Source organism: Sorangium sp. So ce385 (assembly GCF_051474135.1).
Classification (GTDB): domain Bacteria; phylum Myxococcota_A; class Polyangia; order Polyangiales; family Polyangiaceae; genus Sorangium; species Sorangium cellulosum_D.
In genome coordinates, this window is the sequence record NZ_CP150337.1 from 1,669,670 (window position 1) to 1,785,012 (window position 115,343).

Genomic DNA, 115,343 nt, shown 5'->3' on the forward strand with positions numbered 1-115,343 from the left:
ACGTCATCCGCGCCCCCACGTAAGACAGAGGCATGTCCAGGCGCCGTCGGAAGCCCCCCGGAGGAGCGCGGACAGGCGCACGGAGATTTGCCCTACGCCCCCGACGGTACGTAGCTTATTTCATATTTGCAACAGGAATTTCCTTACCCACACTGGACGCCAGTGTGGGCGCGTGAGCTCATGGGCGAGCTCGGACGCCGTGCGCTCGGGCCGCGGCGCCGCTACTGGTTCGCGTCGATCGAGCTGAGGAAGTCGTTGTAGGCGTCGACCTTGTCCCCGCGGACCACGTCGAGGCCCGTGTTGACCCGGGTGTCGTCGACCATCTGCGGGGCGAGGATCTTCTTGGTCGCCTCGAGGCCGAGGTTCCTGATGCCGTAGAGGATGTAGGGCACGAGATAACCCTGGTAGTACTGCCGCTGGATGTGCGTGGCCTGGATGCGCCCTTGGCGCATGTACTCGACGGTCATCGGATCGAAGTCGAAGGCGACGATGGGGACATCCGTCTTGCCCGCGGCCTCCGCGGCCATCGCGCACCGGTACGAGACGTTGAACAGGCCGAGGAGTCCCACGACGGGCGGGTCCGCCGCCTCGATCTCGGCCGTCATCCACTCGACGTCCTCGGTCTCGCCCGAGAGGTCCCAGTGGGCCTGGCCCACGATGACCGTGTAGCCGGCTGCCTCGAGCTTGTTGTGGGCGCCCTGCGTTCGCTCCAGGCCGGCGCTCCCGGCCTCGTTGGTGCTGCCGTGGAGGATCACCGTCCCCGGGCCCTCGGGCAGCATCGCGAGCAGGGTATCCGCCGCCGTGGCGCCGGCAGACTCGTTGAGCGTCCCGACGTAGATCGAGCGCTTCGAGGCCGCCACGTCGTTGTCGAGCGTCACGACGTGGACCCGGTTCGCCACGGCCTCGTCGACGGCGGTGGTCTGGAGGTCGCCGAAGGGCGCGAGGCCGATCCCTTCCGCTCCGTCCTCCACCGCCTGCGCGATTTGCTCGTTCTGGACCTCGTCCGGCTCGGGGCCGTCCTCCGACAGCGCGATCGGCCCGATCACGCTCCCCACGACCCCGAGCTCCGCCATGGCCCGGGTCGCGGCCGTCACGACCGGCGCCCAGAAGCCGGCGGCGTTCTTCAGCACGACCGCCATCCGCATCGGCCGTAGAGAGCCCGCGTTGATCTCGGCGACGAGGCGGTCGACCGTGTCCTCGAGCTCCACGGGCGTGAACTCGTTGTCTTGAATCGGAGCTCGCTGGATGGGCGTGAGCTGCTCGTCCGCGCCGGAGGGCTGGTCGGACCCGCACGCCGCCGTCGCCAGCGCGAGACCGAGGACCGTCGTACTCCATCGTCCAATCCGCCCCATGAGCTGCTCCTCCTCGTCCGTGGCTCGTCGATCGTGCGCACTCCTGCGTGAACGTCACGCTCGCCGCGAGATCATTTCCTGACGCTGCAGGTGACGGGGACGGGGTCGAGATCGACGAAGGTCTCGTCGCGGATGGTCCACTTCTGCATGAAGTGGTGCTTGTTCGCCCCGTAGATGTCGAATTCGTACTCCGCGGCCGCCCCCACGTACCGGACAGGGACCCCCTCGCGAAGCCTGGTCATCGCCGTCTTCAGATCCCGCCATGAGGCCGGCTCGTTGTCGGGGCTGTTGAGCTCGCGGATGATCTTCTGCAGCGCGTTTCCGGAGTCGGGGATCACCCCGGTCGTCGCTTGGGCGTACACGAGGCCCATCGCGATGAGGACGACGCCGTCGTAATAGAAGTGCGCCGCGGGGAACGGGACCTCCCCGCCCCACCGGCGGGAGAAGCGCTCGATGAAGGCGGCGGCGTTCCCGGTCGCGCACTCGACCTTCTCCTCCGCTTCGTCCACGATCTGGCACTCGCTCCGCAGGCTCAGCGAGGGCGAGACCCCGGAGTATCCATCGAGGACGCCCGCAGGAATGTTGGCGAGGAGCGCGTCGGCGCGCAGCGCGGGGCCGAGGAGCCAGGCGCCCGGGCGCCCGGCGACGGTCCATTCGGTCACGACGGTCGAGGCGGTGGCAGGAAAGGCGGCCAGGAGCGTGCGGTCGGGGTGCATATCGAAGGCGGCTGCGATCTTGTCCGTGTAGGTATGCTCGCCCGCGGTGAGCGGCACCGACGGGAGCGGCCTGCCCCTGAGCCCCGCGAAGTTGGTCGTGAACTCGCTGTTGACCTTGGCGTTGTAGTCGTCCCACGCGGCGAGGCTGTTCACGGTGTGGATGCCGTCGCGAATGGCGTCCTTCGCCAGCGCGCAGCCGATGTCGAACGGGGTCGGGGCGAGCCGCATCCAGCCCCCCTTCCTCTCGCTGCGCGCAATGGGGGGGGCGGCATACCCCGGCAGCATGTGAAACCGGTCGAGCTCCTTCACGTCCCGCGAGATCTCGTTGGCGAGGTCGTTCTCTTCGGGCCCCACCAGGTAGTCGACCTGATCCTTGTAGAGCAGCGCGGCCAGCTGGTGGATCCCGCGCTCCGCGCTCGAGTGGCTGTCCCGGCTCCGGAGGTCGAACGGCCGCCCGTCGAGCCCGCCCGCAGCGTTCAGGTGCTCGATCGCGAGCAGCATCGCTTGCTCGAGGTTGCGGCCGATGGCCGACTCGCTGCCGGTGAAGGGCAGGAGGGCGCCGATGACGACCGCGTTCTCGGGGCGCTCGGGCTCGCCCGGCGCGCAGGACGCCGAGAGGAGGGACGCGAGCCCCACGAGCAGCCCGGCCTCCAGGCAGCGCAGGCGTCGCCCGCGATGCGTGGATCCCATGCCGGCTCGATGGACGCACCGCGAAGAGGCATGGCTCCCAAGGTACATGCAGGCCTTTCGATGACATCCCAAAGGGGGTGTGTCTGTCAAGGACGTGGAAGAGTCGACGATGAGGGCTGAAGTAGGAGATGATGCGCTGTGGCCCGAATCACTCGCTGTCGCTCGTGCTTCAGGCCGGCCGCTCTCTTACGCGCCCTTGTGAGGCGCCTCTCACGCGCTCACTCCGCCCCGTCCGTTTGAAGGGCGGGCAGCCACATGCGGACCGTCGTGCCCTCGCCGAGCGCGCTCTCGATACGGATGCTCCCCTGGTGCTCCTGGATGAACCGGTGCGTCAGCGACAGGCCGAGCCCGGTGCCTTGCCCGGGCGGCTTCGTCGTGAAGAACGGCTCGAAGATGCGGCTCAGGTCCTCGGCGCGGATGCCGCAGCCGGTGTCCCGCACGTCGATCTCCACGCCGTGGACGTCCCCGCGCGGGAGCGCGCGCGCCCCGATGACGACGGCGCCGCCCTGGGGGCTGGCGTCGAGGGCGTTGCCGATCACGTTGAGCAGGGCCGACTCGAGCTGCGATGTGTTGACGAGCACCCGGGGCAGCGCCGACGCGGAGCTGTTCGCCTGGAGGTGGACCCGTCGCTCGCGCGCCCGCGGCGCGGAGAGGTCGACCGCGCGGCGGAGCGCCTCGCGCACGTCGCACGCCTGCCGGCCGACCGGCTTGCCGCGCGCGTACTCGAGCAGCGCGGTCACGAGGTCCGAGCAGCGGTTCGCCTGCCGCTCGATGGTGCCGAGCGCCTTCACGATCGCGGCCTCGTCGGGCAGGCCGTGCCCCTTGCGGTGCCGCCGGAGCAGGAGCTGCGCGGTCATCACGATGACCGAGACCGGGTTGTTCATCTCGTGCGACAGCCCCGCGACCAGCGTGCCTATCGCCGCCATCTTGCCCGCCTGGAGCAGCTCCTCCTGCGTCTCCGAGAGCCGCTTGAGCGCGGCCGCGAGCTCGCGGTTCTTCGCGGCGAGCTCCAGGTAGGCGCGGTGCAGCCGCTCGGCCGCGCGGACGCGCGCCTTGAGCTCCAGCGGGTCGAACGGCTTGCTCAGGTACTCGTCGGCGCCGACCTCGAGCCCGCCCACGGCCTCGGCGCGGCTCGCCCTGGCCGTGAGCAGGAGGATCGGGATGTCCCGGAGCTCGGGATCCCCCTTGAGCCGCCGGACCAGCTCGAAGCCGTCCATCTCGGGCATCATCACGTCCGACACGATGACGTCGGGCCTCGTCGCCCTGACCACCTCGAGCGCCTCCCGGCCGTTCGTCGCGCGCAGGACCTGGTGCTCGGCGGACAGGATGCCCTCGAGGTAAGACGCCATGTCCGGGTTGTCCTCCACGACGAGCACGCGCGACGCAGGCGCCGCCGCGAGGCCGTCTCCGCGGACCGCCGGCGCGGGCCGAGGCGCGGGCGCCGCGAGGTGGTCCGCGACGCGCGGCCTGGACGCCGCGGGGTCGTCCGCGCCGCCGGTCGGCCGCGACGACCTCGGCGGCTCCGGCGCGCGAGGCGCCCGCGACGCCATCACGCGGTCCGCCGCCCGCGGGAGCCGCACGAAGAAGCGGGAGCCGACCCCGGGCTCGCTCTCCACGCCGACCGCGCCTCCCATGAGCTCCGCGAGCTCCTTGGCCAGCGACAGCCCGATCCCGGTCCCCTCGTGCTTGCGCGTGGCCGACGCGTCGATCTGCTGGAACCGCTGAAAGAGCAGGTGTCTCTGGTCCGGCGGGATGCCAGGACCGGTGTCCTCGATCGAGAGCTCGAAGAGCCCGTCCGCCGCCCGGAGCCCGACGTCGACCCGGCCGCCCGCCGGGGTGAACTTCAGCGCGTTGCCCAGGAGGTTGAGCGCGATCTTCTCGAATTTGCGCCGATCGAGGGGGACCGTCCCGAGCGCCGGATCCGCCTGGAGCGACAGCTGCACGCCGCCGCGCTCGGCCGCGGGGCGGGCCTCTTCCACCATGTCCGCGACGAGCTCTGTCACGTCGACCGCCTCCCAGTCGACGTGCATCTTGCCGGCCTCGATCTTCTGATAATCGAGGACGTCGTCGACGAGCCGGCGGAGGCGCCGCCCGCTGCGCTGGATGCGCTCGAGATCGGCCTGCACCCGCGCCGAGAGCGGCTCGTCCTGGCCCGACAGCAGCGACTGGAGCGGACCGAGGATGAGCGAGAGCGGCGTCCGGAGCTCGTGGCTCATCACCGTGAGGAACTCCCCCTTCGCGCGGGCTGCGGCGTCGGCGGCCTCCTTGGCCTTCTGGAGCTCGACCTCCATCCGCTTGCGCTCGGTGATGTCGGCGTAGATCCCGAGGAGCCCGATGATGCCGCCGCGCTCGTCGCGGATGGGCACCTTGCTGGTGAGCAGGACCCGCCGCTCGCCGTCCGGGCGGAGCAGCGGCTCCTCGATGTCGAGCATCGGCGTGCCGCGCTCCATGACCTCCCGGTCGACGCGCACGAACGACTCCGCGTCTTGCTTCCCCCAGACATCGAAGTCGGTCTTGCCGACGAGGTTCTCCAGGACCCTCGTGTTCGTGTCGTTGAGGAAGTTCTGATTTCCTCCGAGAAACCGGCCCTGGCGATCTTTCCAGAAGATGGCGTGGGGGACGTTGGCGATGACGTACTTGAGCACCGCCTGCTGCTGCTCGAGGCTCGCCTGAGCCTGCTGCTGCGCGGCGATGTCGGCGGCGCGCACCCGCGCTTCGGCGGGTGGCGCCGCCCTGGACGCCCGTGACTTTTCGGCGCGCGCTCGACGGGCCTGGAGGAGCTTGCTGACCCTGGCAGAGAGCCGGTAGAGGCGTCGCATCGTTGGCTCGTCACGAGAGCATAAAACGAGCGCGAGCGCCCTCAAAGCATCACCGCACCGGAACGCAGCCGCCGAGCACGGGCGGCCGGCGGGGACGTCCGGCGAACGAGCGAGGCGGTCGTTGTGCTGCGCCGGGCGGTGTGCCCTCCGTGGAACCGTTCCGTCGCGGTTGGCGAGCCCCGGTCTGCGACGCGCCCGGCTGCGTCCGCGTGCGTCCGCGTGGAAAGACACCCGGTTCATGGCTGGCGTGCCGGCGAGAGCGTGTCTCTCCCACCCGCCTTGGACGGCGCGGGTGCACAGGGCGGCTTCGATGTGGTAGAGGGGTTGAGCATATGTCAGGTCGAGTCGCGCTCGTCACCGGGGCGGCGTCGGGGATCGGCGCGGCCACCGCACGCAAGATTTCGCAAACCGTGGGCGGCCTGGTCCTCATCGATCGGAACCGCGAGGCGCTCGACGCGCTCGCGGCGGAGCTCCGTGGGCCGGAGCTCTTGGTGCGCGACGGCGACGTGGGGACCGAGGCCCCGTGGGCCGAGATCGAGGAGGCCGTCGAGCGTCGGTTCGGGAGGCTCGACCATGTCGTGGCGAACGCCGGTATCGCCCACGGGGCGCCGCTCGCGGAGACCTCGTTCGAGGACTGGCGGCGCGTGCTCTCGGTGAACCTCGACGGCGCCTTTCTGACCTTGCGGACGGGCCTTCGCCTCCTCAGGAGGTCGGGCGAGGGCGGGACGGCCGTCGTCGTCTCCTCGGTCGCGGCCATGAAGGCCGAGCCGGGCATCGCCGCTTACGCGGCCTCGAAGGCGGGCGCGGCGCAGCTGGTCCGCGTGGCGGCGAAGGAGGGCGCGCGCGACAAGATCCGCGTGAACGGCGTCCTGCCCGGGGGCGTCGAGACGCCGATCTGGACGCAGACGCCGTTCTTCCAGCAGCTCGTCGCGACCGCCGGGAGCGAGCGCGCCGCGTTCGATCAGATGGCGGCGATGTCCACGCCCCTCGGCCGGTATGCGAGCGCCGACGAGATCGCGGGGCTCATCGCGTTCCTGCTCTCGGACGCCTCGGGCACCATGACGGGGGCGCTCCTCGTCAGCGACGGCGGGTACTCGCTCTAGGACACCGAACGGGCTGCAGCCCCGAGAAAATGAACCACAGAGGGCACAGAGGGCACAGAGGGGAGAGAAATAAAAGGGGAGAGAAATAAGAATCCTATTTCTTCTCTCCCCTCTGTGCCCTCTGTGCCTCTGTGGTTCGAATTCTTTTACGGGGACGTAGTTGGGCGAGAGCAAACCGCCTTCCAGAGGGAGAGGGGTTGAACCGCCTGGACGTGAAGAGCCTGGGGATAACCAGGGAGCAGGCCTGTTGGGTTCTCCTCGCGTTCTTGGCTTCTTGGCGGTTCAGCCTCTCTCTCTGAGGGCGCGCCGCGCTGGCCGGTAAGGGGTTCATGACGAGACGCTGACAATGCGCGCCGGCCCGCGCCCGGGATGCCGCGCAGCGCTCGACCCAGAGACGCGAGGCGCTGAAAAAAGCAAGCGATTTCGATGCCTTCGGCTCAGGGATCGCCAGGGAAACGGAGGCGCGACGCGTCATGAGGCGCGGGCGCGAACGCGCCGAGGGAAAGCGCTTTCACGGCCCGAACCCGGGGAACGTCACGATCCGGTCGTGCCGTCGTTCCGTGACCGAACCATTACCGCGGGCCGGAGACCACGGATGTTATAGAGCGCGAGCTTGTCATTGGGAGGCATCTCAGCATGATAAAGGAACCGCAGGCCCTCCGCAGCGCCGGCCTACAGCCGATCGGGATCTGGCGCAGCGGACCGTGGCTCCCCGCGTTCACGTCGACCGATCTGCGGGAGGCCGTCTCCTGCGTGCGCGAGCCGGTGCACGTGGTGCGCGAGACGCCGGAGGGGCGCGTCGGCGTGTCGCGCGGCGGCGCGGTCATCCGCGAAGATCAGGTCAACGGGGTCCCCACGTTCCCGCTCCTCGGCACGCTGCCGGCGCTGTATCCGGAGTGGCTCGGGGACCGCTCCTTCCTCGAGGTCCACCGCCTGCGCTTCCCCTACGTGGCCGGCGCGATGGCCAACGGTATCCACACCACGCGGATCACCATCGAGATGGCCAGGGCGGGGATGATGGGGTTCTTCGGCGCCGCCGGCCTCGGGCTCCACCGGATCGAGCAGGCGGTCGACGAGATCGTCGCCGCGCTCGGCACGGAAGGCCCCACCTGGGGCTGCAACCTCATCCACGCTCCGAACCAGCCGCGGCTGGAGAGCGACACGGTGGAGCTCTACCTGAGGAAGGGAGTGAGGCGGGCCGAGGCCGCGGCCTACATGGGCCTGAACCCGATGGTCGTGCGGTTCGCCTACAGCGGCATCCGGCGCCTGCCCGACGGCCGCATCGATCGGCAGAACCACCTGTTCGCGAAGATCTCGCGCCCGGAGGTCGCCGCGCGCTTCCTGTCGCCCGCGCCGGCCGAGATCCTCGACACCTGCGTTCGCAACGGGTGGCTCACCCGGGAAGAGGCGGAGCTCGCGCGGTCCCTGCCGGTGGCCGAGGACATCACGGTGGAGGCCGACTCCGGGGGGCACACCGACAACCAGCCGCTGGTCGCGCTGTTCCCGGTCATCCTCGGCGTCCGCGACGAGCTCGCGGCCAAGCACGGGTATCAGCGCCCGATCCGCGTCGGCGCCGCCGGCGGCCTCTCCACGCCGTCCACGGTCGCCGCGGCGTTCGCGCTCGGGGCCGCGTACGTGCTCACGGGCTCGGTCAACCAGGCATGCGTCGAGTCGGGCCTGTCCGACGAGGGCAAGAAGATGCTGGCCCAGGCCGACCTGCCGGACGTGACCATGACGCCGGCCGCCGACATGTTCGAGCTCGGCGTGCAGGTCCAGGTGCTCAAGCGCGGCACGATGTTCGGCGTCCGCGCGCAGCGGCTCTACGACCTGTACGTCGCCCACGACTCCATCGAGTCGCTGCCCGCCGACGTGCGCGCGCGCGTCGAGCGGGAGCAGTTCCAGATGTCGTGCGACGAGGTGTGGGCCGGCTGCGAGCGGTTCTTCGCCGAGCGCGACCCGGCCGAGCTCGAGCGCGCCGCCCGCGATCCGAAGCACAAGATGGCGCTGATCTTCCGCTGGTATCTCGGCATGTCCAGCAAGTGGGCGATCGCCGGGGACCCGAAGCGCCGCGCCGATTACCAGATCTGGTGTGGCCCGGCCATGGGCGCCTTCAACCGCTGGGTCAAGGGGTCGTTCCTCGAGGACCCCGCGAACCGCACCGTGGTCCAGGTCGCGCGCAACCTGCTCGAGGGCGCGGCCGTCGTCACGCGCGCGCAGCAGCTGCGGACCTACGGCGTCCCCGTGCCGAGCGCCGCCTTCCACTTCACCCCTCGCCCGCTCGTCTGAGCGCCCGAACCCCTGCTGAGGTCCGTCATGCACCCTTCGTCCCCGCGTACTCCGGCCATCGCCGTCGTCGGCGTGAGCGCCATCTTCCCCGGCTCGCTCGACGCTCACGGCTTCTGGCGCGACATCCTCGCTGGAACCGACCTCATCACCGACGTTCCGAGCACCCACTGGCTCGTCGAGGACTACTATGATCCGGATCCGTCCGCTCCGGACAAGACGTACGCGAAGCGCGGCGCCTTCCTGAAGGACGTGCCGTTCGATCCGCTGGAGTGGGGCGTCCCGCCGTCGATCGTGCCGGCCACGGACACGACGCAGCTGCTCGCGCTCATCGTGGCGAAGCGCGTGCTGGAGGACGCGGCGCAGGGGCAGTTCGAGTCGATGAACCGCGAGCGGATCAGCGTGATCCTCGGCGTCACCTCGGCGCAGGAGCTCCTCGCCTCGATGGTGAGCCGGATCCAGCGGCCGGTGTGGGCCAAGGCGCTCCGGGACCTCGGGTATCCCGAGGACGAGGTGAAGCGCGCCTGCGACCGGATCGCGGGCAGCTACGTGCCCTGGCAGGAGTCGAGCTTCCCGGGCCTGCTCGGCAACGTGGTGGCCGGGCGCATCGCGAACCGGCTCGACCTCGGCGGGACCAACTGCGTGACCGACGCGGCGTGCGCGTCGTCGCTGTCGGCGATGTCGATGGCGATCAACGAGCTCGCGCTCGGCCAGTCCGACCTCGTGATCGCCGGCGGCTGCGACACGATGAACGACGCGTTCATGTACATGTGCTTCAGCAAGACGCCGGCGCTGTCGCGGTCGGGCGACTGCCGTCCGTTCTCGGACAAGGCCGACGGCACGCTGCTCGGCGAGGGCATCGCGATGGTGGCGCTCAAGCGGCTCGAGGACGCCGAGCGCGACGGGGACCGGGTGTACGCGGTGATCCGCGGGATCGGGTCGTCGTCGGACGGGCGGAGCAAGAGCGTGTATGCGCCGGTGCCGGAAGGGCAGGCCAAGGCGCTGCGCCGGACCTACGCCGCCGCCGGGTACGGCGCCGAGACCGTGGAGCTGATGGAGGCCCACGGCACCGGGACGAAGGCCGGGGACGCGGCCGAGTTCGAGGGCCTGCGGGCGATGTTCGACGAGTCGGGGCGACAGGACCGGCAGTGGTGCGCGCTCGGCAGCGTGAAGTCGCAGATCGGCCACACCAAGGCGGCGGCGGGCGCGGCGGGCCTGTTCAAGGCGATCATGGCGCTGCACCACAAGGTGCTGCCGCCGACCATCAAGGTCGACAAGCCGAACCCCAAGCTCGAGATCGAGAAGACCGCGTTCTACCTCAACACCGAGGCGCGGCCGTGGATCCGGCCGGCGGGCCACCCGCGGCGCGCGTCGGTGAGCTCGTTCGGCTTCGGCGGCTCGAACTTCCACGTGGCGCTGGAGGAGTACACGGGCCCGGCGCCGCGGGCGCACCGGGTGCGGTCGGTCCCGGCGGAGCTCGTCCTCCTGTCGGCGGACACCCCGGCGGCGCTGGCGGACCGCGCCCGGGCGATGGCGAAGGCGGCGGAGACCCCGGAGATCCTGCGCTTCCTCGCGCGGGAGTCGGTGCTGTCGTTCGACGGGTCGCGGCCCGCGCGGCTCGGGCTGTGCGCCACGGACGAGGCGGATCTCCGGAAGAAGCTCGAGCAGGTCGCGGCGCACCTCGGGTCGAAGCCCGAGCAGGCGCTCGCCGCGCCGCTCGTGCACTACGCGACCGGGGAGGCGCCGGGGCAGGTGGCGTTCCTGTTCCCGGGGCAGGGGAGCCAGTACCTCGCGATGGGCGCCGACGTGCTGATGACGTTCGACGCGGCCCGCGAGGCGTGGGACGCGGCGGCGAGCGTCCCGATCGCGGACGCGGCGCTGCACGAGGTGGTGTTCCCGCGGCCGGTGTTCTCGGACGAGGACCGCGCGGCGCAGGACGCGCGGCTCCGCGAGACGCGGTGGGCGCAGCCGGCGATCGGCGCGACGAGCCTCGCGCACCTCGCGCTGCTCGGGGCGCTCGGGGTGCGGGCCGACGCGTTCGCGGGCCACAGCTTCGGCGAGATCGCGGCGCTGCACGCGGCGGGCGCGCTGTCCGCGGCGGACCTCCTGCGGGTGGCCCGGCGGCGCGGCGAGCTGATGGGCGCGGCGTCGTCCGAGCGGGGCGCGATGATCGCGGTCCCGCGGGCGATCGAGGAGGTGCGGGCGCTCGGGCTCGCCGACGTGGTGGTCGCGAACCACAACGGCCCGAAGCAGGTGGTCCTGTCCGGGTCGGTCGCGGCGATCGAGGCGGCGGAGAAGCGGCTCGCGGGCATGGGGATCCAGGCGCGGCGGCTCGACGTGGCGGCGGCGTTCCACTCGCCGCTCGTGGCGGAGGCGAGCGCGCCGTTCCGCGAGTTCCTGGGGGGCATCGCGGTGCAGGCGCCGGGGGCGCCGGTGTACAGCAACGCGGAGGTCGAGCCGTACCCGGGCGGCGGCGACGCGGTGCGCGACCGGCTGGCGCGCCAGCTGGCCGAGCCGGTGCGGTTCGTGGAGGAGATCGAGCGGATGTACGCGGCCGGGGTGCGCACGTTCGTGGAGGTCGGGCCGGGCTCGGTGCTGACGAACCTGGTCGGCGACATCCTGAGCGGCCGGCCGCACCGCGCCGTGGCGCTCGACCGCAAGGGCAAGCACGGGGTGACGAGCCTGTTCGAGGCGGTGGCGCGGCTCGCCGTGGCGGGGGTCCCGCTCGACGCGCGGGTGCTCTGGGACGGGGTCGCGGCGCCGGTCGATCCGCGGGCGCTGCCGAAGCCGAAGCTGTCGCTGGGGATCAACGGGAGCAATTACGGCAAGCCGTACCCGCCGCAGGGCGGGGCGAAGGAGCTGCCGAAGGCGAGCGCGGCGAGGCCGGCGCCCGAGGCGGCGCGGGCGCCGGTGGCGGTGAGGCCGGCGGCGCCGGTTGCGAGCGCGCCGGCGCCGGTTGCGAGCGCGCCGGCGCCGGTGGTGCGTGCGTCTGCGCCGGTTGCGAGCGCGCCGGCGCCGGTTGCGAGCGCGTCTGCGCCGGTTGCGAGCGCGCCGGCGCCGGTTGCGAGCGCGTCTGCGCCAGTGGTGCGTGCGTCTGCGCCGGTTGCGAGCGCGTCTGCGCCGGTTGCGAGCGCGTCGACGCCGGTTGCGAGCGCATCGTCGCCGGCCGTGAGCGCGTCGTCGGCGGCCGTGGTGCGCGCGTCTGCGCCCGTGGTGAGCGCGTCTGCGCCCGTGGTGCGTCCGCCGGCGCCGGCAGCGAGCGCATCGTGGCTCGCTGCCTACCAGGAGGCGCAGCGCGCCACCGCGGAAGCCCACAGCGTGTACCAGCGCGCCATGGCCGAGACCCACATCGCCTTCCTGCAGGCGGCCGAGGCCTCCTTCGCAGGGCTCGCCGCGCTCGCGACCGGCGCTCCGTACCCGGTCACGGCGGCGCCCGAGGCGCGGCCCGCGCCCACGATCCTCGCGCCGGTCCATCGTGGGCCGGTCTCGGAGGCGTCGCTGGGGCCCGCAGGGGCGCCGGCGCTGCTCATCGGCGGGGGCAGGAGCCACGTGGTCCAGGACGGCCTGAACGGCGCGGGCGGGGAGCATCACGCGGCGCTCGCAGCGCCGGCGGCTGCGGCGCCCGTCACGGCAGCGAAGCCGGCGGTCGCACCGCCCGTGCAGGCGGCGCCCGCTGCGGCAGCGAAGGCCGCGGCGCCGGCGGCCGCGGCGCCCGTCCCGGCCGCGAAGGCGGCCGTCGCGCCGCCGCCCACCGCCCCCACCGCGGCAGCGAAGGCGGCGGTCGCGCCGCCTTCGCCCACGGCAACGCAGGCGGCGGGCGCCGCCGCGCCGGGGGTCGATCTCGAGCGGATGGTCCTCGAGGTGGTCGCGGACAAGACCGGATACCCCGTCTCCATGCTCGGCCTTCAGATGGAGCTGGAGAGCGATCTCGGGATCGACAGCATCAAGCGGGTGGAGATCCTGTCCTCGGTCCGGGATCGGACGCCCGGGCTGTCGGAGGTGGACGCCTCGGCGCTGGCGCAGCTGCGCACGCTCGGGCAGGTGGTCGACCACCTCCGCGCCTCGATGCCCGCCGCCGCGCCGGCGGCCGGCGCAAGGCCGGCCATCGCCGCCCCCGCCGCCGCAGCGGCGCCCGCAGCAGCCGCGCCGACGGGCGCAGCCGCGGCGGCGCCCGCCGCATCCGCGGAGGTCGAGCGGATCGTGATGGCGGTGGTGGCGGAGACGACGGGCTACCCGGCCGAGATGCTCGGGCTGCAGATGGAGCTGGAGAGCGATCTCGGGATCGACAGCATCAAGCGGGTGGAGATCCTGTCGGCGGTGCGGGATCGGACGCCCGGGCTGTCGGAGGTGGACGCCTCGGCGCTGGCGCAGCTGCGCACGCTCGGGCAGGTGGTCGACCACCTCCGCGCCTCGCTGCCCGCGGCCGCGCCCGCGGCCGCCGTCAGGCCGACTGCCACGGCGACGGCGCCCGTCGCTCCTGCTGCGGCCGCGCCGGCCGCCGCGGCGGCATCGCCCGCGGCAGCCGACGTCGAGCGGGTCGTGATGGCGGTGGTGGCCGAGACGACGGGCTACCCGGCGGAGATGCTCGGATTGCAGATGGAGCTGGAGAGCGACCTCGGGATCGACAGCATCAAGCGGGTGGAGATCCTGTCGGCGGTGCGGGACCGGACGCCCGGGCTGTCGGAGGTGGACGCCTCGGCGCTGGCGCAGCTGCGCACGCTCGGGCAGGTGGTCGACCACCTCCGCGCCTCGCTGCCCGCCGCCGCGCCCGCGGCCGCCGTCAGGCCGGCTGCCGCTCCCTCCGCCGCGACGGCACCCGCCGCGGCCGCGCCGGCCGCAGCTCCCGCGGCGACGGCGCCCGCGGCGTCCGACGTCGAGCGGGTGGTGATGGCGGTGGTGGCCGAGACGACGGGCTACCCGGCCGAGATGCTCGGGCTTCAGATGGAGCTGGAGAGCGACCTCGGGATCGACAGCATCAAGCGGGTGGAGATCCTGTCGGCGGTGCGGGACCGGACGCCCGGGCTGTCGGAGGTGGACGCCTCGGCGCTGGCGCAGCTGCGCACGCTCGGCCAGGTGGTCGACCACCTCCGCGCCTCGCTGCCCGCCCCCGCGCCGGCCAGCGCTTCCGCGGCGACGCCCGGCGCGGCCGAGGTCGAGCGGGTGGTGATGGCGGTGGTGGCCGAGACGACGGGCTACCCGGCCGAGATGCTCGGGCTGCAGATGGAGCTGGAGAGCGACCTCGGGATCGACAGCATCAAGCGGGTGGAGATCCTGTCGGCGGTGCGGGACCGGACGCCCGGGCTGTCGGAGGTGGACGCCTCGGCGCTGGCGCAGCTGCGCACGCTCGGCCAGGTGGTCGACCACCTCCGCGCGCGCCTCGGCTCCGCCGCAGCCGACGACGCCCCGGCGAAGCCCGCCGAGGACCCCGCCGCCGCGCACCTCGGCCGGTGGACGCTCGTCGAGGTGCCGGCGCCCGCCGCCGGCATGGCGATGCCCGGCCTCTTCGACGCCGGCACCGTGGTGGTCACCGGCGACGACGCGGTCGGCCCCGCGCTCGCCGCCGCCCTCGCGGCGCGCGGGATCGCCGCCGAGTACGCCGCCGCCGTGCCCCGCGGCGCCCGCGGCGCCGTGTTCCTCGGCGGCCTGCGCGACGCGGCCACGGCCGACGAGGCGCTCGCCGTCCACCGCGAGGCGTTCCTCGCGGCCCAGGCGATCGCGGCGCAGCCGGCCCTGTTCGTCACGGTCCAGGACACGGGCGGCGACTTCGGCCTCGCGGGCTCGGACCGCGCCTGGGTGGGCGGGCTGCCGGGCCTCGTGAAGACCGCGGCCCTGGAGTGGACCGAGGCGTCGTGCCGCGCGATCGACCTCGAGCGGAGCGGCCGGCCGGCCGCCGAGCTCGCCGAGGCGATCGCCGCGGAGCTCCTGTCCGGCGGCGTCGAGCTCGAGATCGGCCTGCGCGCGGACGGCCGGCGCACCACGCTGCGCAGCGTCCGGCAGGACGCGCAGCCCGGGCCGCTTCCCCTCGGGCCGTCCGACGTGGTCGTGGCGAGCGGCGGCGCCCGCGGCGTGACCGCGGCGACGCTGATCGCGCTCGCGAAGGCCAGCCGCGCGAGGTTTGCGCTGCTCGGCCGCTCCGCGCTCGAGGAGGATCCGGCCGTGTGCCGCGGCGTCGGCGGCGAGGCCGCGCTCAAGGCGGCGCTCGTCAAGGCCGCGGCCTCCGCGGGCCACAAGGCGACGCCGGCGGAGATCGGCCGCCAGGTCGCGAAGATCCTCGCGAGCCGCGAGGTCCGCGCGACGCTCGACGCGATCCGCGCGGCCGGCGGCGAGGCCCTCTACGTGCCGGTCGACGTGAACGATCCGCGCGCCGTGGCCGCGGCGCTCGACCAGGTGCGCGGCGCCTTCGGCCCCGTCACCGCGATCGTCCACGGCGCGGGCGTGCTCGCCGACAAGCTGATCGCGGAGAAGACGGTCGAGCAGCTCGAGCGCGTGTTCCGCACGAAGGTCGACGGCCTCCGGGCCCTGCTCGGCGCGACCGAGGGCGACCCGCTCAAGGCGATCGTGCTCTTCAGCTCGATCGCGGCGCGCAGCGGCAACAAGGGGCAGTGCGACTACGCGATGGCGAACGAGGTCCTGAACAAGGTCGCCGCCGCCGAGGCCGCCCGGCGCCCGGGCTGCCGCGTGAGGTCGCTCGGCTGGGGGCCCTGGCAGGGCGGCATGGTGAACGCGGCGCTCGAGGCGCACTTCGCGCAGCTCGGCGTGCCGCTCATCCCGCTCGACGTGGGCGCGAGGATGCTGCTCGACGAGCTCTGCGACGGCTCGAGCGACCGAGGCGCGGTCGAGCTCGTGCTCGGCGCCGAGCCGACGACGCTCGCGGCCCAGGGCCACGGCCGGCGGGTCGCGCTGGCCGTCCGCGCGGACCGCGCGACGCACCCCTACCTCGGCGATCACGCCATCAACGGCGTGCCCGTGGTGCCGGTGGTGATCGCCCTCGAGTGGTTCGCCCGCGCCGCGCGCGCCTGCCGGCCGGATCTCGTCGTGACCGAGCTCCGCGACGTGCGGGTGCTGCGCGGGATCAAGCTCGCGGCGTACGAGTCGGGCGGCGAGGTGTTCCGCGTGGACTGCCGCGAGGTGAGCAACGGCCACGGCGCGGTGCTCGCGGCCGAGCTGCGCGGGCCCCAGGGGGCGCTGCACTACGCGGCGACCATCGAGATGGCGCAGCCCGAGGGGCGCGCGGCCCCGAAGGGCCCGGCCCTGCCGTCGCTCGGCCCGTGGCCCTCCGGCGGCGACCTGTACGACGGCCGCACGCTGTTCCACGGCCGCGACTTCCAGGTGATCCGGCAGCTCGACGGCGTGAGCCGCGACGGGATCGCGGGGACGGTCGTGGGCCTGCGCGAGGCCGGCTGGGTGGCGCAGCCGTGGAAGACCGACCCGGCGGCGCTCGACGGCGGGCTGCAGCTGGCGACGCTGTGGACGCAGCACGTGCTCGGCGGCGCGGCGCTCCCGATGTCCGTGGGCGCGCTGCACACCTTCGCCGAGGGGCCGTCCGACGGCCCGCTGCGCGCGGTGGTGCGCGGGCAGATCGTGGCCCGCGACCGCACGAAGGCGGACATCGCGTTCGTCGACCAGACGGGCGCGATGGTCGCCGAGCTGCGCGACGTGCAGTACGTCCTCCGCCCCGACACGGCGCGCGGCCAGGCGTGATCGAGGCCAGCGTGTTCGAGCCCATCGCCATCGTCGGCCGCGGGTGCGTCCTGCCGGGCGCGCTCCACCCCGCGGCCCTCTGGGACAACGTGCTCGCGGGCAGGGACCTCCTGTCGGCCGCCCCCGACGGCCGCTGGCGCCTGTCGCGCGAGCGCGCGCTCGCCTCCGGCCCGGGCGACGGGCGCGGCGCGCGCGACGTGCGCGACGCGAAGGACCGCGCGTGGAGCGACCGCGGCGGCTACGTCGCCGGGTTCGACGAGCACTTCCGCGGCGTGCTCGCCCGGGACCCGTTCCCCAGGAGGAGCGGCCCGCCCGAGTCGCTGCTCGCGCTCGACCCGCTCTTCCAGTGGGTGCTCTACGCGGGCCGCGAGGCGCTGCGCGAGGCCGGCCACGAGGGCCGGTCCGACCGCGCGGGCGCGGTGCTCGGGAACCTCTCGTTCCCCTCGTCGGCGATGTCGGCGTGGGCCGAGGCGACGTGGCTCGGCGAGCTCGCCGGCGTCGCGCGGCCCGATCCGCGCAACCGGTTCATGTCGGGCCTGCCCGCGCACCTGCTCGCCGACGCGCTCGGCCTCGGGGCCGGGGCGTTCGCGCTCGACGCCGCGTGCGCGTCGTCGCTCTACGCGATCGCGCTCGCCTGCGAGCGCCTGCAGGACCGCGAGGTCGACCGGATGCTCGCCGGCGCGGTGTGCCGGTCGGACGACCTCTTCATGCACATCGGGTTCTGCGCGCTGTCGGCCCTGAGCCGCACCGGGCGCAGCCGCCCGTTCTCGTCGGCGGCCGACGGCCTGGTCCCGGCCGAGGGCGCGGCGTTCGTGGTCCTCGAGCGCCTGGCCGACGCGGAGGCCGCGCGCAGGCCCATCCTGGGCGTGATCCGCGGGATCGGCCTGTCGAACGACGGCCGCGGCCGCGGCCTGCTCGCGCCGGCGGTCGAGGGCCAGCTGCGCGCGATGCGGGCCGCGTACGCGATGGCCGGCCTCGATCCCGGCGAGGTCTCGCTCCTCGAGTGCCACGCGACGGGCACGCCCCTCGGCGACGCGACCGAGATCGCGACCCTCACCGAGGTGTTCGGCCGCCGCGAGGTCCCGCTCGGCTCGCTCAAGTCGAACCTCGGCCACCTCGTCACGACGGCCGGCGCGGCCGGGCTCCTCAAGCTGCTCGGCGCCATGGCGGCGGGGATCCGCCCGCCCACGCTGCACGCCGATCCGCTGAGCGACGCGGTGGCCGCGAGCCCGTTCCGGGTGCTCCAGCGGGCCGAGCCCTGGGAGGGCCGGCGGCTCGCGGGCCTGTCGGCGTTCGGGTTCGGCGGGAACAACGCCCACCTCCTCGTGGAGGCGTACGAGCCCGCCGCGCCGAGGGGCCGCGCCGCGGCCGCCGCGCCGCCCGCCGCGGCGGCGCGCCCCGCCCCGGCGGGTCACCTGGCCGTGGTGGCGATGGGCGTGTGCGTCGGTGAGCTCAGCGGCGTCCGGGCGTTCGCCGAGCCGCTCCTCGCGGGCGGCGGCGCGGATCCCCGCCGCGCGACCGTGGCGCTGCCCGCGGACCGCCTCCGGTTCCCGCCGCGCGATCTGGAGCAGGCGCTCGCCCAGCAGACGCTGCTGCTCGAGGCGGCGATCGAGGCCACCGACGGGCTCGCGCTGCCGCGGGATCGCACCGCCGTGCTCATCGGCATGGGCGCCGACACCGAGGTGTGCCGGTACATGGCGCGCTGGCGGCTCGCCGAGGCGGCGCCGGCGCGGCTCGGCCCGTCGGTCGACGTCGACACGCTCCGGGACGCGATCATCGCGCCCCTCCGGGCGGCGGGCGTCGTCGGGAACATGCCCAACATCCCGGCGAACCGGCTGAACAGCCACCTCGACGTCGGCGGGCCGTCGTTCACGATCGCGGCCGAGGAGCTCTCCGGGCCCTGGGCGCTGCGGGTCGCGTCCCGCGCCCTGCGCGCCGGCGCCGTCGACGCGGCGATCGTCGGCGCCGTGGACCTCTCGTGCGAGCCCGCCCACGCGGCCGCGCTCGAGGCGCTCGGCGTCCACCTGCCCCCCGGCGACGCCGCGGTCGTGCTCGTGCTCGAGCGGCTCGACGACGCCGTCCGGGAGCGGCACCCGGTCCTGGCCGTGGTCGTGGACGAGCCGGCCGAGCCGGGCCTCGTGCTGTCGGCCACGGATCTCGCGCCGCGGTTCGGCCATGCGCACGCCGCCTCCGGCCTGCTGCACGTCGCCGCCGCGGTGCTCGCCTGCCGTCATGCCCGGAAGCCCGACGGCGCGCCGTGGTCCGACGACGTCCGCGTCGCCGAGGTCCGCTGCGCCGGCCTCGGCGGCGGCTCGCTGTCGGTCCGCATCGGGGCGGGCGGTCCGGCCGCGCCGCTCCCGCCGCCGCGACCTTCGGCGGGGCCGGCGCTCACGCTCCCCGCCCACCCGCCGGCGATCGTCGTGCCCGGCGCGGCCCCCCGCTCATCCCCTGGAGACTCGATGGAACCTGCGCCGCCTCTGCCGTCTGCCCTCGACGACCTGCCGCCGCTGTACCCCGGGCCCACGGGGTTCTCTGCCGCCGACGCGGCCTCGCCGCCGTCCTGGGAAGAGCCGCCGCCGATGGCGCCGGCGCTCGTCGAGGCCGCGGCCGAGGACATCGCGGTCGCGCCGCTGACGATGGCGCCGGCGTTCGTCGAGACCGCGCCGGCGTTCGTCGAGACCGCGCCGGCGTTCGTCGAGACCGCGGCGGCGGACATCGCGGTCGCGCCGCTGACGATGGCGCCGGCGTTCGTCGAGACCGCGGCCGTGGACATCCCCGGCGACGTGATCGCCGGCGCCGCGGCGTTCACCGTGCAGATGGCGCAGATCCACAAGGCGTGGGCGGAGCAGCAGGCCCAGGTCCACCGCCGGTTCTTGCAGATGCGGCAGCGCGCGCTGGACGCGCTCGTCGAGGCGTCGTCCGGCGCGGCTGTGGCGGTGCACGCGGCGCCCTCGGCGCAGGTCGTCCCCGTCGCGCCGGTCCGCGCCGAGGCGCCGCGGCCGTTCGAGGCGCCGCGCCCCGTCGACCCGCCGCGCCCGCCCCGCGCCGAGTCGCCGCGCCCCGTCGAGTCGCCGCGCCCCGTCGAGCCGCCGCGGTCGATCGAGCCGCCGCGCCCCGCCGAGGCGCCGCCGCCTCCGCCGCGCCCCGCCGCGGCGCCGCCGCCTCCGCCGCGCCCCGCCGCCGCGGCGCCGCCGCCTCCGCCGCGCCCCGCCGCCGCGCCGGACCTCCCCGCGGCGGCTGCCCTCGCGCCGCGCGGTCCCCGGTTCAGCCGCGAGCAGCTCGAGCACCTCGCCTCGGGCCGGATCTCCGACGTGTTCGGCCCGCTCTTCGCCCGGCAGGACGGCTACCGCCGCCAGGTGCGCATGCCCATGCCGCCGCTGCTGCTCGCCGACCGCGTCACCGGGATCGACGCCGAGCCCGGCTCGATGAAGCTCGGCACGATGTGGACCGAGACCGACGTGCGATGGGACTCCTGGTACCTGCACGACGGCGCGATGCCGGCCGGCATCATGATCGAGAGCGGCCAGGCCGACCTCTTGCTCATCAGCTGGCTCGGCGCGGACTTCGAGAACAAGGGCGAGCGCGTCTACCGGCTGCTCGGCTGCGAGCTCACCTTCTACGGCGGGCTGCCGCGCCCGGGCGACACGCTCGTCTACGACATCCACGTCGACGGGCACGCGAAGCACGGCGACGTCCGCCTCTTCTTCTTCCACTACGACTGCCGCATCGGCGGCGAGCTGCGCCTGAAGACGCGCAAGGGCCAGGCCGGCTTCTTCACCGACGAGGAGCTCGCGAACTCCGGCGGCGTCCTCTGGGACGCGGACACCGCCGAGCCCGCGGCGACCGCCCGCCTCGATCCGCCGCGCATCGCCTGCCAGAAATCCGCGTTCGACCGCGCCGACCTCCTCGCGTTCGCGGCCGGCGACGGCGCGGCGGCGTTCGGCCCCGGCTTCGAGCGCCTGAGCACCCACGTCCGGACGCCGCGGATCAGCGCGCCGCCCATGCTCTTCTTCGATCGCGTCGACGTGTTCGACCCGGCGGGCGGCCCGTGGAAGCGCGGCTACCTCAGGGCCACGCTGCCGATCACGAAGGACGGCTGGTACTTCGAGGGCCACTTCAAGGACGACCCGTGCATGCCGGGCACGCTCATGTTCGAGGGCTGCTTCCAGGCGCTCGCGTTCTACATGGCGGCCATGGGCTTCACGGTGGACGCGGACGGCTTCCGCTTCGAGCCCGTGCCCGAGGTCCCCTACCTGCTCCGCTGCCGCGGCCAGGTGGTCCCGACGAGCCGGCTGCTCACGTACGAGGTCTTCGTCGAGGAGGTCCACGACGGCTCCCAGCCGACCGTGTTCGCCGACTTCCTGTGCACGGTCGACGGCCTCAAGGCGTTCCACGCCCGCCGCGTCGGCCTGCGCCTCCGGCCGGACTGGCCGCTCTCGAGCTTCCCCGAGCTGCTCGACGGCCACGTCGAGCCGAAGCCGGTCGCGCGGGTCCCCGGGTCCGAGCTCGGCGCGCCGCCCACAGGCGGCGCCGCCGCGGACGCCGGCGGGTTCCCGTTCGACTACAAGAGCCTGCTCTCGTGCGCCTGGGGCAGGCCGTCGGACGCGTTCGGCCCGCTCTACCGCCGGTTCGACGAGGGCCGGCACGTCGCGCGGCTCCCGGGGCCGCCGTACCACTTCATGAGCCGGGTCCTCTCGGTCTCGAGCCCCATGGCGGCGATGAAGGCCGGCGCGAAGGTCGAGGTGGAGTACGACGTCCCGGCGGACGCCTGGTATTTCGACGAGAACGCGAGCCTCACCATGCCGTTCGCGGTGGTGCTCGAGGCCGCGCTCCAGACGTGCGGCTGGCTCGCGAGCTACGCCGGCTGCACGCTCTCGAGCGAGGGCGCGCTGTACTTCCGCAACCTCGACGGCAAGGGCACGCTGCGCGCCGAGGTCCTGCCGGACGCGGGCGCGCTGCGCACGACGTCGCAGCTCACGAACATCTCGCGGTCGGGCGGCATGATCATCCTGTCGTTCCGGGTCGAGTGCAGCCTCGGCGCCACCCGGGTGTACGACCTCGAGACGGTGTTCGGCTTCTTCCCGAAGGCCGCGCTGGCGACGCAGATCGGCATCCCGCCGAAGCCCGAGGAGGTCGCCGCGCTGGAGGCCCCGTCCGAGTTCGAGGTCGATCTCCGCGCGCGCCCCGAGCGGTACTGCGGGGGCAAGCTCGGGCTCGCGCGGCCGTCGCTGCTGATGATCGACCGGATCGACGGCCTGTGGGAGGGCGGCGGCCGGAAGGGGCTCGGCCGGCTGCGCGCGCGGCGGGACGTCCAGCCGTCGGAGTGGTTCTTCAAGGCCCATTTCCTGGGCGATCCGGTGCAACCCGGCTCGCTCGGCATCGAGGCGATGCTGCAGACGATCCAGTTCTGGATGCTGCACCACGACCTCCACGCGGGCCTCCGCGACCCGCGGTTCGAGCCGGTGATGACGGGGCACGAGCACAGCTGGCGCTACCGCGGCCAGGTGCTGCCGAGCAGCCGGCAGGTGACGGTCGAGACCGACATCCTCGAGGTCGGCCGCGACGATCGCGGGCCCTACGTCGTCGCCGAGTCCTACCTCTGGGTGGACGGCCTCCGCATCTACGGCGCGACGCTCGGCGTGCGCGTCGTCGACGGCGCCCCGCCGCCCCGCCCGCGGCGCGACGTCGGCTTCGACCCGCGCGGCGACGCGCGCCACCTCGCCTCGCTGCCGGGCGCCGTGCTCCGGAGCCAGGGAGCCCGCCCGAGCGCGCAGGCCGCGGGGCGCGCCGCGCCGCCGGAGGCCGAGGTCCGGAGCCCGCAGGCGCTCGCGGGGCGCGCCGCGCCGCCGGAGGCCGAGGGCGCCGAGGAGGTGCTGGATCCGGGCGGCTGGGTGGCGGACCACTGCCCCACCTGGACGGTCCCGGCGCTCCCGGGGATGAGCATGGTCGACCGGCTGGCCGGCGCCGCCTTGCGGGCGCGCCCGGGGAGCGTGGTCGTGGCCGTGGAGGACGTGGTGGTGCTCCGCTGGCTGACCGTGCCGGGCCCGGTGCGCATCAAGGCCGAGGCCACCGGGACGGGCGATGTCCTCGACGTGCGGCTCCTCGCGTGGCGCGAGGCCTCGAACCCCGCGCTCTCGCGGTTCGAGCCCGTGTGCACCGGCCGCGTGCGGGTGGCCGGCGCGTACCCGCCTGCCCCCGCGCCGGAGCCGGCGCTCGACGCGCCCGAGGCCGACGACCCCTACGCGGCGGGCACGCTGTTCCACGGCCCCGCGTTCCAGTACCTGACCTCGCTCCGGCTCGGCGCGCGCGGCTCCTCGGCGGTGCTCGATCCCCGCAAGGGCTCGGTGCCTCCCGGGACGCTGCACCAGGGCATGCTCGACGCGCTGACCCACACGATCCCGCACGACCGGCTGTTCCTGTGGGATCCGGCGAGCCCGCCCGCGCACATCGCGTTCCCGTCGCGCATCCCGTCGCTGCGCCTCTACGGGCCGATGCCCGAGGCGCCGGTGCGCGTCGAGGTGCGCTACGAGGGCCGCGAGGATCGCTTCGTCTCGTTCCGGGTGCAGGCCATCGCGGCGGAGGCCGCCGGCGAGCGCGTCTGGCTGGAGCTCCGCCTCGTCGAGGTGCTCCTCCCGCAGGGGTCGGTGGGCGGCGCGCCGCCCGGGATTCGCCGGGCGTTCCTGCGCGACCGCGCCCCGGTCGACCTCGGCGTCTCGCGGGTCGACGCGGCGTCGGGCGAGGCGCGCTGCAGCCCGGCCGACGTGCGCACGATGGACTGGATGCCGGGCACGGTGGCGCACCTGTACGCTGCGTCGGGCGATCTCGTCGAGGCGGTGGCCGTGAAGGATCACGTCGCGCGGCGCGCCGGCGTGCACCCGTCGACGGTCTCGCTCGCCGGGGTCTCCTCGGCGCAGCCGCTGACGCGCTGGCCGTTCGCGGTGGCGCGCGAGGGCTCCGAGGTCGTGGTCCGCGACGCGGGCCCGCCCGTGATCGACATCGCGCCGGTCCGCCGCTACTGGGGCGCGGCCATGGGCCTCGGCCGGTGGCCCGCGGAGGACCTGTACTTCGGCCTCATCGAGCGGTTCATCCGCCGGGTGCACGTCGCCGATCCCGCCGCGTTCAGCGCGGTGAAGGGCCGGAGCCTGCTCTACCTCGGCAACCACCAGGTCGGCGTCGAGTCGCTCTTGTTCGGCATCGCCGTCTCCGGGCTCACGGAGGTCTCCACGGTCACGCTGGCCAAGGCCGAGCACCGGACGACGTGGCTCGGCACGATGCTCGCGCACTGCTTCGCGTACCCGGGCGCGCGCGATCCGAAGGTGATCACGTACTTCGATCGCGAGGACAAGGCGTCGCTCGGGAGCATCATCGCGGAGCTCGGGGCGGAGATGCAGGGCTCGGGCAAGGGGGTGATGGTGCACGTCGAGGGCACGAGGTCGCTCGAGTGCCGCACGCCGGTGCGCAAGATGAGCGGCGCGTTCATCGACATGGCGCTCGCGGTGGGTGTCCCGGTGGTGCCGGTGCGCTTCGCCGGCGCGCTGCCGCCGGAGCCGCTCGAGAAGCGGCTCGAGTTCCCGCTGGGCATGGGCGTGCAGGACATCTGGATCGGCCGCCCGCTGCTGCCCGAGGAGCTCGCGGGGCTGACCTACAAGGAGCGCAAGGACCTCGTGATCGCCGGCATCAACGGGCTCGGCCCGAGCAACGAGGTCGAGCAGCCGTTCCCCGGCGACCCTGCGTTCGCGGCGTCGGTGGACGCCTGGGTGGCGGAGGCGGGGGTCGGGCACGAGGACGCGACGGTCTTCCGGGTGCTGGAGGCGTGCGCCGACCCGACGCCCGAGACGGCCGCGATCCTGGAGGCGGCGCGGACGGGGCGGCTCGCGCCGCCCGACCCGCGGCGGGCGGACTGGCTGCGGAACCTGGCGGCGCGGCTCCTGGGGAGGCGGCTCGTGGGGTGAGCCGGGGCGGGGATCTATCCCTGCGATCGGATCATCCCGGCCACCCCTGCGCGCGTGCGACGGCGCGGATCGCCTCGACGAGCTCCGTCTCGAAGATCTGGAATGCGGGCAGCGTCCGCAGCGCCTCCAGGCTGACCTCTTCGCCGAACAAGCGGTAGAGGCGCTCGGGCTTTCGTCGCATTCCCCCATCTCGTAAGAGTCGCCCTAGCGTCAGCTTGGGATCGGCCTCGCGCTCCGGCTCGGCGGGGAGCGCTGGCTGCGCTCCGCTCCCGAGCAAGGTCCGGAAGACCTCGGCGTCGACCAGCATCCATGCCTCGGTCTCGCGCACTGGCACGCACGGGACAGCCACGACGTTTGGAGACGCGCACCGGGCGGCGTCGATGCCAGGGTCGATGCAAGCCTGTCGCGCAGATCTCGGATCGCCTGCGCCGTCGGCATGGATGACGAACAGCGTGCATTCCGCCCAGCGGTCGGCGATGGCGGCAGCGATTCGCTCGGCACGCTCGCCCCGCGCTGGGGGCGGAGCATCGATCCCCAGGCTGTCCTCGATGTCGCAAGCGCCGGGAAACAGCGACAAGGCGAGCGAGGAGAGCAGACGATCGAGGAGGGGCAAGAGGAAGTGGTAGTCGCTCGGACCTTCCGCGTAGAGACCTGCGCGGAGGTAAAGCCGTCGTCTGGTCATCCGGCGGCCTCGCTGGCCGCGGCCTGGAGGAGCGTGTCGACCTCGCGCAGCGACAGGATGTGCGCGCCGTCGCCTGGCGCCTTCAGCTCACCCACGGCACGCGCGCGCGTCACGAGCTGGCCGTCACGGCGTACGAGATCCATGAAGCGCAGGTGCTCGGGCCGGTCCCGGAACGCAGCGAGGACGAGAGGGGAGTGGCTGGTGAGGAGGAGCTGCGTGGCCGGCTGAGCTGAGCCAGGAGGGGCTTCGCCTTCTGAAGCCGCTATCTCGCGCAGCAGCGAGAGCAGCGTACGCAGGCGACCTGGATAGATACCGTTCTCCGGCTCCTCCACGCCGACGATGGCTGGACGGGGCTCGACGTGGAGCGCCGTGAGCAGCGCTAAGGCGCGCAGCGTGCCGTCGGAGGCGAGGCGCGCCGGGAGGCGCTCGCCGCCGGAGAGCTTGAACTCGATGCGGAAGCTGTCCTCGTCGGGCACGACATCGAAGCCGGCGAGCCCCGGGATGAGGGAAACCAAATCCGCGCGGATCTCCCCGAGAGTCGGCGCTGGTAGATCGGCCAGGATGGTGGGCAGGTTCGAGGCGTCGGGGGCGAGCGCACTCGAGGCGGTGCGCTCGCTCGGCTCGCGCAGGCGCGCGGCGTCGAGCTGGAGGAGGCGGAAACGGGAGAGCTCCTCGGCGATGACGTGGATGACCGCGTGCCAACCCCTCTCCTGAACGTTTGAAGTATCCAATACCAGCCGCTTGATGTTCTCGTGAATCAGATGACGCAAGACGGCGCTCTTGCTCTGGAGGCCGAGCTGTTCCTTGAGGGCATCGAGCGCCGCGTTCGCCTCTGTGGTCGTGTAGAGAACGTAGCTTCCGATTCCTGTTTTGAACGCTGCGAGCGCAGAGTGCGTTCGCGGACAGCGATAATCCTCCTCCTCCTCGTTCCCGTCTTCGGGCGCGATGAGCACGCGCCGCTCCCGTAGCTTTTCTTCCTCCTGGCGAAAAATGATCTCTCGTCGAGGCGACTGCCCCTCGCTGGTAAGCACGCGAAGGTATTCTTCGGAGATCGCCAGCTCCTCTGCGCCTGATGGACGCGTCCGACGCTCGATGACAAGCTCGTACCGATAACGGGCCGGCAGCGGCGCTGCACCATCTCGAAACGGCGCTGGCGCGCCTCGCAGCAACACCTCGGCTGCGAACCGGATCGTCCTACCCGCCTCACCCCCAGAACGGCTGAACTGATCGACAACCCGCCCCCGCCCGAGCTTGAACGCCTCCTCCAGCGACATGGATGCGAGCTGTCCCAGCAGTGCGATCGCCTCCAGCAGGTTCGACTTTCCCGCCCCGTTCGGCCCGACGAACACCGTCAGCGGCTCCAGATCGACCGCGAAATCCCGCAGCGATTTGAAGCCATCGACCTCGAACCGCGTGATCATCGGTCGAGCCTACCATGCCCGCGCTGCCCTGCGGCTTGCCCACCTCCTTGCTCCGCGTGTCTCGGTCGGATCGACCGCGCTGCTCCGCCGTGGGGCGGTCGATCGGCGGCGAGGCTCATCAGGATGCGGCTCGCGGCTTGAGCCGCGCTGCTTGGTCGCATGCACGCCGGCGCTCGCCGCGCACGCAGCGCGGCGGCCTGGCGGCTCGGCGCCGCGCGACCGCGAGGCTCTCCTCACCACCGGATCGCCGTCGGCTCCGCGACCCAGTTCAGGCTCCCCCCGTCGTAGGGCGGCGGCGGTCGCGTCAGCGCGTACGTCAGCGCCGCGCCGCCCGCCAGCACGGCCGCCGCGCCCGTCCAGAACCACCACGCCTTCAGCACCGATGGCCGCACCGGGACCAGCTTGGCCGTCAGATCCGCCCGCTGCCCTGCGTGCAGATCGAGCGTCGCCGCGTACGTCTCGAACCCGTCGCGCACCACCTCGATCCGGTACTTCCCCGGCGGCCGCTCGATGTCGATCGGCGCGAGCCCCGCCTCGCGGCCGTCCACGCGGACGAGCGCCTGCGCCGGCTCGGCGCGCACCGCGACCCGCGCGGGGAGCAGCTCCAGCCGGAGGTCGAGCGTGGCCCTCTCCCCGGGCCGGTAGGTCTTCTGGACGAACGCATCCTGGCGCCCCGGCCGCGCCGCCCGGAAGAGGTGGACGCCGGGATCGAGCTCCACCGTGAAGGTCTTCTCCGCTGGCGCCTCCGCGCGCCCCGCCGGCGCCGGGAGCGCGATGAAGACCCTGGTCCCGCCTTCGGTGTCCACGCGGAGCGGGCGCCCGTCCACGGTCAGCGGCGTCCCCGCGGGATCCAGCGTCACCGCCACGCGGACGACGAGCTGGTCCAGCTCCGCGACGAACGCCCTGGCGTCGTCGATCTGCGCCTGCGCGAGGCCGTCCGCGCTCGCGAGCACGCGGCGGAAGGTGCGGCGCGCCGCGACGTAACGCCCCAGCGCGCGCTCGCAGAAGCCGATGTTGTACTGGACGATCGGCGCGTCCCGCGCCGCCGCCGCCTCCTCGAAGGCGGCGAGCGCCTCGCCCCACTGCGCGTCCTTCGAGCGCTGCACGCCGAGCAGGAACGCCGCCCTGCCGCGCGCGGTGCGCTCGTCGGCCGCCGGCGCCTCCGCCGGAGCCGCGGGCCCGCTCGGCTCCTCGGCGCTCGCGCGCCCCTCGACCCAAAGCGCCAATCCCGCCGCGACCAGGCCACCCAGGATCCATCGCGTCCGCATGGCGCCTCTCTCCGCCGACGGCCTCGTCATTCGGTCCCGCCGCAGGAGGGCAAGCAGTGGGCGAGCGCGCAGGCGAGGCGAGCGTTGTGCGTCTCCACCGCGGTCGGGAACATCTCCTCGCACGCCGTGAGGCAGGCCTGATCCGCGGATTCGCACTGGACCTGGCAGCTCTCCAGCAGCGCGCACTGGAGATCGTGATGGCAAGCCGCCATCTCGTCGGCGCAGTGCAGGATCTGGCACTCGACACAAGGGTGCAGCGGCTCATCGCCGCAGGCGTCGTCGTCGAAGCAGAAGTGCTCCATGCAGGCGACCCGGTGACCGTAGCGCTCGTAGCCGGCGGCGTGATCCTGGTAGCACTGGCCCTCACAGGGCGGGTAGTCCGCGCCCCCGGGACAAGCCTTGATGCACGCGACGAGATCCTGGCAGTCCTGGTCGTCTCTGCACGCCTGGTAGGTCTCGCAGCAGCGCTCGTCTTCGCACTTGTAACACACGTTCTCTTCCATCGACGCCGGACACGTCTGGTTGAAATCCGGGTCGGTCGCGGCGGGGACCTGCCCGCAGCCGGCGCACCGCGCGCCCGGACCCGAGGCGCGGCAGTCGATGAAGGCCTGCTGCGCGCTCTGACCAGCAGAGCCGGAGACGGGCGGACATGCCCTCTCGCACGCGGCGTCCGCGTCCCCATCGGCGCCGAGCGGGCACGCGTCGAGGCAGTCGAGGTAGGCGGCGCAGCCCGGGTCGGCCGCGCAGGCGTTCACCTGGGACACGCACGCTGTCCCCACGACGCACGCGCCGCACGCGCTCGTCCGGTAGGTGACCTCGCCCCCGCCGGCGCCTCCGCCGGTCCCCGATCCCGTGGTCGCCGCCGTCCCCGCGCTCGCGGGGAGGGGACCCCCGTCGCACGCCGGGGAGAGCGCCGCCGCGAGGGATACGGAGAGCACGGCGAGCACGGGCCGGGTTACCCACGACATACAATCTCCTCGCGAGCGGTGACAGCGTTTGGCGTTCTTCGGTCGGCGAGAGCGGCAATCGATCTTCGATCTTCGATCTTCGATGTTCGATATTCGAGCTTCGAGCTTCCTTCGATCGCGCTTGGCTCCGGCTCCCCTGGATGATAGCAGTGATGCTACCCGTGGCGCCGGTCGAACGGCAACGAGAAAGGCGGAACGTGGTGGAGCCGAGGCGCGCGCTCTCGAGGCTCGCCGTGCTCAGCATGGCTGTGCACGCGAGCTCCTGCGGCGGGCGAGAGCGACCGCAGCTCCTCGTCGTCGTGGACACCGACGCGCCGGTCGCCGCGCAGCTCCTCGCCGATCCGTCGATCTCGCCGGAGGCGGTCGTCGATACGGTGCGGTTCGACAGGTTCGACGACGCGTGGCGCCCGAGCTGCATCGACGACGTCGACTGTACGGCCAACTTCGTGCTGCCGGATCCCTCCTCGTGGCCGTTCTCCTTCGGGGTGGCCACGCCCGACGCGGGCAGCGCCGTGCTCCGCCTGCGCATCCGGGCGTTCCGCGGCGCCGTCGCCACGAGGGGCAAGGACGCCGTCGAGGGCAGGGCGTTCTCGACCATCGATCCTCCGCCCGAGGCCGCGATCGACCGGCTGCTCGAGGTCGCGCTCCCCTCGTCCGGCGTGGAGACGGCCCTGCTCGTGCTCTCGGCCGACTGCCTCGGCGTGCCCGCGTCGCTGCGGGATCCGCCGCGCACGTGCCTCGACGGCGCCCGGCGCGCGGCGGCCCCCGCCGAGGGCGTCGTCGCCGGCCCGGCCCCCGCGACGCGGGCCGGCACGTGGCCCCGCGCGCGCGAGGTGCCCTGCGGGGCCGCGCCGCCGGGCGCCGACGCCGTCTGCATCCCGGGCGGGCTCGGCTTCCTCGGCCAGGCCGAGCTCGCCGACGTCGACGAGCAGAGCGACGCCGCCGCCGCGCCCCCGCGGCCGATCTACGTGAGCCCCTTCTTCATGGATCGAACGGAGTTCACGGTCGGCCGCTTCCGGGATCTGCTGAACGACGGCCTCCTCGACGCGGCGGGCGAGCTCCCCAGCGGGCCCGATCCGGACAGGGGCGCGCTCGCGGGCTGCCGCTGGCTCGGCGCCGCGGACGGCGCGAACGACGAACACCCCCTCAACTGCCTCTCGTGGACGCTCGCGCGGGAGGCGTGCACGGCGAGCGGCGGCGATCTGCCGACCGAGGCGCAGTGGGAGCACGCGGCGCGCGGTCGAGGGCAGGGGCGCGTCTATCCCTGGGGCGACGCGTCGCCCGCGTGCTGCACGGCGAGCGCTGGGCGCGGGACGCTGTGCCCCGGCGGGCCGGGGCCGGAGGAGGTCGGCGCCCATCCGCCGTCGCCGGCGTGCGGCGGCCTCGGCGACGTGTCCAGGGATGGCGTCCTGGATCTCGGCGGGAACCTGAGCGAGCTGTGCGCCGACAGGCTGGTTCCTTACGGAGAGGGCTGCTGGGGCGCTCCCGGGATCTTCATCGATCCCCGGTGCGACGACGACACCACGAGGTCGCGCGCCGCCCGCGGGGGAGACTGGGCCAGCGGCCCCGCGAACACCCGATCTGCGTTCCGGAGGGGCGATGTGCTGGACGCGCTGCACGGCTTCCGGTGCGTTTACGCGGGAGGGGCGCCGTGACGGCCCGGCGCTCCCTGGGGGCGCTCGCGGCCGCGGGGCTCCTCCTCTCCGGGTGCGAAGCGGAGCCTCGCCAGTGGCTCGTCAGCGTCTCGACGGACGCGCCGGTGCCCCGGTTCGGCGATCACCTGCTGCTCGAGGTGATGGGCCCCGACGCGAGCTGCACCGGGTGCATGCGGCTCATCGGGGTGGACGGGCCGGACAGCCTCCCGGTCAGCTTCGGTGTGGTCCCGCGGAGCGAGGGCGCCGCCGTGCGCGTCCGCGCGCGGCTCTACCGGGCCGAGCAGGCGGGCCCCGACGGCCTGCCCGACGCCGCGGCGCTGATCGACGCCGTCGCCGTGCTCCCGCCGCTGCTCGAGGGCGAGACGCGCGTGGCCCTCGACCTGTCCATGCGCTGCTTCGGCGTCCCGAGCGCCCCCGGGGAGGGCGCGACCTGCGACCCGGAGACGGGCGCGCTCGCGCCGGAGCCGGTGCTCCCGCTGCTCTCCGACGTCGCGCCCCAGCCCCGACCCGGCTCCTGGCCGGGCGCGGCCCCGGTGCCCTGCGCGGGGCCGGCGCCCGCCGGCATGGTGTGCGTGCCCGGGGGGGTCTTCCTGCTCGGCGCGCCCCGACCGGGCTTCGCCGTCGATTTCGACGAGCTGAGCCAGCCCGAGCACCTCGTGCGGCTCGGCGCCTTCGCCATCGACGTGGACGAGGTGACCGTGGGCGCGGTCCGGGAGCTCGTGGCGACAGGGCAGCTCCGGTCCGAGCCCGGCGTCAGGGACGTCGACGCGCCGGGGTCCGGCCGGGGCGCGTGCACGTATCTCGGCGCCGAGGCTCGCGACAACGACGCCTCATCGGTCAACTGCGTCACGCACGCGCAGGCGGAGGAGGTCTGTTCCGCGCTGGGGAAGCGGCTCCCGACCGAGGCCGAATGGGAGTATGCGGCCGGCAACCTCGCCGACGAGACCGCCTATCCGTGGGGCAACGGCGGCGATCTCTGCGCAAAGGCGCTGCTCGGCAGGGGCCGGCACCCCATGGAAGCCGACGCGGGTGTGTTCGAGAACGCCGGCTGTCGTCCGCTCGGCGGGACGGTGCCCTGGGGGCCTGTCGCCGGAGGCGCGCCGGGCGACGTGACCGCCCTCGGCGTCCGGAACCTCGCGGGCAGCATGTCCGAGTGGATGGCCGACACCTTCGCTCCCTACACGGCGCCGTGCTGGCAGCCGGGCGGAGCGCTCCTCGTCGATCCGGTGTGCCGCGCGCCGGCCCCCGGCGCGGCGCAGGCCTTCTCGTATCGCGGGAGCTCCTGGGCGGGTTACAAGCTCTCGGCGCAGGCGACCGCGCGCGGCCATGACCGGCCGTCGACGTTCAATCAGGCCACCGGCTTCCGGTGCGCGCAATCGATGTGACCGATGTGACCGATGTGACCGATGGGATCGCGCGGCCGAGGATTGGGTCCCGCCGGGAACCACGGTACGCTGCGCTCGTGTCGGACGATCTCCAGGGCTCCTTCCCGGCCGGCAAGGTCATCGCCGGGCGCTTCCGGATCGAGCGCCTCATCGGCCGCGGGGGGATGGGCGAGGTGTACGCGGCCAGGAACCTCGGCACCGGGCGCGACGTCGCGCTCAAGGTGGTTCGCGGCGTCGCCGACGCCGCGCAGACTCGGCGCTTCCTCCGCGAGGCCAGGGCGGCGGCCGCGATCCAGCACCCGAACGTGATCGAGGTGCTCGACGTCTTCGAGGGCGACGATCACACGCCCGTGATGGTCATGGAGCTGCTCCGCGGCGAGCCGCTCTCCGCGCTGCGCAGGCAGAGGGGCGCCCTGCACCTCCACGAGGCGGCGCGGCTCCTCGTGCCGGTCGCCGCCGCGCTCCGCGCCGCGCACGACAAGGGGATCGTGCACCGCGATCTCAAGCCGGACAACATCTTCCTCTCCGAGCCTCAGGCCGGCGGGTGCGTGCCCAAGGTGCTCGACTTCGGCATCGCCAAGGTGCTCGACCCGGCCTCCATCAGCTCGGAGACCCATGGAGGCAACACCAGCACTGGCTCGATCCTCGGGACGCCGCATTACATGTCCTTCGAACAGGCGATGAGCGAGAAGGACATCGATCATCGGGCGGACATCTGGGCCATGGGCGTCATCCTCTTCGAGGCGCTCACCGGCCGGAGGCCGCTCGAGTTCGAGACCCTCGGCGAGATGTACACGGCGTTCCTGCAGCGCGAGGTGCCGTCGATCCGGTCGGCCGTCCCCGACCTGCCCGCGGACGTCGCCGACGTGCTCGATCGCTGTCTGCGGAAGCGGCGCGAGGATCGGCTCGCCGATCTCGGGCCCCTCATCGAGGTCCTCGGCCGCCACGCCGACCCGGCGTCGCCGGGCGCGCTCGCGGGCGGCAAGGTGGTCGGCGCGCTCGCGCCGCTCGCCGCGCCCCCGCGCCCCGCCGCGCCCGCCGCCGTCACGGACCGAGGCGGCCCCGCGAGGTCGCTGAGGCGGGCGGGCGCAGGCGCCGCGCTCCTCGCGGCGCTCGGCGTCGCGGCGTTCGTCGCCCTCCGTCGCCCTCCGGCGGACGCGCCCGCGCCTCCGGTCTCCGCGTCGGCCGCAGCGGAGGGCGCGCCCGCGCCTCCGGTCTCCGCGTCGGCCGCAGCGGAGGGCGCGCCCGCGCCTCCGGCCTCCGCGTCGGCCGCAACGGCGGGCGCGCGCGCGCCCGGTCCGGCGCTCCCTCCGCCCCCCACGCCGAGCGCGGCGGCCCCCGCCGCGCTCGCCCGAGACGATCGCGCGGCGGAGGCCGCCGCGCCGTCCGCGGTGCCTCCCGCGCGGCGCCCTTCGCCCAAGGCGCCCTCCGGGACGACGGCGGCGAAGGCGCCGGCGCCCTCGGCGACGCCGTCCGTGGCGCCTCCGGCGCCGAGCCAGCCGGCGAGGGGGATCGTCGACCAACTCCCGTACTGATGACGACCGGCGCGCTCCGCGTTACCGTGAGCGCACGCCATGGAAGGTCAATGTATCGCCGGGAAGTACCGCCTTGTCCGGCTCCTCGGCAAGGGCGGAATGGGCTCGGTGTGGCTGGCAGAGCACCTGTCGCTCCGCACGCCGGTGGCCATCAAGCTCATCGACGTCGAGGTCGCGAAGAACGCGAGCGCCCGCGCGCGCTTCGATCGCGAGGCGCAGCTCGCCGCGCGGATCCGCAGCGCCCATGTGGTCAAGGTGCTCGACCATGGCCTGACCGACGATGGATTGCCCTACATCGCGATGGAGTGCCTCGCGGGCGAGACGCTGCGCGACCGGCTCTCCGCGCGCGGGCGACTCACGCTGTCGGAGACGTCGAAGATCGTATCTCACGTGTGCCGCGCCCTCGCGCGCGCCCACGAGGCCGGGCTCGTGCACCGCGACATCAAGCCTGAGAACATCTTCATGGCGCGCGAGGATGACGGGGAGATCGTCAAGATCCTCGATTTCGGGGTGGCGAAGGCGACGGACGCGCTCTCCATCGCGGGGATGGATCCCACGCGCACGGGCGCGCTCCTCGGGACGCCTTACTACATGAGCCCGGAGCAGGCGAAAGGCCTGAAGAGCGTCGATTCCCGGTCTGACCTGTGGTCCCTGGGGATCGTGGTCTTCGAGTGCCTCACCGGCCAGCGCCCCTTCACGGCCCCGGCCCTCGGCCCGCTCATCGCGAAGATCCTGGGGACGCCTGCGCCCGCGCTCTCGGCGGCGGCGCCTTCCGCGCGCGTCCCCGCGGAGGTCGAGGCCTGGATGCGCAAGGCGCTCGCCGTCGATCCGGGCGCGCGCTTCGCCTCGGCCAGGGAGCTCGCGGAGGCGTTCCTGGTGGCGTCGGGCACGGCCGACTCGATGGAGCGCGGCCCCTCGGCGGGCCTGCCGGGCGCGCGGTCGCCGTCGGCCGCGGCCTCCCGGTCCGAGGCGTGGGACACGGCCGACACCGTGGCCCTGGCCTCGAACGGCGCACCCCCGCCGGCCGCCGCGACGCTGCCGGCCGGGGCCGCGACGCTGGCGGTCGCCGCCGTCACGCCGCCGGCCGTCGCGCCGTCGGCCGCCGACGCGCCGCGCGCCCCGGCGTCCCCCCTGGCCTCGGCGGCGGCGCCCGGGGCGGTCGCGGCGGCGCCGCCGGCGGTGCGCGGCCTGATCTGGGCGGTCGTCGTGCTCGGGATCGCGCTCCTCGCGGTGGGCGGCGTGCTCGCGGCGACCCTCCTGCGGTGAGCGGCGCCGCCGGTCTCGCGGCGCGCGGGCGGGCCCCCGACCCTCGGGCGCGGCGCCTCGACGCTCCGCCCCGACCGCGGCCGCGGTCGCCGGGTCGCGCGGTGCGCTGCCTTCCCGCTTGATCGCGCCGCGACGCGGGAGATACCCTCCGCGCATGCGCCGCCTGGTCTCGTGCGTCCTTCTCCTCTCCTCGTTCGCCCTCGCGCCGGGTTGCGCGACCTACAATCAGGATCTCGATCGTGCCCGCAGCCACTACGAGGCGAACCGGTTCGAGCAGGCGCTGGCGCTGTTCCGCGTGCTCGAGCACGACATGGACTCGTTCTCGGTCCCGGAGCGGGCGCAGTACGCCTACCTCCGGGGCATGACGGACTACCGCCTGGCCGATCTCGCGCCCCAGGGCACCGGTGTCGCCGATCCGCGCAAGGGCTACCGCGACAACGCGCGCCACTGGCTCGGGCTCGCCGCGGCGATCGAGAAGCAGACCCCCGGCGGCATCACGAGCGAGCAGAAGGGCCGGCTCACCGAGACGCTCGCGGATCTCAACCGCGACGTGTACGGCGGCGCCGAGACGCTGCCGGAGGGCGGCGCCGCGCCCGAGGGCGGGCCGCAGCCCGATGCTGCGCCGGCATCGCCCGCCGAATCGCCGGAGCCCGCGGCGCCCACGCTCTGACCGCGGCGCGCCTGCGTCCGCGGCGCTCGCGCCCCTGCGCGTCACCGGCGCCCGCGCGCCTGCGTCGTTCCGCCCCCTGCATCGTTCCGCGCGCCTGCATCGTTCCGAGCGCCCGCGTCGTTCCGCCCCCTGCATCGATACCGCGCGCCTGCATCGTTCCGAGCGTCCGCGTCGTTCCGCGCGCCTGCGTCGTTCCGCCCCCTGCATCGATACCGCGCGCCTGCATCGTTCCGAGCGTCCGCGTCGTGCCGCGCACGGGTACTGCACCGCGCGCTCGTGGTGCGCTTCGTGCGAGCGTCCCACCGTGTGGGCGCGCTGGATGGCCTGGACAGGAGCTGCGAGAGGAGACGTGGGGCGGGGCGCCGTGCGTGGCGCTGTGGGATCGCTGGTCAGCCGGGTCGCGCTACGACATCCGCCGGCGCAGCGATTCGATCTCGTCCTTCGCGGCGAGCTTGTGTTTCTTGAGCTGGGCTGCCTCCATCCTCTCCCCCGGTGTTAAGAACGCCCGCCGACCCAGCTGCCTGAGCCGCGAATCGAGCTCGCGATGACGCGCTTCCGCCATACTCAGCCGCTGCTCCGGGCCGACCGTCGTCACCGCGCGGGGAGAGATGATCTGATGCTTCATGTACCCACCTCCAAGGCCCACAACAGGGCCGTGATGCCTTCGAGAGCCCACAACAGAAGCCCTCGTTCTGATCGTCGCTGGAGAGGAGATCGCCGCCGCGAGCTATGAGCGAACAGCGGCCTGTGGAACGAAGCGAGATTACCGCATCATGGCGGCTCGATGCAGGCTTTTTGTCGGGGGGTACCCTCTGTAACATCCCGGATCAGCAGCTGAAACCAGGGATTGCCCTACAGGCGCGCAGCAGTACACCTTCGTTCCGGACGGCCAGGCTGGCATCTCCGTCCGCGCGAGAGGGACAACCTCGACCGTGGGGCTATTCTTCCCGGGCCATGTCGCTTCCCCACATCGCCCCGCTCGCCGCCCTGACCGCTGTGGTCGCCCTGGTGGGATGCACCTCCGAGGCCACGGCGCCGGCCCCGGCGCGGTCCCCGCGGGCGGCCTCGGCGCGGGCGCCGGTCGAGCTCGCGCCGGTCGTCGTCTCGCCCTACTCGGACGCGGAGCTCGCGGCGGAGTTCGAGCGGGCGCGCGCGCTGCTCCTGGCCGACAAGGCGCGCGAGGCGGCGCCCCTGTTCGATCGGCTGGTCCGCCTCGCGCCGGACGGCGAGGTCGCGCCCCCCAGCCTGTTCAACGCCGGGCTCGCGCACGAGGCGCTCGGCGATCGCGCGCTCGCGGCCGAGCGCTACCGCGAGGTCGCGCGGCGCTTCCCGGATCACGCGGTCGCGCGCGGCGCCCTCTTCCGGCTCGCGCGCGCGGCGGCCGCCCTCGAGCGGTGGCCCGAGCTCGTCGAGGTCGCGCGCCGCCTGCTCCGCCTCGGCGATCTGAGCGTCCTCGAGGCGATCGAGGCGCGCGGCGCCCTCGCGCTCGGCCTCGTCGAGCAGGATCTCGTGGATGAGGCGGCGCGTCAGGTCGGGCTCGCGCGCGATCTCATCGAGGCGCACCGGCTGGGCGAGGCGGGCAAGCCGCCGCTCGAGCTCGCGCAGGTGAGCTTCGCGCTCGGCGAGGTGCGGCGGCGCCGGAGCGAGGCGATCACCTTCGCGCCGGTGCCGGCGAACTTCGCCGAGGCGCTGGAGCGGCGCTGCCAGGGGCTGCTCGACGCGCAGAGCGCCTACACCGAGGCCATGCGGAGCCTCGACGCCCACTGGTCGGCGATGGCCGGCTACCGCATCGGGCAGCTCTACAAGGAGCTCCACCGCGACGTGATGCGGGTCCCGCCGCCGCCGAGCGCCGACACCCCGAGGAAGAAGCAGCTCTTCGAGGGGGCGATGCGCCTGCGCTACCGCGTGCTCCTGGAGAAGGGGCAGAAGATGCTGGCGGGCACCGTCCGCCTCGGCGATCGCACCGGGGAGGCGCCGCTGTGGGTCCTCCGGGCCCGCGACGCGCAGCGCGAGATCGAGCTTTCGCTCGCCGACGAGCAGGCGGCCCTGGCGCGGCTCCCGTTCACCGAGGCCGAGCTCCTGGCCGCGCTCGACGCCCTGAAGACCGAGCCGCCGCGGCGGCCGTGATCCCCGCGCCGGCGGCGGCCTGAGCGCCGCGCGGGCGGCGGCCCTGGGGCCCCGCGCGGGCGGCGGCGGCCGGGCGCGCGGCGCTCAGTTCAGCGTCGGCTCGCACCCGAAGAGCACGTCGAGCTTCGCCTGCACCTCGCCTTGCACCGCCCTGCAGGACGCGGGGCAGAGGACGATCTTCTTCGGTTGCAGCTCGTCGTCGTAATACCACCCTGGCCCCGCGCCGCAGTCGGCCTCGCCGTCGGCCTTCGGGATCTCCAGCGCGCTGGCGCTCGCCGTCGCGAACTTCACCGCGACCCGGCTCGTGTCCAGCGTCGCGCCCGCGGGCGGGTCGGGGATGAGGAGCTCGCACGGCAGCGCCGACGCGCGGATCTCGGCCATCTTCGCCGAGAACGCGGCGACGTCCGCGGTGACGTCGAACGCGCGCGCCGTCCCGCCCGCGGCGGCGATCTGATCCAGGTTGGCCACGGTCGAGCCTTCCACGGCGATGACGTACGTCTGGACGCCGTTGTAGTTGAGCGCCCGCTGCGCGATCTGCGCGGTGCTCGCGACGGTGTTGTCGGCGCATCCGGAGGGATCGCCGTCGGTCGCGAGCACGACGATGACCTTGTGGGACGGGTTCGCGTCCTTGTAGGCGGTCGCGTTCGAGAGCACCCCCTGGAGGGCCGGGCGCATGGGCGTCCCCCCGCCCGGCGCGGTGCCCTGGATGGAGGCGCAGATCTCCGGCGTGTGCAGCGGCAGCTCGCCGATGGCGACCGCGAGCTCGTCATAGGCCGCGTGCTCGCAGTCGTTCGTTCCATTGTTGCCGCGCGGGAAGTAGGTCAGCCCCACGTTCATCCCGGCGGAGGCGGCGTCGTTCACGAACGTGGAGAGCGCGCTCGTGACGCCGCTCCATTTCGCGCCGAGCATGCTCCCGGAGCGATCGAGCAGAATGAGCATGTCGAGCGGCATGAGCGCGGCCGCCGCGCTCGTCTGGGCGCAGGAGGACCCCTCGTCGAAGCCGCCATCGCCGGTCGCGCCGAACCCTGCCCCCCCGAGCGACGCGCCTCCGCCCGTGGCGCTCGCGCCGAAGGTGCCGCCTCCGCCGCCCCCGCCGTCCTCCGGCGGATCGACGCGCGCGGGCCTCCTCTCGTCGGTGGCCGCGCAGCCGCCCGATGGCGCGGCCAGCCCGGCGGCGACGAGGAAAGGGGCAAACACCAAATGACGTCGGAAGGACATCTCTGCGCTCCTCTTCAAATTGATGCGACGTGGCTCGCGGTCGCGAGGGCTCCACGCGCGAAGTGGTCTGTCTATCGAGGGGTGGCCGAGCTCCGAGACGATCTCGTCAGCATACTGCAACTCTCGAGGGAGGGGCGATAGGGGCTCTCCGGTTTGTGGGCCTTCTTGGTGACGTGATGTCTTTGCTCTCGTCGCTGTCTTTGCTTTCGTGGCTCCTCACGGCCCCTCGCGGCGCGAGAGGCCTCGTGTGCTCGTCGCCGCCGCGCGCCGCGCGGCCGCCGGTGGCCGCGGCGCGCGCGGACCGTTCCGGGTGCTCGCGCGCCGGAACATCATGTTTCCTTGCGCAGCCGCGAAGGACGCGTAATTCCCACGAGGTGCGTCACGCTTGCTGGAAAGAGGCGAACATGACTAGGTGGATTCCATGGGTAATTTCCGCTGTCGCCCTGACGGATCTCGGCTGTTCGACCGCGACGTCCGCTGGCAGCTCGGGCGCGTCGGGTGACGGCGGCGCTGCCGGCGCGGCGGGCGCGAGCGGCGGTGGCGGCGGGGGCGGGGCCGCCGCTCCGTGCGAGATCGACTGTTCGCTCGTCCCGACGCCGCAGTGCATGGCGGCCGTGTGCAACGCGGCGACGCGCAAGTGCGAGCTCGTCCCCAGCGCGGGCGGGGAGCCCTGCGACGACCGGGACGCCTGCACGGTCGGCGAGGCGTGCGCGGACGGCGTCTGTCAGGGCGGCGCCCAGGAGGACTGCGGCATCGAGCCGGACAGCTGTCATGTCGTCACGTGCGTCGACGCGCGCGGCGAGCCCCGCTGCGGGGTGGAGCCGAAGGAGGACGGGGCGCCGTGCGCGACGGAGGATCGCTGCGTCCTCAACGCCGCGTGCGCGGACGGCGCCTGCGTCGGGACCCAGCGGGATTGCTTCTTCTTCCAAGTGCCGGACTCCTGTCATGTGGGCGCGTGCAACCCGGCCACCGGTGCGTGCGAGGCGGTCCCCGGGAACGAGGGCGCGCCGTGCGCGGACTCCGGCGACCTCTGCATGGTCGGCAAGACCTGCCAGAGCGGCCGCTGCGAGGGAGGCGTCCCCAAGGACTGCAGCGCGCTGAGCGCCGGATGCAACGATGGCGCCTGTGATCCGGGCTCTGGCAATTGCTATGCTGAGCCGATCGCGCCGGGCGGCGCCTGCCTCGCCGGGACCGACGAGTGCAATCGTGGCGTCTGCGACGAGCACGGCGCCTGTATTTCCATGCCTACCCCCGGGGCGTCGTGCTCCTCACAGACGGTCGGCTGCACGCGCGGCGTCTGCAGCGACGCCGGGGTGTGCACGGCGCGCTCGGTCCCCGACGGGGGCGTCTGCGTCGACAGCGACTGGTGCACCGTGGGGGAGTCCTGCCTGGCCGGCGTCTGCCAGGGCGGCGGCGCCGCGGCGACGCCGGCCGTCTATTTCCGGGATACGTTCGAGAGCAACGCGGCCGGGTGGGAGCTCGGTCCGACCTGGCAGATCGGCCCGGCGGCGGCGTCCACCGGGCAGACCTACGGGCACGCCGATCCGGCGCTCGATCATACGGAGACGCCGGACAACGGGGTGGCCGGCGTGGTCATCGGAGGGAACGCGCCCCCCGGCGTCCACCCGTATTTCTATCTGACGAGCCCTGTGATCGACGCCGATGTCGAGGGCGGCGTGTATCTGACGTTCTGGCGCCTCCTGAACAGCGATGAGGCGCCCCACATGACGAACCGGGTCGAGGTCTACGACGGCGTCCGGTGGAAGGTGCTCTTCGAGTCGGGGACCTACCCCGGCGTCCGCGACCCGGCCTGGACGAAGATCCGTTACGACCTGACCCCCCACAAGAGCGCGCGCCTGCGGATCCGGTTCGGCTACCAGATCGGGCGGGACTCCTTCGTCGACACCGTGTCGAGCTGGAACATCGACGACGTGGAGATCGCGAACGCGGCTTGCCCGTAGCGCGCGACTCAGAGGCTCGGGCCAGCGAGGCGCGGAGGGCGCGCGGCCGCACAGGGGCGCTGCGCGCTCCGCGGCTCCGCTCGGAGGCTCGAGGAGCCGCCGCCCCGATTCACCGCTCGACGACCGGCGCGAGCGCGGCGGCGATCGCGCGCGAGACCTCCTCGACCGTGCCGCCCCCGTCGACGTGGATGACGCGGTCCCCCGGCACGAGCTCCTCCGCCCGGCGGTAGGCCTCCGCGAGCCGCGCCTGCAGCTCGGTCTTCTCGAACAGCTCCTCTGCCCCCCCGCGGCCGCGGCGCCGCTGCTCGGCGATCTCCGGCGCGACGTCGATCACCACCGTGGCGTCGGGCCGCCGTGCGTGACGGTTCAGCGTCCGGATCCACCCAAGAATATCCCCGGGCTCCCCGCCGCCGGCGGCCGTCGTGGACTGGTAGGCGAGGCTCGAGAGGTCGTAGCGATCCGAGATCACGACGTACCCGTCGCGGAGGAGCGGCTCGACCTCGGCGCCGAGGTGATCGAGGCGGTCGGCCGAGAAGAGGAGCGCCATCACCTCGGCCTGGCGGGCGCTGGGCAGCGAGATCCGGTGGGTCAGCACCTGCCGGAGCAGCGCGCCCACCGGCCCGGCGCTCGGCTCGCGCGTGACGTGGACGAGGCGCCGCGCGGCCCTGAGGTGCGCCGCGTAGCGCTCGGCCTGCGTGCTCGTGCCGGCGCCGTCGATGCCCTCGAAGACGAGGAAGACGCCGCGGCCGGCCTGTCCGGCCGGGCGCGGGGACGGGGCGGGGCCCTCCTGCTCGGCGCTCGTCCTCGCCATCATCTAACCGTTCTCCTCGACCGCGACGGGCGCCGCGTCCTCCCCGAGGACGACGTTGTCGATGAGGCGCGCCGCCCCGAGGCGGACGGCGACCGCGAGCAGGGCCCGGTCGCCGACCGCGGCCTCCTCGCTCCAGATCGCGAGGGACTCCGGGTCGGCGAGGTCGACGTAATCGATGCTCGTCGCGACGGCCGCGAGGCGCGCGCGCGCCGGCCCGAGGAGCGCGGCGGGGCGCCGCTCGCCGCGGGCGAAGGCGCGGCACGCCTCGGCCAGCGCGCGCGGGATGGCGCGCGCCGCGCTCCGCTGCTCGGGCGAGAGGTACGCATTGCGCGACGACATCGCGAGGCCGTCGGGCTCGCGCACCGTCGTCGACCCGACGACCTCGACGGGCAGGAACAGGTCGGCGGCGAGCCGCCGGATCACCTGGAGCTGCTGGTAGTCCTTCCGGCCGAAGACGGCGACGCACGGGCCGGCGAGCGCGAGCAGCTTCGTGACCACGGTGGCGACGCCCTCGAAGTGCCCGGGCCGGTGGACGCCGCAGAGCGGGGCCGCGGTCGCGCCGACGCGCACGCGCGTCTCCTCGCCGGGCGGGTACATCGCGTCGACCTCGGGCGCGAACACGCCGGCGGCGCCGGCCTCGGCGCAGGCGGCACGGTCGCGCTCGAGCGTCCGCGGGTAGCGCCCGAGGTCCTCGCCCGCGCCGAACTGCGTCGGGTTGACGAAGACGGTCACCGCGACGAAGTCCGCTCTCCGCCGCGCTTCCGCGATCAGCGCGAGGTGTCCAGCGTGGAGCGCGCCCATCGTCGGAACGAGGCCGACGCGGCTTCCGTCCGCGCGCGCCCGCGCGCAAGCGCGCCTCAGCTCGTCCGGATGTCGCCAGAATTCCATGGGCGGACCCTACCAGACCTGGGCTAAATTCGGAGCTTCGACCATGATCGACCTGCCCTCTTCCAGCGATACCACCTTCGCCTCGGGCCCAGGTGGCGACTCGGACACCGCTCAGGCCGACCGGCCCGCCGCGGGCTCCGGCGACGCGGCCGGCGCGAGGTCGGGGGCGAGCGCCGCCCCGGCGAGCGGCCCGGTGTCGATCCCGGCCGCGTCGGGGCCGATCCCGATCGAAGGGGACCCGAATCATTACCTGAACCGGGAGCTCTCGTGGCTCGAGTTCAACGCGCGGGTGCTGGCGGAGGCGAGGGCGCACGAGGTGCCGCTGTTCGAGCGCCTCAAGTTCCTGAGCATCTTCTTCTCGAACCTCGACGAGTTCTTCATGGTGCGCGTCGCCGGCCTCCAGGCGCAGACGCAGCGCACGATCGCGGAGGTCCCGCCGGACGGGCTCACGCCGCACGAGCAGCTCGTGGCGATCGGCGCGCGGGTCCACGCGCTCGTCGACGACGCCTACCAGCTGTGGAACTCGGACCTGATCCCGGCGCTCCAGCGCGCCGGCATCGTGATCGTCAAGCCGGACGAGCTCGGCCCGACCGAGCTGAGCGCGCTCGACGATCGGTTCCGCACCGACATCTTCCCGATCCTCACGCCGATCGCGATCGACCCGGGGCACCCGTTCCCGCACCTGCGCAACAAGATGATCAACCTCGGGATCATGTTCTCCCGGGAGCACGAGGCGCAGGAGCCCGGCTTCGCGGTCATCCAGGTGCCGCCGATGCTGAGCCGGCTGATGAAGGTCCGCGTGGAGGGCGCGACGCGCGCCTTCGTCCTGCTCGAGGACGTGATCGCCCGCCACGTGAAGGATTTCTTCCCCTCCGGCAGGCTGCGCGGCACGTACCCCTTCCGCGTCACCCGGAACTGGGACCTCGAGATCGACGAGGAGGAGGGCGAGGACCTCCTCGAGACGATCCAGGCCGAGCTCCGCCGGCGCGACCGCGGCAACGCCGTGCGGCTGGAGATCGGCATCGGCGAGGGCGCCGGCACCTCGGTCCAGCGGCTCTGCCGTGCCCTCAAGGTCGACGCGTCGCTCGCCGTCTACCGGGTGCCCGGGCCGCTCCACATCGCCGATCTCATGGGCATCGTCGCCGACGACGAGCGCCGCGAGTACCGCGACGAGCCGTTCTCGCCGCAGGTCCCGCCGCTCTTCCGCGACGTCGAGGACATCTTCGCCGTCATCCGGGAGCAGGACGTGCTCCTGCACCACCCGTACGAGTCGTTCGATCCGATCGCCGAGTTCGTCTCCCGCGCGGCGGACGATCCGAACGTCCTCGCGATCAAGCAGACGCTCTACCGGACCGGCGGCGACTCGCCGATCTTGAAGGCGCTGGCGCGCGCGGCCGAGAGCGGCAAGCAGGTGACGGCCATCGTCGAGCTGAAGGCGCGCTTCGACGAGGCGAGCAACATCCAGTGGGCGAGGACGCTGGAGCAGAGCGGCGTGCAGGTGATCTACGGCCTGCTCGGGCTGAAGACGCACGCGAAGGCGCTGCTCGTCGTGCGGCGCGAGAAGGACAAGCTGCGCCGCTACGTGCACCTGTCGACGGGCAACTACAACCCGCAGACCGCGCGGCTCTACACCGACATCGGCCTGTTCACCGCGAACCGGGAGATCGGCGAGGACATGACGTCGCTCTTCAACCTGCTGACCGGCTACAGCGCGCCGCCCAAGTGGAACCGCCTCATCGTGGCGCCGCTCGGCCTGCACGAGGCGGTGCTGGGGCTCATCGCGCGCGAGGCGGCGCACGCGCGGGCCGGGCGCAAGGCGGAGATCGTGGCGCAGATGAACGCGCTCGTGGACGTCGACGTCATCGACGCGCTCTACGCGGCGTCGCAGGCCGGGGTCGACATCAAGCTCGCGGTGCGCGGCATCTGCTGCCTCCGGCCGGGGATCCCGGGGCTCTCGGAGCGGATCCAGGTGCACGCGATCGTCGATCGCTTCCTCGAGCACAAGCGGCTGTTCCGGTTCGCGAACGGCGGCAGCGAGGAGGTCTACATGTCGAGCGCCGACTGGATGCCGCGCAACTTCCACCGCCGGGTCGAGCTGATGGTCCCGATCATCGAGCCGGCCATCCGCTCGCGCGTCGACGACATGCTGAACACCGTGACCTCGGACACGGCGAAGACCTGGGAGCTCGCGAGCGACGGCAGCTACCACAAGCTCCAGGTGCCGAGCGGCGCCCCGCTGCTGCGGTCGCAGCAGCGCTTCATCGAGCTCGCGCGCGAGCGGGTGAAGCTCAGCGATCCGCTGGCGCGCGGCGGCGGGCGCTTCCACATCCTCCGCGTGCCCGCGAGCGCGCCGGACGGCGAGTCGCGGCACCGCAAGGGCGGCAAGAAGAAAAAGAGCCTCTCCTGACCGACGGCGCGCCCCGGCGGCCTCGCGCGGGCCGGGCGCGGGCGAGGGGGGCGCTGTCAGAGCCGCGATGCGCGGCGCGGGCGAGGGAGCGGCGTCAGAACCGCGTCCGCAGCGCGGCGGACCCGGGGCCGAACGAGAGCGTCGTCTGGGCGGGCTGCTCGGGCGCCTCGGCGGTGGCCGGCACCTTCCTGCCGCCGATGACCCAGAGCGGGATGCCCACGGCGAGCATGATGCCGCCGCCGATCGCGACGAGCGCGCCGGCGACCTGGCGGGGGCCGTCGGTGCGCGTGTCGCAGATGCCCGTGGAGCCGCCGAAATCGCAATAGATCTCGTAGCGCTCGCTCGCCGAGGCGAGCAGGCCGGTGCCGGCGAAGAACGCGATCGTGCCGCCGGCGGTGAGCGCGATGCCGCCCGCCATCAAGCCCGGGCTGTTCCGGCGCAGCGGGACCGGCGGCGGCGCAGGCGGGATCTCCTCGGCGCGCGCCGGGTAGCCCGGCGGGAGCGGCGGGTAGGCGCCGCCGTAGGGCGGGTAGCCGCCGGGGTAGCCGGGCGGCGGGTAGCCGGGCGGCGGGTAGCCGGGCGATGCGCCCGGCACGGGCGGAGGGACCTGCTGCGGCGGCGCGGGGTACGGCGGCGCGGGGTACGGCGCCGCGGGGTACGGCGCCGCGGGGGAGGGCGGCGCCGCGCCGTCCGGCGCAACGGGAGCCGGCGTCGCGGCGGCGGGCGCCGCGGGGGGAGCGCTGCCGGGCTGCGGCGCAGCGGCCGGCGGCGCCGCGCCCGGTTGCGCCGCGCCCGGTTGCGTCGCGCCCGGTTGCGCCGCGCCCGGCGGCACAGCGGCCGCGCCGGGCTGCCGTGGAGCGGCCCCTGGATGGGCGGGCGGCGCCGCAGGAGGCTGCCGTTGCGGCGCCGGTTGCGCGGCCGCGGTCGCCACGACGAGGAAGCCGGACAGCGCGACGCCGAGCGGCACGGCGAGCGTCCGCCCGCAGGAGAGCGGCGATCGGCGCGGCGGTCGGGCGGCGTCGGGCGAGGCATTCAAGCGAAGCATCTCGGGCGTCCTTTCATCGCAGCGTTTCGGTCATTCGTAGGGAGCGTCGGCGGGCGTTGGCGCTGGCTCCGGCCGCGGCGTGGCTCCAGCCGGCGGCGTGGCTCCAGCCGGCGGCGCCGCTCCGGCTTGCGGCGTCGCTCCGGCCTGCGGCGCCGCTCCGGCTTGCGGCGTGGCTCCGGCCGGCGGCGTCGTGCCCGCTGCCTGCGTTGCCGAGGCCTGCGGCGTGGCTCCGGCTGGCACGGCGGCTGGCTTCGCCGCGCTCGGGCGCTTCTTCGGCGGCGCTGCCGCCGCGGACGCGGCGCCCGTCGTTTCCGCCTGCGGGCCGGCGCTGGCCGCAGCGCGCTGCGACGCTGCAGCGCTCGCCGGCGCCGCTGCGGTCGCTTCGGCCGTCACGATGGTCGGCGGCGACGGGTCGACGGGAGGTCGCGCCGGCGGCTCGCTCGCCTCCGCCGGCGCAGCAGGAGGCGCGCTGGAGGGCTCCGGCGCGGCGCGCTCCTGCGGCGGGCGAGCGGCGCTCGCGGGCTCTGCCTTGGCGCGCTCCGGCGCGCGTGGCGACTGCGCGGCGAACACGATCACCGCGGCGAGCGCCACGAGGCCCAGGAAGACGAGGAGCACGCGATCTCTCCCCGCCTTCGAGCGCGCCCCGCCGCCGCGGGCTCGCGCGGGCTCCGCGGCCTTCGCGGCGGCGCCGCGGGCTCGCGCGGGCTCCGCGGCCTTCGCGACGGCGCCGCGGGCTCGCGCGGGCTCCGCAGCCTTCGCGGCGGCGGCTCCGCCCGCTCGCGCGCGGAGCCCGTCGTCTCCCTCGCGTCGCTCGCGGTCCGTCGCGGGATCGACCCGTGCTCGATCCGCCGCGCCGTCGACCGGGTCGCTGCGCGACGGCGGCCCCGCGATCCTCGCGTCCACGCGGGACGCAGCCCCTGACGCGGCGCCGCTCTGCGGCGCCTTCCGCCGGCTTTCTTTACGCTGAGCGCGTGAAAGCTTCTTCGCCACGCAGCGACCGTACCGAACAGCAGCCGGGCCGCCAAGAGCCGCCGGCGCGCGTCGGCGTCCGCTTCGTGCCGCGCGCCAGCGCCCTGCGCAGCGCGCCTCCCGAGCGCGCCGCGTCGCCTCGGATCGACGCGGGTCGCGCGCCGGTCAACCGCTGCGAGGACGCGCCCGAGCACCGCGCCCATCGCCGAAGAAGCCGCAGAAGATCAGCGCGCGGACGCATCCAGCAGGAACGGGCGTCGTACCGCTTGACATGGTTCGGCTCCTGGGTATCCTGCGCGTCCCCATCCCTCAGGTGGAAATCCGCGTCTCTATGCCGACCATCAGCCAGCTCATCCGCCAAGGCCGCGAGGCCGCCCGCTACAAGACGGCCTCTCCTGCGCTCAAGTCCTGCCCGCAGCGGCGAGGCGTGTGCGTACGTGTCTATACCACGACGCCGAAGAAGCCCAACTCGGCGCTCCGCAAGGTCTGCCGTGTCAGGCTGAGCAACCAGATGGAAGTGACGAGCTACATCCCGGGCGAAGGCCACAACCTGCAGGAGCACTCGGTCGTCCTCATCCGTGGCGGCCGCGTGAAGGACCTGCCGGGCGTGCGCTACCACGTCGTCCGCGGCACGCTCGACGCGTCCGGCGCCGCCGGGCCGAGCTCCACCAACAAAGCCACCCGCAACCGCAAGCGCTCGAAGTACGGCGTGAAGCGCCCGAAGGCCTGACCGGTCGATAGCCGAGCAGAGGAACGAAGATGCCCCGTCGTCGCGAAGTCCCGAAGCGGAAGATCATTCCGGACCCGAAGTACAAGGACAAGCTCGTCGCCAAGTTCACGAACTCCCTGATGCAGTCGGGCAAGAAGGCGACGGCCGAGGGGATCCTCTACGGCGCGTTCGACATCGTGCGCGACCGCTTCAAGGAGGAGCCGATCGACGTCTTCCGGAAGGCGCTCGACAACGTGAAGCCGAAGCTCGAGGTGAAGAGCCGGCGCGTCGGCGGCGCGACCTACCAGGTCCCCGTCGAGGTCCGCCCGGAGCGGCGCGTCGCGCTGGCGATGCGGTGGCTCGTGACCTACTCGCGCGGCCGCGGCGAGAAGACGATGCGCGAGCGGCTCGCCGCCGAGCTCGTCGACGCGGCGCAGAACCGCGGCAACGCGGTCAAGAAGCGCGACGATACGCACAAGATGGCGGAGGCCAACAAGGCGTTCGCCCACTACCGGTGGTAGGTCGCCGAGGCAGCCAGCGCGGATCCCGGATCTGCGCTGGTTCGCCCATTTGACGGTTTGTCACGTCGCATTCCCAGGCGAGGAGACGCGTAGAGCGAGATGGCACAGTCGACATAAGGATCGGGTTACAGAGCCGGTCTTCTCGAGGGAGCGCGACAGCGCTCGCCGCCCGGAGACCTAGAAAAGCTGCTGCTGTACCCCGACACCCTCTCCAGGTTCAAGTGCCCGCCACAACGGAGGCGGGACGGGCTGGAGAGGGTGTTTTGCATCCTGAGTCCGGAACCCTCACCCCACGCATCACACGACGGAGAAGGAAAAGTGGCACGCGAGTACAGCCTGGAACGGACGCGCAACATCGGGATCATGGCCCACATCGACGCGGGCAAGACGACGGTCACCGAGCGCATCCTTTATTACTCGGGTGTCAACTACAAGATCGGCGAGGTCCACGAGGGCGCCGCCACGATGGACTGGATGGTCCAGGAGCAGGAGCGCGGCATCACCATCACGTCCGCCGCGACGAACTGCTTCTGGTCGCCGGAGCAGGGGCCCCAGAAGGGCGTCTCTCACCGGATCAACATCATCGACACCCCCGGTCACGTCGACTTCACGATCGAGGTCGAGCGCAGCCTCCGCGTGCTCGACGGCGCGGTCGCGGTGTTCGACGGCGGCAACGGCGTCGAGCCGCAGAGCGAGACCGTCTGGCGGCAGGCGGACAAGTACGGCGTCCCCCGCATCGCGTTCATCAACAAGATGGACAAGGTCGGCGCCGACTTCGAGATGTGCGTCGACTCGATCCGCGAGCGCCTCGGCGCGAACCCGGTGGCGATCCACTACCCGCTCGGCGCGGAGGACTCGTTCCGCGGCGTCATCGACCTCGTGACCCTCCGGGCCGCCGTCTTCGACGAGGAGACGAAGGGCCAGCGCTACGAGTGGCAGGAGATCCCGGCCGACGTCCTCCCGCGGTGCAAGGAGCTCCGGGAGAAGCTCATCGAGGCGTGCGCCGACGCGAGCGACAAAGTGATGGAGAAGTTCATCGCCGGCGACTTCGACCAGATCACCGAGGAGGAGATCCACGCGGCCCTCCGCGCGGGCACCCTCAGCTTCAAGTTCGTCCCGGTCCTGTGCGGCTCGGCGTTCAAGAACAAGGGGGTTCAGCTGCTGCTCGACAGCGTGGTGAACTACCTGCCGTCGCCGGTCGACATCCCGGCCGTCGAGGGGACGCTGCCCGACAAGAAGGACAAGGTCGTCTCGCGCAAGGCGGGCGACGACGAGCCGTTCGCGGCCCTGGCGTTCAAGATCATGAACGACCAGTTCGGCAACCTCACCTTCTTCCGCGTCTACTCCGGCACGACGAAGAGCGGCGTCAGCGTGCTCAACTCGACCCGCGGCAAGCGGGAGCGGTTCGGGCGCATCCTCCGGATGCACGCGAACAAGCGCGAGGAGATCGACGTCTGCTACGCGGGCAACATCTACGCCGCCGTCGGGCTGCGCGACACCCGCACCGGGGACACGCTCTGCGACGAGAAGCACCCGATCGTGCTGGAGCGGATGGAGTTCCCCGACCCGGTGATCTCGATCGCCATCGAGCCGAAGACCAAGGCCGATCTCGACAAGCTCGGGCTCAGCCTGCAGAAGCTCGCCTACGAGGACCCCTCGTTCCGCACCTTCACGAACGAGGACACGGGGCAGACGATCATCGCCGGGATGGGCGAGCTCCACCTGGAGATCATCGTCGACCGCCTGAAGCGCGAGTTCAAGGTCGACGCCAACGTCGGCAAGCCCGAGGTCGCCTACCGCGAGACCATCTCGAAGAAGGCGACGGACGTCGAGGGGCGCTTCGTCCGGCAGTCGGGCGGGCACGGCCAGTTCGGCCACGTGCGGATCGACATCGAGCCGGCCGAGCGCGGCGCGGGCTTCGTGTTCGAGAACGACATCGTCGGCGGCATCATCCCGAAGGAGTTCATCCCCTCGATCGAGAAGGGCATCCGGGAAGCGATGGGCCGCGGCGTGCTCGCGGGCTACCCGGTCGTCGACATCAAGGTGCGGCTCCACTTCGGCAGCTACCACGAGGTCGACTCCTCGGGGCCCGCGTTCGAGGTCGCCGCGTCGATGGCCTTCCAGGACGGCGCGAAGAGGGCGGGCCTCGTGCTCCTCGAGCCGATGATGGCCGTCGAGGTCGTCTCTCCCGAGAACTACCTCGGGGACGTCATCGGCGACCTCAACTCGCGACGTGGCCGCATCCTCGATATGGGGCAACGCGCGAACACCCGGGTGATCCGCGCGGAGGTCCCGCTCGCCACCATGTTCGGTTACGCGACCGACGTCCGTTCCAAGACGCAGGGCCGCGCGACCCATTCGATGCAGTTCTCTCATTACGCACCGGTTCCGGCCGCGATCCAGGAAGAGATCGTCGCCAAGCAGCGAGGTTAAGAAGACGCCATGGCCAAGGAGAAATTCACTCGTACGAAGCCGCACGTGAACGTGGGCACCATCGGTCACATCGACCACGGCAAGACCACGCTCACGGCCGCGCTCGTCAAGGTGCAGTCGAAGCGCCAGCTGGCGAAGGCGATCTCGTACGCCGACATCGCGAAGGGCGGGACGGTCCGTGACGAGACCAAGACGGTGACCATCGCGGCCGCGCACGTCGAGTACGAGTCCGAGAAGCGCCACTACGCGCACGTCGACTGCCCCGGGCACGCCGACTACATCAAGAACATGATCACGGGCGCGGCGCAGATGGACGGGGCGATCCTCGTCGTGTCGTCGCTCGACAGCGTGATGCCGCAGACGCGCGAGCACGTGCTGCTCGCTCGGCAGGTCGGCCTGAACCACATCGTCGTGTTCCTGAACAAGTGCGACGCCGTGGACGACCCGGAGATGCTGGACCTGGTCGAGATGGAGGTCCGCGAGCTCCTGTCGAAGTACAAGTTCGACGGCGACAACGCGCCGGTCGTCCGGGGCGCGTCGCTGCCGGCGCTGCAGGGCGACCCGAAGTGGGAGGAGACGATCCAGCAGCTGCTCAACGCGCTCGACAGCTACATCCCCGAGCCGGTGCGCGACATCGACAAGCCGTTCCTGATGGCGATCGAGGACGTGTTCTCGATCAAGGGCCGCGGCACGGTGGCCACGGGCCGCATCGAGCGCGGCGTGATCAAGGTCGGCGACGAGGTGCAGATCATCGGCTTCAAGGACACGAAGAAGTCGGTCGTGACCGGCGTCGAGATGTTCCGGAAGCTGCTCGATCAGGGGCAGGCGGGCGACAACGTCGGGTGTCTGCTCCGCGGCGTGGAGAAGGAAGAGATCGAGCGCGGCCAGGTGCTGGCGAAGCCCGGGTCGATCACGCCGCATACGAAGTTCACCGGTGAGGTGTACGTCCTCAAGAAGGAGGAGGGCGGGCGCCACACGCCGTTCTTCACCAACTACCGGCCGCAGTTCTACATCCGGACGACGGACGTGACCGGCACGGTGAACCTCCCCGAGGGGGTGAAGATGGTGATGCCGGGCGACAACATCACGATGACGATCGAGCTCATCGCCCCGGTCGCGCTGGAGGAGCAGATGCGCTTCGCCATCCGCGAGGGCGGCAAGACGGTGGGCGCCGGCGTCGTCACGAAGATCCTCGCGTAGGAAGAGCACCATGGCTGATACAACGAAGATCCGGATTCGCCTCAAAGCGTTCGACCACCAGCTGCTCGACAAGTCGACGAGCGATATCGTCGAGACGGCGAAGCGGACCGGCGCGCACGTCGCGGGACCCATCCCGCTGCCCACCGAGATCCGTCGCTACACGGTGCTCCGGGGGCCCCACGTCGACAAGAAGTCGCGCGAGCAGTTCGAGATCCGGACGCACAAGCGGCTTCTCGACATCATCGAGCCGACTCAGCAGACCCTCGACGCGCTGATGAAGCTCGACCTTTCGGCCGGCGTCGACGTCGAGATCAAGAGCTAGGAGTCCAGGTACCATGAAGGTTACCGTCTACAACCTCAAGCGGGAGCAGGTCGGCGAGCTCGACCTCTCGGACGAGGTCTTCGGGACCGAGGTGAAGGAGCACCTCTTCTACGAGGTCGTGAAGGCGCAGCTCGCCTCTCGCCGCTCGGGCACCAAGGCCACCAAGGAGCGGAGCGCGGTCGCCGGCTCCACGAAGAAGCTCTACCGCCAGAAGGGCACCGGCCGCGCCCGCCAGGGCTCGATCCGCGCGCCGCACCACGCGGGCGGCGGTATGGCGCACGCCCTGGAGCCGAAGGACTGGTCGTACCGTCCGCCCCGCAAGGTGCGCATCGGCGCCCTGAAGAGCGCGCTCTCCCTCTTCGCGAAGGAGGGCCGGCTCATCGTGCTCGACAGCCTGGAGGTCGCCGAGGTCAAGACCAAGGCGATCGCTGCCACGCTCACGACGCTGCAGGCGGACAAGAAGTCGCTGGTCGTCGACACGGCCGGCAACGAGAAGCTGGTGAAGAGCCTCCGCAACCTGGAGAACCACCAGTATCTGCCGCCGGAGGGGGTCAACGTCTACGACCTCCTCAGGCACGACCACCTCATCGTCTCGAGGGACGCCGCCAAGGCGCTCGAGGCGCGTTGCCTTCGCTAGTCAGGGGAGTCCGCCATGCAGCCCGAGCAGATCATCCGCCGGCCCATCATCCTCACGGAGAAATCGAGCCGGCTCCGCGACCAAGGCAACAAGGTCATCTTTGAGGTCCGCCGCGAGGCGAACAAGATCCAGATCAAGGACGCCATCCAGACGCTCTTCAAGGTGGGCGTGGTGGACGTCAACACCATGATCATGCGCGGCAAGGAAAAGCGCATGGGGCGCGGCTACGCGAAGCTGCGCAATTGGAAGAAGGCGATCGTCACCCTCAAGGAGGGTGACGAGATCCAGTTCTTCGACGAGAAGGCGGAATAGCCATGGGAATCAGATCCTTCAAGCCGACCTCGCCGGCGCGGCGCTACTACTCGGTCAGCGACTTCAAGGACATCACGAAGGTCGAGCCCGAGCGGTCGTTGCTCGAGCAGCAGACGTCCACCGGCGGCCGGAACAACAACGGCCGCATCACGTCGCGGTTCCGCGGCGGCGGTCACAAGCAGCGCTACCGGATCATCGATTTCCGGCGCGACAAGATCGGCGTCCCGGCGAAGGTCGCCGCGATCGAGTACGACCCGAACCGGACGGCGCGCATCGCGCTCCTGCACTACGTGGACGGCGAGAAGCGCTACATCCTGGCGCCCGACGGCCTCGCGGTCGGGGCGACGCTGCTCGCGAGCCGGAACGCGGACATCAAGCCGGGCAACAGCCTGACGCTCCGCTTCATCCCGCCCGGCACCTCCATCCACAACGTGGAGGTCAAGAAGGGCAAGGGCGGTCAGCTCGTCCGCTCGGCCGGCGTCGCCGCGCAGCTCATGGCGAAGGACGGCGATTACGCGCAGGTCCGCCTCCCGAGCGGCGAGATCCGCAAGGTGCACCTCGACTGCCGCGCCACGATCGGGCAGGTGTCGAACGCCGAGCACGCGAACATCAGCCTCGGCAAGGCGGGTCGATCCCGCTGGCTGGGCCGCCGGCCGCACAACCGCGGCGTGACGATGAACCCCGTCGATCACCCGATGGGCGGCGGTGAGGGTCGGACCAGCGGCGGGCGCCACCCGTGCTCGCCGTGGGGTCAGCTCGCCAAGGGCCTCAAGACGCGGAACAACAAGCGCACCGACACGATGATCGTCCGGCGGCGCGGGACCAAGGGTTAGTCATGCCGAGGAGCATCAAGAAAGGGCCCTTCATCGACGGTCACCTGCTGGAGAAGATCCAGGCGGCCCAGGCGACCAACGCCAAGAAGGTGATCAAGACGTGGTCGCGCCGCTCGACGATCCTGCCCGAGTCGGTCGGCCTGACCTTCGCCGTGCACAACGGGAGGAAGTTCGTCCCCGTGTTCGTCACGGAGAACATGGTCGGCCACAAGCTGGGCGAGTTCGCGCCGACGCGCACGTTCCACGGCCACTCCGGGGACAAGAAGGCCAAGGTCGCCAAGGGCGGCCCTGGCGGTCGCTGATCGCTCGGCGGTAACGAGAGCGATCGACGGCAGGCGGGCGGGGTCGCGAGAGCGATCCCGCCCGTTCGTTTTGCAGCCGAGCTCGGGCGGGCGGGGCTAGAACGTGCCGCGCAGGCCGGCGAAGCCGGGCCCGACGAGCAGCTGCGTCGAGGCGGTGCTGCGCTGCGGCTCGCCGGCGCTGCCGCCCGTGAGGCTCAGGACCAGCAGCGTGGTGCCCGCGACGAGCCCGATCGCGCCGACCACGACCCCGACGTTCGCGACCGTCTGCTGGGCCTTGCCCGCATCGACGTCGTCCTTCCGCTCGACGGGGCAGGGACCCTGGCAGCTCTCGGCGAGATCGCTGTAGGTGCTGTTCGCCATCAAGCCGGCGACCGTGAACACGGCGAGCCCCGCCACGCCCACGCCGCCGGCGGCATAGGCGTACGGGCGCAGGTACGCCCGCGCCGAGGGCGCCTCCTCGGGCAGGATCGGCCCCTCGTCGAGGAGCGCCGGACCGCCGTCCGCAGCGCCGGCCTGGCCGGGCTCGTCCGGGTCGAGCTTGACGGTCTTCGCTTCACCCGCCGAGAGATCCAGGGTCTGCGGGATCGAGGTGGTCCTCGTGCGCAGGACGACCTCGGCCTTGCCGGGCTTGACCGGGAACGGCTTGCCCCACCGCTCGCGCGGGACGTCCTTGCCGGCGATCGAGACGGAGATCACGGCGTCCGGGCTCGCGACCGCGACCGTCACGAGCGCGATCTTGCGCGCGAGCTCGTCGCGCTCGAGCTGCGCCGTCTGCTCCGTCTGGGCGTAGCGCGGCTCGGTCGCCGCGCGGGCCGCGGCCTCCGCCGCGACCTGATCGAACTCGAGGTACGCCTCGGTGTGCTCGCCCAGGTCCGCCAGGCAGCGCGCGATGTAGAGGCGCGAGTTCGGGCTCGCCACCGCGGCGTACGAGGCCCGGAACTGCTCCAGCGCGAGCGCGTAGCGCTTGCTCTCGTAGAGGGCCGCGCCCTTCTTGAAGAGGCTCTGCGCCTTCTCCACCGCGTCCGGCGACGGCGTGGCCGCGGGGGCGTCCGCGCCCGCTGCGGGCGCGGGGAGCGTGCACAGGCAGAGGCAAGAGGCCGCACCGAAGAGCAGCGCACGGAGCCAGGGTCGAGGTCGCACGGTGGTCAGATACCCGAGGGGTTGTACTTCTTTTTGGTGGTCGATTTGGCCGTCGATGCCGGCTTGGGCGCCGGCTTCGTCGCGGTGGACGTCGGCCGAGGACGCGCGGTCGACGCGGGGCGCGCGGTCGACGCGGGGCGCGCGGCCTGCGTCGCCGCGGGCGCCGGCGTCGGCGCCGGGGGCGCCTTGGCCGCCGGGGGCGGCGGCTCGTCCGGAGGCGCGGCGGCAGGCGCCGGCGGCTCGTCCGGAGGCGCGGCGGCAGGCGCCGGCGCCTCCTCGAGAGGCGCCGGCTGCGCTGCCTGCGGAGGCTCCGCGGTCGCGGGCGGCGCGGCCGGCACGGCCTCCGCCGTGCTCGTGGGCGCGGCGGAAGCCGTGGTCTCGGGCGCGGGCAGCGCGTCGACGCGCGCCTTGCCGCCCTCCGAGGTCGGACGCTCGTCGCCGCTGCGCACGACCAGCGCCACGGCGCCGATCGCCACGCAGAACAGGGCCGCGCCGGCCACGATGAGCTGGAGCAGCTTGCGGCGCTGCCCGGTCTCGAACGACCGGTCGACCGCCGTGACCTCGCCGACGTCGTTGGCCAGGCTGCGGGAGCCGCCCCTCGTGAAGCGCGCGCCGAGCGCCGCCGCCCTGGAGGCGGGCGGGTCCGCCGCGGCGAGCACCTTCGTGGCGGGCATGCCGGCCGCCGGGAGGACCCGCGGCACGGACGAGCCGAGCGGCTTGCCGTCGCGGGAGGAGGGCCGCGGGCTCGACGGCTCGGCGGGCTCGGCGGGCGCGATGTCGGCCTGCAGCGCGGGCGCGATGATGAGCCGCGGCGGGGCCTCGGCGGGCTTCGCCGGCGCGGCGATCTCCTCGAGCGAGATCGGCTCCAGGCTGACGGGGCTCTCCTCTTCCTGCGCTGCAGCCGGGGGCGCCGCCGCGGCGCTCGAGGCCGCGCCGGCGCCGGCCAGCGCCGCCGTCGCGGGGGCCGCCGCGCCGGCGGCGGCCGCGCCCTCGCGCGCGCCCGTGCCCGGGTCGGGCGGCGCGGCGTGGAGATCCGGCGAGGCGCCGGAGCGCGGCTCCGAGTTCAGGGCCGCGCCGGCGTCGACGGCGGCGATCGCGTCGCGGAGCTCCTGCGCGCGCTTCGACTGGATCTCGCCGATCGCCTGCCGCACGAAGGCCGCGACGTCCTCGTCGGTCGTGGGCTCGCCGAGCGTCGACGCCACCTGATCGATCGCCCGCTGCATCTCGGCGCACGTCGAGAAGCGGTTCTCGCGATCCTTCTCGAGCGCCTTGAGGATGATCCGCTCGAGCTCGGGGTGGATCGCGCCGTTCAGCTCGCGCGGGGGGAGCGGGTTCTTGATCGTGATGTTCTCGACGGTCGAGAGCTCGGTCTCGGCGCGGAACGGGTGCAGGCCCGTCGTGAGCACGTACAGCAGCGCGCCGAGCGAGAAGATGTCGCTCCGGCGATCGATGGGGAGCCCGCCGAGCTGCTCGGGCGACAGGTACGGCGTCTTCCCCTTGATGATGCCGCCGGCGCGCGTGACGTGCAGGCGCCCCTTCGACTTCGCCACGCCGAAGTCGACGATCTTCACGAAGCCGGCCGTCGAGATGAGCACGTTCGCCGGCGAGATGTCGCGGTGGACCAGGTCGAGCAGCGCGCCGCTGTCGTCGCGGAGCTCGTGCGCGTTGTGGAGGCCCGCGCAGATCTGGGAGGCGATGCGGAGCACGATCCGTTGCGGGATGCCGCCGAGCCGCTTGGCGGCCTTCTGCAGCGTGCCGGCCGTCTCGCCGTCGACCCACTCCATGACGATGTAGAGGACGTCGTCCTCCTCGCCGAGGTCGAGGATCTCGACCACGTTGGGGTGCCGGATGCGCGCCGCGACCCGCGCCTCGTCGAGGAACATCGACTCGAAGTCGGGGTCGTCGGAGACGTCGGGCAGCATCGTCTTGATCGCGACGATCTTCCGGAAGCCGCGGGTGCCCTGCAGGCGCGCGGCCCAGACGGCCGCCATGCCTCCCTTGGCGACCGGCATGAGGATCTCGTACCGGCCGAGGGTGCTCCCCGGCCCGAGACGATCGACGGCCGACGCGGCGCGACCCCACAGCTTCGTCGGGCCCTGGGCTCCCGTCGGCGTGTGGAGCGTCCTCCCGGAGGTCGGCGCCGGCTCGTGGGCGATCGCGATCTCCTGCGCCGCTGCGCCCGCCGGCGCAGCCGCCCCGCCGCCAGGAGGGGCGAACACCGGCGGGGGCGGAGCCTTCAGCGCGGCGGGGATGGCCGGCGAGGTGGACGACGCCGGCGCAGGAGCGGGCGGCGCCTGGAGAGGCGCAGGCGCCGCGGCGGGCGCGGGCGTCGCCGGCGCGGCGGGCGCAGCGGCCGGCGCGGGCGCAGCGGGGGACCGCGGCAGGGCCGGCGCCACGGGCACCGCGGGCACCAGCGGCGCGCGCGGCGTGGCCGGCGCCGGCGATGCCGCGGGCGCGCCGGCGGCACGCGGCGCCGGCGGCACGGCGGGCACGACCGGGACGCGAGGCGCGGCAGGAGCCGGCGGCGCCGCGGGCGGCACGGGCACGCGCGGCGTCACCGGGCTCGCCGCGGTCGCAGGCCCGGCAGCCGCGGGCGCCGCAACGCCGGAAGCCGCGGGCGCAGGCCCGGCGGCCGCGGGCGCCGCAGACGGCGACGGCACCCCTCGCGGGGCCGGCGGGCGCGGCGGCCTCGGCGCGGCCGGAACGGGCGTCGGCCGCTTCAGCACCGTGCCCTCCGCCGGCGTCGGCGTCATCCGCGCCGCAACGAGGCTGTCCCCCGCATCGACGGGCCGCGGCACGCCCGGCCGCGCAGGCGGCTGCTCCTTCCGCGCGGCCGCCGGCGCGGGGACCTCGGGCTTCGCCACGGCGGCGCGGCTCTCCGTCCTCTCGCTCGACAGCTCGATCCGCGGCAGCGTCGCCGCAGGGGGCCGCGGCGCGGGCGAGCCGCGGCCGGCGACGTCGTCCGGCGAGCCCCAGTCGACGTCCACGTCGGCGTCGGCGTCGGCGTGCGCCGCCGGCCCGGCGCCGTTCGACGCGCCGGCCCCCGCCTTGGCCGCGAGGCCGTTCTTCAGCGCCGCGGCCTCCTTCGGCGCGGTCGCGCCGCCCGACGGGCGGAGCTGGCTCGCGGCGACCGCGGCGCCCGCGACCGCCGGCGGGCCTGGCGTCCCACGCGGGCGCGGAGACGGCGCGGTGATCGCGTGGCGCGGGCCATCGCCGCGAGGGGAGAGCGCGCTCTCGACGCCGGGGATCGCCACGCCCACCAGCGTCGCGCCGCGCGCGCGCGGCGGCGGCGGCGACAGCGGCGACCCGGCCCCGCCGACGGCGCCCGCCATCGCCGCCGCGATCATCGTCCTGCGCGGCTCGATCGTCTTGCCGGCCAGCCGGCTCACCGCCGCGGCGACGTCCTCCGCCGCGGCGATCCGCCCCGCGCCCGCGGCCTCCAGCGCCGCGAGCATCGCCGACGCGCTCTCGAACCGGCGCGCCGGATCGCGCTCGAGCGCGGTCCGGACGACCTCGGCGACCTCGGCCGGGACGGCGCCGGCCGCGAGCGGCGGGATGGGCGCCGTCTGCACCTTCTGGATGACCGCGGACTCCAGCTTCGACGAGAACAGCCGCTGCCGCGCGAGCAGCTCCCAGAGGATCACGCCGACCGAGAAGAGATCGGCGGGCGGATCGAGCGGGGCCGCCGCGTGCGCCGCCATCGCCTTGACCCGCTCCGGCGCGGCATAGGCCAGGCGATCGGGGTTCCTCGTCCCCATGGGCGCGAGCCCGGCGATGGCCCGCGCGACGCCGAGCCCGCTCACCCGCGCGACGCCGTCGATGCCGACGGTGACGTGGGTCGGGTTCAGCTCGCCATGCACGAGCGGCGCCGGCTCGGTCGCGTGCGCGGACGCGAGCGCGCGCAGCACGTCGACCCCGATCCGGAGCGCGACCGGGAGCGGCAGCCCCTCGGCGCCGGCCGCCGAGACGAGCGCGCCGAGCGGCTCGCCCTCCACGTACTCCGAGACGATGAAGACCTCGCCGTCGGCGACGCGCGCGTCGACCACCGAGAGCACGTTGGGGAAGCGGACCTGCTGCGCCATCCCGGCCTCGCGGAGGATGCCGTCCGCGGTCTCGGGCTTCTTCGTGAGGTGCCGGTAGATGCGCAGGATCGTGACCGGCGAGGCGCTCGTCGCCTCACCGTCGTCGGACGCCGCCCGCGCGAGCCACGTGGACCCGATCCCGCCGCCGGAGAGCTCTTTCAGCAGCTCATAATTGCCGAGTCGCGAAGCAGAGCCCGCACCGGGCGGCCTGTCGAGCGCCATGGGACTTGCATGCTATCAGGACGTCAGAAGCTGGATCCAGCGTTCATGGCCGAGGACTCGGCGAGCTTGGCCGTGTCCGGAGCGCCCTGTCAGGCGCACCTAGAGCGCGGTCCGAGCGGGCGCCGGGCGCCCCTGGCCAGCGCCGCGCGCGCCGCGAAAAGCCTTCGAATCGGCGCGATCTCGACGGCGCGCCGCGGCCGCGCTCGCGGCTTGACACGCCCGCGACGAGCGCTAAGCCGCGCGACGCGATCGCTCCAGCTGCGAGCGCGGTCGCGGCGCGCCTGCGCTCGCAGCGAGGGGTGCGGCTCCTCCGCGCGCACACAAGTGCTCGGGTGTGGGGGGCCCGGCGCGGGCCGTCCCGGTCGGCGCCGCGCGAGGCGGAGCGCGGCGCGCCGGCGATCGTCCGGCGAGGCGCGCGCGCTCCGCGCGCCGGAGAGCCCGCGTCGGATCGCGGGCGAGCGAGGCCGGCGGCCCCGCCAGCTCAGGGGCGCGGCGCGCCGATCGCGACGGGGTGAACGGTCAGCGTCACGAACCGCGTGCGGCGCTCGTGGCTCGAGAACGCGCTCGCGGCGACGGGGATCCCGTGCCGCAGCGCCACGGCCACGTGCGGGCCCGGATCGACCCGGATCGCGCGCGATGGCTGCGCCGCCTCGCCGTCGAGCAGCAGCGTCACGCCCTCGGTCGCGCCGGCGAGGTTCAGCACGATCCGGGGCATCCGCCCCTCGAGGTCCTGGAGGCGCGCGTCGATCTCGGCGAGCACCGCGGGCGCCGCGGCCCGCGCCGTGGTGCGCGCGTCCTGGTACGTCCGCTCGGCCGTCCGCAGCCGGCCGAGCCGCTCGTGGCAGAGGCCGATGTGGAACGCCACGTTCGCCGTGGGCCGATGGCGGGCGATCGCCTCGAACCGAGCGAGCGCGTCGGCCCAGCGTCCGGCGCCCTCGAGCGTCAGCCCCTGCGCGAACTGGAGCCGCAGCGCGCGCGTCGCGCCGTCGTCCTGCGCGCGGACCCAGGGCGCCGAGAGCAGCGCCCAGGCAGCGAGCCCGAGCGCGGCGGCGCGCCGGCGGGAGCGCGCGCGCAGAGCGGGGATGCGTGCGGCGCCGCTCATCAGAACCCGGGGCTCGTGATGCGGGATCTGGAGGCGCCGCGCGGCGCCTGTGAGCGCGGGGGCTTGTCCTCCGGCGCCGCCGTGATCTCGGGGCCGCCCGGGTCCGCCGAGGCGAGCTCGGGCGAGCCCATCGCGCCGCCGCGGCCCGCCGCCTTGCCAGAAGGCGCGCGCGGCGCGTGCGGCCCGTCGACGTCCGCCGCCCCGGGCGCGCCCGCGCCGCGCCGCCATGCGCCGCTGTCGGCGAAGGCCGCGGCCAGCACGGGGCGGAGGCTCTCGCGCGCCGCGCTCGTGGCCTCCTCGTCGGCCGGGTCCCGCAGCGCGGCCGAGCCGAGCGCCGCCGCGAGCACCGCCGCGCCCGCGACCCGGAGCGCCGTGATTGCCCGCGCGCGCCGCCGCGCGTCCGGCGACGCGGCGCCCGGCGTGCTCCCGAGCGTCGTCGCCTCGCGCCACCGGGGCGCCCGCGCGCCCGAGGTCCAGAGCCGCCCGAGCGCGCGGAGGGCGAGCCGCGGGCGCGCGGCGAGCGCGCCGCGGGGGCGCGTCGTCTCGAGCGACCGCCGACCCACGGACGCCGGCGAGAGGATCACGATCGGCGCGGGCGCGCTCGCGCCGAGGTCGTCGAGCGCGGCCGTCAGATCCGCGCGCAGCGAGGCCGCGTCCGGGTAGCGCCGCGCCGGGTCCTTCTCGAGGCAGCGGGCGGCGATCTTCCGGAGGCGCTGCGGGACGGAGGGCGGGAGCGGCGCGGGCTCGGTCTCGAGGATGCGCCGGAGGACCGCGTGGTGGTTGCCCCCCCGGAACGGCTGCGCGCCGCTGAGCGCCTCGTAGAGCATCACGCCGACCGCCCAGATGTCGGCGCGCGCGTCGATGGTGCGCTTGCCCAGGGCCTGCTCCGGGCTCATGTACGAGGGCGTCCCGAGCAGCTGCCCGTCGACGGTGATCGCGTCGCCCGCGTCCGTGAGCTGGCTGATGCCGAAGTCGACGATCTTCGGCACGATCCCCTCGCCGGGGACCATGGCCATCACGATGTTCTCCGGCTTGATGTCGCGGTGCACGACGCCCTCGGCGTGGGCGGCCGAGAGCCCGCTGCAGACCTCGATGAGGACGGGCACGACCTCCTCGGGCGGCAGCGGCCGGCCCGGGACGAGGCGATCCGCGAACGGCGAGCCCCGCAGCAGCTCCAGGGCGAGGAAGAGGTAACCCTCGTCCGGGAGCTCCCCGGCGTCGACCACGCCGACGATGTTCCGGTGCTGGAACTTGCCGATGATCTTCGCCTCGCGGATGAACCGCGCGACGACCTGGTCGTCCCGGAGCGCCGGGGACAGCTTGAGCGCGACGTCCCGGCCGATGAGCTCGTGGCGCGCCCACCAGACGCTCGCCATCCCGCCCGAGCCGATCGGCCGAATCAGTCGGAAGCGACCTCCTGCGACGTCCCCGGCATGCAGCATGTGCCCCCTTCGCCCATCGCGCGTGAGAAGCCTTCACGCCGATCGGGCACCCAGAGCCGAAAGGCACGAGCAGGGCCACGGGCCCCTCGATCCGCCGTCGCCGTCGGACGGCGCCGCCCCGCGGACGCGCGCGTCAGGGGCGGTAGCGCTCGAGGATCTCGTTCGAGAGCTTCACGCCGAGCTCGCGGTAGCCGCGGAAGGTCAGGTGGACGCCGTCGCGCGACGCGCGCGGCGGGCGCTCGCGGTACCAGGTCTCGATCGATCCCCGCCCGCCCATCGCCTCGTAGGTGTCCCAGAACGCGCAGCCGCCCTCCCGGGCGGCGTCGCGCAGCACGTCTCGGACGACGGGCGTGCGCTCGGGCGCGTCCCTCCGGTCCGTGGGCGCGAGGACGAGGCAGTCGGCGTCGGGCTCCACCCTGCGCGTGCGCGCGAGCAGCTCGGCGAGCTGCTTCGCGTAGAGGGACGGATCCGTGGTGACGTCGCCCGCCTCGTTCGTGCCGTACTCCAGCACCACGAGCTCCGGCGAGCGCCGCCCGAGCTCCGCGGCCCAGGCGAGCTCGTTCCACCGCAGCGGCGTCGCCAGGCGGGCGCCGTTGATGCCGAGCGTGTCGAGCACCACCCCGGGCTTCACCTCCGGATCGGCCTCGACGATGAGCCCGCAGAGCTCGGGCGCGCCCGACGGCACGACGCCGAGCTTCGTCGCGCCGACGCTCGCGAGCTTCGCGTGCTGCAGCGCCCCGGGGTCGTCGCCCGCGGCGCCGCGGAGGATCTCGCTCGGGCCGCCCTCGATCGTCACCGCGAGCTCGTCGGTCGGCGCGCTGGACCGGAAGCACACGTCCCAGAGCAGCCGCGTGGACGGCCCGGCCCCGGTCACCGTGATCTCCGCGCGCGCCGGGCCCTGATGCGCGCTGAAGAGGATCCCCCCGAGCCCGAAGACGCCGTCGTCGACCGGCGTGGAGCCGCCCGGCGCCTTGGGGCGGGTCCGCCACTTGCCATCGGCCGTGAGCCGCGCGCCGTCGTGGCGGTAGGCGGCGTAGCCGAGGTGCACGAAGCCGACGCCGCCGTCGCCGAAGCGCCGCTGGAGCGCCGTGCGGACCGCCCCGCTCCAGAAGTCCGCCGCGGCGTGCGAGTCGCCGAGCCAGGCGACGCGCACGTGGTCCTTGCGGCGCCCCTGCTCGAGGGCGCGGAGCGCCGCGAAGAAGTGGGCGTAGGGCCCGTCCTCCGGGCGCAAGAGCTCCAGCTCCGGCGGGCGCGCCAGCGGGGCGTCGCCGACGCGCGGCGCGGCCGGCGCGGGGGCGGCGGCCTCCGCCGGGCGCGGCGCCGTCGGCGCGGGCGGCGCGGCCCCCACCTCGGGCGACGGCGGCGCGACGTGCTCGCGCGTCGAGCTGCAGCCGAGCGCCGCGGCCGCGAGCAGCGCCGCGGCGAGGCGGCGCGGCGGCGCGACGAGGCCGCGCTCCGGGACATCCGCGCGGGCCGCGGCGCAGGCTGCGCCGCTCACGACAGCGGGTCCTCGATGTCGAGCTCGGCGTCCGCGCTGGCCTCGAGCTCCTGGCGCTCGCGCCGCTCGCGGACGCGCTCCTGCACGGCGCCGACGAGCACGTCGACGTACGACTCGAAGGGGGGGCAGGCGATCCCGGCGCCGCCGAGGACGAGGTCGGCGTTCCGGGCGTCGTAGCGCACCGGGGTCATCAGCTGCTCGACGAACGCGCGCGGGCTACGGACGAAGCGCTCGATCCCGGGCGTGCGGAGCAGCGCCTTGGCGAGGTTCGACGGGATGTGGCCGCGCGCGGCGCGGCGGCCGCTCGCCCGCGCGATGAGGTCGAAGACCCGCCGCGCCGACAGCGGGTGCGGGTCGGCGATGTGGAACGTGCGGCGCGGCGCGAGCCGGTGCAGGCCGATCGCGTGCGTCGCGCGGACCACGAAGTCGATGGGGACGATGTTGAGCGGCACGTCCCCGCGGCCGGGCATCGGGATCGCCATGTCGGCCGGCGCCGCCATGATGAGCAGCACGAGGAGGTACAGCCCGTCGAGCCGGTCGATCTCCCCGGTCGCCGAGTCGCCCACCACCGTGGTCGGCCGGACCACCGCCGCCGGCACGTGGCGCATCGCCCGCCGCACGAGCACCTCCGCGCGCATCCGCGTCTCCTCCACAGGGTTGCGGAACGCCTGACCCGCCTCGAGATCATCCTCGTACACCGTACCGGTGCGATCTCCGGCCACGAACGCGGTCGACTGGTGCACGAGGCACTGGAGCGAGGTGCAGGCCCGGGCGAGCTCGAGCACCTCGGCGGTCCCGACGACGTTCTGGGCGTGGGCGGTGCTCCGGTCGGCGCCGGCGTGGCCCAGGTGCGCGAGGTGGTGGATCCGGTCGACCTCGCGGGCGAGCTGCCGGAACTCGGCGCCCGACAGCCCGAGATCCATCGCCGCGACGTCCCCCTCGATCAGCACGACGCGCTCGCGATCCGCCGGGGCGAGCGCGTCGCGCTCCGCGCTCGCCTGCGCCGACGACTTCGCGAGCACCACGGCATACACGAGCGCGCGCGGCTCCGCCGCGAGGACGTGCTGCAGCATCTTCCGCGCGATGAACGAGGGGAAGCCGGTGATGAGCACCACGCTGTCGTAGCCGGGGCGAGGCATCGGCCAGAGCTTACCGCAGCGGTGCGCCTGCTCCGCAGCTTTCCGTTGACGCCGCCTCGGACGCGCGCGGAGCGACGGGGGCGTATGCGCCGGTGCGCGCCGGTCGCCGGCCGGGGTCGCGCGCCGCCGCGGCGCCGAGGGCTTCCCCTATCCCCGACCGCGGCCCCACGTATAATCGCCCGGTTGATGCGCCCGGGAGTCACGGTCGCGGACCGTTTCAGGATCGAGGGCCTGGCGGGATCGGGCGGGATGGGCTCGGTGTACCGGGCCACCGACCTGACCGACAGCAGCCCGGTCGCGCTGAAGATCCTGCACCGCGGGGACGAGCATCAGGAGCGGCGGCTCGAGCGCGAGGCGCAGCTGCTCGCCGGGCTGCGCCATCCGGGGATCGTCCGCTACGTCGCGCACGGGGTCACCGCGGATCAGCAGCGGTACCTCGCGCTCGAGTGGCTCGACGGCGAGGATCTCGCCGCGCGCGTGGCGCGCGCGCGGCTCAGCGTGGACGGCGCGGTGACGCTGCTGGAGCGCCTCGCGGGCGCCCTCGGCGCGGCGCACGAGCGGGGCATCGTCCACCGCGACGTCACGCCCGGGAACATCTTCCTGCCGGGCGGCGCGCTGGAGGGCGCCAAGATCGTCGATTTCGGCATCGCCCGCGCGGGCGCGGGGGCGTCGGCGGGGCTGCCCGCGCGCGGGCACGACGGCGGCGTCCTCCGGGATGGCGAGGGCGGGCGCAAGGGGGTGACGCTCGGGACGCCCGGGTACATGGCGCCCGAGCAGGCGCGCGGTGACGCGCACATCGACGCCCGCGCGGACGTGTTCTCGCTCGGGTGCGTGATCTGGAACTGCCTCACCGGCCGGCCGCCCTTCGCCGGGGACCAGGTGATGGCGATCCTGGCGAAGGCCGCCCTCGTGGGCCCGCGCCGGCTCTCGGAGCTGCGACCCGACGTGCCCGCCGCGCTCGACGAGCTGGTCGCGTGGATGCTCGAGAAGGACCCGGACGGCCGCCCGCGGGACGGAAACGAGGTGCTCGCGAGCGCGGCGCAGCTCCGCGTCGCCCGCGAGCAGGCCAGGGATCCCGGCGAGAGCGGCACGCCGAGCACGAGGCCGCGGGCGCTGGCCGAGAGCGCCGCGGGCGAGCCGCGGCTCATCAGCGTGGTGCTCATCCACGGCGCGCTCCCGGGCGACGCCGCGGGCGCCGGGCCCGGCGCGCCGGGCGCCGCTCGGCCGCCGCCGCAGCTCCAGGAGCCCGCGCCGAGGGCCGCGACCGAGGCGGCGGTGCGGGCCGCGGTCGCGACCTTCGGGGGTCGCGTCGACCGGCTCGCCGCCAGGTGGCTGCTCGTCACGATCCCCGGCGAGGCCGATCCGCTGGCGGAGCCGCCGCGCCCCGCCGGGGCGCAGGCGAGGGCGCCGACGGACCAGGCGGCGCACGCGGCGCGCTGCGCGCTCGCGCTGCGCGCGCTGCTGCCCGCGGACGTCGCCATCGCGCTCGCGACGGGCCAGGACGTCGCCTCCGGCCGCTGGCCGGCGCGGCAGGTGATCGATCGCGCCGCGGCGCTGCTCGGCGCCCGCCCGCGCGCCGGGGGCGAGCGCGCGGCGGTCGACGGGGGCGACGGGAGCGACGGGGCCCCGCCGCGCGGCGGCGTGCTGATCGACGACGTCACGGCCGGCCTGCTCGCGCTCGGCCGCGGCGAGATGCAGCGCCTCTTCCCGGAGCTCTGCGCCGGCGCGGGCCCCGCCGAGCCTCGGCCCGGCGAGCGCTCTCCCGGCGCCCCGGGGCAGCTCGCCCGCGAGGCGCTCGGGCCGGGCGCCGCGGCGGAGGCGCGCGCCGAAGGCCGCGCGCCGGTGCGCGCGTTCTACCTCGAGGAGCTGATCCGATCGGTCGCCCGCGGCGACGCCGAGGGCTCGCCCGAGACGGTGCTCGCGATGGCGCACGCCCGCCTCGACGATCTGCACCCGGCGGTGCGCCGCATCCTCCGCGCGGCGAGCATCTTCGGCGAGGCGTTCTGGCGCGGCGGCGTGGCCGCCCTGCTCGGCGGGGCGCAGGGCGCGCAGGACCTGGACCGGTGGCTCCTCGAGCTCGCCGCGCGCGCGCTCGTCGAGCGGCGGCCCGCGTGCAGGTTCCCCGGCGAGGAGGAGTACGCCTTCCGGCACGCGCGCCTCCGCGAGGCCGCCTACGCGACGCTCACCCGGGGCGACCGGCTCCTCGGCCACCGGCTCGCGGGCGCGTGGCTCGAGGAGGCCGGGGAGCGCGACGCGATCGCGCTCGCGGAGCACTTCGACCACGGCGGAGAGCACGGCCGGGCGATGCAGTGGTTCCTGCGCGGCGCCGAGCAGGCGCTCGAGCGCGGCGATCTCGCCGCGGCGATCGCGCTCGCGGAGCGGGGCGCGCGGCACGGCGACCTCTGCGATCGGCTCGCGGGCGAGGGGCCCGCCGGGGAGCAGGGCGCCCCGGCCGGCCCGAGCGGCGCGCGCGAAGGCGACACGCTGAGCGCGCTGCGCCTGGTCCAGGCGGAGGCGCACCGCTGGCGCGGCGAGTTCGAGCAGGCCCAGCGCTGCGCGGCCCAGGCGGCGCGGCGCCTGCCCCGCGGCGCGCCGCTCTGGTTCCGCGCCGCCGACGAGCTGATGAGCGCGAGCGGCCGGAGGGGCGATTACGTGCTCACGACCTCGTGGGCCAAGGAGGTCGCCGCGTGCGGCGGCGCCGCGGCCGCGGAGGGCGCCCCGGGCGACGCGGGGGCGCCCGGGAGCGCGCCGCCCGGGAGCGCGCCGCCCGGGAGCGCGCCGCCCACGAGCGCGCCGCCCACGAGCGCGCCGCCCGCGAGCGCGCCGCCCACGAGCGCGCCGCCCGCGAGCGCGCCGCCCGGGGCGCGGTTCGCCGCGGACATCCGGTCGGCGCGCGTCATCGCCCTGTGCTCGGCGGCGCGCCAGCTCTTCCCCGCGGGGCGCTACGCCGAGGCCGACGCGCTGATCGCGCGGGTCCGCGCCCTCGCGGGGGATCTCGCGACCCTCGCGCCGCGCGCCGCGGCCGAGGTGCACCGGCTGCGCGGCGCGCGGGCGCGGCACCTCGGCGACCCCGCGGGCGACGTGGCGGGCTACGCGGCCGCCGTCGACGCGTACGAGCGGGCCGGCGATGTCCGCGACGCGTGCAACGCGCGCGTCAGCCTCGGCTTCGCGCTCCTCGAGCTCGGCGACTTCGAGCGGGCCGGCGAGGAGCTCACCGCCGCGCTCGCGGCGGCCGAGCGCATGGGGCTGCGCACCGTCGCCACGCGCGCCCGGCAGAACCTCGGCCGCGTGCTCGCGGCCAGCGGCCGGCTCGACGACGCGCTCGCGCTCTCGCGGCAGGTCATCCTGGAGGCCCGCGCGCAGGGCAACCTGCGCTTCGAGGGCGGCTCCCGCATCTACGCCGCCCTCATCGCCCACGCGGCCGGCGATTTCGCCGCGGCCGAGTCCGACGCCCGCGACGCCGCTGAGCTCCTCCAGGTCGTGCCCCCCGCCCGCGCCGGCGCGCTCGCCGCGCTCGCGCGCGCCCTCTCCGCCCAGGGGCGCGCCGACGCCGCGCTCTCGGCGGCGCGCGAGGCCGAGGGCATCCTCGCGCGCTACGGCGGCATCGAGGAGTTCGAGTCGCTCGTCCTCGTGGCCGTCGTCGAGGCGGCGCGCGCCGCGGGCGACGTCGAGGGCGCCCGCGCCGCCGCGGCCCGGGGCCGCGACCGGCTCCACGCGCGGGCCGCGGAGATCCTGGAGCCCGCCCTGCGCGAGAGCTTCCTGCACCGCGTCCGCGAGAACGCGATGCTGCTCTCGCTCGCGCGCATCTGCCTCGGGGAGTCCGCCGGGGGCGCCGCGGCCCGCCGCTCCACGAGGCCCTGAGAGGCCCTGACGCGCCGCCGCGCCGCGCCGCAGCGCGCGGCGGGTTTGCAGGTTCGTGGTCGACCGCGGCAGGAAGGCGCTACGGTTCGGTCGTGAGCGTACGATCGACCTCCGCCATGTCCCGGCGCGCCGCCGCGCTCCTGGCCCTCGTCCTCGGCCTGAGCGCGGGCGCTCTCGGCTGCAAATCGCCGGGCGCGCCGGCCGACGCCGGCGTCCAGGGCCCGAGCCCCGTGCCCGCGCCGGCCGGGCTCATCGCCGAGGCGTTCCTGCCGACGCCCGACGCCACCTGGGCCAAGGTGCGCGCCCTCGTCGGCGGCCCGGCGGCGCTCCTCCCGGGCAGCGTCGGCGCCCTCGCCGCGTCGCTGCTCGGCCTGCCCATCGCCGTCGCGTCCGAGATCGACGGCAACGTCCCGGCGCTCGGTGTGGCCGTGGACGCCCCCGATCGGCCGCGCCCCCGGGCCGCGCTCGGCCTCCACGTGAAGGACGGCGCGCGCCTGATCGATCAGCTCACGCGGGGCGAGGGGGCGCGCTTCCGCGCGACGCCCGACGCGGCGACCTCGATCGCGCTGCTCGAGCCGCTGCAGGGGACGAGCCCGGTGGCCCTCGGCGTCCTCGGCAACTACCTGCTCGTCGCGGAGACCCCGGGCGACCTGACGGCGCTGGGCCCCTATGTCGCGCGGACGATGCCGCAGGCGCAGGTGCCGAAGGAGGATCTCGCGATCGAGCTCCCGCGGCACGCGCTGGAGGGCCCGGTGCTCAGGGCGGCGCGGAGCGCCTGGGACAGGGCGCGCGGGCCTGACGGCGCGCCGGCCGCCACCGCGGTCCCGCTCGCCCCGATGGTCGAGGGCGCGCTCGCGGTGCTCGGCGATCTCGAGCGCGCGCGCCTCACGCTCACGCTGGACGAGGGCGCGCACCTGCGCGCCTCCGGGACGCCGAAGCCCGGCGGCGGCCCGGCGTCCAAGGCGTCGGCCGATCTCGCGGTCGGCGACGTGAAGCCGCTGCTCGATCTGCCCGCCGACGCGCTCGTCGGGATCCTGGCCCGCGACCGGGCCGCGTCGCGCGCCGAGAACGTGCCCAAGCTCGTCGACGCCGTCGCGGGGCTCGTCGAGGGCGGCCTCCCGCCCGCCGAGCGGGAGCGGCTCGGCGCCGCGATCCGCGCGGCGTCGGACGCGCGCGGCGAGTGGTTCGCCGGCGGGGTCCGCTTCGACGGCGCGGGCCCCACGGCGTTCGTGCGCGCCGCGGTGGCCGATCGGGCCAAGCTCGAGGCCGCGATCCAGGACCTCGTCGGGACCGCCGAGCTCCCGCCGATCCAGGCGGCGCTCAAGCGGGAGGGGTTCCGGGTCTCCGCGGGCAAGGCCGAGGTCGCGCAGCAGGTCGGCGAGGTGCGGCGCGTGCGCATCGAGCAGACCGCCGCGGCGGGCCAGCCCGGCGGCGCGGGCGCGCCGCCGGCGCGCAAGGGGGCGCCGGGCGCGGGGCCGCCGCCCGCGATCGAGCTGCATTATCTGATCCGCGACGACGGCCTGTTCGCCTCGGTCGGCAACGATCCGAGCGCGGGGCTCCGCAGCGCCGTCGCCGCGATCGAGGGGGAGAGCCTCGGCGACGTCCCGGCCATGAAGGCCGCGCTGGCCCCGCTCGGCGCGGACATCGCGTTCGCGCTGGTGCTCGAGCCGCTGCGGCTCGTCGCGAGCCGCCTCGGCCAGCCGGGCGCGGGCGATCCGGCGCCCGTGGTGATCGCCGCCGGCGCCGCGCCGGCCGGCGACGGCGCCCCCGCCGCGCTCTGGGCGCGCGCCGACGTCGCCGCCGCGGCGATCCGGGAGCTCGCGCGGTTCGGAGGCGCCTTTTGACGAGCGCGGCGCCCGCCGTGCGCGGGCTCGGCGCGCTGCTCTTCGCGCTCGCCGCGGGGTGCGCGGCGAAGGGCGGCGCGGACTGGGTCCAGGACGGCGCGAGCGAGCCGCGGCTCGCGCGCGGAGGCGGCGGCTGGCTCCACGCGCCGGGCCAAGGCGATCGCGATCCGGGCGGCGGCGCCGCGGGTCGCGGCGCCGCCGCGCCGGGCGAGGCGGCCGACGCGGCGCGCGCCCACCGGGGCGGCGCCGCGGGCGCGGCCGCCGCGGAGGATGAGCCCGCGATCCTCGTCCGCGAGCACGGCCGGCCCGCGCGCGCGGGCGGCGCGGCGCGCGCGGCCGCGCCGCCGGAGCTCGGGCCCGGGCTGTTCCGGAACACCTACTACGACTTCCCGACCGAGGGCGGCGGGCCGAAGGACGCGGTGCTCTACGACGCCGCATGCGCGCCGCTCGCGAGCGTCCCGCGCGCTTTCCACGACCAGGTCTGCGTCCAGGGGAGCGGCCGGCTCGCGTCGGGCGACACGGTGAGCTTCGCGCGGCGCGGGTGCGCGTGCGCGGACGTCTGCCCGCGCACCGACCAAAAGGTCTGCTTCGAGCGGCTCGACCCGCGGCGCTTCCCGTACGGCCGCGGCGCGACCGGGCGCCCCATCACGCCGCTGCGCACGGTCGCGGTCGACTCGAGCGTCATCCCGCTCGGCACGGCCCTCTATGTGCCCGAGCTCGTCGGCCTGCCGCTCCCGGGCGGCGGCCGCCACGATGGCTGCTTCGTCGCCGAGGATCGTGGCATCAAGGTCGTCGGGCGGCAGATCGACGTCTTCACGGGCGACCCGGCGGTCACCGCCCGCCTCAACGCGCTCTTCCCATCGAACCGCGGCGTGCGCCTCGTGCTCGATGACGCGCGATGTCGCGCGGTCGTCGCCGCGCCCGGGCCGTCCTGACCGGCGGTCCACCCCGCGGAAATGCGCGGAAATGCGGGCGGTCCGAGGAGGTCGAGGGACGTCGAGGGAGGGCGCGCGACGGCCGTAAGGCGGGCCGCGCTCTCGGGTGAAATCCGGAACCTGGCGAGGGCGCGGAGGTGATACGATTTCCCGCCTTCCGGTGGCCGAATGACCTCACGTGGCGTCATCCCCGAGTCCGTCATCCCTCCTCCCTCGGAGGTCTCGGACGCCCCGGACGAGAAGCAGCGGGCGCGCGCCCGCGTCGGGATGACCCTCAAGAACAAGTGGCGGATCGACGCCCTCCTCGGCGTGGGCGGCATGGCGTCGGTGTACGCCGCCACCCACCGGAACGGCTCGCGCGCCGCGCTGAAGATCCTGCACGCCGAGTTCGCGCGGGACGTCGGCATCCGCGACCGCTTTTTGCGCGAGGGGTACGTCGCCAACAAGATCGATCACCCCGGCCGGGTCGCGATCCTCGACGACGACATCACCGAGCAGGACGAGCCGTTCCTCGTGATGGAGCTGCTCGACGGCGAGACCGTGCAGCAGCTCTGGAAGCGCAAGAGCCGGAAGCTCCCCGTCGCCGAGGCGCTCTGGATCGCCGGGGAGGTGCTCAAGACGCTGGAGAGCTTCCACGCGGAGGGCATCGTCCACCGCGACCTGAAGCCCGCGAACATCTTCATCACGAAGGACAACGTGGTGAAGCTGCTCGACTTCGGCGTGGCCAGGCTGCGCGGCGCGCCCGGCGACAAGACCAAGGCGGGCACGGCGCTCGGGACCCCGTCGTTCATGGCGCCGGAGCAGGCGATGGGGCTGACCGAGGGGGTCGACGGGCGGGCGGACCTCTTCTCGATCGGCGCGACCCTGTACGCCGTGCTCAGCGGGCAGCGCCTGCACCAGGGCCGCTCGGACAACGAGGCGTTCATCCTCGCCGCGACCACGCCGGCCCCGTCGCTCGCGCGGATCGCGCCCGAGCTGCCCGCCTCGGTCATCGGCCTCGTCGACAAGGCGCTCGCCTGGGATCGGCGCAACCGCTTCGACTCGGCCGCGCAGATGCGGCAGGAGGTGCTGCGCGTCCTCGAGGAGCTCGGCGCGTCCGTCCCGCGCCGCCCCGCGCCGCCGAGCACGGGGCGCCCCCCGCCGGACGAGTCCCCCACGGCCGTCGGGATGCGGCCGCCGGCGGAGCCCGCGCCCCAGGAAGAGCCGGGGGAAGCGGAGCCGGACGACCCCGCGGTCACGCGGCTCACCGAGGTGTTCCGCCGCATGGAGCGGCTGCTCCCGGCGGTGCGCCACTACGGGTGGAGCCACCCGGACGCCGACAACAAGCTCCGCGCGACCTTCCAGGCGATCGTGGAGGCGCTGCGCGCGGACGGGGGCCTCGTCCACTGGGCGCTCTCGCCGTACGCCTTCGAGCACCGCCGGCGGACGGTGTGGGAGCCGCAGCACCCGCTCGATCTCGTCCCGTACAACCTCTTCGCGGCCGGCGTGCGGCGCGTGCAGCTGCTCCCGGGCATCACGGAGGAAGAGCTGCGCGCCTTCTGCGAGGTGCTGCTGCTCGATCCGCTGCGCGATCTCGCCCCCGAGGACGACGTCGCGGCGGCCCTGTGGGAGCGCCGCCTCGAGCACGTGCGCTACGACGTCGTGAGCGTCTTCGCCGAGGGGGACGCGGCCGATCGCGAGCAGTTCTGGCACGAGGCCGACGACGTCGAGAGCATGGCCCGGCGCGCCGCCGAGGAGCGGGCGAACCGCGCCGAGGCGGCCGCGATGGTGATCGACACCGACGCGGCCGCGCTGCGGGCGGCGCGCCGCGCCGCGAGCGCGCTCGCGCTCGACCCGGTCGCGCAGCGCGCCCTCGGCACGCAGCTCGTGCTCAGCCCGGATCGCTGGAGCGAGCGCTTCGTCGAGATCGTGGCGGACGCCTTCCTGAACGCGAAGCGCTACCAGGACGTCGAGCTCGTCGCCGAGCCGATGGCCGCCTCGGCGCGCGATCTCATCCTCGCGCGCCGCTTCGACGTGCTCTTCGGCATGCACGACGCGCTGGAGAAGGCGCTCGACGCGCTCGCGCCCCGGCAGCAGGGCGGCGCGCTCGCGACGGAGCTCGCCCGGGGCATGTTCCCGCCCGACACGATGCGGCTGCTCCTCCGCGAGGCGACGCGCGTGGTCGCGCCGGGCGCCCCCGGCGCCGCGGCGCAGCCCGCGCCCGTGGACCTCGATCTCGTCGCGCAGCGCCTCGCGCCCATCCTGCACAAGCTCGGCAGCGAGACCCTGCCGGTCGCCATGGAGGTCGTCGGGCACGTCGCCCACGAGCCCCTGCGCCGCGCGCTCCTCGGCCACCTCGAGCGCACGCTGCCCGGGCACGAGGAGGGGGTCGTCGACGCGCTCATGACCCTGGATCTCGACGTCGCCCGCCCGATCCTCAAGATGTTCGCCGCGTCTCGGACGCAGGGCGCCCTCGGCGCGCTGAAGCGCCTCTCCGGGTGCGCGAACGCGGCGCTCCGCTGCGAGGCGATCGCCCACCTCGCGACGAGCCCCGAGCAGATCCGGGACGAGCTGCTCTCGCTCGCCGAGTCGGCGCCCCCGGAGGTGCGCGTCGCGGCGCTCCGCACGCTGGCGCACCACCAGGTCCGCGCGGCCGGCCCGCTGCTCGTCCGCCGCGTGCAGGACAGCTCGTTCCACCAGCTCACGCTCGACGAGCGGCGCGAGTTCCTCGGCGCGCTCTACACGCTGAACCCGGCGCGCGGCGAGTCGGTCGCCGTCGAGCTGCTCCAGCGGCACGGCCTGCTCGCGGACGACGCCGCGGAGCAGACCCGCTGCCTCTCGGCCGAGCTGCTCGGCCGCGAGGCGCGCTCCCAGGAGGCGCTCGACGCCGCGCTCGCGGCCTCGAAGCGGCGGCCCTGGAACAGCCAGGCGCTGCGCGACGCCGCGAGCGCCGCCGCCGAGGCGATCGCCGGCCGCCTCGGCAAGCGGATCTCGACGGTCGGAGATCTCCCGTGACGGCTCCCCAGGTCGACGTCATCAGCCAGAACGTGTCCGAGAACATCCGGCGCGAGCAGGCGCGCGATCTCGCCGCCAGCGTCGTGCAGGCGCTCTTCCGGCTGGTGAAGCTCTCGACGCTGCACGCCATCGACAACCAGGCCATGGTGCGGCAGGTCGAGGAGACCGTGTCGCTGGTCCAGGACTTCGGCCAGCGCTCCGGCCACAACGTCTCCATCCTGTTCACCCGCGGCTCGGTCTTCGTCTCCGGGCAGCTCCTCAAGGCGAACCGCGCCGTCTACGAGGGCGCCCTCGAGCTCGGCGACATCCTGGGCCGCTGCGGCTACTCCGAGATCGGGATCGCGAAGGACGTCCGCGCGAGCGACCTCTACGCGCTCGCCTCCGCGCTCGCGGAGGCCCTCCGGAGCGGGAGGCCGGCGCTCGCGGACCGCCCGGCCCCGCGCGTCCGCCTGCGCGCCGTGGAGGAGGAGGTGCTCCGCCGCGAGGTGGCGGTCGATCGCGAGGGCGACGAGACGTCGGCGATCGTGCGGACCTACGCGACGGCGATCGTGATCCTCCGCCGCTTCTACGACGACCTGCGGCAGGGCCGCTACGCCCTGCGGCAGGGCGTCAAGCGCATCACGCAGCGCCTCGTCGATCTCTCCGCGAACGAGACGCCGGCGTTCCTCGGCGTCACCGCGCTCCGCAACCAGAACCACGACGACGCCGGGCGCGCGGTGAACACCGCGATCCTGAGCCTCGCGATGGCCCGGCAGATCACGGGCGACGTCGTGCTCCTGCAGCGGCTCTCGATGGCGGCGCTGCTCTTCGACATCGCGCGGCCGCGGCTCACCGGCGTCGCGCGGAGCGGCGGCGGGCTCGTCCCGCAGCTGAGCGAGCAGCAGGACGCGGACGTGCCGGCCGGCACGGCGGTCGTGCTGACCGCGCTCGGCCTCGTCAACGAGCCCAGCGTCATGCGCACCGTGGTGGCCTACGAGGCGCACTGGGTGCGCCGCCAGGCCGCGCTCGGCCCGGTCTACCGCGGCCTCCGCCAGCCGACGCTGCAGGCGCGCATCCTCGCGACCGCCCGCGCCTTCAACGACCTCCTGACGCCCGCGCCGGGCGAGGCGCCGCTCTCCGCCGACGAGGCGATCGCCAAGCTCGAGCAGGAGGCGACCGATCCGGCGGACCGCGCGGTGCTGCGGCTGCTCGTCGGCGCGCTCGGCATCTTTCCGACCGGCACGCTCGTGGAGCTCTCGACCGGCGAGGTCGCGCTGGTGGTGCAGACGCCGGCGCACCCGGCCCGCTACTCGCAGCCGCGCGTCCGGCTGGTCCTCGACGCCTCCGGCGGGCCGATCGGGCGCGCGCTCGAGGTCGATCTCGCCGAGCGGCCTCGCCAGGGCGAGCCGACGCGGCACATCCGCCGGATCGTCGCGACCAGCGACGACCCCGCCGCCGCGTCGATGCGCGCCCACGCGGCCGTCCAGGAGGCGCCGCAGGTGTCGCTGCGGACGCCGACGATCCCCGTGGAGCCGCCCGTCCGCTCGGCGCCGGCGCCGGCGTCGCCGCTCGCCAACCTGCGCATGCCGCCGCCGCAGCCGATCACGCGGCCCTCGTCGCCGACGCTGCCGATGACGAACTCGCCGGCGAGCCGGAGGACGCAGCCGCGGCCCGGCGACGCCGGCCGCGGGCCCGCCTCGCCGCCCGAGGCCGCGCCGCCGGCGCAGGCGCCGGTCGACGACGGCGGCGCGGAGGCCAGGATGCTCGCGGATCTGCCGCCGGCGCCGTCCGGCAGGCTCTCGCCCACGTTGCGGCCGGGGCGCACCACCGCGCGCTGGCCGGATCCACCGCAGCCGCAGGAGCCCGCCGCGCCGGCGGAACCGTACCCGCCCCCGCAGGGCGCTCACGGAGAGGAGTCGTGGTCGGTGCAGACAGACAGCGATCCGGACGAGGTCCCCGAGGAGAGCGCGCGGCCGGCCGCGCTGCGCGCCCGCGGCTGGGGAGAGCAGCCATCGCGGCGCGAGCGCGATCCGGTGTCGGAGCTGCCGCCCTCGGCGATGGCCGGCCCCATCGCCGTGCTGTCGCTGCCGGGCGAGCCGCCGACCGCCGAGGGCGCGCTCGCGCGCACGCCGCTCGTCCACCTGCTCGTGTACATGCTCGACCGGCGCCTCACCGGCACCGCGTGCTTCATCGACCCCGGGGGCGTCCGCCACGGCATCTTCTTCAGCGACGGCGTGCCGGCGAAGATCTGGACCGGGACGATCATCGCCCCGCTCGACCGCGTGATCCTCGAGCTCGGCCTCCTCGACGAGGCGACGCTCCGGGAGACGCTCCGCGACATCACGAAGCGGCGGGTGCTGCACGGCCGGCTGCTCGTCTCCCGGGGCCTGCTCGACCGGGAGACGGTCTTCGGCGTGCTGCGCGAGCAGCTCGTGCGCAAGCTCGTCGCGCTCTACGATCTCCCGCCCGACACGCGCTACGCCTACTACGACGGCCAGAACCTGCTGTCGTCCTACGGCGGCCCGGAGCTCATCGGGTGCGAGCCGCTCGCGGTGATCATGGCGGGCGTCCGGCTCCACGCCGACGATCCGCTGATCGACGCGACCCTCGACCGGATCCAGAACCGGCAGCTCGGCCTCCACGTCGAGGCCGAGATGAAGCGGTTCCAGCTCCACCGCGACGAGGCGACCGTCGTCGACCTCCTGCGCACGCGGCGCATGACGCTCGCCGAGCTCGTCGGGGCCGGCGTCGCGCAGGAGCGCGTCGTGCGGCTGACGATCTACGCGCTCGCGATCACGCGGCACCTCGATCTCGGCGCGCCGGGCCGGCGCCCCGTCGGGCTCGGCGCGGCCGCCGGCTCCGGCCGGGAGCGGTCCGCCAGCGCCGCCCCGGCCGACGCGGGCCAGGCCCAGCGCGAGCCGGCCGGCGCGGCGGCGCGGTCGCCGCGCCCCACCTCGGGCTCGACGGCGCCCGCGCCGCGCGCCGCGCGCGGCGAGGCCGACGGCCGCGCGTCGCCGCGGCAGTTCGACGACGCCCCGGCGCCGTCCAGCAGGCGGTCGGGGTCGCCGTTCGCCGAGCCGATCGCGCCGCGCCGGTCGACCGTGCCGCCCCCGTCCGGGACGCCGGACGGCCGCGGCGCGCCGCTCCCGGGCCCGGCGGCGCCCTTCGAGCCGCGCGCGGCCGGCGGCGATCCGGGCGGCGCGCCCCGCGGCGCGGAGCCGAAGGTCCCGAAGCAGCCCCTCGCGCCGGCGTTCGCCGGGGCCCGCGCGCAGCCGCCGATGCAGCAGGCGCCCACCGTCAAGATGGCGGCCGTCGGCGCGGAGGGCAGGGCCGCGCGGGCGGGGCGGACCGAGGCGGCGTCGCCGCCTCCGCCCCCGCGCGCGCCGGAGCCCGCGAGGCCGCAGGCGGGCGCCGCGCCTGCCTCCGATCTCCCGCCGCCGCCGCGCGCCGCGCTGAGCCCCGAGCTGGCCGCGCGCCGCGCCGAGATCGAGGCGCGCGCCGCCGCGATCGACGGCGAGAGCTTCTTCCAGATGCTCGGCGTCGCGGACGACGTCCCCGCGGAGCGCGTGCAGAGCGCCTATTTCGCGCTCGCCAAGCAGTGGCACCCCGACCGGACGCCGCCGGAGCTCCAGGACGTCAAGCCGCTCGTCGCGCGCGTGTTCGCCCGCATCAGCGAGGCCTACCAGACGCTGAGCGACCCCAAGCGGCGCGCCGAGTACCTGCAGGGGCCGAAGGAGGCCGCGCCCCCCGCGGAGGACGAGGAGAAGATCGCCCGCGTCGTCGACGCCGCGCTCGAGTTCCAGAAGGCCGAGATCCTGCTCAAGAAGAACGACCTCGCCGGCGCCGAGATCCGCGCGCACCGCGCGCTGAACGCCGACCCGGAGCAGCCGGAGTACATGACGCTGCTCGTCTGGATCCAGGCGCAGCGGCGCGGCGAGCCGCCCGCGCTCGCGGAGGGGGCCACGAGCGCGCACTACGACGACCTGATCCAGACGCTGGACGTCGTCCTGCGGAAGGAGCCCCGCTACGAGCGGGCGCTCTTCTACCGCGGCATGCTCCTCAAGCGCTCGGGGCGGATCGACCGCGCGATCCGCGATTTCCGCCTCGCGGCCGAGATCAACCCGAAGAACCTCGACGCGATCCGCGAGGTGCGCGTGCAGGAGATGCGCAGCCGCACGACGAGCGACCCGACGCCCGCCGGCGGCCTCCTCGGCAAGTTCTGGAAGCGCTGACGCGCGTCAGCGCGCCGCCGCCGGCACGGCGCCGAGCGACCGCAGCGCGCGGCAGATCGTCTCGTCGCGGCAGGGCCCCACCCGCCCCGCGTGCGCCGGCCAGGGCACCTCGCGCACGCGGTGCAGATCGCGCACGTCGGGGCCGCGCCACGGGCCGAGCGCCCGGTCCACGCGCGCCTCCCGCTCGTTCGTCGCCGGCAGCGAGAGCTGCACCTGCGGCACGATGCCGACCTTCTGCACCGGCGCGCCGTCCGGCAGCGCGTAGAGCAGCGTGGTGAGGCGCAGGACGCCGACGTGGGCGTCGTCGTCGAGGTACTCTTGGGCGCACCCCTTGCCGTAGGTGCGATCGCCGATGACCACGCCGCGCCGGTAGCTGCCGAGCGCGCCGGCGATCATCTCCGCCGCGCTCGCGGAGTCGCCGTCGACGAGCACCGCGAGCGGCCCGCTCCACCCGCGCTCGGTGGGCACGTCCGGCGAGCGCTCCACCTCGACGCCGCCGTCGCGGCGCCGCATCGGGAACAGCGGCACGCCCGGCAGGAACAGCCCCAGCGCGGCGATCGCCCCGTCGGTCGAGCCGCCGCCGTTCGCGCGCACGTCGAGCATCACGCCCCGCGTGTCGCCCTGCGCGCGCGCGCGGCGGAGCGCCGCCGCGACCCGGTCCCCGAGGTCGTCGGGGACGTCGGGGATGGTGATCACCGCGACCTTGCCGTCGCCGAACCGCACCAGATCGAGCGGCAGCTCCGCCGGCGCGGCCTCCGCGGGCTGCGGCCCGATCGGGTGCGGCGCCACGCTCAGCTCGAGCGGCGCCGCGGCGCCGCGCCGGAGCAGCGCCACGCGCGCGGTCGTCCCGGGGCGCACGTCGGCGAGCACGGCGAGCTGCTCGGCCTGCTCGACGCTCATCCCGGAGATCGGGAGGTCCTGGATCCGGATCACCACGTCGCCGTCCGCGAGCGGCGCGAGCGCGCCGCGATCGACGCGCACCCCGATCGCCGTGCGCGTCATCTCCTGCCAGAGGCGGGCGGGCGGGTGCGCCTCGAGATCGAGGTCGTAGATGGAGACCTCCTCCTCGAGCGGCGCCCAGGCGCCGTGGGCGTCCAGCTGGGGCACGTAGGCGCGCACCGCGGCCGCGATCACCGTGCGCGCCCAGCCCTCGTCGCTCATCGAGGGCGCCGCGCGCTCGCGCACGGCGTCGGCGTAGCGCGCGAGCGGCTCCCCGAAGTGCGCGCGCAGCGCGCCGACCTCCCGGCCGAGCTCGCGCGCGAGATCCCGGGCGCTCCGCGTCACCTCGCCGTCCTCGAACGGCGCCGCGGAGATCAGCGCCCACGCCTCGGCGGCCGTCGCGGGCGGGCGGGCCAGCCCGCGGCGGTAGCCCTCGTCGAAGATCCCGTCGAGCTCGCGCGACCACCGGGACAGCTCCTGGCCCACGCGCAGCGCCGCCGAGCACGGCCCGCTGCCCACGGGCGCCTGCAGATCGGCGAGGAGCGCGGCGGCCTCCCGCCGCAGCGACGCCCCCACGGGCGCGTCGGGCGCGACCGACCACAGCCCGTGCGGATCGAGCCAGTCGGAGGTCGCCTCGGCAAACTTTGCGGGATCGATGCGGAGCGGCGGGGCGGCCAGCGTGGTGCGGGCCTGGGCGACGATGGCGCGCGCCTGCTCGCAGCCGAGCGAGGTCGGCGCCCCGGTGGGCACCGCGATGCCGCGGTCGAGGGCGTTCGGGTCGCAGCCGACGCCGTCGATCTCCTCGTCGTCCGGCGCGAGGGCGTGGAGGAGGGGCCGCGAGAGCCCGCGCCGCGCCTTCGCCGCGGGCGTCTCCGCCTCGCGCGAGAGCAAGGCGAGCGTCGCCAGGCAGGCGGCGATGCACGCGACGGAGCTCGCGACGCGTGTCCTCACTGCTCTCCGGATATCACGACGCGGGCCGCGCGGGCAGGGGCGACCGCGGCCATCGGCGCGAGCGTCGCGCGGGCAGGGGCGACCGTGGTCATCGGCGCGCGGTCCGCGGGCGCAGGGGCGACCGTGGTCAGCGGCGCGCGCGACGCGGGGGCAGGGGCGACCGCGGTCATCGGCGCAAGCGTCGCGCGGACGGCTCCGCGGGCGCTGCCCACGCCCTCCGCGGGCGCAGCGGCGACCGCGGTCATCGGCGCAAGCGTCGCGCGGACGGCGCCGCGGGCGCTGCCCACGCCCTCCGCGCGGGCCGCTCGGCCCACGCCGGAAACCTGGACGCAACATCCCGTTCTCATTTGCCGCTCGCGCGCCGTGGATCTGCGCTCAGCGCCGCGCATCCGTGCTCCTTCGCTTTCCCGCAAAGCTTTCGCGTCCCTCCGGGGATCCGAACACGTTGCGCATTCCAGCGCAAAAAAAGGCGATTTCGTAGGGTTTATCCCGGCATCGCGCCTGCATCTGGCCTGGTGCCGCCCACCGGTTCGCACGGGTCTCTCGACCCACGTCCTCCTTGATCGGCGCGCGGCGGAGAGCAAAGAGACCATGAGCACCACCTGGGATCGTGCGGCATTCTCGGCTTATCGTACAGAGCTCGCGAACTACGCCACCCTGAGCCCGGAGGCCGAGCGGGAGCTCGCGCTCCGCTGGCGCGCTGGTGACCGGGACGCCGGCCGGCGCCTCATCGAGGCTTGCCTGCCGTTCGTCATGACGATCGCGCTCGAGTACCGCCGGTGGGGGCTCCCGATGGAGGACATCGTCCAGGAGGGGAACATCGGCCTCCTGAAGGCGGCGGAGCGCTTCGATCCGGACCGCGGCTGCCGCCTGGCGACCTACGCGGCCTACTGGATCCGGGCGGAGATCCGCGAGCACGTGGCGCGGGGGTACCGGATCGTGCGCCTCGGCTCGTCGAAGAGCGAGCGCCGCGCGCTGCGCATCTACCGCAAGACGCACGAGAAGGACCCGGCGGTGCTGGCGGAGCTGAGCGGCCTGTCGGAGGAGCGGGCGGCCGAGCTCTTGCCGCTGCTCATGGCGCGCGACGTCAGCCTGGAGCGCTCTCCGAGCGACGACGGCGTGGCCCCGATGGAGCGGCTCGCGTCGAGCTCGCACACGCCCGAGGAGGAGGCCTGCGCCGCCGACGAGCGCGAGCAGCTCTCGCGCGCGCTGCAGAAGGTCGTGAGCGAGCTGTCGCCCCGCGAGCGCCGCATCATGAGCCAGCGCTGGCTGACCGACAGCCCCGTGACGCTCGAGCAGCTCGGCGCCGACTTCGGCGTCAGCAAGGAGCGCGTGCGGCAGATCGAGGAGCGCGCGAAGAAGCGGATGCGCGCGCGCATCGAGGAGATCACCCGCGAGCCGATGGCCAAGAGCGCGTGACGAGCGGCGGTCGCCCGCTTCGGATACGGGCCCACCTCGACGTTTTCGGTGCTCGGCGTACTTGAGTACGCCTGCGCGCCGAAAACGCCGATCTGGGCCCGTCTCCTGTGCGGGCGACCGCCGCTCGGCTCCGTGTGGGGCGGAGCTCGGACGCGGCTGAGCGTGGGGGCGTTGTCCCGGAGGTGGGGGCCGAACGCGCTAGATCTCGATGACGGTGCCTTCGCGCGCGGCGATGGTGTTCGGGAAGAGCTCGCGGGCGCGCATTTCCTTCTCGCGCACCATGGCGTCGGTCTGGTTGGGGTCGTGGTGGTGCAGGACGAGCTGCTTCGCGCCCGCGGCCTTCGCGAGCTCGCAGCCCGCGACGAACGTGGCGTGACCCCAGCCCGTCTTCGGGCCGCCGCCCACCTCGCCCGCGTACTCCTCGGGCGTGTACATCGCGTCGAAGATCAGCACGTCGGCGCCCATGGCGAGCTTCTTCAGCTTCGGATCCACGATCGCGTAGTGCTCGGAGTCGGTGATGTACACGACGACCTTGCCCTCGTGCTCGACGCGGTACGCGTAGACGCCGTTCGGGTGGTTGCCGCGCGCGTTGGTCACGCGCACGTCGTCGTTCGGGCCGATCGTGACCACCTCGCCCTCGTAGAGATCGCGGAACGTCATCGCCGCGCCCATCTCCGTGAGGTGCACCGGGAAGCTCGGGTAGTCCATCTGCCCGGCGAGCGTCTCCTCGAGCGTCCGCGAGACGTTGAGGCCGCCGTAGAGGTGGATCTTGTTCCCGCGCACGAACGCGGGCGTGAAGAACGGGAAGCCCTGGATGTGATCCCAGTGCACGTGACTGAAGAACATCCAGGCTTCGAAGGGCATCTCCTTGACCAGCTCCTGGCCGAGGAGACGGAGCCCCGTCCCGCCATCGAGGATGACCAGCGTCTCACCGGCACGAATCTCGTAGCAGCTCGTGTTGCCGCCGACTTCGACCGTGCCTGCACCGGGCGTGGGGATGCTTCCGCGAACCCCCCACATCTTGATCCGCATCCTGCCTCGCTCGCTGAACCCCGCCCGTTTCAAGGTAGAGCTATTAGATTCCGAGCGCGGGCAGCGTCAAGCCGGCAGGTGCACCGGGAGCAAGGAAGGTCGCAGACGTGGAGACCTGGCCGGGGGAGCAGGGGCACGGCGCCAATGTAGTTGCGGGGTAGGCGGCAGCCCAGCGACAGGCCGCGAAAGCGCCAGGAAGGCGGCTGCGCCGGCGCGGGCTGCGGGCGAGCGGCGGCGCGCCGGCCGGTCACGTATCGGCCTGGAGCCGGCGGCGCGGGGGGCTCCGCAGGCAGGGCGGGGGAGGCGACGGCGGGGCGGGTGACGGCGGGGCGGGTGACGGCGGCGGCGCGGGTGACGGCGGCGCGGGAGGCCGCGGCGGGGCGGGGGCGGCGGCGCGGGAGGCCGCGGCGGCGTCCTGGCGGCCGGAGGGCAGGGCACGCCCCGCTGCAGCAGATGCGCGACGGCCACGGCCGATGGGCTATGGTCGGGCGCATGCCGCTCCACGCGGACGCCATCGTCGTCCTCGGCTGCAGGATGCTCCCGTCCGGGCGCCCGGCGGCCCCCGGCGCGCGCCGCGCGGCGCGCGCGGCGCAGGCCTACCGCGACGGCGTCGCGCCGTGGGTGATCGCCAGCGGCGGGCGGCGCTGGGGCGCGCAGATCGAGGCGCGCGTGCTCTCCGCCGAGCTGCTGCGCGCCGGCGTCCCGGCCCACGCCATCCTGCAGGACCTCTGGTCGCTGACGACGCACGAGAACGCGATCTTCAGCGCGGCCCTCCTGCGCCGCATGGGCGCGCGGCGGGCGGCGATCGTCACCTGCCCCTGGCACATGGCGAGGGCTCTCCAGAACTTCCGCGAGGTCGGGATCGACGCCTGCGCGCTGCCGTCGCCGCACGTGCGCGCTCCGATGGTTGCGCGCGCGTGGCTGCGCGGTCACGAGGTGGTCTCGATGTGGCTCGACGCGCGCGCGATGCGCCGCCGGCAGATCCTCTGCGAGAGCGCCGACTGGCTGCTCGACGGCGCGCGCCGGGGTGAGACGTGATCATGCCGAGACGGCGACCCTCCCCGCTCCTCGCGCTGCTCCTGCCGCTCGCCGCCTGCACCGGGCAGCCGGCGCCCGGCCCCGCGCCGGACGCGGGGAGCTCCGCGGCGGCGCCGGCCCCGAGCGCCAGCGCGAAGGCGCGGCTCGACGCCCTCCTCGCCGCGGAGCAGCGCCGCGCCGCCCTGGAGGTGAGCGCCGCCGATCAGCAGAGCCGCGACGTCGACGTGCGGCGCGCCGCCGCGCGGGCGCTCGCGCGCATCGGCGGCGACGCGGCGCGGCCAGGGCTCGCGCGGGCGCTCGCCGACGAGGATGACGAGGTGGTCGCGTGGGCCGCCTACGGCCTCGGGTTCTCGTGCAAGGGCCACGAGGCGGAGACGGTCTCCGCGCTCGTCGCGCGCGCGCTCGCCCGCGACGCCCGCCCGGCTCGGGCGGCCGCGCCGGGCGCCGCCGCGCCCGCGAGCGGCGCTGCGTCGGCGAGCGGCGCCGCGCCGGGCGCCGCCGCGCCCGCGAGCGGCGCTGCGTCGGCGAGCGGCGCCGCGTCGGCGAGCGGCGCCGCGTCGGCGAGCGCCGGCGCACCCGCGGGAGCGCCGCGGCTCGACGCCGGCGGCGCGCTCGCCCGGGCGATCGGGCGGTGCGGCGCCGAGGCGTCGGAGCCGACGCTCGTCGCGTGGCTCGAGGGGCCGCGCGAGCGCGCGATCCACGCGGCGTACGCGCTCGGAGATCTCGCCGCGATCAAGCTCAAGCTGCGTGAGGAGACGCTCGTCGCGCTGCTCAACCTCGCCGCGGGCAGCGCGGCCAGCCCGCCGGTCCCGGAGGCGCTCTACCCGATCGGGCGGCTCGAGCACGTCCCGCTCACGGTCATCCCCCGCATCCGCGACGTCGCCGCCGCGCGGCTCGCGGAGGCGGGCGACGCGCGGCTCTTCGCGGTGCGCGCGCTCGGCCGGGCAGGGGAGGCGGCCGCCCCCGAGCTCGCGCGCGTGCTCGGCACGAAGGGCGTGTTCTCCGCGAGCGAGCGCGCCGAGGCCGCGCGCGCCCTCAAGCGGCTCGGCGCGCCCGGCCAGCGCGCCCTCGCCGACGCGCTCCCCGCGCTCGTCCCGAGCGCCGATCCCATCGCGCTCACCGGCCTCGTGGGCGAGGACCTCGGCGTGCTGCTCACCGCCCTCGACGCGCTCGGGGCCGCGGGCGCCGCGCGCAAGCCGCTCCGCGAGCTCGCCGCCCTGCCGCCGCCGCCGAGCGCGCCCGCGGCGATCCTCCGCCGCCTCGCGTGGCTCCGCTGCGGCGCGGCCAAGCTCCTCGCCGGCGCGAACTACCGCGATCCGCTGCTCCTCGGCTGCGACGTCACGGCGCCTCCGGATCCGGAGAGCAAGCCGGACGCCGCCGCGCCGGTGCGCGGCTCGATCGGCGCCCGGGCGGTCGTCGAGGTGATCGGTCGCGAGGCGATCACGGGCGCGCGGCTCGCCGCGTACCGCGCCTACGCCGCGTCGGGCGACCTGCGCGCGCGGGAGGCCGCGATCGATCTCATCGCCTCGCACGAGGAGATCGACGGCGCGCCCGACCTGCTCGCGAAGGCGCTCGCCGCGGAGGAGCCGGGCCTCGTCGCCGCCGCGGCGGAGGTGATCGCGCGGCAGCCCCAGCGCGCGTCGGAGGCGCCGGCGCAGGGGAAGCGGAAGCGCAAGCGGCGGCTCGACGACAAGGGCGCGCCCGCCGCGGTCACGTCGCCCGCGATCGAGGGCGCGCTGCTCTCGCTCCTCGACCGCCCTGGCGTGCGCGACGATCCGGAGCTGATCGGCGCGGTCATCGACGCGGCGGGGGCGCTCTCGCTCAAGCAGGCCGAGGCGCGGCTCGAGGAGCTCTGCCGATCGAGCTACCCCACGACGCGGGCGCGCGCGGGGACGGCGCTCGGCGTGCTCCGGGGCCGCAAGGTCGCGTGCGACGCCGGGCCGCCGGGCGACGCCGGGCGGCCGGCCGCCGCGCCGCCGGCCGGCGAGCTGCCGGCCGAGGCCTCCGCGCTCGCGCGCGCGCCGGCGGCGCTGACCTTCGACACGGACGCCGGCGAGCTCACGATGACGCTCGACCCCGCGCTCGCGCCGGTCGCGGTGACCCGCTTCGTGGATCTCGCGCGCTCCGGTTATTACGACGGCAAGATCGTCCACCGCGTGGTGCCGGGCTTCGTCACCCAGTTCGGCGCGCCGTTCGGCGACGGCGCCGGAGGTCCGCCCGGCAGGCCGGCGCTCCGCTGCGAGACGTCGCCGGTCCCGTTCGAGCCGCTGCGCGTCGGCGTGGCCCTCGCCGGCCGCGACACAGGATCGAGCCAGCTCTTCGTCATGCACGCGCGCGCGCCGCACCTCGACGGCCAGTACGCGGCGGTCGGCGTCGCCGCCGGGCCGTGGGCTGCGCTCGTGGACGGGGACGTCATCCGGAGCGTGAAGGTGCGCGACTGATCGCGCGCGGCGTGCAGCACGCGTCACCGAATCGTGCGCGGAGCGCGTCACCGAATCGTGCGCGGAGCGCGTCACCGAATCGTGCGCGGAGCGCGTCACCGAATCGCGCGCGGAGCGCGCCGCCGAATCGCGCGCGCCGCGCTTCGATGCGACGAGCGCCGCGCTTCGACATCGCGTGCGCCGCGTGACGCGCGAGCGACGCAAACCGCTGGGGCTCGGCGGCGTCCCTCCATGTCGATTGACAAGCGCCCCCGACCGGCGCTTTACAGTGTAGCGTGGTCATCGCCTCCTTCCTGGCCGTCGCGGTGCTCGTGTACACGTACTTCGGGTACCCGATCGTTATCGGCATCCTGGCGCGCCTCTGGCCTGCGCAGCGGAAGGAGGACCCGAGCTACGTCCCCACGGTGACGGCGTGCATCCCCGTCTACAACGCGGCGTCGTATCTGCCGGCGAAGGTCGAGAGCCTCTTCGCGCTCGACTATCCGAGGGACAAGCTGGAGGTCCTGCTCTACTCGGACGGGTCGACCGACGACACGGTGCGCGTCGCCCAGCAGCTCTCGGAGCGCGACCCCCGGGTGAAGCTGATCGTCAGCGAGGCGCGGCGCGGCAAGCCGATCGGCGTGAACACGATGCTCGGGGTCGCGACGGGCGAGGTGCTGCTCATGACGGACGTCCGCCAGCCGCTCGTGCCCGGGGCGCTGCGCGCGCTCGTGCGGCTCCTGGCCGATCCCGGCGCGGGCTGCGTCTCCGGCAACCTGGTGCTGAAGGGCTCGGCGGGCTCGGGGGCGTACTGGCGTTACGAGAACTGGATCCGCCTCCAGGAGGGGCGGTTCCGGAGCATGGTCGGGGTGACCGGCCCCATCTACGCCATCCGTCGCGCCGACATGACCCAGCTCCCGGAGGGCGTCATCCTCGACGACATGTGGGTGCCGATGCGGCTCCGGCTCGAGGGCCGCTCGATCCTCTTCGCCGAGGACGCGATCGCGTACGACGACGCCTTCGGCGACGAGCGCGAGTTCGGCCGCAAGGTGCGCACGCTGGCGGGCAACTACCAGCTCTTCTCGCTGCTCCCGGCGCTGCTCGTCCCGTTCCGGAACCCGTCCTGGTTTGAGATCTTCTCGCACAAGCTGCTTCGCCTCGTGTGCCCCTGGGCGCTCGTCGCGCTGCTGCTCACGTCGACGACCGCCTGGATCGGCGCCGAGTCGAGCGGCGACGCGTCGTGGACGCTTTACGCGACGCGCGCGCTGTTCGGCGGCCAGGCGGCGTTCTACCTGCTCGCGGTGCTCGGGGGCGCCGCGGGCAAGCTCGGCGCGCTCGCGCGCACGTTCGTGGTCCTCAACGCGGCGGCCGTGGTCGGCCTGTGGCGCTTCGTGCGCGGCTCGCAGAAGGTCACCTGGTAGCGCGGGGCGCGGCCACGGGCGCCGCGGCCACGGATCGCGCGGGCCCGAGCGCTCGCGCGCTCGCTCGCTCGCTCGCCGCGATCGCGCGGGCTACGGCTCGAGCAGGCCCACGAGCTCGTGGACGGCGCGGTGCGATCGCAGGAGGGCGAGCGACGACGGGAGCAGCCGCCCCGGCCCCTCGTGCGGCGGCGCCTGGAACCTGACCGGCGCGGGGAGCACGTCGAGGCCCGCGCGCTCGAACATGCGGAGCGAGCGCGGCATGTGGAGCGCGCTCGTCACGAGCACCACGGCGTCGGGCGAGAGGCCGCGCGCGATCCGGGCGGAGTGGAGGGCGTTCTCCCGGGTGTCGCGCGACTCGGTCTCCAGGATGATCTTCTTCCTCGGCACGCCCAGCTCGACGAGCAGGTCGGCCATGGCGCCGGCGAGCTCGGTGGGCGCGCGCCGGAGGTCCCGCCCCGAGACGATGACGTGGCCGAAGCCGTAGGTGCGGTAGACCCGCGCGGCGCCGAGGCCGCGCTCGATGCCGTCCGCCGTCTGCCGTTCCAAGGCGGGCGTGCCGAACTCGTCGGCGTCGATCCCGGCGGTGAGGACGATCAGGACCCGCCGCTCGGGCGCGCTCTGGGCGAGCTCCGGCCGCAGGTCCCGCGGCGCCGTGCTCATCCGGCGCGAGATCGCGCTGGAGACCTCGGGCATCGAGAGGAGCCACAGCGCGAGCCAGGCGCCCCACGCGAGCGCCCGACCGACCTTCGACCAGCGCGCGCGGTACGGAAAGCCGCCGCCGGAGAGCGCGAGGCCGATGCCCGCGACGACGAGGAGCACGAGCAGGGGATCGACGAGGCGGGAGATGGACAAGGCGAGGCTCGCCGAGGAGGCGCTCGGCGCGCTTTATCTATGCCGTCGTCGGGGGGCGAGGCGAGCGAAAAGGGCGCGCCGCGAAGGTGTGGGGCGGACGCGCGGCGCGCCCGCCCCGGCGCTGCTGCTCGTGACGGACGGCGCTCAGCGCCGCCGGTACGCGCGTCGCCGCCGGGCCGCGGCGGAGGCGAGGGCGAGCCCGGCGAGGCCCGCGGGGAGCCACCCGCCGTGGCCGCCCTCGGGCGTCCGGCAGCCGCACCCGCCCGCCTCGCGGGCGCCGTCCGGGCCGCCGCCGGTCGGGCCGTCGCCGCCGCCGCCGCTGGCGTCGCCGCCGCCGCTGGCGTCGCCGCCGCCGGTGTTGTCGGGCGCCTCCCCCAGATCGATCGACGCGTCGGCGCTCGCGACGAGGATCGGCGGCGCCTCGCCGGTCTCCTCGTAAATGGCGTGGAGCCGCTCTCCCAGGTCGTCCGTGACGTTCTCGGAGCGCAGGAAGTCGATGTACTCCCTCGTCATCGACTGGTAGTAGACGCGCGCCGAGAGCGTCTGGGCGCCGGAGGCGCCGGCGGGGACGGTGAGCGTGAAGCGCGCCTCGTCGTAGTTGCGGTATCCGCCGTTCCCGTCGCCGAAGTCGATCTCCGGCGTCGGCTCGGTCGTCCGCGACGGCACGAAGCCCTTCGGCGGGATGCGCGTGTCGGAGATGATCATGTCGTGGAGCGCGAGGTGCTCCTCCTTCTCCCCCGCGCCCGCGTCGCCGTCCCAGCGCCCGTGCACGGCCCGGTACTCGTGGGTGGGCGGCTCGTGCTGGATCTCGCCGGTGTCCGCGTCGTAGCCGCCGAGCAGCGGCCGCTCGACGCCGTCCTCGCCGACGAGGAACACGGCGATCCAGGCGCGCCGGCTCTCGGCGTAGCCGGTCGGGAACTTGTGGCCGGTGAGGTTCTCGACGCGGACGGTGACGGCGATCTCGTCGCCGGGCCTCGCTTCCTCGGGGGCCTCGACGAGCGTGACCGAGGCGGCCGAGGCGAGGCTCTCGAGGGTGCGGTCGAGCGCGAGCTGGAAGGAGGCTTCGCGCTCCGCGACGTACTCCTTCTCGGCCGCCATGACCGCCTGGATGCCCCAGTGGTTGCCGCCGACGAGGACGTGGTCGCGCGGATCGGTGCGGAGCGGGCCGAGATCGGCCACGGCCAGCTCTCCGGTCTTCTTCTTCATGTGGCAGTCGACGCAGCTCCGAGGGTCCGCGCCGCCGTCGCGGAAGTCGCTGGAGGCCCACTCCTCGAAGGTCGTATCGAGCGGAAACTCGATCGTGGTCTCGGTGCCGTCCGCGTTCCTGAGCAGGACCTCCGGGTTCGTGACCTGGTGGCATTGCCCGCAGAACTGCGAGCCGGCGAGCATGGGGTCCCGCTCGCCGACGTGGGAGTTCGACTCCACGTTCTCGTAGGGCCCGTACATCACGGGCGTGCTGGTGAACCCGGCGGCCTCCGGCGTGGTGTCGAACACGAGCTGCGCGTTGCCGAGGTGGTACGACGGCTTGCCGTCGTCGCCGAGGGTCGGCTTCGCGCGGTGGCACACGTTGCAGCTGACCCCCTGGCCATCGACGATCTTCCCGTCGGACGCGGCGTTCGGGTCGAACCCCGAGCCGTCCGGCGCCGCCGCCCTCCCGTTCACGAAGCCCACCGGAGAGTGGCAGCGCAAGCAGAACGTGCCGATCCCCGGCACGTCCTGGTTGGCGATCGTGAGCGCCGCCTTGAAGATCGGATCGCGCCACGCGTTGGCCATCATGGTGCCTGCCCACGTGTCTGTGGGCATGTAATCCAGCGGGTCCTGGCCTTCCGCGCGGTGGCATCCAGCGCAGCGCTCGGCGGTGCCGAGGTTGTTCGGCTGCGGCATCTCGCCCGCCTTGGTCCCCTGGAGATCATCGATTCCGGCGGCTGCTCCGCGGCTCAGCAGCCCGAGCGCGAGCACCCAACCAACCCCCAACATCGACTTCTTCTGCATAGCTCGGATCCAGATCTGGCAAGCTGCTCTTCGGACAGCGTGAACCCACGATGAACGGCGTGACGGCCTCGCGGCGCGGGACGACCTATTCCGGATCGATCCGGAAGATCCTGCCGCCGTAAGAGACGATGTAGAGCTCGCCCGCGGCGTCCTCGCCGAAGGAGGCGAGGCCCTCGATGGTGCTCACGGAGTTGAGGTCCTGGCTGAGCTGGGTGCCGAGATCGGTCGGGCTCGAGGGCGTGGCGACGCCGTCCCGCCAGGTGAACATCCACACCCGGTCCGACGCGAAGTCCCCGTACAGGTACTTGCCCCGGAGCGCCGGGATCTTGCTGCCGCGGTAGACGTAGCCGCCGGTGATCGAGCCGTCGCCGTTGTCGTGATCATAGCGCTTGACGGGCGGCGTGATCATCGGCGAGGTGCACTCGATTCCCTGGTCGCTCTGGAGGCAGACGTCCCCCTCGGTGACGCTCCAACCGAAGTTCTTGTGGCCCTCGCCGCGCGGCTGGACGTTGATCTCCTCGAACAGGCGGCCGCCGACGTCTCCGATGTAGAGATCGCCCCGGCAGCGGTCGAAGCTGAAGCGCCACGGGTTGCGCAGCCCGTAATTCCACACGAACGGGTCTCCGCCGGCGACGTTCCCGGCCGGGGGCGTCGGGTGGTTGTCGACGTCGACGCGGAGGATCTTCGCGTACTTCACCTCGATGTTCTGCCCGTTGTTGTCCGGGTCCGGATTCGAGGTGTCGCCGCCGCCGTCGCCGACGCCCACGTAGAGCATTCCATCGGGACCGAACGCGAGCATCCCGCCGTTGTGGTTGCCGACCAGCACCGGGAACGAGAAGAGCTCGCGGACCTGCGCCGGCTCCGCCTGATCCGGATTGGACGCCGAACGCTTGAACTCCCGAAGGGCCAGCGTCCTCGACCTCGTGTTGTGGTAGACGAAGAACCGCCCGTTGGTCGCATATTCAGGGTGGAACGCGAGCCCGAGGAGACCTCGCTCATCCTCGTCGTACTGGATCTGCTGGACCTGCGCGGTGATATCGAGGAACGGGGTGCTCTGCACCACGCCTCCGCTGATGAGCCGGATGGTCCCGCCCTGCTCCACCACGTAGAGGCGGCTGGCATCTTCCGGCTCGCTCGTCACGAACACGGGACTACGCAGGCCGCTGGCCACCTCGGTGAGCTTGAGCGGCGGCACGGTCCCGCCCGGCTCGTCGCATTCGATCGTCCCACTCCCGCCCGCGCCGGTTCCGGTCGTCGCGCCGGCGCCCGACCCCCCCGTTCCGCTCGTCGTCGCCGCCGGACCGCCTCCGCTGCCCGTCGTCGCCGCGGAAGCGTCCGTGCCCGTCGTGGCGCCCGTGCCGGAGCCCGAGCCCGGCCCCGAGCCCGGACCGGTGGTGGCGCCCCCCCCCGTGCCGGTTCCGCCAGGGCCGGCTCCTCCGCTGCCCCCTGATCCGTTATTTTCATCGCCCCCGCACCCATTCAAGGTGAAGCTCAGACCGACGACGGCGGCCGCGATGGGCATGAAAGACAAAAGGAAACGCTTCTGGTCCATCATGCCGTAGGAGACTATCCGAACAACGCGCCCCTTGGTATAAATTTCCACCTCATGGCGCCGCATCTCCGACGTCGCGATTGTGCGCCCAACCGGGAACGGTGAACGCAACTACAATGCAAGACGCTTCCCTACTGCTGCTCGAAATCCTGTCACGCCGGATTCCGTCTGCGGCCGGCTCCTGGCGAGAGCGCGTCGAGCAGGTGACCGGGATTGGTGCGCGCGCCCGGCTCGTGCGCGAGGCGCCTGATGCGGTGGCCGGCGAGACGTCCACCTGGTTCGATGTCGACCACTTCCTGTCGACGTTCACCGCCGCAGCGCGCGCGCTCGGCAAGGCGCCGCTCGCGCTTCAAGCGGACGAGCGCGACGCGCTGGAAGCGGCGTTGGGCTCCAGGGCGGTGGAGGGCTGGCGGCTGGACGAGCTGGGCCGGGTGACCCTGCTCGCGCTCGTGTCGAGGCGCCTGCCCGAAATGGAGGTCGAGTCGCTGCTCTGGACTTGCTATCAGCAGGGCGATAGCCGGGAACGGCAAGCGCTCCTGCGGGCCCTGCCGCTCGTGACCGGCGCGGAGCGCCTGCTTTCGCTCGCGGTCGACGCGTGCCGCACGAACGAGCTGCCCGTCTTCGAGGCGATCGCCTGCGAGAACCGTTACCCGGCGGCGTATTTCCCGGACCTCAATTTCAACCAGATGGTCCTCAAGGCCATGTTCATGGGCGTCGCGCTCGCGCGGATCGTCGGGCTGGAGCGGCGCCGAACGAGCGAGCTCGCCAGGATGGCAGAGGACTTCGCGAGCGAGCGGAGGGCGGCCGGCCGGAGCGTCCCGGCGGACATCGGCCTGCTCACGCCGGAGCACGAGCACGAGCGCGCGACGCGCATCCCCGAGTGAAGCGCCCGAGGCGGAGGGACCAGTGAAGCTATTCGATCCTCATATCCACATGACATCGCGGACCACGGACGACTACCAGGCGATGGCCGACGCCGGCATCGCCGCCGTCCTCGAGCCCGCGTTCTGGCTCGGGCAGCCCAGGACGCACGTCGGCACGTTCGAGGACTACTTCGCGTCCCTGCTCGGCTGGGAGCGCTTCCGGGCCAGCCAGTTCGGCGTCCGCCACCTCTGCACGCTGGCGCTCAACCCCAAGGAGGCGAACAACCCGCGCGTCGCGCAGGGCGTCATCGATCTCCTACCGCGCTACCTCGACAAGGAGGGCGTGGTCGCGGTCGGCGAGATCGGGTTCGACGACATGACGCCCGAGGAAGAGAAGTACTTCGCCCTGCAGGTCGAGCTCGCGCGAGCGCACGATCTCCCCATCCTCGTGCACACGCCTCACCGCGACAAGAAGCGGGGGACCGAGCGGACGCTCGCCCTGGTGCGGGAGCTCAAGTTCCCCGAGGAGCGCGTGCTCGTCGATCACAACAACGAGGAGACGCTGCCGCTCGTGCTCGCGACCGGCTGCTGGGCCGGCCACTCGATCTACCCGAACACGAAGATGGACGAAGACCGGATGGTCGCGCTGGTCAAGAAGTACGGCGCGGAGCGGATCCTGATCAACAGCGCGGCGGACTGGGGCGTGAGCGACCCCCTGAAGGTGCCGAAGACGGCGGCGCGGATGCGCGAGAACGGGATCGCGGACGAGGTGATCCAGCGGATCGTCTGGAAGAACCCGCTCGCCTTCTTTGCGCAGAGCGGCCGGCTCGATCTCGCGGAGTTCGGGGAGGCGCCCGCCGTGGACCAGCGCGCGCTGTTCGAGGGCAACTCGGTCCTGCGCGGGCAAACGCCTGTCGTGCAGGGCTGACCGAGCGCGCCCATGCACCGCACCGTCGTCCTCAACGTCGTCGGGCTCACCGGCGATCTCCTCGGCGACGCCACGCCGAACCTGCAGCGGCTCGCGCGCGAAGGGGCGATGCGCCCGCTGGAGACCGTGCTGCCCGCGGTCACGTGCACGGTCCAGTCGACCTTCACGACAGGCCTCCTCCCGAGCGGGCACGGCTGCGTCGCCAACGGCTGGTACTTCCGCGACATCGCCGAGGTGAACCTGTGGCGCCAGGCGAACCAGCTCGTGGCGGGGGAGAAGATCTGGGAGGCGGCGCGCCGCCGCGACCCGACCTTCACCTGCGCCAAGCTGTTCTGGTGGTACAACATGTACAGCTCGGCCGACTACGCGGTGACGCCGCGGCCGATCTACTGGGCGGACGGCCTCAAGCTGCCGGACATCTACACCGAGCCGGCGTCGCTGCGCGATGAGCTCGTCTTCCGGCTGGGCGAGTTTCCGCTCTTCAACTTCTGGGGCCCGAACGCGGATATCCGGTCGACGGCGTGGATCGCGCGGTGCGCGCGCCACGTGGTCGACACGCGGCGGCCGACGCTGACGCTCGTCTATCTCCCGCACCTCGATTACAACCTCCAGCGGCTCGGGCCGGACGATCCTGCCATCCAGGACGATCTGCGCGCCGTGGACGCGGTCTGCGGCGAGCTGATCGACCACGCGCGCAAGGACGGGGCGCGGGTGATCGTCCTGTCCGAATACGGCATCACGCGGGTGTCCGGGGTGGTGCACATCAACCGGGCGCTCCGGGAGCACGGCCTCGTGCGCGTCCGGGTCGAGCGCGGGCTCGAGAAGCTCGACGCCGGCGCGTCCGAGGCGTTCGCGGTGGCCGACCACCAGGTGGCGCACGTCTACGTGCGCCGCCCGGAGCGCGTCGCCGAGGTGAAGGCGCTGCTCGAGGCGCTGCCCGGCGTGGACGTCGTCCTCGACGAGGAGGGCAAGCGCGCCGCCGGCCTGGATCATCCGAGGTCCGGCGAGCTCGTCGCCGTCTCACGCGAGGATCGCTGGTTCAGCTACTACTACTGGCTCGACGACGAGAAGGCGCCCGAGTACGCGAGGACCGTCGATATCCACCGCAAGCCCGGGTACGACCCCGTGGAGCTGTTCGCCGATCCCGCGCTGCGCGCCCTGCCGGCCAGCGTCGCGTGGCGGCTGCTCAAGAAGAAGCTCGGGTTCCGGTACCTGATGGACGTGATCCCGCTCGACGCCGGGCTCGTCCGGGGATCTCACGGGCGGCTGATCGAGGGGCCCGGGCGGGGACCCCTGCTCATGTCCAGCTGCGGTTTGCTGCCGCCGGGGGAGAGCGTCCACGCCACCGACGTCGGCAAGGTCATCTTGAGCCACCTGTTCGATTGATCGGCGGGGCGGGGGCCCGCGCCCCCCGCTGCCTCACGTCCCCCGCACCACCCGCTGCATCGCCAGCGTCAGCGGGAATCCCAGCAGCGACAGCGCCGCCGCGCCGCCGGCGCCCGGCGCCCCGGTCCTCGCGATGAGCACCGCGTCGAGCAGCGATATCCCGGCGATGAGCGTCACCACGGCGCGCGGGATCCGGTCCTTCCGCGTCCCCCGCAAGAGCCTCACCGCGTGGATCACGCAGCCCGCGAGCGCGCCGTACGCGATCGTCCCCAGGAGCCCCGTGAGCGGCGCCCCGAGCGTGTAGAGGAACGGCACCGCCATGAAGCCGAGCGCCCACAGGCTGCGCACGGCCAGCAAGTTCTCCTGCTTCGCGATCGCCGTCAGCCCGATCAGGTAGAAGAGCAGCGCCATTCCCCCGCCGAGCACCGCGCTCCCGAGCTGCCCCCCCGCCGCGAGCGCCGCCGTCCCATAGACCAGCACGCGGCACAGCCCCATGAGCGCCGGGCTCAGCGGATTCCCCTTGTGCCAGGCGTCGTACAGCACGATCGCCCCCGCGAGCAGCGCGCTCGCGACGGCCGGCGCCGCGCCCCGGCCCGCGAGGTGCGCGTGGCCGCCCACGAGCAGCACCCCCGCGCCGAGCAGGCCGTACCCCACCGCGAACACCTCGCGGGCGCTCACCAGCCCCGACGGGATCGGCCGCTCGGGCCGCTCGCGCGCGTCGATCTCCCGGTCGAACGCGTCGTTCAGGAACATGCCGCCCACGTACATGAGCGACACCGCGAACCCCACCAGCGCCACCTCCGGCGCCCGCACGCCGGCCCCGGACAGCGCCATGCCGCACAGCACGTTCGTCCAGACCGTCGGCAAGTTCGAGACGCGGCCGAGCCGCAGATACACCCGCGCGCGTGAGCTCATCGTCACACCCCCTCTCCGCGGCCAGCGCCGACGACGCCGTCATCGCCGCTCCCTTCCGCCACCATCCGCTCCTCCACCCAGCGGAGCTCCCGCGCCACCGCCTCGACCACGCCGCCGCGCCGCTGATCCTCCGGCAGGACATCCCAGGTATAGGTCTCCACCTCGAGGTGCTGCGTCGCGGGCACCTCGCGCAGGTGCGACAAGAGCGCCGCGAGCTCGGGCTGCGTCGTCGCGAGCGCGCCCTCGAACCCCCGGAAGATCGGCATGTGGAAGTGGATGCGCCACTCCTCCGGCCGCGCCTCCGGCGGCGCCGCGCTCGCGCGCTCGAGCGCCGACAGCGCCTCGGGCAGATCCAGGTAGCGGACGAGCTCGCCCCCGGCCGCGCCGCCGCGGCGCTCGACCACCTGGTGCAGGTAGACGACGTCCTCCGCGTACGCCCGCAGCCGCGCCATCGTCGCCGGATCGCGCTCCGCCACGCGCGCGCGCAGCCCGGCGCTGATCTGCACCTTGTGCACGCCGACGCCCGCCGCGCGGAGCGCCGCGAGCGACGCCGGCGCGTCCTCGAACTCGACCGCCATGTGGCACGCGTCGAAGCAGAGGCCGAGGTGCACGCGGAGCGCCTCCTCGGCGGCCGAGAGGCTCATCCCGGAGAGCGCCGCGAGCTCCCGCGCCCGCTCCCGCGCGAACACGTGCTCGGTGAAGAAGCCGATCGCCTCGGGCGTCGTCTCGAGGAAGCAGCGCGGCTCCGGCTCGAGCGCCAGCGCGACGCGCTTGCCCGTGCGGCGGCGGAGCTCGACGAGGTGCGCCGCGTGCTGGACCAGCCGCCGCGCCATCGCCTCCGCGTCGTCCCGGCCGCGCACCCGCGGCCGGAACGCGCCGGGCACGGTGCTGACGCTGCCCATCAGGCCCTCCTCGGCCGGCAAGAGCGCGGCGAGGAGCGTCGCCAGGAGGTCGCTGTACGCGAGGCGCTCGTCGGAGAGCCAGTCCGGCAGGTACACGCGCTCCTTCACGGGCGCGCCGTGGAACCGGCCGTACGGGAACCCGTTCAGCGTGAACACGTACAGGCCGTTTCGCTCGAGAAAGTCGCGGAACGCCTCGAGCTCCGCCGGCGCCGCGAGCTCCGCCGCCGCCCGCGCGGAGAGCCGCAGGCCCACGCCGCATCGGCGGCGCTCGCCGGTCCCCGCGCGCGCCGCGCCGCTGCCCTCCGGTCCTCCGGCCGCGCGCGACACGATCTCGAGCAGGTGCGTCTCCAGGCTCCGCTTCACCTCGGGCCACGTCTCGCCCGGGTGGATGTTCGTGCAGTAGGTGAGGTGCGGCGCCCCCGCGCACGCGAGCCTCACGACCGCGCCGCCCCGGCCGCGCCGGCCGCCGCGAGCGCGCCCCGCCGCCCGGCGCGCTCGCGGAGCCGCGCGATCGCCGCGACGATGTGCCGCTCGTCCATCGCGTGCACCTCGCGCGCGCGCCCCACGTCCTCGAGGAGCGTCACCGTGAGCTCTCCGCCGAGGTGCTCGCGGAACTCGTCCAGCCCGTCGAGCACGCAGAGCCGCTCGCCCCGCTCGCCGCCCGGCCGGGCGAGCGCCAGCGCGTCGTCCCACAGCGCGAAGCCGAGCGCCTCGAGCGTCGAGACCACCGCGGCCGACGTCGCCTCGCCGCACAGGCCGGCGAGCTCCGCGTACAGCGTGTCGATCGCGATGCCGATGGCGACCGCCTCGCCGTGACGGAGCCGGTGCCTCGTGAGCGACTCGAGCTTGTGCGCGGCCCAGTGCCCGAAGTCGAGCGGCCGCGCGCTCCCCAGCTCGAACGGATCCCCCGCGGTCGCGATGTGCTGGAGGTGGATCTCCGCCGAGCGGCGCACGAGCTCCGCGAGCGGCGCGAGCGCGCCCGACGCGAGCGCGGGCGCGTGCTCGGACAGCCACGAGAACAGCCTCGCGTCCCGGATCAGCGCGACCTTCACCGCCTCCGCCATCCCGGCCACCTTGTCGCGCAGGGGCAGCGTCTCCAGGAAGCGCGGGTCGATCATCACCGCGAACGGCGGGGCGAACGTGCCGAGCAGGTTCTTCTTCCCGAACGCGTTGACGCCGTTCTTCACGCCGACGCCGGAGTCGGCCTGCGCGAGCACCGTGGTCGGGACGCGCACGACCCGCACGCCGCGGTGCACCGTCGCGGCCGCGTAGCCGGCCATGTCGAGCACCGCGCCCCCGCCGACGATCATCACGAACGACTGCCGATCCATCCCGAGCGCGTCGAGCCTCGCCTGCAGCGCCGCCGTCGCCGCGGCGTCGTTCTTCGCCGCCTCGCCGCCGGGCACCACGATCGGATCGGCCGCGAGCGCGAGCCTGTCCGCGTGCGCGCCCACGTACCGCGCGATGTCCTCCGCGAGCGACGGCCACGCCGCGGCGACGCCGCCGTCGATCACCGGCAGGACGCGGTGGCGCCGGCGCGGCTCCTTCGAGGCGATGGCGGACGCGAGATCGCCGTTGCTCGGCGAAAAGACGCCGTCCGTGAGGTAGACGGGGTACTCGAAGGGGACCGCGATCCGTTGGAGATGAAGCAGCATCAAAGCCGAGCTTTGAGAGCGGCCATCGGGCCGTCAAGCTCGTTCCGCGCGAGGATCCGGCGCCCTGCCGCAGGATGAAAACTTCCCCTTGGCGGCGGACGGCCTTCCTGCAATGCTGGCCCCGCTCGTGAGCTGCGCGGCCCCACGGCCGCGATCGCCTCGTGATCGCAACCCTGTACTGCCTGACATCCTCCTCAATGCAGACGCCCATGGAAGGCACAGCCCGTCCCACGAAACGGTCCTTCATGAGAGGAGTGCTTTTGACAGCAGCGGCAGCCCTCGCGCTCGCCGCGCTCTCGGCCGGGTGCGCGCCCACGTACGTCTACAACCCGGCGAACTACGCGAAGGAGTACGATCCGCGCAAGCACGAGTACGTGATCGGCGTGGGCGACCAGCTCCGGGTCAACGTGTGGCGCATGGCCGACCTGTCGAGCGATGCGCTGGTCAGGGCCGACGGGTACATCACGATGCCGCTCATCGGCGACGTCTACGTCTCCGGCAGGACGCCGACCCAGGTGCGCGAGGAGCTGAAGAAGCGGCTCTCCGAGTTCGTGAAGGACGAGACGGCCGTGATCACCGTCGCCGTGACCGGGATCAACAGCTACCGCTTCGTGGTCAGCGGAAACGTCGCGCGCGCCGGCACCTTCAACGCGAACTACTTCGTCTCTGTCTCCGAGGCGCTCGCGATGGCCGGCGGCCCGAACCAGTTCGCCTCGACCGATCAGATCCTGCTCATCCGCATGGATAGCCCGGGCAAATTCCGGCACATCCCCATCAACTACGACGATATCGCCTCGCGCAAGCGGCCCGAGCAGGATCTCGTGCTCAAGGCGGGCGATACCGTCTTCGTGCCCTGATCGTGGCCGGCTCCTCCGCGCTCGCCCGAAAGGCCGTCCTCGGCGCGGTCTGGACGATCGCCACCGGGCTCGGCTCGCGCGTCATCGGGCTGATTGGCACCCTCGTCCTCACCCGGTTCATCGCGCCGGACGTGTACGGCGAGGTCTCGGCCGCGTCCGTCGTCATCATGACGGCGCACTTCGTGTCGAGCCTCGGCATCGGCCAGTACATCGCGTCGCAGCCGCAGCTCGACCGCCAGACCGTCTTCAACGCCACCGTCTACTTCCACGTGGCGGGGCTGCTCGCCATCGGCGTCATCTACCTCCTGCGGGAGCCGATCGCGGTGCACCTCGTCGGCGCGCCCGGGATGCTCGAGTTCATGCCCGGGCTCATCGTCGCGATGATCATCGATCGGATCTGGTACGTCCCCGATCGCCTGCTCATCCGCGAGATGCGCTTCCGCAGCGTCAGCCTCCGCAACGCGGCCGGCGAGCTCACCTACACCGCGGCGTCGGTCCTCCTCGCCGTGCGCGGCTGGGGGGGCAACGCCATCGTGGTCGCGACGCTCCTGCGCGCCGTCGTGCGCGTGGTCACCACGGTCCCGGCGGTGAGCCTCGCCGAGTGGCTGACGCCGAGCCCGCTGTCGCGCGAGAAGGCGCGCGACCTGTTCGCCTTCGGCATCCCGCTCAACTTCGGGTCGCTGGCGAACTTCGGGGCCTCGAAGTGGGACAACCTCGTCATGATCCGGCTGTTCGGCGAGCACGTCGGCGGGCTCTACAACCTCGCGTGGAACCTCGCCGACATCCCGGCCTCGCAGGTCGGCGAGCGCATCGGCGACGTGCTCGTCCCGTCGTTCTCGAAGCTCGAGCCGGAGCAGCGCAAGGCCGCCCTGGTCCGCGCGCTCACGCTGCTCTCGCTGCTCATCTTCCCGCTCGCCGTCGGCCTCGGCGCGGTCGCCCCGACGATCCTCAACGACACGTTCTTCAACGATGCGTGGGAGCCGGCCGGCCCGCTCCTCGCCGTGCTGTCGGCGCTCGGCGTCACCCGCCCGATCGGCTGGGTCATGTCCTCGTACATGCAGGTCTACGGCCGGACGCGCGCGATCATGGTCCTGGAGTGGCTCAAGGTGGTCGCGATCGTCGGCGCCATCGCGCTGCTCGGCACGATCGGCGGCGTCCTCTGGGCGTGCGCCGGGGTCGGCGTCGCGTTCGGGGTGCACGCCCTCGGGAGCCTCTGGGTGGTGAAGCGCGCCGACGGCGTGCCGTACATGCGGCTGCTGCGGCCGCTGGTCCGCCCGCTGGTCGCGTGCGTGCCCATGGTCATTGCTGTGCTCGCCGTCCGTTACGCCATGCGGTCGCTCGGCGAGATGCCCCGCGGCTTCCGCCTCGGCGCCGAGGTCCTCGCGGGCGCGCTCGTCTTCGCCGGCTCCGCGCTGGTCATCGCGCGGCAGGCGTCGCGCGACTTCCTCCAGCTCGCCCGCGAGGCGGTGCGCCGCCGTCGCTGACGTGTGACGCGCGTCGCCGGCCTCCGGCGCTCCCCGGCCGGCCGCTGGAACCTTTTCGACAATCGAGCGAAATTTGGGGGCCTGTGGTAGCGTCGGGCCCCACTCTTCAACATGGGTCGGGATCCGCGTGGCGGCTCCCCTCCACCACTGGAGATCAAAGGAAATGGCAGAGACGCATCCCGCTGCGGTCGAGAGCCTCCTGGCGAAGATCAACTCGCGCGAAGCCCAGGTGGGCATCATCGGCATGGGCTATGTCGGCCTGCCGCTGGCGCTCACGTTCATCGAGAAGGGCTTCCGCGTGCTGGGCTTCGACGTCGACCCCGAGAAGGTCACCGCGCTCAGCGAGGGGAAGAGCTACATCAAGCACCTCGATCCCTCGCGCGTCGCGGCGGCATCCAAGACGGGTCGGTTCGAGGCGACGGCGGACTTCGGCCGGCTCAACGAGCCCGACGCCATCCTCATCTGCGTCCCCACCCCGCTGACCGCCCAGCGGGAGCCCGACATGAGCTACGTCGTCATCTCGGCCCAGAAGATCAAGGAGCGGCTGCGGAAGGGGCAGCTCGTCGTCCTCGAGTCGACCACGTACCCCGGCACCACCGACGAGCTGGTCAAGGGCATCCTCGAGCAATCAGGCCTCCGCATGGGCGAGGATTTCTATCTCGCCTTCTCGCCCGAGCGCGAGGACCCGGGCAACCGCGATCACAGCACCGCGACCATCCCGAAGGTCGTCGGCGGCGTCGATCGCGCGTCGCTGGTCCTCTCGCAGGCGCTCTACTCCCAGGCGATCGCGCGCACCGTGGCCGTGTCGTCGGCGCGCGCGGCCGAGGCGGCGAAGCTCACCGAGAACATCTTCCGGGCCATCAACATCGCCCTCGTGAACGAGCTCAAGGTCGTCTACGACGCCATGGGCATCGACGTCTGGGAGGTGCTCGACGCCGCCTCGACCAAGCCGTTCGGCTTCATGCGGTTCAACCCGGGCCCGGGCTGGGGCGGCCACTGCATCCCGCTCGATCCGTTCTACCTCGCCTGGAAGGCGCGCGAGTTCGGCGTGTCCACGAAGTTCATCGAGCTCGCGGGCGAGGTGAACGTCGAGATGCCGCACTACGTCGTCAACAAGCTCCAGCTCGGGCTGAACGAGCGCGGCAAGCCGATGAAGGGCACGAAGGTCCTGCTCCTCGGCGTCGCCTACAAGAAGGACATCGACGATCCGCGCGAGAGCCCCGCGTTCGAGATCATCGAGCTCCTGCGCCGTCTCGGCGCCGTGCTCAGCTACCACGACCCGCACGTGCCCAAGCTGCCGCGCATGCGCACCTGGCCGCACCTGCCGGAGCTCTCGTCGGTGCCCCTCAACGAGGACACCCTCAAGAGCCACGACGCGGTCATGGTCGTCACCGATCACTCCGTGGTCGACTACGACTTCGTGCTCAACCACGCCGCCCTGATCGTCGACGCCCGCGGCGTCTACCGCAACGTGCACCCCAAGGTGATCAAGGCCTAGCCGAGGACGCCCCGAGCGGCACGCCGGCGCGGCCTGCCCGCGCCGGCGCCCGCCCGCGGGCGCGCTCGCGCCACGTCGCCCGCCCCGTGCGCCGCGCCTGCTGGCGCGAACGGGGGCGGGGGCGCCGGCGGGTGCGGCGGTTTGGTGACCGGGCACCCATCGGCGCCCGTCTCGCCGCCTTGTCGGCCCGCGCCGCGCCGTGTCGCGCAACGCCCGCGCCATCGGCGCCGCGGCGCGGAAACGCTCGCGGCGAGCGTCCCGCGAGCGTTTCAACCGTGGCCTTTACGTACGCGGATCTCGCCGCGCTCGCGAAATCGCGAGCATCCCCTTGATGTCAGGGCGCCGGTTCGGTACCCATCGAAGACGGTCCATGTCCACGCCGCCGCCCATGGTCGGGCCAGGTCGAACGATGTCGCCTGCAGATGAGAACCTGGGCCCTGCGCCGTCGAGCTCGGATTGGAAGGGCCACCTGGAGATCCGGCTCGGCGACCTCCCGGGGACGCGGCGGCCGCTGACCGAGTCGCACATCGTCATCGGCAGGGCGCCGGGCGTGCAGCTCACGCTCGACCACTACACGGTCTCCCGGCGCCACGCGGAGCTCTTCTGCGATCCGTTCGGCCGGTGGTGGATCCGCGACCTCGGCAGCACCAACGGCACGCTCGTCAACGACGAGCGGATCAACGAGAAGGTGCTGAAGCCGGGGGATCGCATCGGGATCGGCGACTACATCCTCGAGTTCCAGCTCACGGCGCGCGCCCCCCGCGTGCCGCTCGATCCGGGCGGGCTCCATTTCGAGGAGGACAAGCCGACCGCGATCCGCAAGCTCGGCGAGCTCGACCCGCCGCGGATCGCCGCGAAGCACCTGTTCACCCTGATGGACCTGTCGCGGCGGCTCCTCAGCATCGAGGACGCCACGGACCGGTTCGACGCGCTCTGCCAGCTGATGGTCCGGGAGGACTTCCACGGCAGCATGGCGCTCGCGCTGCGGCTCCGGCAGAACGGCGCGCTCACGATCCTGTCCGGGCCGCACCGCCCGTTCCAGTCGCTCCGGCGTGAGGACTCGGTCGCCCCGCCGTACATCTCGCGCCGCGTGCTCGCGGCCGTGCAGGACACGCGCGAGCCGGTGCTCGCCGGCAACCTGGTGAGCGACAGCGCCACGGTCGAGCTCACGATGTCGCGCGACGTCATGGCGCTCTGGGTCGTCGCCTGCCCGCTGCGGGTCGAGGAGCAGCTGATGAACCTGCTCTACGTGACCCTGCCGCCCGACTTCGGCAGCGTCGAGTGGCTCGGGCTCATCGCGCTCGCGGCGGAGGTCTACCAGCAGGCCGAGTCGGCGTGGGAGGCGCGGCGCCACGCGCAGGCGCACGCGGCGATCGAGCGCGAGCTCGAGATGGCGCACCAGATCCAGCGGACGTTCGTCCCGAAGCGGCTGGAGTTCAAGGCGCTCGACGTGGCGCTCGGCTTCGAGCCGTGCCGCTGGGTCGGCGGCGACTACGTGGACATCGTCCCGATGCCCGACGGCCGGCTGATGCTCGCGGTGGCGGACGTCTGCGGCAAGGGGCTCCAGGCGGCGCTCATCGGGTCGAGCGTGCACACGATGGTGCGGGCGACGGTCGACGCCGGCCGCGGCATCACGGGCATGATGGACCGGCTGAACGCCTACCTCTGCGAGTACCTGCCCGAGCAGTCGTTCGTGACGATGGTGGCGGTCGCCCTGGACCCGGCGACGGGCCGCATGGAGTGCGTCAACGCGGGGCACCCGCCGGCGCTGGTGGCGACCGCGGAGGGCGGCCTGCGGCACCTCCAGGCGGCGGTCAACCCGGCGCTCGGGATCGGGCCGGTGCCCATGGAGGCGCACCAGAGCGTGCTCGCGCCGGGCGAGGTGCTCGCGATGTACACGGACGGGCTCACCGAGCTGCGGAACTCGTCGAAGCAGATGCTCGGGCTGCACGCGCTCGGCACCGGCTTCGCCAAGCTGTGCGCGGCGAGCGCGGGGCGGCCGGTGGCGTCGATCGCCGACAAGCTCACGCAGATGCTCGAGGAGTTCCGCGGCGACCAGCTGCCCGAGGACGATCGGGCGTTCCTGCTCGCGCGGCGTACCTGACCCGAGGTCCTGCCGAGCTGCTCGGCCCCCTCCCCGGGGGCCTACAGTGGGCGCGTGACCAGGGACGAGCGTCGGCGGCGCGGCGCTAGGGCGTGGCGTCGTTGGCCGACGGCTCCGTGCCCTCGGGCGGCTCGATCGGCGTGGGGTCGCGGTGAGGCGGGCCCACGGGGCCCGCGGAGCCGAACGGCTGCGTCATCGTGATGCGCGAGCCGGGCTCCATGCGCCGCGGGAACGCGCCCGACACGGACACGAGGACCGCGTTGCGGACGATGCGCGTGTCGGGGAGCTCCGACGTCCTCGCCTCGGTGTGCTGGTTCGTGTGCTGGTACCGGAGCGCGAGCGCGAAATCCGGGATGACGACGACGGGGCTCCAGAGCAAGGCCACGTCGGTGACCACCGCGATCGTCGTCGGCCCCGTCACGAGCTCCCCGGCCGCGTTCGCCTCGAGCGGCTGCGCGATCTGGCCGCCGGCCGAGCCCTCGACCGACAGGTGCCACGCCGGTCGGAGGGGCGCGGCGGCGCGGAGCGTCAGCTGGTGCGAGAGCTGGATCTGCTGCAAAAAGACGTTGGGCGTGGCCGTGTAGGCGTACGCGAGCTCGCCCTCGCCACGGTCGTGCGTGTAGCGCAGCGCCGCGAGCCCCGCCGGCCGCACGAGCGAGTCGGCGCCGCCGGTCAGGTCCGTCGCGACCACCCCGCCGACGTCGAGCTGGCTCGAGAAGCGGCGGCCGAGGTCGTGCTGCCAGCTCGCCACGAGCGTGGTCAGGAGCTGATCGCGATCCTCGACCGTGTCCGCGGTCACCGGGACGTTGTCGAAGTGGGTGTAGCCGACCGAGAGCGCGCCGGACACGGTGTCGTGGCGGAAGATGCGCTGCGCGCTCAGCGTGTTCGACACGGTGTACGTGCGCTGCGGGAGGTCCTGGAGCGGGTTGTAGACGAGGAACGTCGCCCCCTGCCCGAGCGCCCAGACCGGCGACGGCTGGAACGAGAACCCCTCGTTGAACGACGCCTGCACGAAGTTCGTCGTCCCGCCCGCGGTGCCCTGGATCGTCGTGGTCCCCGGCGTCTGCTCGAGCTGGAAGGTGTTGAGCTGGCCCTGCGACCCGGCCGCGCCGAGCGTCAGCGTGGTCCTCGGCGACGTGACGAAGCGGCCGGACCACATGGCCATGTTCGAGTACGAGCTCGCCTCCCAGTGCCGGAAGAAGAAGCTCGCCGAGAACGTGTACGACAGCGTCTGCGAGGTCCGCGGCGTCGTGTAGGTGAAGATCAGGCCGGGGCTCACGGTCCCGAAGCCGTCGGCGTCGGGGCCGGGCCCGGCCGGAGGCTCGGCCGCCGAGCTCACGTTGTCGGTGACGCCGATCGAGCCCGTGAAGACGCCCTGGAGATACGCGTCCTGCGCTCGAGCGTCGTCGTGGGTGAGGATCGCGCAGCCGAAGGCCGCGACCGCAATGCCTCGTCCGGAGCGCATGAGGGCCGCAAGGTAACAATGGAGCCGGCGCTCGGCTACGGCTCCTCGACCTTTCGAGCAGGGAAGCCGCGGGCCGCGCGCCGAGTTTCCTCGGGGCTCCGCCCCGGACCCCGGCGTCCGCTTCGCGGCCGCGCTAGTTCCTCTAGCTCCGCGCGTCAGCAATCCCTGGCGGGATTTCTGACACGCGGAACTAGGCGTCGAGCAGGACGACACCGAGGATGGGCGCCGGCCGGAGCTGCTCGATGGCCTGGCGGATCGCCTTGCGGGTCGACTTCTTGACCAGCGACGTCAGGATCACGCCGTCCACCGAGTCGCCGATCACGTTCATGTCCATGCTGCCGAGCACGGGGGGCGTGTCGATGATGATGTACGAGTAGCCCGCGCGCTTGAGGCTCTCGATCGCGCTCGAGAACGCCACCGCGTCGAGGATCGGCGGCCGCTCCGTGCGCGGGTCGACGGCCAGGATGTGGACCGGCGTCTGGAGGGAGAGCCTCGGGTCCGGCGACCTGCCGCCCGCCGGCGCCGCGTTCCGGTCCGACGAGTCGACGCCGTCGTCGCCGGGCGCCACGGCGGGCGCCGGCGCCGCCTGGTCGACGACGACCCAGGGGGCGAACCGGTCGGCGGCGTGGCGCTGGAGCTGCTCGCTGAAGCAGCTCGGGGGATCGAACCGCAGCGCCTTCGCGATGCCGGGCTGGCGGATGTTCGCCTCGACGAGGAGGATCTTCCCGCGGACGGTCTCGCGCAGGGCGAGCGCCAGGTTGATGGCGCACGACGTCTTGCCCTCGCCCGGCCCGGCGCTCGTCACGGCGATCGTGGTCCCGACGGCCGACGGCAGCTTGCGCCGGAGCGTCCGGTACGCGTCCGCCTGCGGCGAGTACGGCGCGTGGATCATCACGATGTTCGGATCCACGGCGTCCGGCAGCGGCAGCGGGCGCACGGTGACCTCGCCGAAGCCGCCCAGGCCTTCCTCCGGGAGCAGCCCGGCGTTCTCCGGGCCGCTCGGCAGCGAGCGCATGTGCTCGATGTGCAGCGACGGCGGCTCCTCGAACGTCGGATCCAGCGACTGCAGCTTCGCGTCCACGGCCTGCTGCGCCGGGGTCGACACCACGCGGTTGAAGATGAGCGACGGCGGCGACGAGAACGCGGCGGTGCCCGTGCGCTCCAGCGGCCTCTCGGGCGGCGGCTGATGCGGCTGCTGCGGCGGCGGCACCTCGCGCACCGTCACCTCGCGCGCGGCGCCCGGCACCACGCGGTCGAAGACGAGCGACGGGGGCGAGGGGAACGTCCCGCTGAACGAGCGCTCCAGGGGCGGCGCGCCCGCGGCGTGCGGCGCCGCTTCGCGGACGCCCACGTCGCGCGCCGGCGGCGCGATGACCCGCTCGATGGGCACCGGCATCGCCGGCGCGCCCGCCGCGCCCGGGCCGCTCGGCGCGAGCCCCGGGCTGCTCAGCGTGGCGCTCAGGTCGACGACGCGCGTCACCACCGGGGCCGCGTAGGGCCGCTCGGGGCCGGGCGGCAGCGCGGGCGCGGGCACGCCGTGCATCGCCGGGTGGCCGTGGCTGTGAGGCGCGCCGTGCTCCCCGTGCTCCCCGGACAGCCCCGCCAGGAACATCGCCGCCGCCTGGGGCGGCGACTTGAGCGGCGCCTGCATGCCGGGATGACCGGCCGCCGCCGGCCCGGGGCCGAGGCGCAGCCCCATCCCGTGCTGCCCCGCGTGCGGCAGGTCATGGCGGATGGTCGGCGAGTCGAACGCGGCGCCCGAGTCGTCCTGGCTCGGGCGCTCCGCCGAGACCACGTCCTCGGCGTCGTTCGCGAGGCGCAGGACGCGGGCGATCATCTCCTCGCGCACGTCTGGATCCGGCGCGATCGAGCGCCAGTTGCCGACCACGTTGCGGAGCCGGCGCGCCTCGATGACGAGGGCGCGGACCCGCGCGGTCTGCTCCGCGCGACTCAGGAAGTCGCAGACCTGATCGAGCGCCCGCTCCAGAGACGCGACCGGCGGGGGCTTTCCCGGCTCAGCTCCGCCTGTCTCAGCCACGGCGTCCTCGGGGCCCGCGCGCGTTGGCCGGCACGACGACGAGCACCGGAGCGAGCGCCATTCGATCGATATCTTCCATGTCGTAAACCCGATCGTCGAGCACGATGCCACGCGCCGCGGCAGCGGCGATCCCGGCCGCGACGGACACGAAGAGCCCCGCGATGGCGAGGATCAGCCGCGACGGGCTCGAGGGCGCGCTCGGCCTGTACGCCGGGTCGAGCACCTCGATCTGCGCCGAGTAGCCGCCCTGCTCCGAGCTCGCGGCCATCTCCGCGCGGAACGACTTGCCCTCGAGGTCGGCGAGCCGCTGCTGCGCCCGCGCCTTCTCGCGGCTGAGCCGCGACCACTCGGTCTCGGTGTTGATGATCGCCTTGGCCGTCTCGCTCGCGTCGGCCGGGTTCCCCATCTTCGCGCTCCTGCGCGCGGCGATCTCCCGCTCGATCTTCGCGAGCTGGGCCCTGATCTTCGCCTTCTCGGCCTCGTCGGTCGCGGCGACCTCCACGACCGGCTCCGGCGCGGGCGGCATGATGAGCGCCTCCTCGGCGCGCCGCAGCGCCGCCTCGGCGTTGCTCACGCGGGCGGCCGCGGCCCGGACGTCCGGGTGCTGCTCGGTGAACCGGGACTGCTTGTCGGCCAGGTCCCGCCGCGCGGTCGCGAGCTCCTGCTCGGCCTGATCCTTCTGGCGGACCAGCACGGGGGAGGGCGCGCCTCCGACGCTCGCCGCCACCTGCTCCGGCTTGCCGGTGAGCCGGGCCCGCAGGCGGGGCGCCTGCCGCTCGAGGGCCTCCAGCGTCGGGTCGGTGGTGGTGGAGCGGCGCTCCTGCGCGCGGATGGCGGCGCCGGTCTGCGCGCCGCCGGGCGCGGCCTGCTCGGCGGCGAACTCGGGGTGCTCGGCGAGGAACGCCGCGAGCTCGGTCTCCGCCTTCTCGACGTCCTGCTCGGCGCGCTTCAGCTCGGCGTCGAGGAACTCGTTGGTCAGCTTCGCCTGCGACCTGCGCATGCGCGTCGTCTCCTCGACGAGGATGTCGGCGAGCCGCTGCGTCACCTCCTGCGCCTGCTCGCGCGTCTCCCCCTCGGCCGAGATCGCGAAGGTGTCGGTCGAGCGGGCCTTGAAGGTGATCTTCATGCGGAGCCGGTCGACCGCGTCGACCATGCCCCGCTTCTCGAGGACGTCGGGGAAGAGGTTGAACTCGGTCACGACCTTCTCGAGGTTGGAGCGCGCGAGCAGCGTCTCCTTCAGCCGCGCGGAGAGGGTGCGGAGCGGGTCGGGCCCGTCCGGCCCGAGGTACGTCGCCTTCACGCCCTCCCGGTAGAAGATCACCGTCTCGGAGCGGTACGCGGGCTTCCTCGACTGCACGACGAGCACCGTGAACGCGATCCCCGCGAGCGCCACGAGCACGGCCACGTACCAGTGCGCCAGGGTCCGGTTGATCATCGCGCTGATGCTGGGCGGCTGCGGACCCGCAGGTCGCGCCGTCGCATCGACGGGAAGCGCCCCGAGCGCCTCCTGGGGCGGGAGAGGCCCGGAGGTCTGCTGGTTCATCTTCTTGTCCATTGTTCGCGCTCCTCGAAGGTTGCCCTTGCTCCGCCCGACCCGGAGAACGCGCACCTACGTCCGGCGGACGGCTGCCTATCGTAGACGTGCGCCGCCCGAGCGCCAGCTTGTTGCACGCGGCCCGCGCTCGCCGCACGCGGCCCCGCGCCGATCACGCCCCCGGCACACGCATGAGGCGGCGTGGCCAGGGTCACGGCGCGCGGCGTTCCCGTCCCCGCGCGCTCCCGTCCTCCCCGCGCGCGGGGCCGGCCGCTGCCGCGGGGACGAGCGCGCCGCCCCGGAGCGTCACGTGGGGAACACCCGATCGAGGCGCAGCAGGCGGAAGATGGCGCGCGGCTGATCCCGGAGGCCCACGATGCGCACCTGGCCGCCGTTGGCTCGTACCCGCTTGAACAGCGAGACGATGACGCCGACGCCGGAGCTGTCGATCAGCCGGAGCGACGAGAGCTCGAGCGTGATGTTCTGCCGGTTCTCGGCCACCAGCTCGTCCACCAACGTCCTGAACTCCGGTGCGGTCACCGCGTCGAGGGTCCCCTCGAACTGCACAACCGTCTCATTGCCGTTATCGGTCCGCGTATAGCTCATTGGATTTTGATTCCCCCAGCGGCGCGGGCTGCGCCCAAGCGGGAGACGCTCCGCATTCGGAAACTGCTCGTCCGATGCCCCGTCGCCTCGGCGAAATCGGCATCGGAATGCTCTTGTTCGCTGCTGCCTTCACTGCCGTCGCCGGCGATGCACGAGCTGCCCTCCCGCCGCTTCACGAGGCGGAGGACATTCGGGCTGCCGGGACAGTAATCGACCTCATCCATGAACGACTTGATGATGAAGAGCCCCATGCCGGACTCGGGGAGGTCGTCGATGGGAGGGTTGTCGATGGCCGCGGGATCGAAGCTGCACCCCGTGTCCATCAGGCGGATGACGATGCCGTCCGCGTCGGACTCGATCTCGATGTCCACGTCGCCGGGCGGGCCAGCCCGGTATCCGTGAATCGCGATGTTGTTGAACGCCTCGCCGAACGCCGAGACCGTCTGGTCCTCGAAGTCTTCCTGGGTCAGGCCGGGCGATCCGCCTTCGACCCTCCCAGGCGCGGCCATCTTGCATGCGGCCGCCACCACGCGGAGGGCGAGGTGGCGATAGGTCAACGAACCTGGTACGCGGAGTCGGATCACGCCCAAACCTCCATCCGAGCTTGTACCCTACCACGTTCTCGACTATGGGAGCCACAAGGTAAACAGTGACACCTGGCGTTCGTGTAGCGAAACGTGCGATCGACATCGCGGGCTCGCTCGTGGGTCTCACGCTGACCCTCCCGCTCTACCCGATCATCGGCGCGGCCATCTATCTCGAGTCGCCCGGGCCGATCTTCTACATGCAGCGCCGTGCGGGCATGCTGATCGGCACGGAAGTGCGGGATGGCGTGAGCTACCCGCGGTTCGTCGAATTCCACATGCGCAAGTTCCGTTCCATGCGCGTGGACGCCGAGAAGATGACCGGGCCCGTGCTCGCGCAGCAGGACGACCCGCGCATCACGCGCGTCGGGCGCTTCCTGCGCAAGACGCGGCTCGACGAGATCCCGCAGTTCTGGAGCGTGCTCATGGGCGACATGAGCATCGTGGGGCCGCGCCCCGAGCGGCCGGAGCTGCTCGTCAACCTGGCGCTCGCCATCCCGTTCTTCGAGGAGCGGATGCGCGACATCAAGCCGGGCATCACGGGGCTCGCGCAGGTGTCGCTGGGCTACACCGGCCGCGCCCCGGCGGAGAGCGAGGTCGCCGCGTTCGAGGCGACGCTGACGAACCCGTTCGGCCTCGAGGAGGCGGAGGGGGCCGAGGCCGACGACATGCGGATGAAGCTGCTGTTCGACCTCGCGTACGCCGCGTCGCTCGAGAAGCTCTCGACGTTCCTGTCGATGGAGCTCTCGATCATCCTGAAGACGCCGCTCGTGATGGTCCTCGGCCTCGGCCGCTGAGCCGTCGCGGCGCGCTCCGCGCCCGGCGCGGCCGTCCCAGCGCCGCGCGGCCGCCCCAGCGCCGAGCGCCGGCGATCCCCTTCGGGCTCGCAGGCGCGCGGAGCTAGGCCCGCTTGCTGAGCACGAAGATCACCAGCATGATGGCGACGTCGGCCAGGATGAGCCGGTAGACGTCGCGCTTCTCGAGCCGGATCGAGAAGTTCGGATCGACGCTCCGGATCGCGCAGTAGAGCGCCCCCGCGAGGCCGAAGTAGATCCAGAGCACGTAGTGGTACGTGAACGAGAGGAAGAAGATCCCGACCATCATCCCGCAGAACCCGGCCATGATCGCCATGGACCAGGCGCGGATCATCGCGAACTGGGCGCCGTGCTCGTACCGCTTGAGCGCGACCAGCGAGATCTTCAGCGTGAGGTAGATCATCGCCGTCCACGCGAACATCCCGAGCGGACCGAGCTCCGAGAGCGCGAGGAGGTACGCGTTGTGCGCGGTGAGCCAGTGGTGCTCCGTGAACTGGCGGAAGCCCGCGCCCATCAGCGGGAACATCCGGTAGATGATCAGGCCCTCGGCCAGGATCTCCGTGCGCTCGTTCGCCGACTCGTCCGCCTCGCCGCCGCCGCGGCCGCCGAGGAGCATGAGCGGCGCCGCGAAGACCGCGCCGAAGATCGCGCCGCGGACGCCGTACTTCTTGACGAAGTAGACGCCGAGCACCGTCGCGAAGACGAGCTGGCCGCCGCGCGACTGCGTGAGGATGATCGCGGTCGCGATCACGAGGAGCGAGACGAGGACCAGGAGCGCGCGCGTGAACGAGCGCTTCTGCTCGAACAGGGCGAAGCTGAACGGCAGGACGATGCCCGACGTGAGCGCGAGCTCGTTCGGATCCTGGAGCACGCCGCGCCAGCGCACCCGGCCGTTGATCGTCGACGTCTTGAAGAGGCCGACGCGCTCGCACAGGTACTCGGCCTCGGGATCGGCGCCGGGCCCCTCGCGGCAGTCCACGCGCATCTCGCAGGGCCGGCCGTCGGGGATGCCCGCCTCGCCGCGCGAGCCGCCGATGGTCTGCGTCATCGCGAGGCACTGGAACGACGAGAACCCCTGGTGCACGGCGACGCCCGCCACGAAGAGGCCCATGATGAGCACCGTGCCGGCGAGCTTCTGGAAGCCCTTGAAGCCCTCGGGGCTGTGCGCGATCAGGAAGAAGAGGACGAACGTCACGCTGATCGAGACGAAGCCCTCGGAGAACTCGGCGGGGTTCCGCAGGCCGAGCGTGAGCACGCACCAGAAGTAGACGACGATCGCCCAGCGCAGCTGCGGGGTCGCCTTCAGCCTGACCTTGCCCATGGCGAGGTCGAGCCCCATGCCCATGAAGGCGAGGGCGAGCCAGAGGTACAAGAACGGCAGGCTCTCGAAGCGCTCGTCCCACTCCTGGGGCCTGCCGTAGATGAAGATGATGAGAAGGATGACCCCGGGGAGCGCGAGCATGACGAGGGTCCTCAGCGAAGACGCGGTTCGGGTGGAGGGGGACGTTCCGGAGGATCGCGGCCCGCGTCAAGCGGCATGCGCCGGCGCCTCCCGGCGAGATCGCCGTCGCCGCGCGCGGGGCGCTACGGGGTGAGGCCCATGCGGCGCACGGCCTGGTTCAGGAACGGCACGAACTCGTCCGCGGCCCTCTCGTTGCCCTCGCGCGAGGGGTGGTTGTCGGTGTTCCCCTCCGAGCCGTGCTGCGAGAAGTTGGACTCGCCCTTGTTCGTGAGCACGTCGTAGTAGTCGAAGACGACGACGTTCTTCTCCGGATATCCGCTGAGCCAGCCCTCGGGCGACTTGACCCAGTTGTTGAACGAGCGGGCGAGGTCGGCCTGGCGCTGCGCGACCTCGGCCTCCGACGGCTTGCCGAGGATCTTCTTCGCGGTCCACTTCCAGGCGGGCTCCTTGGAGCGCTTGAGGATGTTGGCCGGGGCGGTCACGTAGACGAACAGCGTGTCCTTGCGCTTCGCGAGCTCGGGCAGGAGCGACGAGAGCGTGGCCTTCGCGTTCCAGACGGTCAGCTCCGGGCCGGCCGGGTTGCCGGGGGCGGCGCCCTCGCCGACGAAGCGGTTGTTCGGATAACAGGACTTGAAGACGACGATCCGGTTGACCACGCCGTCCGGGTGCGTCTGGTCGTTGAGCGCGACCCGGAGCACGCTGTCCATCCTGTCGCGGAACTTGGGCGCCCAGTGGAAGAGGTCGGTGTCCTCGCCGATCGCGCTGCCGTAAGAGGCCTCGTGGACGCGGTAGCCCTGCTCGATGAGCCTCTTCTTGAGGCCGCCGCCGTTCGGATGCGTCTCGTAGACGCACGACGCCTTCTCCTTCTCGGGGCCCGGCTCCGCGAGCAGCTGGCCGCCGACGGAGTGGTGGATGAACAGGAGATCCAGCGGGGCGCTGGGCGGGGCGCTCGAGAAGCCCGACAGGTCGAGCGAGCTGGCCTTCGCGATGGGCCCGGTGGCGGCGGGGGCCTTGCCCTCGATGGGGATGAACAGGGCGCCCAGCGCGACGAGGAATGCGCCGGCAGACACGAGGTGCTTCTTGCTCATGGCATCTCCGTGGAGGACGTGGGCAGGGAAGCTAAATTATCGCAGCGCGGCGCGCCGAGGACAAGCCGACCGGCTCAGAGCGCGAGGACGCCGCCCTCATCGGCTTTGGTCGCCTTATCTCCGGAGCCGGGACGGATCGTGATCTCGTCGCCGCCGCTCGCCGGCTTCCTGATCACGTCGTACGAGGCGCCGGGGGTGAGCCCCGTGACGAGGTGCCTCGTGACGCCGGGCAGCGAGGTGAGCTGCACCTGGGACACGGGGCCGAGCGCGACCGGGAACAGGACCAGGGTGCCCTTCACCGCCGCGCCCGCGTACGGCGTGCCCTGCTTCGTGCGCACGAGCGTCGCCGGCTGCGCCGCGGCGCCCGCGGCGGCCCCCTCGATGACGTGGAGGAAGCGCGCGTCCTTCGGCATCGGCGCCGGCGGCTCGGTCCTGAGGGTCGCGAGCATCGGCTCGAACTCGGCCGGCTTGGTGTCCCAGGTGCCGGTCGGTTTGTACGGCTCGGCCACGAGGACGGCGCTCTCCGGCAGCAGCGCGGTCACGAAGAGCTTCTGCCCCTTGGGCGTCGTGACGGTCGCGAGCTTCCCCGCGATCTGCGCGGCGCTCGGCGTCTGCAGGAAGAACCGCTTGAACCGCCCCTCCTTGCCCGTCGCGGCGCGATCGTAGATGACGAGGTGGTCCGGCTTGAGCCACACGAGCGAGCGGCTGACGTGCGTGACGTCGTGGATGTCCTCGTAGTCGGAGTTGTAGAGCGGGGTCGCGTCGCCGAGGACGTAGACGTAGTCCTGCGCGAAGCTCTTCGCGAGCACCCGGGGATCGTGCGTGTGCACGAGCGGCCACTGGGAGCCGCGCTGCCACAGGCCGCCGCGGTTCGGGTCGTCGTGGCGGCGGTTCCTGTCGTTCTCGACGGCG

The 115,343-nt window shown here is 73.7% G+C and carries 73 protein-coding genes (1 of these 73 cut by a window edge); 38 read left to right on the forward strand and 35 right to left on the reverse strand.

Annotation, left to right across the window (positions count from 1 at the left end):
• Window positions 1–221 precede the first annotated feature (221 nt).
• From WME83_RS06210 to WME83_RS06220, 3 genes are all read right to left on the reverse strand, one after another.
• Complete coding sequence (locus WME83_RS06210) at window positions 222–1,352, reverse strand: sugar ABC transporter substrate-binding protein (RefSeq protein ID WP_437318331.1); 1,131 nt, start codon at window positions 1,350–1,352, stop codon at window positions 222–224.
• Between the two features lie 71 nt (window positions 1,353–1,423).
• The gene (locus WME83_RS06215; protein WP_437318332.1) at window positions 1,424–2,758 is read right to left on the reverse strand and encodes an ABC transporter substrate-binding protein; all 1,335 of its coding nucleotides are present in this window, start codon (window positions 2,756–2,758) and stop codon (window positions 1,424–1,426) included.
• Window positions 2,759–2,976: 218 nt separating this feature from the next.
• Complete coding sequence (locus WME83_RS06220) at window positions 2,977–5,577, reverse strand: ATP-binding protein (protein ID WP_437318333.1); 2,601 nt, start codon at window positions 5,575–5,577, stop codon at window positions 2,977–2,979.
• A 332-nt stretch (window positions 5,578–5,909) separates the two neighbouring features.
• On the opposite strand from WME83_RS06220, the gene WME83_RS06225 reads away from it, so the two are divergent.
• The 4 genes from WME83_RS06225 to WME83_RS06240 all read left to right on the forward strand — a co-directional run bounded on the left by WME83_RS06225 (window position 5,910) and on the right by WME83_RS06240 (window position 24,616).
• On the forward strand, window positions 5,910–6,680 hold the full coding sequence (locus tag WME83_RS06225) for an SDR family NAD(P)-dependent oxidoreductase (protein WP_437318334.1): 771 nt from the start codon (window positions 5,910–5,912) through the stop codon (window positions 6,678–6,680).
• A gap of 636 nt (window positions 6,681–7,316) precedes the next feature.
• A complete protein-coding gene (locus WME83_RS06230) occupies window positions 7,317–8,966 on the forward strand; it encodes a PfaD family polyunsaturated fatty acid/polyketide biosynthesis protein (protein WP_437318335.1) in 1,650 nt (549 codons plus the stop codon).
• Window positions 8,967–8,993: 27 nt separating this feature from the next.
• Window positions 8,994–16,664, forward strand: coding sequence for an SDR family NAD(P)-dependent oxidoreductase (locus tag WME83_RS06235; protein WP_437318336.1), 7,671 nt, complete (start codon window positions 8,994–8,996; stop codon window positions 16,662–16,664).
• 11 nt (window positions 16,665–16,675) lie between these two features.
• Complete coding sequence (locus WME83_RS06240; protein WP_437318337.1) at window positions 16,676–24,616, forward strand: beta-ketoacyl synthase N-terminal-like domain-containing protein; 7,941 nt, start codon at window positions 16,676–16,678, stop codon at window positions 24,614–24,616.
• 31 nt (window positions 24,617–24,647) lie between these two features.
• Here WME83_RS06240 and WME83_RS06245 read toward each other — a convergent pair whose 3' ends face one another.
• From WME83_RS06245 to WME83_RS06260, 4 genes are all read right to left on the reverse strand, one after another.
• Window positions 24,648–25,229 carry a hypothetical protein gene (locus WME83_RS06245; RefSeq protein WP_437318338.1) on the reverse strand — a complete coding sequence of 194 codons (582 nt, stop codon included), beginning with the start codon at window positions 25,227–25,229 and terminating at the stop codon, window positions 24,648–24,650.
• Window positions 25,230–25,294: 65 nt separating this feature from the next.
• Window positions 25,295–26,719 carry an AAA family ATPase gene (locus tag WME83_RS06250; protein ID WP_437318339.1) on the reverse strand — a complete coding sequence of 475 codons (1,425 nt, stop codon included), beginning with the start codon at window positions 26,717–26,719 and terminating at the stop codon, window positions 25,295–25,297.
• Between the two features lie 233 nt (window positions 26,720–26,952).
• Window positions 26,953–27,987, reverse strand: a complete 1,035-nt coding sequence (locus WME83_RS06255; RefSeq protein ID WP_437318340.1) for a PEGA domain-containing protein — start codon at window positions 27,985–27,987, stop codon at window positions 26,953–26,955.
• A 26-nt stretch (window positions 27,988–28,013) separates the two neighbouring features.
• Complete coding sequence (locus tag WME83_RS06260) at window positions 28,014–28,955, reverse strand: hypothetical protein (RefSeq protein ID WP_437318341.1); 942 nt, start codon at window positions 28,953–28,955, stop codon at window positions 28,014–28,016.
• Window positions 28,956–29,197: 242 nt separating this feature from the next.
• On the opposite strand from WME83_RS06260, the gene WME83_RS06265 reads away from it, so the two are divergent.
• The 5 genes from WME83_RS06265 (at window position 29,198) to WME83_RS06285 (ending at window position 35,466) form a co-directional block, all read left to right on the forward strand.
• On the forward strand, window positions 29,198–30,610 hold the full coding sequence (locus WME83_RS06265; protein ID WP_437321971.1) for an SUMF1/EgtB/PvdO family nonheme iron enzyme: 1,413 nt from the start codon (window positions 29,198–29,200) through the stop codon (window positions 30,608–30,610).
• Window positions 30,607–31,995: a formylglycine-generating enzyme family protein gene (locus tag WME83_RS06270; protein WP_437318342.1), complete on the forward strand. Its 1,389-nt coding sequence runs from the start codon at window positions 30,607–30,609 to the stop codon at window positions 31,993–31,995. Before WME83_RS06265 ends, WME83_RS06270 begins: the two co-directional genes overlap by 4 nt.
• Window positions 31,996–32,072: 77 nt before the next feature.
• Window positions 32,073–33,530, forward strand: a complete 1,458-nt coding sequence (locus WME83_RS06275; protein ID WP_437318343.1) for a serine/threonine-protein kinase — start codon at window positions 32,073–32,075, stop codon at window positions 33,528–33,530.
• A gap of 39 nt (window positions 33,531–33,569) precedes the next feature.
• Window positions 33,570–34,796 carry a serine/threonine-protein kinase gene (locus WME83_RS06280; RefSeq protein ID WP_437318344.1) on the forward strand — a complete coding sequence of 409 codons (1,227 nt, stop codon included), beginning with the start codon at window positions 33,570–33,572 and terminating at the stop codon, window positions 34,794–34,796.
• Window positions 34,797–34,950: 154 nt separating this feature from the next.
• Window positions 34,951–35,466, forward strand: a complete 516-nt coding sequence (locus WME83_RS06285) for a hypothetical protein (RefSeq protein ID WP_437318345.1) — start codon at window positions 34,951–34,953, stop codon at window positions 35,464–35,466.
• Window positions 35,467–35,869: 403 nt separating this feature from the next.
• Here the strand turns inward: WME83_RS06285 and WME83_RS06290 are convergent, their stop codons facing one another.
• Entirely contained in the window at window positions 35,870–36,091 is a 222-nt protein-coding gene (locus WME83_RS06290; RefSeq protein WP_437318346.1) for a YdcH family protein, read from the reverse strand.
• A 329-nt stretch (window positions 36,092–36,420) separates the two neighbouring features.
• Between WME83_RS06290 and WME83_RS06295 the strand changes: the two genes are divergently transcribed.
• Entirely contained in the window at window positions 36,421–37,593 is a 1,173-nt protein-coding gene (locus WME83_RS06295) for a tetratricopeptide repeat protein (RefSeq protein WP_437318347.1), read from the forward strand.
• A gap of 84 nt (window positions 37,594–37,677) precedes the next feature.
• Here the strand turns inward: WME83_RS06295 and WME83_RS06300 are convergent, their stop codons facing one another.
• Window positions 37,678–38,811 carry a vWA domain-containing protein gene (locus tag WME83_RS06300; RefSeq protein ID WP_437318348.1) on the reverse strand — a complete coding sequence of 378 codons (1,134 nt, stop codon included), beginning with the start codon at window positions 38,809–38,811 and terminating at the stop codon, window positions 37,678–37,680.
• A gap of 605 nt (window positions 38,812–39,416) precedes the next feature.
• On the opposite strand from WME83_RS06300, the gene WME83_RS06305 reads away from it, so the two are divergent.
• Window positions 39,417–40,772 carry a hypothetical protein gene (locus WME83_RS06305; RefSeq protein ID WP_437318349.1) on the forward strand — a complete coding sequence of 452 codons (1,356 nt, stop codon included), beginning with the start codon at window positions 39,417–39,419 and terminating at the stop codon, window positions 40,770–40,772.
• Window positions 40,773–40,881: 109 nt separating this feature from the next.
• Here the strand turns inward: WME83_RS06305 and tmk are convergent, their stop codons facing one another.
• Together tmk and panC are read right to left on the reverse strand one after the other, a co-directional pair.
• Entirely contained in the window at window positions 40,882–41,586 is a 705-nt protein-coding gene (tmk, locus tag WME83_RS06310) for a dTMP kinase (protein WP_437318350.1), read from the reverse strand.
• A complete protein-coding gene (panC, locus tag WME83_RS06315) occupies window positions 41,587–42,471 on the reverse strand; it encodes a pantoate--beta-alanine ligase (protein WP_437318351.1) in 885 nt (294 codons plus the stop codon).
• Window positions 42,472–42,514: 43 nt separating this feature from the next.
• On the opposite strand from panC, the gene ppk1 reads away from it, so the two are divergent.
• Complete coding sequence (gene ppk1, locus WME83_RS06320; RefSeq protein WP_437318352.1) at window positions 42,515–44,878, forward strand: polyphosphate kinase 1; 2,364 nt, start codon at window positions 42,515–42,517, stop codon at window positions 44,876–44,878.
• 94 nt (window positions 44,879–44,972) lie between these two features.
• On the opposite strand, the gene WME83_RS06325 is transcribed toward ppk1, so the two are convergent.
• The gene (locus tag WME83_RS06325) at window positions 44,973–45,923 is read right to left on the reverse strand and encodes a hypothetical protein (RefSeq protein ID WP_437318353.1); all 951 of its coding nucleotides are present in this window, start codon (window positions 45,921–45,923) and stop codon (window positions 44,973–44,975) included.
• Between the two features lie 1,300 nt (window positions 45,924–47,223).
• Between WME83_RS06325 and rpsL the strand changes: the two genes are divergently transcribed.
• The 9 genes from rpsL (at window position 47,224) to rpsS (ending at window position 54,161) form a co-directional block, all read left to right on the forward strand.
• Window positions 47,224–47,622 carry a 30S ribosomal protein S12 gene (rpsL, locus tag WME83_RS06330; RefSeq protein ID WP_012233473.1) on the forward strand — a complete coding sequence of 133 codons (399 nt, stop codon included), beginning with the start codon at window positions 47,224–47,226 and terminating at the stop codon, window positions 47,620–47,622.
• Between the two features lie 29 nt (window positions 47,623–47,651).
• Entirely contained in the window at window positions 47,652–48,122 is a 471-nt protein-coding gene (gene rpsG, locus WME83_RS06335; RefSeq protein ID WP_012233474.1) for a 30S ribosomal protein S7, read from the forward strand.
• 318 nt (window positions 48,123–48,440) lie between these two features.
• Entirely contained in the window at window positions 48,441–50,555 is a 2,115-nt protein-coding gene (gene fusA, locus WME83_RS06340; RefSeq protein WP_437318354.1) for an elongation factor G, read from the forward strand.
• Between the two features lie 9 nt (window positions 50,556–50,564).
• On the forward strand, window positions 50,565–51,755 hold the full coding sequence (gene tuf, locus WME83_RS06345; protein WP_020733175.1) for an elongation factor Tu: 1,191 nt from the start codon (window positions 50,565–50,567) through the stop codon (window positions 51,753–51,755).
• Window positions 51,756–51,765: 10 nt separating this feature from the next.
• On the forward strand, window positions 51,766–52,077 hold the full coding sequence (gene rpsJ / locus WME83_RS06350) for a 30S ribosomal protein S10 (RefSeq protein ID WP_012233476.1): 312 nt from the start codon (window positions 51,766–51,768) through the stop codon (window positions 52,075–52,077).
• Window positions 52,078–52,090: 13 nt separating this feature from the next.
• Complete coding sequence (gene rplD, locus WME83_RS06355; RefSeq protein WP_437308313.1) at window positions 52,091–52,714, forward strand: 50S ribosomal protein L4; 624 nt, start codon at window positions 52,091–52,093, stop codon at window positions 52,712–52,714.
• Window positions 52,715–52,729: 15 nt separating this feature from the next.
• On the forward strand, window positions 52,730–53,026 hold the full coding sequence (locus WME83_RS06360; RefSeq protein ID WP_020733177.1) for a 50S ribosomal protein L23: 297 nt from the start codon (window positions 52,730–52,732) through the stop codon (window positions 53,024–53,026).
• A 2-nt stretch (window positions 53,027–53,028) separates the two neighbouring features.
• The gene (rplB, locus tag WME83_RS06365; protein WP_129573399.1) at window positions 53,029–53,859 is read left to right on the forward strand and encodes a 50S ribosomal protein L2; all 831 of its coding nucleotides are present in this window, start codon (window positions 53,029–53,031) and stop codon (window positions 53,857–53,859) included.
• A 2-nt stretch (window positions 53,860–53,861) separates the two neighbouring features.
• The gene (gene rpsS / locus WME83_RS06370; protein WP_012233480.1) at window positions 53,862–54,161 is read left to right on the forward strand and encodes a 30S ribosomal protein S19; all 300 of its coding nucleotides are present in this window, start codon (window positions 53,862–53,864) and stop codon (window positions 54,159–54,161) included.
• 96 nt (window positions 54,162–54,257) lie between these two features.
• On the opposite strand, the gene WME83_RS06375 is transcribed toward rpsS, so the two are convergent.
• The 6 genes from WME83_RS06375 to WME83_RS06400 form a co-directional block, all read right to left on the reverse strand.
• The gene (locus WME83_RS06375; RefSeq protein WP_437318355.1) at window positions 54,258–55,301 is read right to left on the reverse strand and encodes a tetratricopeptide repeat protein; all 1,044 of its coding nucleotides are present in this window, start codon (window positions 55,299–55,301) and stop codon (window positions 54,258–54,260) included.
• 5 nt (window positions 55,302–55,306) lie between these two features.
• Entirely contained in the window at window positions 55,307–59,605 is a 4,299-nt protein-coding gene (locus WME83_RS06380; RefSeq protein WP_437318356.1) for a protein kinase domain-containing protein, read from the reverse strand.
• 481 nt (window positions 59,606–60,086) lie between these two features.
• Window positions 60,087–60,707, reverse strand: a complete 621-nt coding sequence (locus WME83_RS06385) for a tetratricopeptide repeat protein (RefSeq protein WP_437318357.1) — start codon at window positions 60,705–60,707, stop codon at window positions 60,087–60,089.
• Window positions 60,707–62,149 carry a serine/threonine-protein kinase gene (locus tag WME83_RS06390; RefSeq protein ID WP_437318358.1) on the reverse strand — a complete coding sequence of 481 codons (1,443 nt, stop codon included), beginning with the start codon at window positions 62,147–62,149 and terminating at the stop codon, window positions 60,707–60,709. Before WME83_RS06390 ends, WME83_RS06385 begins: the two co-directional genes overlap by 1 nt.
• Before the next feature lie 133 nt (window positions 62,150–62,282).
• The gene (locus tag WME83_RS06395) at window positions 62,283–63,647 is read right to left on the reverse strand and encodes a GDSL-type esterase/lipase family protein (protein WP_437318359.1); all 1,365 of its coding nucleotides are present in this window, start codon (window positions 63,645–63,647) and stop codon (window positions 62,283–62,285) included.
• Complete coding sequence (locus WME83_RS06400) at window positions 63,644–64,786, reverse strand: SDR family oxidoreductase (protein WP_437318360.1); 1,143 nt, start codon at window positions 64,784–64,786, stop codon at window positions 63,644–63,646. Before WME83_RS06400 ends, WME83_RS06395 begins: the two co-directional genes overlap by 4 nt.
• A gap of 186 nt (window positions 64,787–64,972) precedes the next feature.
• Here WME83_RS06400 and WME83_RS06405 point away from each other — a divergent pair, with 186 nt between their 5' ends.
• From WME83_RS06405 to WME83_RS06425, 5 genes are all read left to right on the forward strand, one after another.
• Complete coding sequence (locus tag WME83_RS06405; protein ID WP_437318361.1) at window positions 64,973–68,647, forward strand: protein kinase domain-containing protein; 3,675 nt, start codon at window positions 64,973–64,975, stop codon at window positions 68,645–68,647.
• A gap of 116 nt (window positions 68,648–68,763) precedes the next feature.
• Window positions 68,764–70,491, forward strand: a complete 1,728-nt coding sequence (locus tag WME83_RS06410; RefSeq protein ID WP_437318362.1) for a hypothetical protein — start codon at window positions 68,764–68,766, stop codon at window positions 70,489–70,491.
• Entirely contained in the window at window positions 70,488–71,426 is a 939-nt protein-coding gene (locus WME83_RS06415) for a 3D domain-containing protein (RefSeq protein ID WP_437318363.1), read from the forward strand. The genes WME83_RS06410 and WME83_RS06415 overlap by 4 nt, the downstream gene beginning before the upstream one ends.
• Before the next feature lie 168 nt (window positions 71,427–71,594).
• Complete coding sequence (locus tag WME83_RS06420; protein ID WP_437318364.1) at window positions 71,595–74,420, forward strand: protein kinase domain-containing protein; 2,826 nt, start codon at window positions 71,595–71,597, stop codon at window positions 74,418–74,420.
• Window positions 74,417–78,631 carry a DnaJ domain-containing protein gene (locus WME83_RS06425; protein WP_437318365.1) on the forward strand — a complete coding sequence of 1,405 codons (4,215 nt, stop codon included), beginning with the start codon at window positions 74,417–74,419 and terminating at the stop codon, window positions 78,629–78,631. Before WME83_RS06420 ends, WME83_RS06425 begins: the two co-directional genes overlap by 4 nt.
• Before the next feature lie 6 nt (window positions 78,632–78,637).
• Here the strand turns inward: WME83_RS06425 and WME83_RS06430 are convergent, their stop codons facing one another.
• Window positions 78,638–80,521 carry a S41 family peptidase gene (locus WME83_RS06430; RefSeq protein ID WP_437318366.1) on the reverse strand — a complete coding sequence of 628 codons (1,884 nt, stop codon included), beginning with the start codon at window positions 80,519–80,521 and terminating at the stop codon, window positions 78,638–78,640.
• On the reverse strand, window positions 80,518–80,835 hold the full coding sequence (locus WME83_RS06435; RefSeq protein ID WP_437318367.1) for a hypothetical protein: 318 nt from the start codon (window positions 80,833–80,835) through the stop codon (window positions 80,518–80,520). The genes WME83_RS06430 and WME83_RS06435 overlap by 4 nt, the downstream gene beginning before the upstream one ends.
• 277 nt (window positions 80,836–81,112) lie before the next feature.
• On the opposite strand from WME83_RS06435, the gene WME83_RS06440 reads away from it, so the two are divergent.
• On the forward strand, window positions 81,113–81,940 hold the full coding sequence (locus WME83_RS06440; RefSeq protein ID WP_061621450.1) for a sigma-70 family RNA polymerase sigma factor: 828 nt from the start codon (window positions 81,113–81,115) through the stop codon (window positions 81,938–81,940).
• A gap of 198 nt (window positions 81,941–82,138) precedes the next feature.
• Here the strand turns inward: WME83_RS06440 and WME83_RS06445 are convergent, their stop codons facing one another.
• Window positions 82,139–82,960, reverse strand: coding sequence for an MBL fold metallo-hydrolase (locus WME83_RS06445; protein ID WP_236644465.1), 822 nt, complete (start codon window positions 82,958–82,960; stop codon window positions 82,139–82,141).
• A gap of 504 nt (window positions 82,961–83,464) precedes the next feature.
• Here WME83_RS06445 and WME83_RS06450 point away from each other — a divergent pair.
• From WME83_RS06450 to WME83_RS06460, 3 genes are all read left to right on the forward strand, one after another.
• Entirely contained in the window at window positions 83,465–84,010 is a 546-nt protein-coding gene (locus tag WME83_RS06450; protein ID WP_437318368.1) for a YdcF family protein, read from the forward strand.
• A gap of 2 nt (window positions 84,011–84,012) precedes the next feature.
• Window positions 84,013–86,451: a peptidylprolyl isomerase gene (locus tag WME83_RS06455; RefSeq protein WP_437318369.1), complete on the forward strand. Its 2,439-nt coding sequence runs from the start codon at window positions 84,013–84,015 to the stop codon at window positions 86,449–86,451.
• A 275-nt stretch (window positions 86,452–86,726) separates the two neighbouring features.
• Window positions 86,727–87,851, forward strand: a complete 1,125-nt coding sequence (locus WME83_RS06460; RefSeq protein WP_437318370.1) for a glycosyltransferase family 2 protein — start codon at window positions 86,727–86,729, stop codon at window positions 87,849–87,851.
• Between the two features lie 90 nt (window positions 87,852–87,941).
• On the opposite strand, the gene WME83_RS06465 is transcribed toward WME83_RS06460, so the two are convergent.
• The 3 genes from WME83_RS06465 to WME83_RS06475 form a co-directional block, all read right to left on the reverse strand.
• Window positions 87,942–88,703 (reverse strand): YdcF family protein, encoded by a 762-nt coding sequence (locus WME83_RS06465; protein ID WP_437318371.1) that lies wholly within the window; start codon window positions 88,701–88,703, stop codon window positions 87,942–87,944.
• A 144-nt stretch (window positions 88,704–88,847) separates the two neighbouring features.
• Window positions 88,848–90,680, reverse strand: coding sequence for an MYXO-CTERM sorting domain-containing protein (locus WME83_RS06470; protein WP_437318372.1), 1,833 nt, complete (start codon window positions 90,678–90,680; stop codon window positions 88,848–88,850).
• Window positions 90,681–90,780: 100 nt separating this feature from the next.
• Window positions 90,781–92,250, reverse strand: coding sequence for a PQQ-dependent sugar dehydrogenase (locus tag WME83_RS06475; RefSeq protein ID WP_437318373.1), 1,470 nt, complete (start codon window positions 92,248–92,250; stop codon window positions 90,781–90,783).
• A gap of 77 nt (window positions 92,251–92,327) precedes the next feature.
• On the opposite strand from WME83_RS06475, the gene WME83_RS06480 reads away from it, so the two are divergent.
• Genes WME83_RS06480 through WME83_RS06490 form a run of 3 tightly spaced genes read left to right on the forward strand, consistent with a single transcriptional unit; the run spans window position 92,328 to window position 95,424 of the window.
• A complete protein-coding gene (locus WME83_RS06480) occupies window positions 92,328–93,131 on the forward strand; it encodes an EboA domain-containing protein (RefSeq protein WP_437318374.1) in 804 nt (267 codons plus the stop codon).
• A gap of 22 nt (window positions 93,132–93,153) precedes the next feature.
• Complete coding sequence (locus WME83_RS06485; RefSeq protein WP_437318375.1) at window positions 93,154–94,038, forward strand: TatD family hydrolase; 885 nt, start codon at window positions 93,154–93,156, stop codon at window positions 94,036–94,038.
• Between the two features lie 12 nt (window positions 94,039–94,050).
• Window positions 94,051–95,424, forward strand: coding sequence for an alkaline phosphatase family protein (locus WME83_RS06490; protein ID WP_437318376.1), 1,374 nt, complete (start codon window positions 94,051–94,053; stop codon window positions 95,422–95,424).
• A gap of 33 nt (window positions 95,425–95,457) precedes the next feature.
• On the opposite strand, the gene WME83_RS06495 is transcribed toward WME83_RS06490, so the two are convergent.
• The 3 genes from WME83_RS06495 to WME83_RS06505 are packed head-to-tail and all read right to left on the reverse strand — an operon-like array spanning window position 95,458 to window position 98,896.
• Entirely contained in the window at window positions 95,458–96,339 is an 882-nt protein-coding gene (locus tag WME83_RS06495) for a UbiA family prenyltransferase (RefSeq protein WP_437318377.1), read from the reverse strand.
• Window positions 96,340–96,341: 2 nt separating this feature from the next.
• Complete coding sequence (eboE, locus tag WME83_RS06500; RefSeq protein ID WP_437318378.1) at window positions 96,342–97,679, reverse strand: metabolite traffic protein EboE; 1,338 nt, start codon at window positions 97,677–97,679, stop codon at window positions 96,342–96,344.
• The gene (locus WME83_RS06505) at window positions 97,676–98,896 is read right to left on the reverse strand and encodes a 3-dehydroquinate synthase (protein ID WP_437318379.1); all 1,221 of its coding nucleotides are present in this window, start codon (window positions 98,894–98,896) and stop codon (window positions 97,676–97,678) included. The genes eboE and WME83_RS06505 overlap by 4 nt, the downstream gene beginning before the upstream one ends.
• A gap of 254 nt (window positions 98,897–99,150) precedes the next feature.
• Here WME83_RS06505 and WME83_RS06510 point away from each other — a divergent pair, with 254 nt between their 5' ends.
• The 4 genes from WME83_RS06510 to WME83_RS06525 all read left to right on the forward strand — a co-directional run bounded on the left by WME83_RS06510 (window position 99,151) and on the right by WME83_RS06525 (window position 104,839).
• Entirely contained in the window at window positions 99,151–99,753 is a 603-nt protein-coding gene (locus WME83_RS06510; RefSeq protein WP_437318380.1) for a polysaccharide biosynthesis/export family protein, read from the forward strand.
• Between the two features lie 2 nt (window positions 99,754–99,755).
• Window positions 99,756–101,237 carry an oligosaccharide flippase family protein gene (locus WME83_RS06515; protein ID WP_437318381.1) on the forward strand — a complete coding sequence of 494 codons (1,482 nt, stop codon included), beginning with the start codon at window positions 99,756–99,758 and terminating at the stop codon, window positions 101,235–101,237.
• A 163-nt stretch (window positions 101,238–101,400) separates the two neighbouring features.
• The gene (locus tag WME83_RS06520; protein ID WP_437318382.1) at window positions 101,401–102,735 is read left to right on the forward strand and encodes a nucleotide sugar dehydrogenase; all 1,335 of its coding nucleotides are present in this window, start codon (window positions 101,401–101,403) and stop codon (window positions 102,733–102,735) included.
• Between the two features lie 409 nt (window positions 102,736–103,144).
• Window positions 103,145–104,839: a SpoIIE family protein phosphatase gene (locus WME83_RS06525; RefSeq protein WP_020733221.1), complete on the forward strand. Its 1,695-nt coding sequence runs from the start codon at window positions 103,145–103,147 to the stop codon at window positions 104,837–104,839.
• An 85-nt stretch (window positions 104,840–104,924) separates the two neighbouring features.
• Here WME83_RS06525 and WME83_RS06530 read toward each other — a convergent pair whose 3' ends face one another.
• The 5 genes from WME83_RS06530 to WME83_RS06550 all read right to left on the reverse strand — a co-directional run bounded on the left by WME83_RS06530 (window position 104,925) and on the right by WME83_RS06550 (window position 111,066).
• The gene (locus WME83_RS06530; RefSeq protein WP_437318383.1) at window positions 104,925–106,304 is read right to left on the reverse strand and encodes a hypothetical protein; all 1,380 of its coding nucleotides are present in this window, start codon (window positions 106,302–106,304) and stop codon (window positions 104,925–104,927) included.
• A 190-nt stretch (window positions 106,305–106,494) separates the two neighbouring features.
• Window positions 106,495–108,342 (reverse strand): hypothetical protein, encoded by a 1,848-nt coding sequence (locus tag WME83_RS06535; RefSeq protein WP_437318384.1) that lies wholly within the window; start codon window positions 108,340–108,342, stop codon window positions 106,495–106,497.
• Window positions 108,335–109,897, reverse strand: a complete 1,563-nt coding sequence (locus WME83_RS06540) for a GumC family protein (RefSeq protein ID WP_437318385.1) — start codon at window positions 109,895–109,897, stop codon at window positions 108,335–108,337. The genes WME83_RS06535 and WME83_RS06540 overlap by 8 nt, the downstream gene beginning before the upstream one ends.
• A gap of 285 nt (window positions 109,898–110,182) precedes the next feature.
• Entirely contained in the window at window positions 110,183–110,482 is a 300-nt protein-coding gene (locus tag WME83_RS06545; RefSeq protein ID WP_044985570.1) for an STAS domain-containing protein, read from the reverse strand.
• Entirely contained in the window at window positions 110,479–111,066 is a 588-nt protein-coding gene (locus tag WME83_RS06550; protein WP_437318386.1) for an ATP-binding protein, read from the reverse strand. Before WME83_RS06550 ends, WME83_RS06545 begins: the two co-directional genes overlap by 4 nt.
• A gap of 65 nt (window positions 111,067–111,131) precedes the next feature.
• Between WME83_RS06550 and WME83_RS06555 the strand changes: the two genes are divergently transcribed.
• Window positions 111,132–111,863, forward strand: coding sequence for a sugar transferase (locus WME83_RS06555; RefSeq protein ID WP_044985571.1), 732 nt, complete (start codon window positions 111,132–111,134; stop codon window positions 111,861–111,863).
• A gap of 103 nt (window positions 111,864–111,966) precedes the next feature.
• Here WME83_RS06555 and WME83_RS06560 read toward each other — a convergent pair whose 3' ends face one another.
• From WME83_RS06560 to WME83_RS06570, 3 genes are all read right to left on the reverse strand, one after another.
• A complete protein-coding gene (locus tag WME83_RS06560) occupies window positions 111,967–113,343 on the reverse strand; it encodes an O-antigen ligase family protein (RefSeq protein WP_437318387.1) in 1,377 nt (458 codons plus the stop codon).
• Window positions 113,344–113,465: 122 nt separating this feature from the next.
• Window positions 113,466–114,431 (reverse strand): hypothetical protein, encoded by a 966-nt coding sequence (locus WME83_RS06565; protein ID WP_437318388.1) that lies wholly within the window; start codon window positions 114,429–114,431, stop codon window positions 113,466–113,468.
• Window positions 114,432–114,505: 74 nt separating this feature from the next.
• A protein-coding gene (locus tag WME83_RS06570; protein WP_437318389.1) for a hypothetical protein crosses the window boundary here: on the reverse strand, window positions 114,506–115,343 show its 3' end. Its footprint extends 1,688 nt past the window's final position; 838 of the gene's 2,526 nt are visible here — the last part of the coding sequence; its start codon lies beyond the right edge, outside the window; the stop codon is at window positions 114,506–114,508.

What these genes read in the sequence shown, in the direction of transcription:
- WME83_RS06210 (WP_437318331.1), bottom strand. Translation starts at nt 1,352, where the DNA reads ATGGGGCGGATTGGACGATGGAGTACGACGGTCCTCGGTCTCGCGCTG.
- WME83_RS06215 (WP_437318332.1), bottom strand. Translation starts at nt 2,758, where the DNA reads ATGGGATCCACGCATCGCGGGCGACGCCTGCGCTGCCTGGAGGCCGGG.
- WME83_RS06220 (WP_437318333.1), bottom strand. Translation starts at nt 5,577, where the DNA reads ATGCGACGCCTCTACCGGCTCTCTGCCAGGGTCAGCAAGCTCCTCCAG.
- WME83_RS06225 (WP_437318334.1), top strand. Translation starts at nt 5,910, where the DNA reads ATGTCAGGTCGAGTCGCGCTCGTCACCGGGGCGGCGTCGGGGATCGGC.
- WME83_RS06230 (WP_437318335.1), top strand. Translation starts at nt 7,317, where the DNA reads ATGATAAAGGAACCGCAGGCCCTCCGCAGCGCCGGCCTACAGCCGATC.
- WME83_RS06235 (WP_437318336.1), top strand. Translation starts at nt 8,994, where the DNA reads ATGCACCCTTCGTCCCCGCGTACTCCGGCCATCGCCGTCGTCGGCGTG.
- WME83_RS06250 (WP_437318339.1), bottom strand. Translation starts at nt 26,719, where the DNA reads ATGATCACGCGGTTCGAGGTCGATGGCTTCAAATCGCTGCGGGATTTC.
- WME83_RS06255 (WP_437318340.1), bottom strand. Translation starts at nt 27,987, where the DNA reads ATGCGGACGCGATGGATCCTGGGTGGCCTGGTCGCGGCGGGATTGGCG.
- WME83_RS06260 (WP_437318341.1), bottom strand. Translation starts at nt 28,955, where the DNA reads ATGTCGTGGGTAACCCGGCCCGTGCTCGCCGTGCTCTCCGTATCCCTC.
- WME83_RS06265 (WP_437321971.1), top strand. Translation starts at nt 29,198, where the DNA reads ATGGCTGTGCACGCGAGCTCCTGCGGCGGGCGAGAGCGACCGCAGCTC.
- WME83_RS06280 (WP_437318344.1), top strand. Translation starts at nt 33,570, where the DNA reads ATGGAAGGTCAATGTATCGCCGGGAAGTACCGCCTTGTCCGGCTCCTC.
- WME83_RS06285 (WP_437318345.1), top strand. Translation starts at nt 34,951, where the DNA reads ATGCGCCGCCTGGTCTCGTGCGTCCTTCTCCTCTCCTCGTTCGCCCTC.
- WME83_RS06290 (WP_437318346.1), bottom strand. Translation starts at nt 36,091, where the DNA reads ATGAAGCATCAGATCATCTCTCCCCGCGCGGTGACGACGGTCGGCCCG.
- WME83_RS06295 (WP_437318347.1), top strand. Translation starts at nt 36,421, where the DNA reads ATGTCGCTTCCCCACATCGCCCCGCTCGCCGCCCTGACCGCTGTGGTC.
- WME83_RS06300 (WP_437318348.1), bottom strand. Translation starts at nt 38,811, where the DNA reads ATGTCCTTCCGACGTCATTTGGTGTTTGCCCCTTTCCTCGTCGCCGCC.
- WME83_RS06305 (WP_437318349.1), top strand. Translation starts at nt 39,417, where the DNA reads ATGGCGGCCGTGTGCAACGCGGCGACGCGCAAGTGCGAGCTCGTCCCC.
- tmk (WP_437318350.1), bottom strand. Translation starts at nt 41,586, where the DNA reads ATGATGGCGAGGACGAGCGCCGAGCAGGAGGGCCCCGCCCCGTCCCCG.
- panC (WP_437318351.1), bottom strand. Translation starts at nt 42,471, where the DNA reads ATGGAATTCTGGCGACATCCGGACGAGCTGAGGCGCGCTTGCGCGCGG.
- ppk1 (WP_437318352.1), top strand. Translation starts at nt 42,515, where the DNA reads ATGATCGACCTGCCCTCTTCCAGCGATACCACCTTCGCCTCGGGCCCA.
- WME83_RS06325 (WP_437318353.1), bottom strand. Translation starts at nt 45,923, where the DNA reads ATGCTTCGCTTGAATGCCTCGCCCGACGCCGCCCGACCGCCGCGCCGA.
- rpsL (WP_012233473.1), top strand. Translation starts at nt 47,224, where the DNA reads ATGCCGACCATCAGCCAGCTCATCCGCCAAGGCCGCGAGGCCGCCCGC.
- rpsG (WP_012233474.1), top strand. Translation starts at nt 47,652, where the DNA reads ATGCCCCGTCGTCGCGAAGTCCCGAAGCGGAAGATCATTCCGGACCCG.
- tuf (WP_020733175.1), top strand. Translation starts at nt 50,565, where the DNA reads ATGGCCAAGGAGAAATTCACTCGTACGAAGCCGCACGTGAACGTGGGC.
- rpsJ (WP_012233476.1), top strand. Translation starts at nt 51,766, where the DNA reads ATGGCTGATACAACGAAGATCCGGATTCGCCTCAAAGCGTTCGACCAC.
- rplD (WP_437308313.1), top strand. Translation starts at nt 52,091, where the DNA reads ATGAAGGTTACCGTCTACAACCTCAAGCGGGAGCAGGTCGGCGAGCTC.
- WME83_RS06360 (WP_020733177.1), top strand. Translation starts at nt 52,730, where the DNA reads ATGCAGCCCGAGCAGATCATCCGCCGGCCCATCATCCTCACGGAGAAA.
- rplB (WP_129573399.1), top strand. Translation starts at nt 53,029, where the DNA reads ATGGGAATCAGATCCTTCAAGCCGACCTCGCCGGCGCGGCGCTACTAC.
- rpsS (WP_012233480.1), top strand. Translation starts at nt 53,862, where the DNA reads ATGCCGAGGAGCATCAAGAAAGGGCCCTTCATCGACGGTCACCTGCTG.
- WME83_RS06380 (WP_437318356.1), bottom strand. Translation starts at nt 59,605, where the DNA reads ATGGCGCTCGACAGGCCGCCCGGTGCGGGCTCTGCTTCGCGACTCGGC.
- WME83_RS06385 (WP_437318357.1), bottom strand. Translation starts at nt 60,707, where the DNA reads ATGAGCGGCGCCGCACGCATCCCCGCTCTGCGCGCGCGCTCCCGCCGG.
- WME83_RS06390 (WP_437318358.1), bottom strand. Translation starts at nt 62,149, where the DNA reads ATGCTGCATGCCGGGGACGTCGCAGGAGGTCGCTTCCGACTGATTCGG.
- WME83_RS06400 (WP_437318360.1), bottom strand. Translation starts at nt 64,786, where the DNA reads ATGCCTCGCCCCGGCTACGACAGCGTGGTGCTCATCACCGGCTTCCCC.
- WME83_RS06405 (WP_437318361.1), top strand. Translation starts at nt 64,973, where the DNA reads ATGCGCCCGGGAGTCACGGTCGCGGACCGTTTCAGGATCGAGGGCCTG.
- WME83_RS06410 (WP_437318362.1), top strand. Translation starts at nt 68,764, where the DNA reads ATGTCCCGGCGCGCCGCCGCGCTCCTGGCCCTCGTCCTCGGCCTGAGC.
- WME83_RS06420 (WP_437318364.1), top strand. Translation starts at nt 71,595, where the DNA reads ATGACCTCACGTGGCGTCATCCCCGAGTCCGTCATCCCTCCTCCCTCG.
- WME83_RS06440 (WP_061621450.1), top strand. Translation starts at nt 81,113, where the DNA reads ATGAGCACCACCTGGGATCGTGCGGCATTCTCGGCTTATCGTACAGAG.
- WME83_RS06445 (WP_236644465.1), bottom strand. Translation starts at nt 82,960, where the DNA reads ATGTGGGGGGTTCGCGGAAGCATCCCCACGCCCGGTGCAGGCACGGTC.
- WME83_RS06450 (WP_437318368.1), top strand. Translation starts at nt 83,465, where the DNA reads ATGCCGCTCCACGCGGACGCCATCGTCGTCCTCGGCTGCAGGATGCTC.
- WME83_RS06455 (WP_437318369.1), top strand. Translation starts at nt 84,013, where the DNA reads ATGCCGAGACGGCGACCCTCCCCGCTCCTCGCGCTGCTCCTGCCGCTC.
- WME83_RS06470 (WP_437318372.1), bottom strand. Translation starts at nt 90,680, where the DNA reads ATGTTGGGGGTTGGTTGGGTGCTCGCGCTCGGGCTGCTGAGCCGCGGA.
- WME83_RS06475 (WP_437318373.1), bottom strand. Translation starts at nt 92,250, where the DNA reads ATGATGGACCAGAAGCGTTTCCTTTTGTCTTTCATGCCCATCGCGGCC.
- WME83_RS06490 (WP_437318376.1), top strand. Translation starts at nt 94,051, where the DNA reads ATGCACCGCACCGTCGTCCTCAACGTCGTCGGGCTCACCGGCGATCTC.
- WME83_RS06495 (WP_437318377.1), bottom strand. Translation starts at nt 96,339, where the DNA reads ATGAGCTCACGCGCGCGGGTGTATCTGCGGCTCGGCCGCGTCTCGAAC.
- WME83_RS06505 (WP_437318379.1), bottom strand. Translation starts at nt 98,896, where the DNA reads ATGCTGCTTCATCTCCAACGGATCGCGGTCCCCTTCGAGTACCCCGTC.
- WME83_RS06520 (WP_437318382.1), top strand. Translation starts at nt 101,401, where the DNA reads ATGGCAGAGACGCATCCCGCTGCGGTCGAGAGCCTCCTGGCGAAGATC.
- WME83_RS06525 (WP_020733221.1), top strand. Translation starts at nt 103,145, where the DNA reads ATGTCGCCTGCAGATGAGAACCTGGGCCCTGCGCCGTCGAGCTCGGAT.
- WME83_RS06530 (WP_437318383.1), bottom strand. Translation starts at nt 106,304, where the DNA reads ATGCGCTCCGGACGAGGCATTGCGGTCGCGGCCTTCGGCTGCGCGATC.
- WME83_RS06540 (WP_437318385.1), bottom strand. Translation starts at nt 109,897, where the DNA reads ATGGACAAGAAGATGAACCAGCAGACCTCCGGGCCTCTCCCGCCCCAG.
- WME83_RS06545 (WP_044985570.1), bottom strand. Translation starts at nt 110,482, where the DNA reads ATGAGCTATACGCGGACCGATAACGGCAATGAGACGGTTGTGCAGTTC.
- WME83_RS06560 (WP_437318387.1), bottom strand. Translation starts at nt 113,343, where the DNA reads ATGCTCGCGCTCCCCGGGGTCATCCTTCTCATCATCTTCATCTACGGC.
- WME83_RS06565 (WP_437318388.1), bottom strand. Translation starts at nt 114,431, where the DNA reads ATGAGCAAGAAGCACCTCGTGTCTGCCGGCGCATTCCTCGTCGCGCTG.